Below are 113561 nucleotides of genomic sequence, written 5' to 3'. Positions count from 1 at the left end.
CGCCCGGACTCGACGTGCTCGACGCGGTGGAGGCCACCGGCGGCAGCCTCGCCGACCGGATCGAGGCGTCGTACTGGCGGATCGAGCTGCCCGAGGTCGACCCGAAGGTGCTGGCGGGGGCCGTGGCGGCCTTCACCGCCGCCGAGGAGGTCCTGGTCGAGCGGATGACCAAGCAGGGGCGGCGTACGTTCGACGCCCGTGCGGCAGTGGTGTCCATCGATGTGGTGTCTCCGTCTGAGACGCCTTCCGAAGCGGCGGCCGTACCGTGTGCGATACTCGAACTGGTCGTGCGGCAGGTCACCCCGTCCGTTCGGCCCGATGACGTCCTGTCCGGCCTCCGCGCGGTGGCCGCCCTGGAGCCGCCGGTCACCCCGAAGGTGATTCGGCTGGCGCAGGGCACGCTGACCGCGCAGGGCGAGATCGTCGATCCGTTGGAAGCGGATCGCGACGGGGCAACCATCGGAGAGCGCTGACCGTCGGTCAACGCTCTGGCAGGCAGACTTCGGCGGTCGCGCGTTTGCGCGCCCGGCGGAAACACCTTTGCGGCAACCCTGCGTGGCAGCGCTCACCCGCGCCCGGGGCAGCCAGAACTGGAGAACGTCCATGCTCGAGAACGAGCCCGAGGGCGGCGAACGGACCGGCGCAGAGCCGACCGGGACGCCCGCCGACAACGCCGCCACCGCCTCCGGCAGCGCCGCGAGCGCGGCCTCCGCCGGCGCCCAGGGTGCCGCCTCCGGCAGCGCCGACGACGGCACCGCCCAGGGCGTCGCCAGTGCGGAAGGCGCCACCGCTGAAGGCGTCGCCGCCCTGGAGGGCGTCGCCGAGACCAAGCCGCCGGCCCGTAAGCGGGCCAGCCGTCGCAAGGCCGCCCCGCTGAACCAGCCGGAGCAGACCGACGCGCCGGTCGAGGCGTCCACCGCGGCGACCGGCAGCGGCGAGTCGCCGCAGGCCGAGGTGCTCGCACCGATCGCCGGAGAGTTGGACACCGCGCCCAAGACCACCCGGCGGCGTCGTAAGGCGACCCCGGCGAAGGCGGTCGAGGAACCGGTGGCCGCGGCAGGTGTGGAGGCCGCCTCGGAGGAGGTCGTGCCGCCGGTCAAGGTGACCCGGACCCGTCGTCGCAAGGCCACGCCGCCGGCTGCCGAGACCGTCGTGCCGGACGAGACCGCCGCCGGCGGGCAGACGCCCACGGACGGGGTGATCGACGGGCCGGTCTCCGCGCCCGGGGGTGACCTGATCGCCGAGGGCCGCGCCGACATCGACGGTGCCGAGGCCACCGCGCCGGGCCAGGCCGGCGTCGCGGAGAGCACGGGTACCGCCGGGCGGTCCCGCACCCGCCGCCGCGCCGCCACCGCCGACAAGGCCGCCTCCGGGGACACGGCCACCGCCACCGGCGACAAGGCCGCCACCGGCGACCGGACCACCGCCACCGGGGATGCTGCCACCACCGGCGGGAGCGTGGCCACCGTCGGTGACAAGGCGATCGCCGGCATCGGCGAGGACGTCGAGGACGAGGACGCCGAGGCCGGGACCGTCGAGGACGCGAGCGCCGCGGGTGCGCGTACCCACGAGGTCGACCTGGCCCGCAGCGGCGGCCCCGCGGACGCGACGGGCGTCGTGTCGACGGGCGCCGCCGTGCCGCGCGTGGACGAGGAGCCGGCCGAGCCGACGCCGCCCACCACCCGGCGGCGTCGTGCCGCGCTCTCCGCGCCGACCGTCCTGTTCATGGCGCCGCAGCCCGACGAGGCGCCCGCCGTCCAGGTCACGTACCCGGCGGCGGAGGAGCCGATCGAGGAAGCGGTCGAGACCGGCCGGCGCCGCCGTCGCGCCCGCCGGGAGGTCGAGCCGGCCGAGGCCGAGGCCGAGCCGGAGGTCGTCGAGGAGGAGCCGGCCGCCGAGGCCGAGGAGTCCGCCGAGATCGACGAGGACGACGAGACGGCGGCCGGCCGGCGGCGGCGTCGCCGGGGTCGCCGGGGCCGGGGCCGGGGCAAGGGTGGCGCCGACGAGGCCGACGACGAGGACGTCGAGGAGCCCGCCGCGGCCGAGACCGCCGAGGACGAGACCGAGGAGTCCGCCGAGGACGAGGAGCCCGACGGCGAGGGGATGACCCGCCGCCGTCGCCGCCGTCGCCGCCGCGGCGCGGGGGAGGCGGACACCGCCGCCGAGGACGGCGTGCCCACCGTCGTCAAGATCCGTGAGCCGCGCAAGCCGGTCGACGAGGTGCAGGGCGTCTCCGGCTCGACCCGGCTGGAGGCCAAGCGGCAGCGCCGCCGGGACGGCCGCGAGCAGCGGCGTACCCGGCCGCCGATCCTGAGCGAGTCGGAGTTCCTGGCCCGCCGTGAGGCGGTCGACCGGGTGATGGTGGTCCGCCAGCGCGGCGACCGCACCCAGATCGCCGTGCTCGAGGACGGCGTGCTGGTCGAGCACTACGTGACCCGCAACTCGTCCGCCACCATGGCCGGCAACGTCTACCTGGGCAAGGTCCAGAACGTGCTGCCGAGCATGGAGGCCGCCTTCGTCGACATCGGGCGCGGGCGCAACGCGGTGCTGTACGCCGGCGAGGTCAACTGGGACGCCACCGGCCTGGAGGGCCGGGCGCGCTCGATCGAGCAGGCGCTGCGCTCCGGCGACTCGGTGCTCGTGCAGGTGACCAAGGACCCGATCGGGCACAAGGGCGCGCGGCTGACCAGTCACATCGCGCTCTCCGGCCGGCACCTGGTCTACGTGCCGAACGGCAACGCCTCCGGCATCAGCCGCAAGCTGCCCGACACCGAGCGTAAGCGGCTGCGGGACGCGCTGAAGAAGCTGGTGCCGGACGGCGCCGGGGTGATCGTCCGGACCGCGGCCGAGGGCGCCAGCGAGGACGAGCTGGCGCGTGACGTCAAGCGGCTGCAGGCGCAGTGGGAGGACATCCAGGCCAAGGCGACCGAGGGCGGCGCCCCGGTGCTGCTCTACGAGGAGCCGGACCTGGTCATCCGCGTGGTCCGGGACCTCTTCAACGAGGACTTCCGCGAGCTGGTCATCGAGGGCGAGTCCGCGTACGACCTGGTCGAGTCGTACCTGTCGCACGTCTCGCCGGACCTGGTGGCGCGGCTGCGCCGGCACGCCGGGGTGGCGGACGTGTTCGCCGAGTACCGGATCGACGAGCAGATCCTCAAGGGGCTGGACCGGAAGGTCTTCCTCCCCTCCGGCGGCTCGCTGGTGATCGACCGCACCGAGGCGATGACCGTCATCGACGTCAACACCGGCAAGTACACCGGCTCCGGCGGCAACCTGGAGGAGACGGTCACCCGCAACAACCTGGAGGCGGCCGAGGAGATCGTGCGTCAGCTGCGGCTGCGCGACCTCGGCGGCATCGTGGTGATCGACTTCATCGACATGGTGCTGGAGTCGAACCGGGAGCTGGTGCTGCGCCGGCTCACCGAGTGCCTGGGCCGGGACCGCACCAAGCACCAGGTCACCGAGATCACCTCGCTCGGCCTGGTGCAGATGACCCGTAAGCGCATCGGCGCGGGCCTGCTGGAGGCGTTCAGCGAGACCTGCGAGTGCTGCAAGGGCCGGGGCGTGATCATTCACACCGAGCCGGTGCCGGAGAAGCCGCGCGGCGGCGCGGGCGAGAAGGTCAAGGCGGTCGCCTCGGCGGTCGCCGCGCCGGCCGAGGAGAAGAGCGGCCGACGCCGGGGCCGCAAGGCCGCCGCGGAGAAGCCGGCCGTGGAGGCCGTACCGGAGCAACCGGCCGCGCAGCCGCAGGCCGCCACCGAGCCGCCCGCTGCGGTCGCGCCGCCGGAGCGGACCGTCGCCGAGGTGGTCGAGACCGACGACGACTACTACGACACCCAGGGCTACGACCTGTCCCGGTTCGAGACGGACACGCCCGCCGCCCCGGCGGTCGCGGACAGCCAGGAGGGCGACTCGGCCCGGCTGGCCGCCGCCGACGACCCGGACGCGATCGGTGACGGCGACAGCGACGACGACAGCGGCGCCCCGCGCCGGCGGACCCGCCGTGGCGGCGCCCGGCGGCGTACCCGGCCGTAGGGCACTGACCTGCGCGAACAGGGCCCCCGATCCACGCCTGGCGTGTGGCGCGGGGGCCCTGTCGTGCCGGTGGGCCGCGCGGAAGAGCCGCCTACCGGCAGCCCGGTTTGGGGAGCGGGCCGGGTATGGCGTAGGCTTGCCTGCGGCGCACTTTGGTGTGCCGAGTTCCCGCGTGCCCGCGCCGCCGGTGTCACGGCTCCCGGCGAGACGCCGTGGGAACGACCGCCGACGGTGTGACAACCGGCAGCGGTGGAACAGACGCCAGCAGCCTCAACGACAGGGAGTCCGCCTCCGATGTACGCGATCGTCAAGACCGGCGGCAAGCAGTACAAGGTCGCCGAGGGCGACGTGATCGAGGTCGAGAAGCTCGCCGGTGCCCCCGGCGACGCGGTGAAGCTCACCGCGGTGCTCCTCGTCGACGGTGACGACCTGGTGACCGACGCGGCGAAGCTCGCCAAGGTCGCGGTGTCCGGCGAGATCGCCGCGCACACCAAGGGCCCGAAGATCCGGATCCACAAGTTCAAGAACAAGACCGGCTACCACAAGCGCCAGGGTCACCGCCAGCCGCTGACCCAGGTCAAGGTGACCGGCATCTCCAGCGGGAAGTAGGTCGTCCTCCAATGGCTCACAAAAAGGGTGCGTCCAGCTCGCGTAACGGCCGTGACTCCGCGGCCCAGCGGCTCGGCGTGAAGCGCTTCGGTGGTCAGGTCGTCAGCGCGGGTGAGATCCTCATCCGTCAGCGTGGCACCAAGTTCCACCCCGGTGACCTGGTCGGCCGTGGCGGCGACGACACGCTGTTCGCGCTGGCCGCCGGCTCGGTTCAGTTCGGCACCAAGCGCGGTCGCAAGACCGTCAGCATCGTGCCGCAGCAGTAGTTTTCTGGCCAAGCGGGCCGCGGACCTCTGGTCCCGGCCCGCTTCGCCTTTTCACGCGCGGGGCGGACCCCGCTGGAAGGATTGGCGTCGTGACGACGTTCGTTGACCGGGTCGTCCTGCACATGCAGGCCGGCGACGGCGGGCACGGCTGTGTCTCGATCCACCGGGAGAAGTTCAAGCCGTTCGGCGGGCCGGACGGCGGCAACGGCGGCCACGGCGGCAGCGTGTCCCTGGTGGTCGACGCGCAGGTCACCACGCTGCTCGACTTCCACTTCCGGCCCCACCTGAAGGCCGAGAACGGCAAGGGCGGGGCCGGCTCGAACCGGGACGGCGCGAACGGCCGCGACCTGGTCATCAAGGTGCCCAACGGCACCGTGGTGCAGAGCCTCGACGGCGAGGTCCTGGCCGACATGGTCGGCGTGGGCACCACGTTCGAGGCGGCCCGGGGCGGCCGGGGCGGACGCGGCAACGCCTCGCTGGCGAACGCCCGCCGCAAGGCACCCGGCTTCGCCGAGCTGGGTGAGCCCGGCGACCGGCTGGACGTGGTGCTGGAGCTCAAGAGCGTCGCCGACGTGGGCCTGGTCGGCTTCCCGTCGGCCGGCAAGTCGTCGCTGATCTCGGTGATCTCCGCGGCCAAGCCGAAGATCGCCGACTACCCGTTCACCACGCTGGTGCCGAACCTGGGCGTGGTCCGGGTGGACAACCACACCTTCACCGTCGCCGACGTACCGGGCCTGATCCCGGGCGCGGCCAGCGGCAAGGGCCTGGGCCTGGAGTTCCTCCGCCACGTCGAGCGCTGCGCCGTGCTGGTGCACGTGGTCGACACCGCGACGCTGGAGCCCGGCCGCGACCCGCTCGCCGACATCGACGCCATCGAGTCGGAGCTGTCCCAGTACGGCGGGCTCGCCGACCGGCCCCGGCTGGTCGCGCTCAACAAGGTCGACGTGCCCGACGGCAAGGACCTCGCCGACATCGTCCGCCCCGACCTGGAGGCCCGTGGCCTGCGCGTCTTCGACGTCTCCACCGCCACCCGCGAGGGCCTGCGCGAGCTGACGTACGCGATGGCGGAGCTGGTCGAGCAGGGCCGTCGGGCCGCCCCGCCGGCCGAGCCGACCCGGATCGTGATCCGCCCGAAGGCGGTCGACGACGCCGGCTTCACCATCGAGGCCGAGCCGGACGGCTCGTACACGGTGCGCGGCAGCCGGCCGGAGCGCTGGGTGAAGCAGACCAACTTCGACAACGACGAGGCGGTGGGTTACCTGGCCGACCGGCTGGCCCGCCTCGGCGTCGAGGAGAAGCTCGCCAAGGCCGGCGCGCAGGCCGGTGACCTGGTGCGCATCGGCGAACGGGAGTTCGACTGGCAACCAACGCTCTACGCCGGTGTCGACTTCGTACCCGGTAACCGGGGCACCGACGTGCGGCTGGAGGAGAAGTCGAACCGACCGTCGGCGTCCGACCGGCTGGCGGCCCGCAAGGCCCGCCGGGTCCGCCCGGAGGACGAGATCGAGGCCGCGGCCGCGGCGGAAGCGGACGTCGAGTAGCCGTCTGCGGGACGGTGGCGGGAAACCTGCGCGAAATCCGGCGGATCTAGCGTACGGGCATGTTGATCGAGTCCCGTCCCGCCACCGACCCGGAGATCGCCGCGCTCGTCGTCGCCCAGCAGCGTGAGCTGCGCGCCGCGGACGGCGGGCTGGACGGGCAGGTGACGGTCGTGCACACCGACATCCACTACCTGGCCGCCGTGGTGGGCGGCCGGGCGGTCGGCTGCGGTGGGCTCCAGGCGCTCGACGCCGACACCGGTGAGCTGAAGCGGATGTACGTGCGACCGGCGTTCCGGGGGCGGGGCATCGCCCGGCAGTTGCTCGTCGCGCTGGAGGAACTGGCGTTCCGGGCGGGGCACCGCACGGTGTGCCTGGAGACGGGCACCTACCTGCCGGCCGCGATCTCGCTCTACCGGTCCAGCGGCTACGAGCCGATCCCGGTGTACGGCGAGTACATGGACAACCCGTACAGCGTCTGCTTCGCCAAGCGGCTGCCGGTGGCGGCCTGACGCTCGAACACCATCGCCGGACCTCTCGGCCCGCTCGCGCCTGCTCAAGGGCGGTCGAACGGGGCCTCCACCCGGGTGCCGGTGCCGAGGTTGTTGTTGAGCAGCAGGCCGGCCGCGAGCATGCCGAAACCGAGGAACAGGTGCAGCCAGTTGTCGGCGTCGTTCACCGGCACGAAGTTCGCCGAGGCATCCCGGTCGATGGCGAAGCCGTACAGCCACAGCACCAGGTAGAGCGCGCCGCCGCCGGCCAGGAACACCCGCGCCCCGGCCAGCCGCCGCGCCATGACCAGACCGACCAGGCCGAACAGCAGGTGCACCAGGTTGTGCAGCACCGACACCTGGAATACCCCGAGCAGCTTCGCCTCGGAGTGGTGCCCGGCGAACGTCATCTCGCCGTAGTGCGTGGTGATGCCGGGTACGAAACCGAGTACGCCGATCAGCGCGAAGACGGCTGCCGCCGCGAGGGCGACCTTCTGCACCGTAGGCCGGGCGGGCGCGTGTTCGCGCACGTCACGTGCCATCCCTGTCACCCCCGTGGACTCGCCGCCGCCCGGGCGGGCAGGCATTCCATTCTCTGACCGGAGCGGGTCGCTCCCGCAGAGAAATCACGAATCAGGCATGGACCGGTCGACCGGGGGTAGGGCGATTGTCATGCGGAAACAAATCCGCGTACCCCCCGAGAACACCCGCTGGGAAACACACGAGCGGAAGGGACATCATGACTCAGGATCTTTCCCCGACTTCTGCCACGTACCAGTCGACGAACGGCGGCGGCGTGCGTGACCAGGCCCGCCAGGTGGGCTCCGACGCCGCGAGCGCCGGTGGCGCCGTGGCGCAGACCGCCAAGGAGCAGGGTCGGGAGGTGGTGGGCGAGGCCAAGCGACAGGCCCGCGACCTCTACGGCGAGACCCGCAGCCAGGTCACCGCCCAGGCCGGTCAGCAGCAGCAGCGCGCCGCCAGCGGCCTGCGGTCGCTCGCCGACGAGATGCGCACCATGGCGCAGCAGGGTGGCGGCTCCGGCCCGGTCACCGAGCTGGCACACCAGGCGGCCGAGCGGGTGCACGGCGTGGCCGGCTGGCTGGAGCAGCGCGAGCCGGGCGACCTGCTCAACGAGGTGAAGAACTACGCCCGCCGCAACCCCGGCACGTTCCTCGTCGGCGCCGCGCTGCTCGGCGTGGTCGCCGGGCGGCTCACCCGCAACATCACCGCGCTCGGCGACGACAACAGCGGCGCGCGGCCGGCGTACGACCCGGACCGCACGGCCGTCATCCCGACCGCGCGTGAGGTGCCGGACCAGGTGCCGCCGGGCGGCTACCTCGACCCGACGCCGGGCAGCTACGCCGAGCCGGACCCGGGCTACTCCGCGCCGGGCGCGACCTACCCGACCGGCGGCGCCCCGAACACCTGGGCCGACCCGGCGGGTGGCACCGGTCAGCCGCTGCCGCCGCCGGAGCGCACCGACCCGCTGCCGGGCGTCCCGTCCACCGGCGCTCCCCGCCCGTGACCGGCCGTACCGGCAGAAGGGAGGCGACGGCATGACCGTACCCACGCAGGACCCCGGCTATCAGGCGGCGGGCGCCCCGCCCCACGCCGACGAGGTGCGCGGCAGCTCGCTCGGCGACCTGATGCGCCAGGTCACCACGGACCTGTCCACGCTGATGCGGCAGGAGGTCGAACTGGCGAAGGCGGAGATCCGCCAGGAGGGCAAGAAGGCGGGCAAGGCCGCCGGCCTGTTCGGCGGCGCCGGTTTCGGCGGCTACATGGTGGCGCTCTTCGTCTCGATCGCGATCTGGCAGTTCCTCGACAACGTCATGGACTCCGGGCTGGCCGCGCTGATCGTGGCCGTCGTCTGGGCCGCTGTCGCGGCGGTCCTGTACTCGATGGGCAAGAAGAACGCCGAGCGGATCCGCGGCCTGAAGCAGACGAACGACAGCGTGCAGCGCATCCCCGACGCGCTCAAGCCGCACCCGGAGGGAGTCATCCGATGAGCACTGATCCCGAGCAGATCCGCCGCGAGATCGAAGCCACCCGCAACAACCTCAGCTCGGACGTGGACGCCCTGGCGTACAAGGTCAGCCCGGGCCGCATCGTCGACGACCGCAAGCAGCGCGTGCGCAGCGCGCTGACGAACGTGAAGGACAAGGTGATGGGAACCGCATCGGACCTCGGCCACGGCACCGGCCACGCCGCCCACTCGGTGGGCGACCACGCCTCCTCGATGGCCTCCACGGTGGGCGACAAGGCGCACTCGGCCGCCGCCACGGTGGGCGACGCCGCCCACCGGGCGCCGCAGGTGGTGCGGCGCAAGTCCGAGGGCAACCCGATCGCCGCCGGCGTGATCGCCTTCGGCGTCGGCATGCTGGTCTCCTCGCTGATCCCCGCCACCCGCCGCGAGCAGCAGGTCGCCGCGCAGGTCAAGGAGAAGGCCGCCGAGCACGGCGGCGTGGTCAAGGAGAAGCTGGGCGAGGTCGCCGGTGAGCTGAAGGAGGAGCTGCGCGAGCCCGCGCAGCACGCCGCCGAGTCGGTGAAGGCCACCGCGCAGGACGCCGCGTACGCGGTCAAGGACGACGGCCGCGCCGCGGCGCAGGACGTGCGGCACAGCGCCGAGCAGGCGCGGTCCTCCTGAAGGCCCGCGCTCTCGGTTAGGAAGGGCCCCTTCTTATCGCCTCGCGATAAGAAGGGGCCCTTCCTTTCACCTCAGCGGGCATCGACCCGGTCTGCACCCAGAGCACCAGCTCGTCCGGGCGGTGCCGGGTCGTCCGCCGCCGCAGCGCACGTGTGGAGTTGGCCGCCACCCGCAGCCGGGCGCCCGCGTAGGGCACCCCGCCGCGCAGCCGCCGGCCCACCGCCAGCCACGCGCACAGCCCGCGTTCCAGCGCCCAGAGCGGCGCGGCCAGGCTGGTGTGCGCCGGGAACACCGCCGCGCCGCCGGCCCGTCGCCGGCCCAGCTCCGCCACCGCGACAACCGCCAGCCCGGCCCGCAGCAGCAGCCCGGGCCGGCGGGTGGCGAGCGCGGCCGCCGTCGCGGGCAGCACCGCCAGCGCGGCGAGCAGCCACGCCGGCCGGGCCGTCTCGTCGTACGCCTGGCGGACGCGCTGCCCGAGGAAGTGCGCCGCGGAGGGCGGGAGCCGCCGCACGTACAGCCACGCCGGGGTGGCGGTGCTGCCGCCGTACGCGCGCACGGTCCGGACCAGCTCCAGGTTCTCGAAGAGCACGTCCGGGTCGTAGCCGCCCATCGCCAGGAACGTGCCCCGCCGCACCCCGAGGGTGCCGGGCCAGTCCCCGCCGAACGCGCGGGCGAGTAGCGTCCGGCCGGTGTCCCACCAGGCGTGCCACGGCAGCGGGTCGAAGTGGTTCTGCGGGCGGACCAGGTCGACCCCGTCCAGCAGCTGGTGCACGGCGCGCAGGGCCGGCAGGTCGTACCGGACGTCGCCGTCGGCGATCACCACGTGCTCGTGCCGGGCCAGCGCGACGCCGGTGAGCACGCCGAGCACCTTGCCGTTGCGTCCGCGCAGCGCCGGGTCCGGCGGCACGTGCCGTACCAGCCCGTCCCAGGCGGCGGCGTGCCGCGCGAACAGCTCCGGCGGCGAGGCGTCGACCACCACCACGTCGACCCACCGGCTCAGCTCCCGCAGGTACCCGGTCAGCTCGTCCAGGCCGCCGTCGTCGTGGACGCGCAGCGGCAGGACGTACGCCATCGGCAGCCGGACCGGCGCGGACGCGTCGCGCGGCTGCGCGGCGGTCGGTCGGGTCATGTCGTCTCCCCTCGTGCCGGGTGACGCGACTTGCCCGGAATGCGGCTGCTGAAACCGTTTCGGGCGGGCTGTGTCGGGTAGCGCACCCGGATACGGGACGGTCCGAGTCGGGAGGAGACGTGATGCCCAGCAACGCGACGAGATGGGCGCTGGCCGGCGCTGCCGCGGTGACCGCGCTCGGAGTCACCCGGACGGTGGCCCGGCGACGGCACCGGCACCAGCCCGACCGCGAGGACGGCTGGTACGTGGTGCGCCGCGGCATCACCGTGGACCGGCCGGTCGACGCGGTGATCGGGTTCTGGACCGACCGGGAACGGCTCGATCGAGGGCTGGCCGAGTGGGCCACGCTGGAGCAGCTCGACGCGAACCGGTGGCGCTGCGTGGCGGCCGACCCGGCCGGCGGCGGCACCGAGTGGCGGGCCGAGATCACCGTCGACGGCCCGGGCCGGTTGAGCTGGCGGGTCACCGACGGGCCGGTGGCCCAGCGCGGCCGGGGCGAGCTGGTGACCGCGCCGCAGGATCGGGGCACCGAGATCCGGGCCGAGCTGCGCTGGCGCTCCGGGCCGATCCGGCGCGCGGTCGGGCTGGTCGGTGGCACCGACCCGGACCTGGGGCTGCGCACCGCGCTGCGCCGGATCAAGTCGCTGATCGAGACCGGGCACGTGCTGGACACCCGGCACGACCCGTCCGGGCGCAGCCCGCGTCAGGAGCGGGCGACGGACAAGGTACGCGAGAAGCTGATGGTGGGAGGACGGCCGTGAGGGCGTTGTGCTGGGAGGGCGTAGGGAAGCTGGCCGTACGGGACGTGCCGGAGCCGACCATCAGGTCCGGCGGCGACATCATCGTCAAGGTGCGCGCGAGCAGCGTCTGCGGCTCCGACCTGCATCTGATCAACGGCTACCTGCCGGCGATGCGCGAGGGGGACATCCTCGGCCACGAGTTCATGGGTGAGGTGGTCGAGACCGGCCCCGACGTGCGGCGCATCTCCGTCGGTGACCGGGTGGTGGTCGGCTCGGTGGTGGCCTGCGGCTCGTGCTGGTACTGCCGCACCGAGCAGTTCTCGCTCTGCGACAACTCCAACCCGCAGCCGGTCTTCACCGAGAAGCTGTGGGGCCACTCGCCGGCCGGCATCCTCGGCTACTCGCACGCGGCCGGCGGCTACTCCGGCAGCCACGCCGAGTACATCCGGGTGCCGTTCGGCGACGTCGGCGCGTTCACCGTGCCGGACGGGGTGCCGGACGACTCGGTCGTGTTCGCCTCCGACGCCATGCCGACCGGCTGGATGGCCGCCGACTTCTGCAACCTCAAGGGCGGCGAGGTGGTGGCCGTCTGGGGCGCCGGCGGCGTCGGCCAGATGGCGGCCCGGTCCGCGCAGATCCTCGGCGCCGAGCGGGTGGTGGTCATCGACCGGCTGCCGGAACGGCTCGCCACCGCGTCGCAGCGCCTCGGCGTCGAGACGATCAACTACGCCGAGACCGACGTGCTGGAGGCGCTGCGGGAGATGACCGCCGGGCGCGGCCCGGACGCCTGCATCGAGGCCGTCGGCATGGAGTCGCACGACGTCGGCCCGGCGTATGCGTACGACAAGGCCAAGCAGACGGTACGCGCGCAGACCGACCGCCCCACTTCGGTCCGGCAGGCGATCATGGCGGCTCGCAAGGGCGGCACGGTGAGCATCGTCGGCGTGTACGGCGGCCTGGTGGACAAGTTCCCGCTCGGCGCGGCCATGAACAAGGCCCTGGTGCTGCGGATGGGGCAGATGCACGCCCAGCGCTACATCCCGATGCTGCTGGACCGGGTCGCGGCCGGCGAGATCGACCCCGGCTACCTGGCCACCCACCCGATGTCGCTGGAGCAGGGCGCCCGGGGGTACGAGATATTCGAGAAGAAGGAGGACGGCTGCCTGCGTACGGTGCTGCACCCGCAGGCCGCCTGACCGCCCGACGAGGGGGCGCCCGTTCAGCGCAGCGGGCGCACCCCGCCGGCCCGATGTGCCCCGTCGACCGGGCGTACGCCGTCGAGCACCAGCCCGCTGGGCGGCAACGCCGGCATGGCGCCCAGGTCGAGCGCCAGGTCCTGCGGCGGTACGCGGTAGTCCATCGCGCCGGTCAGGTTCGTCACGGCCCGCTTCATCAGCTCGATGGTGATCCACTCGCCGGCGCAGCGGTGGCCGGTGAAGTGGTCGCCGCCGCCCTGCGGGACCAGGCCGAACGGGTCGTCGCGCCAGCCGGTGAAGCGCTCGGGGCGGAACTGCTCCGGCTCCGGCCAGATGTCCGGGTGGTGATTGGTGCCGTACAGGTCGAGCAGCACCCGCCGGCCCTGCGGGAACGTGTACCCCCGCCACTGGAACGAGCGGCGCACCCGGGCCGCGGCGACCGGGAAGAACGGGTAGTAGCGGCGTACCTCCTGCACGAACCGCTCGGTCGCGGCGTCGTCGCCGGGCAGCCGGTCCCGCCAGTGCGGGTGGTCGTGCAGCGCCAGCGCGGCGAAGACCACGTACCGGTCCACCGCGACGGTGGGGCGCAGCACGTTGAGCAGTTCCACTGCGGCGATCCGGCGGGGCAGCGGCAGTCCCCGCTCGTCCCGGTGCCCGGCCACGACCGCCAGCGCGCTGCCCTCCGGGGCGGGCACCGCGCCCGCGCGTACCCGTTCGATCAGGTCGCCGGCCCATCGTTGCGCGCGGTAGCGGCCGAGCCGGCCGCGCCAGTGCCGGGGGCCCAGCGCGGCCGGCGCCTCGATCATCGCGTGCATCTCGGCGGTGCGGCGCGGCACGTCGGCCTCGGCCAGCGGCACCCCGGCCCAGGCCCAGACCGTACGGGTCAGGATCTCGCCCACCTCGTCGTAGAGCACCACCGGGCCGTTGCGGGCCCAGACCGGGATCCGGGCCTGCCACTGTTCGTCGAAGATCTCCCCGAGGCGGCGGATCGCGGCCGGCGTCATGATCGACATGAACATCGCCTTGCGGACCCGGTGCGTCTGTCCGTCGAGGCCCTGCACGCCGCCGACACCGGTGAGCGTGCGTTGCCCGCGCATCGGCATGGCGCCCCGCCGCACGAACCGCTCATCGTCGTGGAACAGCTCGGCGGCCTCCCGGCCGCGCAGGCAGATCGTCGGCTCCAGCAGCAGCCGGGTCTGGAACACGTCGGTGCCGAGGCGGTCGCAGCGGGAGCCGACGAAGCGGTAGCCCTCCCGGATGAAGGCGAGTGTGCTGTCCGGGCTCCGGTCGCTCGGCATGGTGCTCATGTCGGCTGCTCCTGACGCGGTTCGGCGGCGCTGCCTACCTACCCCGGGCGACGCCGCCGAACCCTTCATCTCAGCAGCTCGGGCCGCACGCGGGAGGGGCCAGCCGGTCGGGCGGACGCTGGCCCCTCCCCGGCGGCGGAAAAGCTGGTTCCCTCGAGGCACGCGGACCGGCGGCTACCGGTCCGGCGCCCGCCGGCGTGGTGTCCGGCGGCGGTCACCGGCGACGGGGGAGGGCACTGATGCGTGACGACAGCGCGGCACGGCGGCACCGCGAGGCGTGGGCCGGGCTGCGCGGGGACGGCCGCGACGGTCCGCTGATCGGCGGGCCCCGGCGCGCCGGGGCCCGCCCACCGCGGTACTTCACCGTGCACCTGGGCTTCGCCGCCACCGATCCCGCCGTCGCGCGGGAGCAGGCGGTGGCGTACGCCGAAGCGCTCGGCCTGCTCCGCCCGGAGCTGGCGCTCGGCGCGGCGGCCCTGTCCCCGGCGGACGCCTGGCACCGGGCCGAGCGGCTGTTCTGCGACGCGGTCGGGCCCGACGGCGAGCGCTGCGCCGACGTGTCCGGGCACCCGGGCTTCCACCACGCGCCCGGTCCGGGCGGCCTCGGCTGGGGCGACGGTGACTGAGGTGCGCTCAGTCCAGGTCGAACTCGCCGTCCTGGGCGCCGGCGACGAACGCGTCCCACTCGGCCTGGGTGAAGACCAGCACGGGCCCGTCCGGCTCGGCGGAGTTGCGCATACCGATCAGGTCGTCGACGAATGCCACCTCGACCGCTCCCTCGGAGGTGTCGCCCTCTGCCCGCTGCCAAACCGCCCGGGAGAGGTCGAAATCGCCCTTGGGGTGCTGACCCATCGCTGCTCCTCCATCGCCATGCGTAACGAGGCGGCCCGAGCGGACCACATCGGGCAGGATAAGCGGATGCCGAGCCTCACCCGTGCAGAGGCGACCGCGCGCCGCGCGTCGATCACCGTCGAGTCCTACGATGTGGACCTCGACCTGACCGGCGACGCCGAGCGGTTCCGCTCCGCCGTCACCATCCGGTTCCGGGCCACCCCCGGCGCCGAGACCTTCGTCGACGTCAAGCCGCGCCGACTCCTCGCCGCCCGCCTCAACGACAGCGACCTCGACCCGGCCCTGCTGGCGGACGGCCGGCTGCCGCTGACCGGCCTGGCCGCCGACAACACGCTCACCGTCGAGGCCGAGATGGCCTACTCCAACACCGGCGAAGGGCTGCACCGGTTCGTCGACCCGGCCGACGGCGAGACCTACCTGTATGCGATGTCCTTCCTGGACGACGGGCCGCGGATCTTCGCCGCGTTCGACCAGCCCGACCTGAAGGCGCCGGTGACGCTGACCGTCACCGCGCCACCGGAGTGGACGGTGGCCGCCAACGGGCCGCTCGCCGACCGGCCCGCACCCGGCCGCTGGGAGTTCGCCACCACCGAGCCGCTCGCGACCTACTTCGTCTCGCTGATCGCCGGGCCGTGGCACGTGCTGCGCGCCGAGCACGACGGCATCCCGCTCGGCCTCTACTGCCGGCGCTCGCTCGCCGAGCACCTGGATGCCGACGCCGACGAGATCTTCACAGTCACCCGCCAGTGCTTCGACCGCTTCCACGAGCTGTTCGCCGAACGCTATCCGTTCGGCAAGTACGACCAGGCGTTCGTGCCCGAGTTCAACGCCGGCGCGATGGAGAACCCGGGCCTGGTCACGATCCGCGACGACTACGTCTTCCGCTCGGCGGTGACCGACACCCAGCGGGAGCTGCGCGCCACCACGATCGCCCACGAGATGGCACACATGTGGTTCGGCGACCTGGTCACCATGAGCTGGTGGGACGACCTGTGGCTCAACGAGTCCTTCGCCGAATACCTGGGCACCCGGGTCACCGCCGAGGCGACCCGGTTCGACCGGGCGTGGACCACGTTCGCGAGCCGTCGCAAGGCCTGGGGCTACACCGCCGACCAGCGCCCCTCCACCCATCCGGTGGCGCCGGAGGAGGTGGCAGACGCCGCCCGGGCGCTGCTGAACTTCGACGGCATCTCGTACGCCAAGGGCGCCAGCGTGCTGCGCCAGCTCGTCGCCTGGCTCGGTGACGAGGCGTTCCTGGCCGGGCTGAACGCGCACTTCGCCGCGCACCGCTTCGGCAACGCGACGCTCGCCGACCTGCTGGCCGCCCTGGGTACGGCGAGTGGCCGCGACCTGGACGGCTGGGCGGAACGCTGGCTGCGCCGCGCGCAGGTGAACACGCTGCGGGTCGACACCGCCGTGGACGCCGACGGGCGGTGGACCGACGTGGCGATCGTGCAGACCGCCCCGGCGAGCCACCCGGTGCTGCGGCCGCACCGTATCGGCGTGGCCCACCACACCGCCGACGGCCCGGCGTACCGGTTCGACGTCGACCTCGACCCCGACGCCGACGGCGGCCGGACGCCGCTGCCCGAGCTGGTCGGACGGCCCGCCACCGGGCTCGTGCTGCCGAACGCCGGTGACCTGACGTTCGCCAAGATCCGCCTCGACCCGGCCTCGGCGGACGCGGTGCCGACGCTGCTGCCGGGGCTCGACGATCCGCTGGCCCGGGCGCTGCTCTGGGGCGAGGCGCTGGATGCGGTCACCGACGGGGAACGGCCGGCCGGCGCGCTGGCCGCGCTGATCGCGGCGGCGCTGCCCGCCGAGACCGAGGTGACGATCGTCGAGGACGTGCTGCTGCTCAGTCGCCGGCTGATCGACCGCTACCTCGACCCGCTCGGCCGGGACGCGGCGCTGCTGCGGGTGGCGACCGCCTGCGCGGCGTTGCTCGACTCGGCCCCCGCGGGCGGTTCCCTGCAACTGGCGGCGGCGCGGGGCCTGATCGCCGCCACCACCGACACCGCGATGCTCGCCGGCTGGCTGGCCGGTAAGGACGTGCCGTCGGGGCTGGCCGTGGACACCGACCTGCGCTGGGCGGTGCTGCGCCGGCTGGTGGTGCTCGGCGCGGCCGGTACGCCGCAGATCGACGCCGAGGCCGACGCCGACCGCAGCGCCACCGGCGCCGAGCAGGCCGCCGCGTGCCGGGCCGCGCTGCCCGACGCCGACGCGAAGCGGGCCGCCTGGGAGATCGTCACCCGCAGCACCGAGCTGTCCAACCGCCTGGTCGAGGCGACCGCCGAGGGCTTCTGGCAGCCCGAGCAGGCCGAGCTGACCGCCGGGTACGTGCAGCGCTACTTCACCGACATGCCGGCGGCGGCGCGTCTGCGTACCGCGTGGGTGGCCGACGCGGTCACGGTGGCCGCCTACCCCCGCTACGCCGTGGCGCAGCCCACCCGGGAGATGGCCGCGGCGCTGCTGGCCCGCGACGACCTGACGCCGGGCCTGCGGCGGTGGGTGACCGACCTGGACGACGACATGCGCCGGGCGCTCGTGGCCCGGACGGCGGTGGCCGCCGCGTCGGCCTGAGCTGGGAGCGCGCCGGGTGGGGGACCGCCCGGCGCGCTCGACGGCGGACCCCGCCCGGGGCCGCCGGGCGGGCGGCCTACGATCGCTGGGTGGAGGAAGACATCCGGCGGGTCGGCATCATGGGCGGCACGTTCGACCCGATCCACCACGGGCACCTGGTGGCGGCGAGCGAGGTGGCCGACCGGTTCGGTCTGGACGAGGTGGTCTTCGTGCCCACCGGACAGCCGTGGCAGAAGGCGGAGGAAGCGGTCACCCCGGCCGAGGACCGTTATCTGATGACGGTGATCGCCACCGCCTCCAACCCGCGCTTCCAGGTGAGCCGGGTCGACATCGACCGCGGCGGCCCCACCTACACCGTCGACACGCTGCGCGACCTGCACGCCGAGTACGGCGCGAAGGCGCAGCTGTTCTTCATCACCGGCGCGGACGCGCTGGAGCGCATCCTCTCCTGGAAGGATCTGGACGAGGCGCTCGAACTGGCCCACTTCATCGGCGTGACCCGGCCCGGCTTCGAACTGACCGACAAGCACCTGCCGGCCGACTCGGTGAGCCTCGTGCAGGTGCCCGCGATGGCGATCTCCTCGACCGACTGCCGTGCGCGGGTCGCCCGGGGCGAACCGGTGTGGTACCTGGTGCCCGACGGTGTGGTGCAGTACATCGCGAAACGGCGTCTCTATCAGCGGTGATTCCGCGCTTTATGTCCGCGTTTATGCCTGAAATCGACCAGAACTGACAAGTCGCCGCACCGCCGGGTGTGAGAGGCTTGGAGGGTCGCACGGTTGATCGAAGGAGAACGGTGACAGTTTCCGAGCGCGCGCACGAGCTGGCGATGGCCGCCGCCCAGGCCGCGGCCGACAAGAAGGCACAGGACATCGTCATCATCGACGTGGGCGACCAGCTCGCGATCACCGACGCGTTCCTGCTGGCCGCCGCTCCGAACGAGCGTCAGGTGCTCGCCATCGTCGACGCCATCGAGGAGCGCCTGCTGGAGCTGCCGGAGAAGGCCAAGCCGGTGCGCCGCGAAGGCGAGCGCGGCGGCCGCTGGGTGCTGCTCGACTACGTCGACATCGTGGTCCACGTCCAGCACACCGAGGAGCGCGAGTTCTACGCGCTCGACCGGCTCTGGAAGGACTGCCCGCAGATCCCGTTCACCGATCGCGACCTGGCCGACTCGGCCGCCGGCAGCGCCACCGCCGAATGACCCGACTGATCATCTGGCGGCACGGCAACACCGACTGGAACGCCGCGAGCCGCGTCCAGGGCCAGACCGACGTGCCCCTCAACGACCTCGGCCGCGAGCAGGCCCACGCCGCCGCCCCGGTACTCGCCGCGCTGCGCCCCGACGCGATCGTCGCCAGCGACCTGCGCCGGGCCGCCGACACCGCCGCCGCGCTCGCGGCGCTGACCGGGCTGCCGGTCCGCACCGACGTGCGGCTGCGGGAACGGCACTTCGGCCAGTGGCAGGGCCTCACCCTGACCGAGGTGGCCGAGCGGTTCCCCGACGAGTACGCCCGCTGGCGGGCCGGCGACCCGGACCCGGGCGCCGGCCTCGAACCCCTGGGTGACCTGGGTGCCCGGCTCGGCGCCGGGTTCCAGGACGCGGCCGACCTCGCCGTCGGCGGCACGGTCGTGGTGACCACCCACGGCGGCGGCGCCCGGCAGGGCGTCGGGCATCTGCTCGGCTGGGACCACACGGTGCTGCGCAGCCTCGGCTCGCTGGCGAACTGCCACTGGACCGAACTGCGCCACAACGGCGTCCGGGGCTGGCACCTGCGGGCACACAACGTCGGTCTGGTCACCCGGGCGGCGCTCACCGACGCGGTCTGACACCTCCGGCCCCGGCGCGTCACAGCGCCATCGGCTAGCGTGCCGGTCATGCCCGTCGCGGTCGTCACCGACTCCACCGCCTACCTGCCCTCCGACCTGGCCCGCGCACGCGGGCTCACCGTCGTCCCGCTCACAGTCGTCCTCAACGGCGCGGAAGGGCTGGAGGGCGTCGAGACCTCCCCGGCCGACGCCACCCGCGCGCTGAGCGGCCGGCGGGTCTCGGTGAGCACGTCCCGGCCCGCGCCCGAACAGTTCGCGCAGGTCTACCGCACGCTGCTCGCCGAGAGCGCCGACGGCGTGGTGTCGGTGCACCTGTCCGCGGAACTGTCCGGCACCGTCGAGGCCGCCCGGCTCGCCGCCGCCGAGGTCGGCGACGACCGCGTCACCGTCGTCGACAGCCGATCCACAGGCATGGGCCTCGGCTTCCCGGCGCTCGCCGCCGCCGCGGCCGCCGCGGCGGGCGCCGACCTGACCGGGGTACGCGACGCGGCGCTGGACGCGGTCGCCCGCACCACCATCTACTTCTACGTCGACACGCTGGAGTTCCTGCGCCGGGGCGGCCGGATCAACGCGGCCGAGGCGCTGCTCGGCACCGCGCTCTCGGTAAAGCCGATCATGCACATGCCGGATGGCGCGATCGTGGTGAAGGACAAGGTCCGTACCGCCAGCCGGGGAGTCGCGCGGCTGGTCGACCTCGCCGTCGAGGCGGCAGACGACGCCCAGGTCGACGTCGCGGTGCACCACCTCGCCGCGCCGCAGCGGGCCGAGCAGTTGCTGACGGCGCTGACCGAGCGGCTGGGCGACCGGCTGCACGACACGTACGTCACCGAGGCCGGAGCGGTGGTCGCCGCCCACGCCGGGCCGGGGCTGGCGTGCGTGGTGGTCCACCGCCGTACACCCTAGGGTGGCCGGATGAACCTCCGGTCGTATGTCGTCACCGGCGTCGGACGCGCCATCGTCGAACGGCTGGCCACCGACGGCGGCATCGTGGTCGTGGTCGAACGGGACACGAGCGCACTGGACTGGCTGGCCCGGCATCCGCTCGCCGACCGGCTGCACGCCGTGACCGGGGACGCCGGCGACGAGGCGGTCACCGGCCGGGCCGCCGACCGCGCCGAGGCGTACGCGCCGCTGGCCGGCTGGGTCAACAACGCCGCCGTCTTCCGCGACGCCGACCTGCACCGCGCGCCCGCGAGCGAGGTGGTCGACCTGATCACGCTCAACCTGCGGCCCGCCGTGGCCGGGGCCGGCACCGCCGTACGCCGGTTCCTGGCCGCCCGGACCGGCGGCGCGATCGTCAACGTCTCGTCCCACCAGGCCCGCCGGGCGGTGCCGGGCGCGCTGCCGTACGCCACCGCCAAGGCCGCGCTGGAAGGGCTGACCCGGGCGCTCGCCGTCGACTACGGCCGCCACGGGATCCGCGCCAACGCGGTGGCGCTCGGCTCCGTCCACACCGAACGGCACGCCGCCTACCTGGCCGGACTCGACCCGGCCGAGGTCGCGCACGTCGACGCGGAGATGGCCCGGCTGCACCCGCTCGGCCGGATCGGGCGTACCGACGAGGTGGCCGAGGTGGTCGCGTTCCTGCTCTCCGAACGCGCCTCGTTCGTCAACGGCGCGGTCGTGCCGGTCGACGGGGGACGGGCCGCGCTCGGCCTGGACCCGGAGGCGCGCTGACCGTAGTTTTCGGCCACCTAGCACGGCCAGGGCTTGATCGGGTGTGTGTCCACAGTCCCTTGGTTGTCCACAGGTGAGCGTTCATCGGCCGATGCGGGACGAGCTGTCGCCGTAGCGTCCCGAGCCGTGCCAGACGACGAGGAGACGACGGTACGGCGGCGGCTCGCCCGGCTGTTCGGGCCTGGGCCCGGCGAGGCCGAGCCGGGTCTCGGGCTGCGTCCCGGCTTCCCGGAGCGCGACGGCGGGCGGGAACCCTCGTCCGGGGCGAACCCCTGGTCCGCCGAGCCGGACGCCGACGACGGCCCGTCCCACGATGCTCCGGTGGCCGCGCGCGGCCTGGCGTCCCGGCTGCCCGGACCCGGGGCGTTCGATCCCGGCCGCCGGGGTGTGCGGGCGCTCGCGGCGGTGGCGGCAGTGGTGGTCGTGGTGGCCGCCGTCTGGGCCTGGCGCTCGCGTCCGAGCACCGAACCCGTGCCGCCGGTGACGGCGTCCTCCGAGGCGCCTGTGGGCGCGGCGACCGAGGCGGTCACCGGGGTGCCCGCGTCAGCCGGCGCACCGGGTCAGGTGGTCGTCGCGGTGGCCGGGAAGGTCCGCCGCCCCGGCCTGGTCCGGCTGCCGGCCGGCGCCCGGCTGGCCGACGCCGTCGAAGCGGCAGGCGGCGCGCTGCCCGGCGTCGACGTCGCGCTGCTCAACCCCGCCCGCAAGGTCACCGACGGTGAACTGATCCTGGTCGGCGTGACCGCCCCACCGCCACCGGGCGGGCCCGCCGCGGCGGGCGCAGGCGGTGCGCCGGGCGGACCGGCGGCGCCGGCCGGACCGGTCAACCTGAACACCGCGACGCTTGCCCAGCTCGACGCGCTACCCGGCGTCGGCCCGGTGCTCGCCCAGCGGATCCTCGACCACCGCGACCAGCACGGCGGCTTCCGGTCCGTGTCCGACCTGCGGCAGGTCGACGGCATCGGCGACGCCCGGTACGAGCAGCTCAAGGAACTGGTGACGGTGTGACCGGCCGGCGTGCCGCTGCCTCGCCCGTCCTCGACGGTGACCCTGCGCCTGTCCGCGACGTGCCCGACCTGCGGCTGGCCGGGTTGGCGGTGGCCGCGTGGCTCGCCGCGCTGGCCGGGCTGCACCTCACCGTCCGCGCGACCGTGTGGACGGCCGCCGTCGCCGCCGCGCTCGCCCTCCTGGCGGCCCTGCGCCGCTGCGGTGTGCTCGGTCGACCGGGCGAGCCGGCCCGCCGCTACGGCTGGATCGCGGTCGCCGTGCTGCTCGGCGTGGTCTGCGGGGCGGCCGCCACCGGCGCCCGGCTCGCGATCCGCGACGCCACGGCGGTACGAGCGCTGGTCGCCGAAGGCGCAGTGGTCACCGCCGACCTCGTGCTGCGCGACGATCCCCGCCCGGTACGCGGTGCCCCCGGCCGGCCACCGATGCTCCTGGTCCGCGTCGACCTGGTCCGCCTCACCGGAGGCGACGGCGCGCGGGTCACCGGCCCGGTACGCGCCCTGGTGCTGGCCACCGACCCGGCCTGGCGGCCGCTGCTGCCGGGTCAGCGGGTCACCACCCAGGGGCGGCTGTCCGCCCCGCGCGGCGGTGACCTGACCGCCGCCGTGCTCTCCGCCGCCGATCCGCCCACGCTGCGCGGCAGCGCGTCCTGGCCGCAACGGGCGGCCGGGGTGCTGCGATCAGGGCTCCAGCGCGCCTGTGCGCCGCTGCCGGACGCGCCGGGCGGGCTGCTGCCCGGCCTCGTGGTGGGGGACACCAGCCGGCTGCTGCCCGAGGTGGAGGAGGACTTCCGGGCCACCGGGATGACGCACCTCAACGCGGTGTCCGGCTCCAACGTGGCGATAGTGGTCGGCGCGGTGCTGCTGCTGGCCCGCTGGGCGCGCGCCGGTCCGCGTACCGCCGCCACGCTGTGTGTGCTCGCCCTGGTCGGGTTCGTCATCCTGGTACGGCCCTCGCCGAGCGTGGTGCGCGCCGCCGCGATGGGTGCGATCGGGCTCGCCGCGCTGGCCGCCGGGCGGTCCCGGTCGGCGCTGCCCGCGCTCGCCGCGGCGGTCACCGGGCTGATCCTGTACGACCCGGACCTCGCGGGCGACCCGGGGTTCGCGTTGTCGGTCTGCGCCACCGGAGGACTGCTGCTGCTCGCGCCGGGATGGCGGGACGCGCTGCGCCGCCGGGGCGTACCGCCCGGGCTGGCCGAGGCGCTGGCCGTGCCGGCCGCCGCGCAGCTCGCCTGCGGCCCGGTGATCGCCGGACTGTCCGCGACGGTGAGCCTGGTGGCGGTGCCGGCGAACCTGTTGGCGGTGCCGGCCGTCGCGCCCGCCACTGTGCTCGGTGTGCTGGCGGCAGTGCTGTCGCCGGTGTGGCCGGGCGGCGCGGAGTTCCTGGCCTGGCTGGCGAGTTGGCCGGCGCGCTGGCTGGTGGCGGTGGCCGCGCACGGGGCGGACCTGCCGGCCGGGAACCTGCCCTGGGTGGGCGGGGTGGCCGGGGCCCTGCTGCTGGCGGGGGTGAGCGTGGCGCTGCTGCTCGCCTTCCGCCGACGCCGGGCGCGGCGGCTGATCGCTGTCGTCGTGGCGGCGGTCGTACTCGGCGCGGTGCCGGTCCGGTTGCTTGCCTCCGGCTGGCCGCCGCGCGGCTGGGTGGTGGTGGCGTGCGCGGTGGGGCAGGGGGACGCCGTGGTGCTGCCGGTGGCGGCCGGCCGGGCCGTGGTGGTCGACGCCGGACCGGACCCGTCCGGCGTGGACGCCTGCCTGCGCCGCCTGCGCGTACGTGAGGTGTCGCTGCTGGTGGTCAGTCACTTCCACGTCGACCACGTCGGCGGCGTGGCCGGGGTGTTCCGGGGCCGGCGGGTGGGCGCGGTGGTGGGTCCGTCCTGGTCCGAGCCGCCCTACGGCGCCGCCCAGGTACGCGAGGCGGCCCGCCGGGCCGGTGCGCCGCTCGCCGCCGCGCAGGCGGGCTGGCGCTGGCGGGCCGGAGCGGTGGACCTGGTCGCGGTGGGGCCGCCGTACCCGCTGCGGGGCAGCCGGTCCGACCCGAACAACAACTCACTCGTCCTGACCGCCACCGTGGCCGGGGTACGGGTCCTGCTCGCCGGTGACGCCGAGACGGAGGAGCAGCGGGCGATGCTGGAGACGATGCCGGCCGCCGCGATCCGGGCCGACGTGCTGAAGGTGGCCCACCACGGCTCGGCGTACCAGGATCCGCAGTTCCTCGCCGCGGTGCGCCCGGCGGTGGCGCTGGTGTGCGTGGGCGTCGACAACGACTACGGGCATCCCAACGCCGGGCTGCTGGACCGGCTGACCCGGGGCGGCGCGCGGGTGCTGCGTACCGACACCGGCGGTGACCTGGCCGCCGTGCGCGTCGGCACCGGCCTCGCCGTGGTGACGCGCGGCCCCGATCCGGTACGACAGCGGTGAGGTGGCGAATCTTGTTGGGATAGATGGTGGATCAAGTCAAATGTCTGGATTTGCGCTGAGTGCGGGCTGTGCCGTCACAGTCCTCGATGACCAGGTCCGATCGGGTCGGAGGGCGTGCGAGTATGGGCGACGTGACCCCCGCCGACCTGCCTCCTATTGTGCTCGTCCTCGGCGACGAGGAGCTGCTCGCCACGCGAGCGGTGACCGAAGCCGTCGCCCGGGCCCGCGAGGTGGACCCCGACGTGGACGTGCGGGAATACCAGGCCGGCACGCTCACCGTCGGCGAGATCGCCGAGATGCTCAGCCCGTCGCTGTTCGGCGGCCGCCGGGTGCTGGTGCTCCGCTCCGGTCAGGACGCCCGCAAGGACCTGTCCACCGCGCTACTGGCGTACGCGAAGAACCCCGACCCGGACGTGCAGCTCGTCGTGCTGCACCTGGGCGGGGCCAAGGGCAAGGCGTTCGCCGACGGGCTTCGGGCGGCCGGTGCCACGGTGGTGCCGGCGATGAAGCTCAAGGGCGACCGGGAACGGGCCGCCTTCGTGCGGGACGAGATCCGCCGTAACGGGGGCAAGTGCACGCCGGACGCGGCCGACGCCCTGGTCGCGGCGGTCGGCAACGACATGCGTGAGCTGGCCGCCGCCTGCTCGCAGCTGCTCGCCGACACGGACGGGCGGATCAGCGCGGACACGGTGGCCCGCTACTACCGGGGGCGGGCCGAGGTGACCGGCTTCACGGTGGCCGACGCGACGATGGTCGGCGACGTGCCCGGCGCGCTGGAGGCGCTGCGCTGGGCGCTGCACGTCGGCGTCGATCCGGTGCCGATCGCCGACGCGCTGGCCGACGGCGTACGAACCGTGGCCCGGGTCGCCGCCGCCGGGCGGGGAAGCCCGTTCCAGCTGGCCAAGACGCTGGGCATGCCGGCCTGGAAGATCGAGAAGGCTCAGGTGCGGGCCCGGGGCTGGACGCCCGAGGGCCTGGTCGAGGCGATGCGGGTGGCCGCCGAGTGCAATGCGGCGGTCAAGGGCGGCGCCGACGACCGGGCGTACGCGCTGGAGCGAGCCGTGTTCTCGGTGGCCGCGGCCCGGCAGGGCGGCGCCCGGTGACCCGATCGTGGTCGACTGTGGCCACGGACGAGGAGCGGTACCGCCCGCTCTACGCCCGGGTGCTGGGCCTGCGCTTCGTCAACCCGGGCGGGGTGCTCTGCTTCCTGTTCTTCGAGGGCGCGATGGCGCTCGCCGTGCTGCTCGCGCTCGCCGAACTGGTGAGCTGGTGGGCGGTGCTGGTGCTGCCGGTCGCAGTGGCCGCGATGGTCAAGCTCAACGACGTGGTCGCCGAGATGGTCGTCCGCACCGCGGCGCTGGTGCCCGAGCAGGAGCGGGACCGCTTCCGGCGGCAGATGGAGCCGGTGGTCGGCCGGGCCCGGGTGCCCGCGAGCGCCCGCGCGCTGCCGGGCGGCGCGGTCCGGAGCGTCCGGTCGTTGCCGGGCGGCACGCCAGCCGACTCCCGGGGCGTCCGCTACCACCACCCGCAACGCGCGACGTTCGACCGCCCGACCGAGCGCTAGCAGCGCCTCTTCCCCGCGCCGCGCCCCGCGCCTTCGCGCGGAGATCTTGGTACGGAACCGCCCCTCAGGGGGCAGCCCCTCAGGGGGCCGTTTCGTACCAAGATCTGCGGCGTGATCGGAGTGGGACAGCCGGAAGCCCCGTGGGCTCGATGGCCCCGGGGCTTCCGGTCGGGATCTGCGGTGCCGGTCAGGCAGAGAACGAGGCGACGCGCTTGGCGATCGCCGACTTCCGGTTGGCCGCCTGGTTGGCGTGGATGACACCCTTGCTGGCAGCCTTGTCCAGCTTCCGGGTGGCCTCACGCATCAGCACGGTGGCCTTCTCGGCGTCGCCCGCCTCGGCAGCCTCGTGGAACTTCCGGATGGCGGTCTTCAGCGACGACTTGACCGACTTGTTACGCAGCCGGCGCTTCTCGTTCTGCCGGTTGCGCTTGATCTGGGACTTGATGTTCGCCACGCGACAGCCTCGTCTTGATAGCTCGGGTTGGTCTGCTTCGCGCACGACGAGCATGCGTCATCGCCGCGCGAAAGGCCAGGCTACCAGGTCGGTCCCCGACGAGCCAAAACGCCTCCGGCCGGGGCCCACCTGCCACCGTCACCAGCATGCCGTCGCACCCAGCGATCACACCAGTCCGATCGGCGTTTCCAGGCTGGTCGAGCGGCGCGCCACTTCGGGGAAGTGGCGGGGCCAGGGCCGGTGTGATGTGGCCATTTCCCCGTGCTGGTGTGGATCAAGGGCGAGGGCCGGTGGACGGGCGCGCCAGTTCGGGGAGGTGGCGGGGTCAGGGGCGGTGTGATGCCGCTACTTCCCCGTGCTGGTGTGGATCAAGGGGGGAGAGGGCCGGTTCGGTGGGATGCGGCCACTTCGCCGAACCGGGTGGATCACGGGGGAGGGGCGGGGTGGGGTCAGGACCAGCCTCGCCGCTCGGCCAGCCAGCTGAGCGCCTGCTCGCCGCTCCAGCGCTGGTGGGCGCGCAGGTGCGGGGACGCCGTCGACGGTTCGGCGGCGGCCCCGGTCAGGTAGTAGCCGGCCAGCGCGGCCAGCGTCACGTCCAGCGCATCAGCGGGCGCCCCTGCCACCGCCGGGTGACCGGCGAACGCGGCGTCCGCGTCCAGGCCACTGGCGTACGCGGTGAGCAACAGCCCGGCCAGGTCGAACCAGGCCGGCCCGTGACAGAGCCACGGCCAGTCGCACAGCCAGGCGCGCCCGCCGGAGTCGATCAGGAGGTTGTCCACCCGCAGGTCGCCGTGGGCCAGCCCGGGGGCTGCGTCGGCGTACCCGGGCAGGCGCGACTCCAGCGCCACCAGCTCGGCCAGCGGGGCGCCGGCGGCCTGCTCGGGCAGTGGCTCGCGCCCGGCGGCCACCTCGCCCCACCAGAGGATGTCGTCGCGGGCCAGGTCCGCGAGCCGGGGGAGCGGGAGCGCGGCCAGCTGCGCAGGCGGGTCGGCGAGGGCGGCGGCCACCTCGGCGTACGTGGCGAGGGCGGCGTCCAGCTCGGCCGGCGCCCAGGGCAGCGCGGGGGTGTGCCCGTCGATCGCGTCGAGCGCCAGCGCGTACCAGCCGGACTCGGTGAGCGCCCAGCGCGGCCGGGGCACCGGCAGGCCGGCCGGGAGCCGGGCCAGGATCGCCGCCTCGTGGGCGTACCAGTCGACCAGGTGCCGTTGCCCGTGCAGCGCCGCCGCCTTGACGAACACGCGCTCACCGTCTGGGCCGGTCAGCACGGCGGCGAATCCGCTGGTGAACCCGCCGGCGGCCACCCGTACCGCCGCCGGTGGGCCGCCGAGCCGGGCGGCCAGCGCGTTCCGCAGCCCGGCCGGCAGGTCGGCCCAGCCCGGCCGCACGGCCGTCGACCCGTACGCGACGGGCGGGAGTGAGATCGCACGCACCGCACCATGCTGCCGCACGCGGGCCGCGCCGCCCCGCCGCACCGGTGGCGCGCGGCGAACCGGCGCGTCGGAGGGCTCTGCCAGACTGCCTGCCATGAGGACCGACGAGTTCTGGCAGCTGATCGACGACGCCCGCGCCGGGGCCGGGGGAGAGCCCGACGCGGTCGCCGCCCGGGCGGTCGCGCTGCTGGCCGAGCGCGACCCGGAGGAGATCGTCGGGTACGCCCACCACCAGCGGCGGGTGCTCGCCGCCTCCTACCGGGTGGATCTCTGGGGCGCGGCGTACCTGATCAACGGCGGCGCCTCGGACGACGGCTTCGAGTATTTCCGGGGCTGGCTGATGACCCAGGGCCGGGCGGTGTTCGCCAAGGCGGTCGGCGACCCGGACTCGCTCGCCGAGTTGCCGCAGGTGCGGGCGGCGGCGCTCAGCGGCGAGGAGTTCGAGTGCGAGGACATGCTGGCGGTGCCGTGGGACGCGTACCGGAAGGCCACCGCGACCGACCTGCCGGCCGAGCGTGACCCGGTGCCGGTGCCCGACCTGAACGACTTCTGGGACTTCGACGACGAGGAGGAGGCCCGGCGTCGGCTGCCGAGACTGGCCACCCTCTTCGTGGAGCCGCCCGTGGAATAGCAGTGGAGTAAAGGGGGAGTCCGGGCGCTCCCGGGGCGACGTGGGACCATGGAGGGGGCCGGCGGCGCGCCGGCCCGCTCACGTCAGCCGACCAGAACGGACCGCTGTGCCACCGACGCTCGATCCCGGCGCGAACGCTCCTGGTGCCACCGACCCGGCGCGCATCCGGAACTTCTGCATCATCGCCCACATCGACCACGGGAAGTCGACCCTGGCCGACCGGATGTTGCAGCTCACCGGTGTGGTCGACCCACGGCAGATGCGCGCGCAGTACCTGGACCGGATGGACATCGAGCGCGAGCGCGGCATCACCATCAAGAGCCAGGCCGTGCGGATGCCGTGGACGATCCGCGAGGGCGACCGGGCCGGTGAGACGGCCGTGCTCAACATGATCGACACTCCGGGCCACGTGGACTTCACCTACGAGGTGTCCCGTTCGCTGGCTGCCTGCGAGGGTGCGATCCTGCTCGTCGACGCCGCGCAGGGCATCGAGGCGCAGACGCTCGCCAACCTCTACCTGGCGCTCGAGAACGACCTGCACATCATCCCGGTGCTCAACAAGATCGACCTGCCGGCCGCCCAGCCGGAGAAGTACGCCGAGGAGCTGGCGCACCTGATCGGCGGCGACCCGGCGGACTGCATCAAGGTCTCCGGCAAGACCGGCGAGGGCGTGCCGTACCTGCTGGACGAGATCGTCCGGCAGTTCGTGCCGCCGGTGGGTGACGCCGAGGCCCCGGCCCGCGCGATGATCTTCGACTCGGTGTACGACGTCTACCGGGGCGTGGTCACGTACGTCCGGGTGATCGACGGCCGGATCTCGGCCCGGGACCGGATCAAGATGATGTCCACCGGCGCGGTCCACGAGCTGCTGGAGATCGGTGTCATCTCGCCGGAGATGGTCAAGGCCGACGCGCTCGGCGTCGGCGAGGTGGGCTACCTGATCACCGGCGTGAAGGACGTGCGCCAGTCCCGGGTCGGTGACACGGTCACCATCAACAACAACCCGGCCAAGGAGGCGCTCGGCGGTTACAAGGACCCGAAGCCGATGGTCTACTCGGGGCTCTACCCGATCGACGGCTCGGACTACCCGAACCTGCGCGAGGCGCTGGACAAGCTCAAGCTCAACGACGCCGCGCTGGTCTACGAGCCGGAGACCTCCGGCGCGCTGGGCTTCGGCTTCCGCTGCGGCTTCCTCGGCCTGCTGCACCTGGAGATCATCCGGGAGCGGCTGGAGCGGGAGTTCAACCTCGACCTGATCTCCACCGCCCCGAACGTGGTCTACCGGGCCATCCAGGAGGACGGCGAGGAGATCGTGGTCACCAACCCGAGCGAGTACCCGACCGGCAAGATCGCGGAGGTGTACGAGCCGACGGTGCGGGCGACGGTGCTGACCCCGAACGACTACGTCGGCGCGGTGATGGAGCTGTGTCAGGGCCGCCGGGGCAGCCTGCTCGGCATGGACTACCTCTCCGCCGACCGGGTGGAGCTGCGCTACACGCTGCCGCTGGCCGAGATCATCTTCGACTTCTTCGACCAGCTCAAGAGCCGTACCAAGGGTTACGCCTCACTGGACTACGAGCCCTCCGGCGAGCAGGCGTCGGACCTGGTGAAGGTGGACATCCTGCTGCACGGCGAGCCGGTCGACGCGTTCAGCGCGATCGTGCACAAGGACAAGGCGTACACGTACGGCACGACGATCGCGGCGAAGCTGCGTTCGCTGATCCCGCGCCAGCAGTTCGAGGTGCCGATCCAGGCGGCGATCGGGAGCCGGGTGATCGCCCGGGAGACCATCCGCGCGATCCGCAAGGACGTGCTCGCCAAGTGCTACGGCGGTGACATCAGCCGCAAGCGCAAGCTGCTGGAGAAGCAGAAGGAGGGCAAGAAGCGGATGAAGATGGTGGGCCGGGTGGAGGTCCCCCAGGAGGCGTTCATCGCGGCGCTCTCGTCCGACTCCGGCGACGGCAAGCCCGCCGGCAAGAAGTAGCGGTCCGGCTCCGCGCAGCGGCCGGCGTCCCCTCGCAGGGGCGCCGGCCGTTCGCGTACCCAGGAGATTTTCAGCCGGTGGCAGCGCTCCCACCTGCGGGTTCGCGTCAGCCGGGAGGGTGGCGGTCGATGCGGCCGGTTTCGGTTTTCGATGCGTCGGGCACTTAGCGGTCACGACAGCAACCGCACAGAACGTGCGAAATCGCTTTAGGAGGACGACCGTGGAGTTCACCGTCTGGGGCATCATCACCGCGCTGGTCGTGGGTCTGATCGTCGGCGCGCTGGGCCGGCTGGTCGTGCCGGGCCGGCAGAACATGCCGATCTGGCTGCACATGGTGATCGGCGTCGGCGCGGCGCTGCTGGGCACCGTCCTGGCCCGCGCGCTCGGCATCGCCACGCAGACCGCCGGCATCGACTGGGCCGAGCTGGCCGTGCAGGTCGTGCTCGCCGCCATCGGTGTGGCCCTGGTGGCCGGCGTCGGCCGCCGCAGCAGCGTCTCGCGTTACTGATCGACGCATCACGCGCCTCGACGGGTGCCCGGCCGCATCGGCCGGGCACCCGTCGGCGTATTCGGCGCATTGAACCCCGTCGGTGTGTCGGGCCCGCCCGCCGCGCCGGGTTTCGGGGAGAAGCAGCAGGTCAGGGTACGTCTGAACAATTCGTCATCGGAGTCGGTTTGGATTTCCGGGCGGTCGGGAACTTAGCGATCACGACAGTAACCACACAAAAACGTGTGACCGGATCTTAAGGAGGAGGGCGACCATGGAGCTCACCGTTTGGGGCATCATCACGGCGCTGGTCGTTGGTCTGATCGTCGGCGCGCTGGGCCGGCTGGTCGTGCCGGGCCGGCAGAACATGCCCATGTGGCTGCACATGCTGATCGGCGTCGGCGCCGCGCTTCTGGGCACGCTCGTCGCCCGGGCCTCCGGCTTCGCCGAGACCGCCGGCATCGACTGGCGCGAGCTGATGCTGCAGGTGCTGTTCGCCGCGATCGGCGTGGCCCTGGTGGCCGGTGTCGGCCGTCGCCGCGGCGTCTCGCGCTACTGACCCCGCACCACGCGCCTCGACGGGCGCCCGGCCTCACCGGCCGGGCGCCCGTCGGCGTTCGTGGGCTCTGAACTGCCCGGACGGCATCGATGTCGGCCGGGCCCCGGCTGCGATACGGTCGCCTGTGCCCTCCGTCACGAACACCCCCTGTTGTAAAGGAAATTTTCCTACTAAGGTGCGGCGGAGAAGGTTAGTGCCAAACGGCCCTGAGGGAGATATGGCGTGAACAGGTGGAAGCGGCTGGCTCCGGTCACCGCCATCGTGGCGTCGGCCGCGTTGGTGCTGACCGCGTGCGGTGGCTCCGGCGACGACGACAAGGCCGCCGACAACAGCAAGCTCACTGTGTGGATGATGGGTGAGGGCGGCGACGCCCAGACCGCGTTCCTCGACAGCGTCGAGGCGGAGTTCAAGAAGAAGCACCCCGAGACCGACGTGGTGGTGCAGTACATCCCCTGGCTCGAGGCGCCGAAGAAGTTCCAGGCCGCGCTCGCCGGTGGCGAGGGCCCGGACGTCACCGAGCTGGGCAACACCGAGACCCAGGGCTGGGCCGCTCAGGAGGCCCTGGCCGACGTCTCGGACAAGTTCAACGCCTGGTCCGAGGGCAAGGACATCCTGCCCGACCTGGTCAAGAACGCTCAGCTCGACGGCAAGCAGTACGGCGTGCCGTGGTACGCCGGCGTGCGCGCCGTCTACTACCGCACCGACTGGTTCGCCGAGGCCGGCGTGAAGCCGCCGACGACCTGGGACGAGATGGTCGCCGCCGCGAAGGCCGTGCAGGCCAAGAAGCCCGGCACCTACGGCATCGCCCTGCCCGGCAACTCCGAGCTGCCGTTCTACTCCTTCCTCTGGAGTGCCGGCGCGGAGATCGCCACCAAGGAGGGGGACGCCTGGAAGTCCGGCTACAACACCCCCGAGGCGCAGAAGGCGGTCAAGTTCTGGACCGACCTGGTGACAGTGCACAAGGTCGCCCCGCCGGCCGCCGCCGGGTGGAACGAGGTCGACGCCCGTACCCAGTTCGCCACCGGCAAGGCCGCGATGGCGTTCGCCGGTAGCTGGCAGGGCGGCGCGATGAAGAAGGACAACCCGGACATCGAGAAGGTCTGGGGCACGTTCCCGATCCCCGGCCCGGACGGCAAGGCCGCCCCGGCGTTCGCCGGTGGCTCCGACATCGCCATCTGGAAGGACAGCGAGCGGCAGGCGCTGGCCTGGGACTACATGACCGTGCTGCTGAGCAAGCAGAAGGACAAGGAGTTCGCCAGCAGCCTCGGGTTCTTCCCGGTCTACCAGGACCTGGTCAGCAGCGGTGACTACGCCAACGACAAGGTGATGGCCGCGTTCGCCACGGCCATCCAGAACACCAAGCTGACCCCGCTCACCCCGAAGTGGGTCGAGGTCAGCCGGACCAAGACGGTGACCCAGGCGATGAACAGCTCGGTCATCAAGGGCCAGAAGACGGTCGAGAAGGCCACCGCCGACGCGGCCACCGAGATCGAAAGCATCCTCAACGCCAAGTGACCACGCTGACCGAGGCCACCGGCGAGGCCGCCGCGCGGGAGACCCCCGCGCGGCGGCGCCGTCGCCGGGTGGACCACCTTCCGTACCTTCTGCTCCTGCCCTGCCTGGCGATCATCGCCGTGCTGCTGCTCTGGCCGCTCGGCCAGGTCGTGTGGATGTCCTTCCACAAGCTGGACAGCGTCCGGCAGCTGCGCGGCGACCGCGAGTGGCCGTGGATCGGCCTGGCCAACTACGCGCAGATCCTCGGCGACCCGTTCTTCCGTACGGTGCTGCGCAACACGGTGCTGTTCGCGGTCGCCAACGTGGCGCTCACGATGGTCCTCGGCACGCTGGTCGGGCTGCTGCTCAACCGCCTGGGCAAGAAGATGGCCACGTTCGTGGCGAGCTGCGTGATGCTCGCCTGGGCCACCCCGGCGCTGACCGGCACGATCGTCTGGAAGTGGATCTTCGACGACACGAGCGGCCTGGTCACGTGGCTGTTCAACAAGCTTCCCGACGGGCTGTCCACGGCGCTGTTCGGGCGCAGCGACTGGACCGGGTACGGCTGGTTCAACGACCCGCTGCTGTTCTTCGCCATCCTGACGCTCGTGGTGGTCTGGCACTCGTTCCCGTTCATCGCGGTGAGCGTGCTGGCCGGGCTCAAGAGCGTGCCGACGGAGTTGCAGGAGGCGGCCCGGGTCGACGGCGCCGGCCCGTGGAAGGTGTTCTGGAAGGTGACGTTCCCGATCCTGCGGCCGGTCTTCGGCATCCTCGTGGTGCTCTCCACGATCTGGGACTTCAAGGTCTTCACCCAGCAGTTCGTGCTGGCCGGCGGCACCCAGGACCGGTCGACGTTCATGCTGTCGATCTACTCGTACGCGGAGGCGTTCTCACCGCCGCCGAAGTACGGCCTCGGCTCCGCCATCGCCGTGATCCTCACCGTGATCCTGCTCGTGGTGACCGCCCTGTACGTCCGCATGGTGCTGCGGCAGGAGGACGAATGATGAAGAAGATCGCCCTCAACGGCGCGGGCCTGCTGGTCGCGCTCTTCGCCGCGTTCCCGGTCTACTGGATGTTGGCGACGTCGCTGAAGCCCAACCGGGAGATCTTCTCGTCCACGCCCCGGCCGGTGCCGGCCGAGCCGACGCTGGAGCACTACCGGGAGATCCTCACCGGCAACCTGATCCCGGGCGTGACGTTCACCGACTTCTTCCTCAACAGCGTGCTCGTCGCGGGGGCCACGGTGCTGCTGAGCGGGCTGGTCGCCCTGCTCGCCGCGACAGCCGTGGCCCGGTTCCGGTTCAAGCTGCGCACCACGTTCCTGATCATGCTGCTGGTGGTGCAGATGATCCCGCTGGAGGCGCTGGTCATCCCGCTGTTCCTGATGATCCAGCGGCTCGGTCTCTACAACACGCTGCCCAGCCTGATCCTCACGTACCTCGGCTTCTCGCTGCCGTTCGCGGTCTGGATGCTGCGCGGCTTCGTCGCCGCGGTGCCGAAGGAACTGGAGGAGGCCGCCGCCATCGACGGCGCCAGCCGGGCCCAGACGTTCCGCAAGGTGCTGTTCCCGCTGGTCGCGCCCGGCCTGGTCGCCACCAGCATCTTCTCGTTCATCACCGCCTGGAACGAGCTGATCTTCGCGCTGACCTTCATCAACGACCAGCAGAAGTACACGCTGCCGGTGGCGATGACGTTCTTCTTCGGCCGCGACGACACCGCCTGGGGCTCGGTGATGGCCGCGTCCACGCTGTTCACCCTGCCGGTGATCGTCTTCTTCCTGCTGGTGCAGCGCCGGATGGTCTCCGGCCTGGTCGCGGGAGCTGTGAAGGGCTGAGGGCGGCGGCCGGTCAGGCCGCGGCGAACACCTCGGCGCGTACCTCGGTGGCCGGGTCGCCCTTCACCCGGGCCCAGGAGCCCTGCTCGGCGGTCCACTCCAGGTTGCCGAAGCGGACCTTCTTCACGCCGTGGTCGTCGGCGTGCGAGACCAGCCAGTGCGCGTACCGCCAGCCGTTGCGGTCGTCGCCCGCCGGCACGGTGAGCGCGGTCAGGTCCGTCGCCGTGGCCAGCCGGGGCAGCCCCCAGTCCAGCGACAGGCTCTCCAGCACGGCGCTGGCGGCGGCCGGCCCGCGCATCGTCGGCGGCGAACTCACCGTGCAGGCCACCGCGCCGGTCGCGTGGCCGAGCAACGCGCGGGTCAGGACCTCCGACTCGTCGGCCCACTTCTCGTACGCCTCGGGGAAGGCCGACCGCTGCACCCGCTGGGCGGCGTCGGTGACCCGCATCCGCTCCCAGCCCTTGACCTTCTTCAGCGCGGCGTAGAACTTGTTCGCCGCGTACCGCGGGTCCTGGACCTGCTCCGGGGTGCCCCAGCCCTGGCTCGGGCGCTGCTGGAACAGGCCGAGCGAGTCGCGGTCGCCGTGCGCGATGTTGCGCAGGTGCGACTCCTGGTACGCGGTCGCCAGCGCCACCACCACCGCCCGCTCGGGCATCCGGCGCTGCATGCCGATGGCCGCGATGGTCGCCGCGTTCGCCATCTGGTCGGCGCCGAGCACCACCTCGCCGTCGGCCTGCACCGTGCAGGTCCGGCTGGCCAGGGGGAGCCGCAGGTGCTCGCCGAACTGCTTGGTCACGGCATAGACCGCGAGCAGCGCCAGTACGCACACCGCAACACCAGATGCCACGATCGCCGCTCGCGTCCGCACCCGCACCCCCTGTCCCGACAGTCCGCCAAGCGTACGTCGGCCCCGCGCCGCCGCGTCTCGGCCGAGTGGCCGTCCCGCCACCACGTGACCGGCGCCGTGCCGCCGGGCGGGGCCCGCCACCACCGAAGGTGACCAGCCGGGCCCCGCCGCGTACCTCAGTCTCCGGCGGGCACCCAGGCGGCGGGACGCTTCTCCCGGAACGCCATGACGCCCTCACGCCCTTCGTCGGAGAGGAAGTACCCGGTGGACAGCGCCGCCAACTCGGCGATCTCGGCCCGCAGGTCCGTCGCGGCGGGCCGGCGCAGCAGCTCCTTCGCCCCGGCCAGCGCCCCCGGCGCGCCCCTGACCAGCGAGGCGCAGTAGCGCTCGACGGCGGCGTCCAGCTCGCCGGCCGGCACCGCGGCGGTGACCAGGCCGACCTCGGCGGCGCGGCGGCCGTCGAACGTGTCGCCGGTCAGGTACAGCTCGGCGGCGGCCCGCTGGTCCAGCCGGGGCAGCACGGTCGCCGAGATCACCGCCGGGATCACCCCGATCCGCACCTCGGTGAACGCGAACGTCGCCTCCTGCGCGCAGACCGCCAGGTCGGCGGCGGCGATCAGGCCCAGCCCACCGGCCCGGGCCGGCCCGGCGACCTTCGCGACCACCGGCTTCGGGCACTCCCGCACCGCCACCAGCACGTCGCCGAGCATCCCGGCGGGCACCGTGCCACTGGCGTACGCGGCGGCGGTCTCCTTCAGGTCGGCGCCGGAGCAGAAGACCGGGCCGGTGTGGTCGAGCACGATCGCGCGTACCGCGTCGTCGGCGACCGCGTCGGCCAGCCCGGCCAGCAGCTGGGTCATCAGGGGCGTGGAGAGCGCGTTGCGGTTGTGCGGGCTGTCCAGGGTGAGGGTGGTCACCCCACGGGCCGTGGCGACTCGCACGAGAGCGTCCGGAGAGGTCATGCCGGGCACACTAGTGGCCATGCCCGGCGTCCTTCCAGAAGGCGAACCCGTCCCGCGCGACGGATCGCTGCCCGCCACCGCCCGTCGCGCCGTCGGCGCGCGCGGCTTCGGCGTGTACGTCCACGTGCCGTTCTGCGCCAGCCGGTGCGGTTACTGCGACTTCAACACGTACACCGCCTCCGAGCTGGGCGGCGGGGCGAGCCGGGAGACGTACGCCGACTCGGTGCTGGCCGAGCTGGCGCTGGCCGCCCGGGTGCTGGGCGACTCGCCGCCGCAGCGGGTCGACACCGTCTTCGTCGGCGGCGGCACGCCGACCCTGCTGCCCGCCGACGACCTGGCCCGGATCCTCGACGGCATCGACCGCGTCTGGGGGCTGGCCGCCGACGCGGAGGTGACCACCGAGGCCAACCCGGAGTCGGTGACCCCGGAGTCGCTCAAGACGCTGCGGGCGGCCGGCTACACCCGGATCTCGCTGGGCATGCAGTCCGCCGCGCCCGGGGTGCTCGCGGTGCTGGACCGGCGGCACAGCGCGGGCCGGGCCACCGCCGCCGCGCTGGAGGCGCGCGACGCCGGGTTCGAGCACGTGAACCTGGACCTGATCTACGGCACGCCGGGCGAGACGGCAGACGACTTCGCTGCCTCGCTGGCCCAGGTGGTCGACGCCGGGGTGGACCACGTCAGCGCGTACGCCCTGATCGTGGAGGACGGCACCCGGCTGGCCGCGCGGATGCGCCGGGGCGAGCTGCCGTACCCCTCCGACGACGTGGCGGCGGACCGCTACCTGGCCGCGGAGGCGGCGCTCGGCGCGGCCGGCTTCTCCTGGTACGAGGTGTCGAACTGGGCCCGCTCGGCGGCGGCGGCGTGCCGGCACAACCTGCTCTACTGGACCGGCGCCGACTGGTGGGGCCTGGGCCCGGGGGCGCACAGCCACGTCGGCGGCGTGCGCTGGTGGAACGTCAAGCACCCGAGCGCGTACGCGGCGCGGCTGGCCGAGGGCGCCTCGCCGGCACTGGCCCGGGAGGTGCTCAGCGCGGACGAGCAGCACATGGAGGACGTGATGCTGCGGGTGCGGCTCGCCTCCGGGCTGCCGCTGGACGTGCTGGACGAGCCCGGCCGGGCGGGCGCCGAGCGGGCCCGGGACGCTGGGCTGCTCGACGCCGGGGCGTACGCGCGGGGGCTTGTGGTGCTGACGCTGCGCGGACGGCTGCTGGCCGACGCGGTGGTACGCGACCTGCTGCCGTGACCGGCGCCGGCCGGCCGCCCCCTCGGCCGGCCGGCGGTGTCACTTCACGAAGTTGTAGGTCATCGGGTAGCGGTAGAGCACACCCTCGTTGGCCTTGACCCCGCCGATGATCCCGAAGATCAGCGGCACCAGCCAGACCAGCATCGGGACGAAGAACAGGATCCCGCAGGTGATGACCGTGATCACCCAGGCGAGGACGCTGGCGATGGTCCAGGTGATCTGGAAGTTCAGCGCCGCGACCGCGTGGGCGCGTACGGTCGGCGACTGCTGGCCGCGGGTCATCATCGCGATCAGCGGGGCGACCCAGCCGAGCAGACCGCCACCGATGATGACGCCCGCGGCGCCACCGAAGTGCGCCACCAGGGCCCAGGTCTTCTCGTCGTTGTTGGCGTACCCGGCCGGGCCGTAGCCGCCACCGCCGGGATAGCCGCCACCGGCGCCGTAGCCCGGCGCGCCGGCCGGCGGGGGGTAACCACCAGGGGGCGGGTAGCCGCCCGGCGGAGGCTGGGCACCGGGGGGCGGGTAGCCGCCCGGGGGCGGATAGTCACCGGGCGGGGGATACCCGCCCGCGCCCGGCGCGCCGGACAGTGGAGCGGTGGGCGGCTCGCCGGAGCCGTAGGGCGCCGACGGGTCGGGCTGGGGGCCGGAGTCCCCTGCTCCGGGAGGGCGAGGAGGTTCAGTCATGGAGGTCACGGTAGGGCCAGCGGGCAAGTCGCACCAGGGCGACACAGACCGAGCGTGACCGGCTGTTCGGCCCTGGCGTGCCGCGCGGTGTGGTGGGCCGCACCGCAGGTCCGTCAGGCGATCATCGCGTCGGTGGGGGTGCCGACGTAGACTGGCACTCGCTACAGTCGAGTGCCAGCCGCCCGGCGGATGCCGCGTGCCGGCCCGGCCGAGGTGTGTCAGGAGGTGGGGACATGGGTCTCGACGACCGCAAACTCGCCGTGCTGCGCGCGATCGTCGAGGACTACGTCGCCACGCAGGAGCCGGTGGGCAGCAAGGCCCTGGTCGAGCGGCACCAGCTCGGCGTCTCCCCGGCGACGGTGCGCAACGACATGGCGGTGCTGGAGGAGGAGGGCTACATCCGGCAGCCGCACACCAGCGCCGGCCGGGTGCCCACCGACCGCGGCTACCGCCTCTTCGTGGACCGGCTCTCCCGGGTCAAGCCGCTCAGCCCCGCCGAGCGCCGCGCCATCGAGCGCTTCCTGGTCGGCGCGGTCGACCTGGACGACGTGGTGCACCGCACGGTCCGGCTGCTCGCCCAGCTCACCCGGCAGGTCGCCGTGGTGCAGTACCCGAGCCTGGCCCGGTCCAAGGTGCGTCACCTGGAACTCGTGCCGATCTCCACCACCCGGCTGATGGTCGTCATGATCGCCGACACCGGCCGGGTCGAGCAGCGACTCGTCGAGCTGCCCGCCCCGGTTCCCGCCGACGACGTGACCGACCTGCGCCGGCTGGTGAACGAGAAGCTCGTCGGCAGCCAGCTCTCCGAGACGCCGCCGCTGGTGCAGGCCCTGGTGGACGAGTCCGCGCCGCACCTGCGCCCGGCCATGACCACGCTGTCCACGGTGCTGCTGGAGACGCTCGTGGAACGGCACGAGGAGCGCCTCGCGCTGGCCGGCCAGGCCAACCTCACCCGGGGCGGCCTGCTCGACTTCCAGGGCTCGCTGCGGCCGATCCTGGAGGCGCTCGAAGAAGAGGTAGTGCTGCTCAAACTGATCGGCGAGACCGAGCCGAGCACCACCCGCGTGCTGATCGGCGACGAGAACGAGTTCGACAACCTGCGGGCCGCCTCGGTGGTCAGCACCGGCTACGGACCGGGCAGCACCATCGTCGGTGGGCTCGGCGTGCTCGGGCCGACCCGGATGGACTACCCCGGCAATATCGCCATGGTGAGGGCCGTGGCACGCTACGTGGGCGAACTGCTGGCCCAGAACTGACCAGTCAGGGCCGACGGCCGGTTGCGGCCGACGACCGGAGCGACGCGAGACGAACATGAGGACACCTAACGCAGTGGCCAGGGACTACTACGGCATTCTCGGCGTGAGCCGGGAAGCCTCCGACGACGAGATCAAGCGCGCCTACCGCAAGCTGGCGCGGCAGTACCACCCGGACGTCAATCCGGACCCGGAGGCCCAGGAGAAGTTCAAGGACATCAACGCCGCGTACGAGGTCCTCTCGGACGACCGGAAACGGCAGATCGTCGACCTCGGCGGCGACCCGCTCGCCCCCGGCGGCGGTGGCATGGGCGGCCCGGGCGGGCCCGGCGGCGCCGGTCCGTTCGTCGGTTTCCAGGACATCATGGACGCGTTCTTCGGCGGCGCAGCGGGCGGCAGCCGGGGACCCCGGCCGCGCACCCGGCCCGGCGCGGACGCGATCCTGCGCCTGGAACTGGACCTCAACGAGACCGCGTTCGGCGTCGAGGCGCCGATCACCGTCGACACCGCGGTGCTCTGCACCACCTGCTCCGGCGCCGGCACCGCCGCCGGCACCCACCTGGCCACCTGCGAGGCGTGCGCCGGCCGGGGCGAGGTGCAGTCGGTGCAGCGCACGTTCCTCGGCCAGGTGGTCTCCGCCCGGCCGTGCACCGTCTGCCAGGGCTACGGCACCACCATCCCGCATGCCTGCCCGACCTGCGCCGGTGAGGGCCGGGTGCGTACCCGCCGCTCGCTGACCGTCAAGATCCCGGCCGGCGTCGAGGACGGCATGCGGATCCGCCTGGCCCAGCAGGGCGAGGTCGGCCCGGGCGGCGGCACCGCCGGCGACCTCTACGTGGAGATCCACGAGCGGCCGCACGACGTCTACTCCCGCAAGGGCGACGACCTGCACTGCCGGGTGACGGTGCCGATGACCGCCGCCGCGCTCGGCACCCGGCTGACCATCAAGACGCTGGACAGCGAGGAGACCGTCGACGTCAAGCCCGGCACCCAGCCCGGCAGCACGCTGCGGCTGCGCGCCCGGGGCGTACCGCACCTGCGCGGCACCGGCCGGGGTGACCTCTACGTGCACCTGGACGTGCGTACCCCGACCAAGCTCGACGCCGACCAGGAGCGGATGCTGCGCGACTTCGCCAAGACCCGCGGCGAGGAGGTCGCCGAGCTGACCAAGCAGGGCGGCTTCTTCTCCCGGATGCGCGACGCCTTCAACGGGCACGCCTGAGGTGTCCGCCCCGCTGTTCCTGGTCGAGGCGCTGCCCACCGGTGACACGCTGACGCTGGACGGCCCGGAGGGCCACCACGCGGCCACCGTGCAGCGGCTGCGGGCCGGTGAGGAGCTGCTGCTCGCCGACGGCCGGGGCGGCACCGCCGCCGCGGTGGTCACCGCCGTCGGCCGGGGCACGCTCGACCTGCGCGTCACCAGCCGGGGGTACGCGGACGCGCCCGTCCCGCGGCTCGTCGTGGTGCAGGGCATCGCCAAGGGTGACCGGGGTGAGCTCGCCGTGCAGGCGATGACCGAGGTCGGGGTGGACGAGATCGTGCCGTGGGCGGCGTCCCGCTCGGTGGCGCAGTGGCGCGGCGACCGGGGCGTACGGGCCCGGCAGAAGTGGGTGGCCACCGCCCGGGAGGCGGCCAAGCAGGCCCGCCGTCCGTGGCTGCCGGTGGTGGCCGGCGCCCCGGACGAGTCGACCGCCACGGTGGCCCGCCGGATCGCCGGCGCGGCCGCCGCGTTCGTGCTGCACGAGGGCGCGCAGGACCGGCTGACCACAGTCGACCTGCCGACGGCCGGGGAGATCGTCCTGGTGGTCGGCCCGGAGGGCGGCATCGCCGACCACGAGCTGGCCACGTTCGCCGAGGCGGGCGCCCGCACGGTCCGCCTGGGCCCGTCTGTGCTGCGTACGTCCACAGCAGGCGTGGCAGCCCTGACAGTCCTGGCCACCCGCCTGACCCACTGGTAGCGGGGGAGGCGTGGGTCAGGAGCGGAGGTAGGAAGCGCCGTTCAGGTCGATGATCGTTCCCGCCGCCCACTCGGCCTCGGGGCTCGCCAGCCAGTGCACCGCCGCCGCGATCTCCTCCGGACGCGCCACCCGGTGGAACGGGGACTGCGCGCGTACCGCCTCGCCCCGCTCTGCCTTCAGGTGCTCGTTGGTCATGTCCGTCTCGACGAAGCCGGGCGCCACGCAGGCCACCCCGATGCCGTACGGCGCCAGGGCCACCGCCAGCGACTGGGCCATCGCGTTCATCCCGGCCTTGCTGGCGCCGTACGCCGGGTTGGCCGGCTCGCCCCGAAACGCGCCCCGGGACGAGACGTTGACGATCCGGCCCCCACTGTCGCGCATGTGCTGCGCGGCGCACCAGGCCGCGTTCGCCGCGCCGACCAGGTTGGTGTCGAGCACCTCCCGCCACCGCGCCCGCCACTGCTCGTAGCTGCTCTCGAAGACCGGGTGCGGGGGATCGGCCGGCCCGAACACACCGGCGTTGTTCACCAGCACGTCGAGGCCACCGAGCCGCTGGGCCGCCTCGTCCACCATGGCGCGTACCGCGTCAGGGTCGGCCAGGTCGGCGCGTACCACCACGTGCCCGTCGCCGGGCAGTTCGGCGCGCAGCCGCTCGGCCAGTTCGGCGGAGTCCCGGTGGTGGATCGCCACCCGGTCCCCATCCGCGGCGAACGCCCGCGCCACCGCCCGCCCGATGCCCCGCGAGGCCCCCGTCACCAGCACCGCCCGTCCCGCCATGGCGGCCATCCTGCCGCACCGGCCCGGGGCGTTAAGAAGGGCCCCTTCCCATGCCGGAGGCGTTAAGCGGGGGCCCCTCCTTACACTGCTGCGATGGACTGCCTCTTCTGCCGGATCGTCGCCGGGGAGATTCCGGCCACCATCGTCCGCGAGACCGCCACCACCCTGGCCTTCCGGGACATCGACCCGAAGGCGCCCACGCACGTGCTGGTGATCCCGAAGGAGCACTACGCCGACGTGGCCACGCTGGCCCAGGGCGCGCCCGAACTGGCCGGGGAGGTGCTCCAGACCGCCGCCGTGGTGGCCGAGGAGGAGGGCCTGACCGTGGACGGGTTCCGGCTGATGTTCAACACCGGCCCGTACGGCGGCCAGGAGGTCTTCCACGTGCACGCCCACCTGCTCGGCGGCGCGCCGCTCGGCCCGATGCTCTGCCGATGACCGACGTCTCGGACCGGCTCGGCCGGATGGTGCGCCAGGCGCAGGCCACCGGGCGGATCCCGGCGGTGTCGGCCGCCCTGCACCGCGCCGACCGGCCGCTCTGGACCTGCGCCGTGGGCGACACCGGCAACGACACGCCGCTGGGGCCGGAGACGGTGTTCCGGATCGGCTCGGTCACCAAGACGTTCACCGCGGCACTCGTCATGCAGTGCCGCGACGACGGCCTGCTCGACCTGGACGACCCGGTCGGGCGGCACCTCGACCTGCCGGCGCACGGCGAGCTGACCGTACGCCGGCTGCTGTCGCACACCGCCGGCCTGCAACGCGAGCCCCACGGCGACGTGTGGGACAGCCTGCGCGCCCCGGCCGTGGAGGAGCTGCTGGCCGACCTGGCCCGGGTCGAGCGGGTGCTGCCCACCGGGCGGCGCTTCCACTACTCCAACCTCGGCATGGCCCTCCTGGGCGAGATGGTGGCCCGGCTGCGCGGCGGGACCTGGGCCGAGGTGCTGGCCGACCGGGTCCTCGCCCCGCTCGGGCTGACCGCCACCGGTCCGGCCCCGACCGAGCGTGCCGCGACCGGGTTCCTGGTCGACGCGTACTCCGACGAGGCCCACCCGGAGCCACCGGCCGACTTCGGCGCGGTGGCCCCCGCAGCCCAGCTCTGGAGCACCGCGCCGGACATGGCCCGCTGGGCCGCCTTCCTGGCCGACCCGGCGGCGCTCGACCCGGACGGCGCGGTGCTCGCCGCGGCCACCGTCGAGGAGATGCGCTGGCCGCTCACCACCACCGACGAGTCGGTCTGGACGGCCGGCTTCGGCCTCGGGCTGATCCTGGTGCCGCAGCCCGAGCGGGTGACCCACGTGGGGCACGACGGCGCGATGCCCGGATTCCTCGCCGCCGTCTACGGGCGGCGCGGCGGGCAGGGCACCGCCGGGGCGATGGGCGCCGCGGTGCTCGGCTCGTCCGGCGCCGGCGTGGAGGTGTTCGACCTGGCGCACCGGCTGCTCGCCGCCGCCGCCGAGCACGACCCGGCGGAGATCGAGCCGTGGCGTCCCGGCCCGCCCGCGCCGGCGCACCTGCGCGGCATGCTGGGCCGCTGGTGGGGCGAGGGTTTCGAGTACGTCTTCTCCTGGCACGACGGGACGCTGCGGGCCCGGGGCGCGGACGACCCGGCCGGGAAGCCGCCGGCGGTGTTCGCGCCGCTGCCGGACCGGCCGGACGTGTTCCGCACGGTCTCCGGCCGCGAGGTGGGGGAGCTGCTGCGGCTCACGCGCGACGAGCACGGCGTGGTGGTCCGGATGCACTGGGCGACCTACCGCTTCACCCGCCGCCAGGAGACCTTCGACGGGTACGACTTCCGCGCCGGTGACTGATCGCCGAGCGCCGGAAATGGGCGCGGTGTGCGCGGTGCCGACCCGATACGATGGGAGGTAACCGTACGCCGCGCCAGCAGGGCCCGGCACAGAGAAGCGGAGAGCAGGTGGCGCAGGGCCCGACGGCCCGACCTATGACCGGCACCCCACCTCCCGGCACGCCGCGCGTGCAGACCAGGATCACGGTCGGAGACCAGAAGATCATGGTGAACCTGCTCGGCGCGGGCGACGAGATCCTGCGACTCGTCGAGCGTTCGGTCAACAGCGACGTCCACGTGCGCGGCAACGAGATCACCATCACCGGCGCGCCCGCCGACAACGCCCTCGCCGAGCGTCTCTTCAGTGAGCTGCTCGAACTGATCGAGAAAGGCGAGACCCTGACCACAGACGCGGTACGGCGTACCGTCGGCATGCTCGAGCAGGGCGGCGCCGAGCGGCCCGCCGAGGTTCTGACGCTCAACATCCTCTCCCGGCGCGGCCGCACCATCCGTCCCAAGACGCTCGGGCAGAAGAAGTACGTCGACGCGATCGACGCGCACACCATCGTCTTCGGGATCGGCCCGGCCGGTACCGGCAAGACCTACCTCGCGATGGCGAAGGCAGTGCAGGCGCTGCAGGCCAAGCAGGTCAACCGGATCATCCTGACCCGCCCGGCGGTCGAGGCGGGGGAGCGGCTGGGCTTCCTGCCCGGCACCCTGAACGAGAAGATCGACCCCTACCTGCGCCCGCTCTACGACGCGCTGCACGACATGCTCGACCCGGAGACCATCCCGAAGCTGATGGCCGCCGGGACGATCGAGGTCGCGCCGCTGGCATACATGAGGGGCCGCACGCTTAATGACGCGTTCATCATCCTGGACGAGGCGCAGAACACCACGCCCGAGCAGATGAAGATGTTCCTCACCCGGCTCGGCTTCGGCTCCAAGATCGTCGTCACCGGTGACGTCACCCAGGTGGACCTTCCCGGCGGGACGACCAGCGGCCTGCGCGTGGTCCGGGAGATCCTGAACAACGTCGAGGACGTGCACTTCGCCCAGCTCTCCAGCTCCGACGTGGTCCGCCACAAGCTGGTGGGTGAGATCGTCGACGCGTACGCCCGCTGGGACGCCGAGCGGGAGAACCAGCAGGCCCAGAGCGTGCACGCCGTACCCGGGCGGACCGCCCAGGGCGGCCGGGCCGGCCGGCGCCGCTGACCACCGGCGCAAGCCGTCACACCATCAGAGGAAGACAGTTGTCCATCGAGATCGCCAACGAGTCGGGTGTCGAGGTCGACACCGACGCCGTGCTCGCCGTCGCGCGGCACGCCCTCGACGAGATGGGGGTCAACCCCCTCGCCGAGCTGTCCGTGCTGCTCGTCGACATCGAGTACATGTCGGAGCTGAACCACCGCTGGATGGGCGGCGACGGCCCGACCGACGTGCTCGCCTTCCCCATGGACGAGGGCAGCGTCGACCACGGCCCGGGCGAGAGCGCCCCGGCCGGCGGTGAGCCGGCCCTGCTCGGCGACATCGTGCTCTGTCCGGAGGTGGCGGCCAAGCAGGCCGCCGTGGCCGGGCACTCGGCGGCCGACGAGCTGCACCTGCTCACCGTGCACGGCGTGCTGCACCTGCTGGGCTACGACCACGCCGAGCCCGAGGAGGAGCGGGAGATGTTCGGTTTCCAGGCCCGGCTGCTGGCCAGCTGGCGGTCGACCCGGTCGCGGTGATGGACACCTTGGCGGCGGTCCGCGCGCCCGCCGGCCTGCCCGATCTTCAACTCCTGGTCTTCGCCGCCGGGCTGGTGGTCCTCGCCGGCCTGATCGCGATGACCGAGGCGGCGCTCGCAGCGGTCTCCCCGGCCCGCGCCGCGGAGCTGACCCGGGACGGGGCGCGCGGCGGGCGGGCCCTGCAGGTGGTCGCCGGTGACGTGGTCCGCCATCTGAACCTGCTGCTCCTGCTGCGGCTGCTGGCCGAGCTGACCGCCACCACGCTGGTCGCGCTGGTGGCTGTGGACACGTTCGGCGCGGGCTGGCGGGCGGCGCTGGTGACCGCCGGCGCGATGACGGTGGTGAGCTTCGTGGTGGTCGGGGTCGGGCCGCGCACGATCGGCCGCCAGCACGCGTACGCGGTCGGCCGGGCGGTCGCGCCGCTGGTGCGCTGGCTGGGCCGCGCGCTCAACCCGCTGGCGTCGCTGCTGATCCTGATCGGCAACGCGGTCACCCCGGGCAAGGGCTTCCGCGAGGGGCCGTTCGCGACCCAGGTGGAGCTGCGGGAACTGGTCGACCTGGCCGAGCAGCGCGGCGTGGTGGAGCACGGCGAGCGCCAGATGATCCACTCGGTCTTCGCGCTCGGCGACACCATCGCGCGCGAGGTGATGGTGCCGCGTACCGAGATGGTGTGGATCGAGGAGCGCAAGACGCTCGCCCAGGCGCTGGCGTTGTTCCTGCGCTCCGGGTTCAGCCGCATCCCGGTGATCGGCGAGAACGTCGACGACGTGCTCGGCGTGCTCTACCTCAAGGACCTGATCCGGCGGGTGCAGGGCGACCAGGCGGCCCGGCAGATGCCGGTGGCCGAGCTGATGCGCCCGGCCACGTTCGTGCCGGAGTCCAAGCCGGTGGACGACCTGCTCTCGGAGATGCAGGCGGCCCGCAACCACCTGGTCATCGTGGTCGACGAGTACGGCGGCACCGGCGGGCTCGTCACCATCGAGGACATCCTGGAGGAGATCGTCGGGGAGATCACCGACGAGTACGATGTCGAGCGCCCGCCGGTCGAGCATCTGCCGGACGGGGCCGTGCGGGTGACCGCGCGGCTGCCGGTGGAGAATCTGGGCGAGCTGTTCGACACCGAGCTGCCCACCGACGAGGTGGAGACGGTCGGTGGCCTGCTGGCGCAGGCGCTCGGCCGGGTGCCCATCCCGGGCGCCGAGGCCGAGGTGGCCGGCCTGCGGTTGATGGCCGAGGGCACCACCGGCCGGCGCAACCGGATCGACACGGTTCTGGTGAGCCGCGTCGACCGGGGCGACGCGCCGGAGGGCGCGAACCGAAACGACCCGCCCGATTCCCGTGGCGACAACAACCGTTCCGAGGAGAGGCAATCCGCCGATGCCTGAGACACCCGCCGTGCCCGCCGCCCTGCCCACCCCGGCTGATCCGGCCGAGCTGAGCGCCGAGGACGCCAAGCTCGTCGTGCTGGCCCGGGGCGCGCGGGGCCGGGTGGCGGCAGTGGAGGGCGCCGCGGTCCGCGACCAGGACGGCCGGACGTACGCGGCGGCGAGCGTTGCGCTGCCGTCGTTGACGCTCACCGCGCTCCAGCTGGCTGTCGCCTCGGCGGTGGCGGCGGGCGCGAGCCGGCTGGAGGCCGCTGTGGTGGTGACCGAGGCGTCGACGCTGGACGGGGCGGGGCACGCGGCGGTGCGTGACCTGTCCGCCGACGCGCCGATCCACGTGGCCGCGCCGGACGGCGCCGTGCTCGGCACGGTGGTCGAGTGACCACGCCTGAGGCGCGTCCCTACCGGGCCGGTTTCGCTTGTTTCGTTGGGCGGCCGAACGCCGGCAAGTCGACGCTCACGAACGCGATCGTCGGCACCAAGATCGCGATCACCTCGAACAAGCCGCAGACCACCCGGCACATCATCCGGGCGGTGCTGCACCGGCCGGACTCGCAGCTCGTGCTGGTCGACACCCCGGGCCTGCACCGCCCCCGGACGCTTCTCGGTGAGCGCCTCAACGACCTGGTCCGGGAGACGTGGAGCGAGGTCGACGTGATCGGCCTGTGCGTGCCGGCGAACGAGCCGGTCGGCCGGGGCGACCGCTTCATCACCGGCGAGCTGGCGAGCCTGAAGGCCACCGTGCTGGCGGTGGTCACCAAGACCGACCTGGTGGACAAGAAGCGGCTGGCCGAGCAGTTGCTCGCGGTCAGCGAGCTGGGCGAGTTCGCCGCCGTGGTGCCGGTCAGTGCCGTCTCCGGGCACCAGGTCGACACGCTCGTCGACGTGATGACCGGCTACCTGCCGCCCTCGCCGCAGCTCTACCCGGACGACATGCTCACCGACGACCCGGAGCAGGTCCTGGTGGCGGAGCTGGTCCGCGAGGCGGCGCTGGAGGGCGTACGCGACGAGCTGCCGCACTCCATCGCGGTGGTGGTCGAGGAGATGATCCCGGAGGGCAACCTCACCAAGATCTACGCCGACGTGTACGTCGAGCGGTCGAGCCAGAAGGCCATCGTCATCGGCCACCGGGGCAGCCGCCTCAAGCACGTCGGCACCACCGCCCGGCGGCAGATCGAGGAGCTGCTCGGCACCCGGGTCTACCTCGACCTGCACGTACGGGTGGCGAAGGACTGGCAGCGCGACCCGAAGCAGCTGCGCAAGCTCGGCTTCTGAGCCCTCGGCCGGGCGTGCTCGGCGACGGGTGATCAGGATCAGTCAGGCCTATGGGACATCTCACTTTTCATAGGCGTCTGTGGTTGTTTCGAGGTGTCCGGGAGCAGGGTAGGGACCATTGTCTCTGCCCCCGGACCCCGCCGCGAGCTGATGCGAAACCGCTATCTGGACCTGCTGCGCTTCCTGGCCATCCTCCGAGTCGTCACGTACCACGTCACCGGCTACGCCACGCTCACGCTGGTGTTCCCGGCGATGTCGGTGATGTTCGCCCTGGCCGGGTCGCTGATGGCCGCGTCGCTGGACCGCAGCGGGGTGGGCGCGGTCGGGCGGCGGCTGCGCCGGCTGCTGCCGTCGCTGTGGGTGGTCGCCGCCGTCTTCGTGCCGGCCATGCTACTCACCGGGCTGGCGTTCGGCCCGAAGGTGCTGCTCTGGCTGTTCCCGATCAGTGACCCACCGGCCAACTACTGGGGCGGGCTGGCGCTCAGCCCGATCTGGTACCTGCGGGACTACCTGTGGTTCGTGCTCGCCTCACCGTTCGTGCTGTGGCTGTTCCGCCGGGCGCCGCTGCCCACGCTGGCCGCGCCGTACCTGCTCCTGGTCGCGATCGAGGCCGGCATCCTGGCGAACCCGCCGACGGTGCTGCGCGAGTTCGGCCTCTACTTCGGCGCCTGGCTGCTCGGCTTCGCCCACCACGACGGGCTGCTGCGCCGGATGCGCAACCGGGTGCTGCTGCCGGTGGCCGCCGTCGTCGGCGCGGCCGGCCTGGCCTGGATCTTCACCCATCCCGGCCCGCGCGGGTACGACATCAACGACATCCCGCTGGGCAACGCGCTCTGGTCGGCCGCGTTCATCCTGGTCACGATCGGCCGCGCGCCGGCCGGGGTGACCTGGGTCGACCGCGTGCCGGCGCTCGGCCGCGCGGTGACGGTGGTGAACCGGCGCGCGCTGACCATCTACCTCTGGCACATGCCGTTCGTGGTGGCGCTCACCCCGCTCGTCGGCCTGGTCGGCTGGTCGCCACGCGACCCGGTCGGCCTGTGGCTGCGGGTGGGGCTGGTCTTCGCGCTGGTCGGCGTGGTGACGCTGATGGTCGGCTGGGTCGAGGACGTGGCCGCCCGGCGTACCCCGGAACTGCTGCCCGGCAGGCCGCGGCGGACCGTGGCGGAGCGGGCGGCGGCCGCCCCGGCCAGCCCGGCTCCCGCCGGCGCCCAGGACGGGCTGGTGGGCGCCGGCGCCCGGATCCCGTCGCCGCGCCGCGCGGTGGACCGGGCGGACGACCCGCCGCCGGGCGCGGGCGGCCACCGGCGGGACGCCCCGGCCGCCGACTGACCGCGCTCAGCGGCTGGTGACCGTCACGTTCCCGCTGGTGGCGGAGACGTCCAGCAGCACTGACGCGCCCGGGTCGTCGGTCACCGTCACGTCGGTGTCCCCGGATCTCGCCTCGGCCCGCACCCGGTAGCGGCCGGCCGGCACGGCCAGGTCCACGTCCCCGCTGGTGGCGTGCAGCCGGGCCGGAGCGGGCTGGTCCAGTTCCACGACGACGTTGCCGGAGGTGGTCTCGGCGTCGACCGCGGAGGCGAGGCGGCGGGCCTCGATGTCGCCCGAGCGGGCCCGCAACCGCACCGGGCGGGCCGCCTCGACCACCCGGATGTTGCCGGACGTGGACGACGCGCGGACCTCTCCGGTGGCGCCCCGGATGGTCAGGTCGCCGGAGCTGAGCGTGAACTCCACCGCCCCGATCTCGGTCAGGTCGACGTTGCCCGAGGCGGTCCCGCCCTTCACCGCCACGCCGGGCGGCGCGGTCACCTCCCAGGAGATGCTGCACCGGTGACCGCAGTCGGTGGGCAGCACGAGTTCGTCGCCCTTGATCTCGTACCGGCTGGTCGGCTCGTCGCCCTGGTAGCGGACGACGCGCTTGATCCGTACCTGGTCGGCCGGGCCGTTGGCCCGGACCACGACGTCCCCGGAGCCGTCTTCCGTCACGGTGATCCGGGTGATCTTCGCCTGCTCGGTGTGGTCGTAGTCGAGCCGGCGGAACGAGAGGGTGTCACACCCGGAGAGAACGATGAGCGTGGCGGCAGCGGTCGCGGCCACCGCGGTACGGAGCGAAGCCATGGCCAGCACACTAGGTCCGGCCCGGCGCCCGGCACATCGGGGATCGCCCGCCGGTCCACCCCGAGCCGACCCTGAGATCGCACCCGGAGGGAGAATGGCCTGATGGCCGGGTACCGCCGACAGCTCTACCGCGACGACGCGGTGGTGCTGCGTGTGCAGAAGCTGGGCGAGTCCGACCGGATCATCACGCTGTTCACCCGCCGGCACGGCCGGTTGCGCGCGGTGGCCCGGGGCGTGCGGCGCACCACGAGCCGGTTCGGCGCCCGGCTTGAGCCGTTCGGGCACGTCGACCTCCAGCTCGCCGGTGACCCCAAGGGCAACCAGGGCAGCTCGCTGCACACCGTCAGCCAGGTCGAGGCGATCGAGCTGTACGGAAAACGGTTCCTCGGCGACTACCCCCGCTACACGGCCGCCAGCGCGATCGCCGAGACCGCCGAGCGGCTCACCCCGGTCGAGCGCGAACCGTCGCTGCGGCTGTTCCAGCTCACCCTCGGCGCGATGAAGTCGCTGGCCCGCGGCGAGCACGCCACCACGCTGGTGCTCGACGCGTACCTGCTGCGCGGCATGGCGTTCGCCGGCTGGGCACCGGCGCTCGCCGCCTGCGCGGTCTGCGGCGAGCCGGGCCGGCACCGCGCGTTCTCCGTACCGGCCGGCGGCGCCGTCTGCCCGGACTGCCGGCCCCCCGGCGCCGCCCACCCCGCGCCCGCCACGCTAGAGCTGATGTCCGCGCTGACCTCCGGCGACTGGGGGTACGCCGACGCGGCCGAGACCGGCGTACGCCGGGAGTGCAGCGGGCTGGTCGCGGCGCACCTCCAGTGGCATCTGGAACGCGCGCTACGCTCGCTGCCGCTGGTCGACCGGGGCGCCCCGGCGGCCGGCGCGGTCCCGTCGCCCGGCGGCGCGGGACCGGATGTGGCCCCGCCGCGCTCCGGCGCCGGGCCCGTCGCCGGTGTGAACAGGGAGATGACCGAGTGATCCGATCGACGAGGGCGACCCGCCGCGAGCCGGTCCCGCCGACCCCGCACCCCTCCGGGGCCCGTCCGCCGGCGCTGCCGCCCGCCGCGGTGCCCCGGCACGTCGCCATCGTGATGGACGGCAACGGCCGCTGGGCCAAGGAGCGCGGCCTGCCCCGCACCAAGGGGCACGAGCAGGGCGAGCACAGCCTCTTCGACACCGTCGAAGGCGCGATCGAGATGGGGATCCCCTACCTGTCGGCGTACGCGTTCTCCACCGAGAACTGGCGGCGCTCGCCCGACGAGGTCCGCTTCCTGATGGGCTTCAACCGCGACGTCATCCGTCGCCGCCGCGACCAGCTCGTCGACCTGGGCGTACGGGTGGTCTGGTCGGGCCGCGCGGGCCGGCTGTGGAAGAGCGTCATCTCCGAGCTGCAGACCGCCGAGGAGATGTCGCGCGGCAACTCGACGCTGACGCTGCAGTTCTGCGTCAACTACGGCGGCCAGGCGGAGATCGCCGACGCCGCCGCCGGGATCGCCCGCGACGTCGCCGCCGGCAAGCTGGACCCGGCCAAGGTGAACGAGAAGACTGTCGCGCGGTACCTCTACCACCCCGAGGTGCCCGAGGTCGACCTGTTCCTGCGCCCCTCCGGCGAGCAGCGCATCTCCAACTTCCTGCTCTGGCAGACCGCGTACGCCGAACTGGTCTACCTGGACACGCTCTGGCCCGACTTCGACCGCCGCCACCTCTGGTACGCCTGCGAGCTGTACGCCCAGCGCGACCGCCGCTTCGGCGGCGCCCTGCCCAACCCGGTCGCCCCGGGCGCCTGAGGGGGCAGGCTTACCGGCGCGCCGCTCTGGGTACCGATACCTCCAGACAGCAAACGCGGAGGTGAACCACATGATTCAGAAGCGGATCGCGCAGTGGGCGGTCATGGCGGTCGCCGTGCCGCTGGCGGCGGCCGGCGCGCGCCGGCTCAGCCACACCCTGGAGGCCCGTCGCGGCCCGTCCGGGGTGAGCCGTCTGCTGACCAAGGGCGCCGACCTGATCCGGCCGCAGAAGGCCAGGCGTCGCCGGTTCTTCTGACCTGCGACGTCGGCCCGACCGGTACGCCCCGCATCCGGCTTTCCCGCCGGGCGCGGGGCGTTGCGCTCTACGATCGGCGCAGGGCGCGCCGCCGGGTGCGCGCCCGCCACGGGGGTGGAGGATGCGCGATCTCCGGTACGAGATGACTGCTGCCCTGGCCGCCGCCGACCTGGTGGAACCGGACCGCCGGGACGCGGTCGCCGGGCTGTGCGCCGAGCTGGCCGAGCGGTGGTGCGCCGAACTGGGGCACACCCCGGCGGTCCGCTCCGGCGAGATCGGCGAACTGGCGGCCGGCGAGCCGGCGGCCGGCTGGGCGCCCGACCCGCACGCCCAGCGGGCCTGGTGAGGTGTCCGGCCGGGCTCACGCCTCCACTTCGGAGCGGTCGCCCGCCCAGAGCGTGTGGAACGAGCCCTCCCGGTCCACCCGGTGGTAGGTGTGCGCGCCGAAGTTGTCCCGCAGCCCCTGGATCAGCGCGGCCGGCAGCCGCTGCGCCCGCAGCGCGTCGAAGTAGGCCAGCGACGACCCGAAGGCCGGTGCCGGCACGCCCGCCCGGGCCGCGTCGGCCACCACCCGTCGCCAGGCCGGTACGCCGGCGCTGACCCGCTCGGCGAACCACGGCGCGACGAGCAGCGTCGCCAGGTCCGGCTCCGCGTCGTACGCCTCGCGGATGCGGTCCAGGAAACCGGCCCGGATGATGCAGCCACCCCGCCAGATGGTGGCCGTGCCGCCGAGGTCGATGTTCCAGTCGTATTCCCGGCTGCCGGCGCGGATGTGGTCGAAGCCCTGCGCGTACGCGACGATCTTGCTGGCCAGCAGCGCGCGGCGCACGTCCTCGACGAACGTCTCCCGGTCGTCCACCTGCCACTTCTCGCCCGCGTCGGCGAACACCCGGCGGGCGGCCTCGCGCTGGCCGGCGTGCCCGGACAGCGACCGGGCGAACGTGGCCTCGGCGATGCCGGTGATCGGAATGCCCAGGTCGAGCGCGCTCTGCACGGTCCAGCGGCCGGTGCCCTTCTGCTCGGCCTGGTCGAGCACCACGTCCACGAACGCCTGACCGGTGGCCGCGTCGGTGTGGCCGAGCACGTCGGCGGTGATCTCGATGAGGAACGACCCCAGCTCGCCGCCGTTCCACTCCCGGAAGATCTCCGCGATCTCCGCCGGGCTCGCCGACAGACCGGCCCGCAACAGGTCGTACGCCTCGGCGATGAGCTGCATGTCGGCGTACTCGATGCCGTTGTGCACCATCTTCACGAAGTGGCCCGCGCCGTCCGGCCCGACGTGCCGGCAGCAGGGCTCGCCGTCCACGTGCGCGGCGATCTTGGAGAAGATCGGCCCCAGCTTCTGGTACGACTCGGCCGACCCGCCGGGCATGATGCTCGGGCCGAGCAGCGCGCCCTCCTCGCCGCCGGACACGCCGGTACCGACGAAGTGCAGCCCGTGCGCGCGCAGCGCCTCCTCCCGGCGGCGGGTGTCGGCGAAGTGCGCGTTGCCGCAGTCGACGACGATGTCGCCCTCCTCCAGCAGCGGGACCAGCTCGTCGATCACCGCGTCGGTCGGGGCGCCGGCCTTCACCATCACGATCACCGCGCGGGGCCGCTCCAGCGAGCCGACGAAGTCCGCGAGCGACTCCGACGGCACGAACGTGCCCTCGTCGCCGTGCTCCGCGACCAGGCTGCGGGTACGTTCCGGCGACCGGTTGTGCACCGCCACGGCGAAGCCGTTGCGGGCCAGGTTCCGGGCCAGGTTGCGGCCCATCACCGCCAGACCGGTGACCCCGATCTGCGCCGTCGCCTGCTCTGCCATGCGTACCGCCACCTCTCGTCCGTACTGCCGTGCTGCGACCGTATCGCGGCCGTCGAGGATATGGGCGACGGTGTCCACAGGGTGTGACCGGCGGGTGGCCGTACGTCCCTCGGCTTAATTCGGCTGCGGGACTCGCCGGTGGCGCGATAGCGTTGCCGCATGCGTATGTGACGCCCCACCTCCGAGCCCGGTCCACCGCCGCGAGTGCCGTGGACCCGTCCTGCTCCGGGCGTCCGCATCCTTCCCCGCCACCGTCGGTCGCGGTGTCTGTCGTGATCGGAATGCGCCGGAGCCCTCGCTCGGCGCGTCCCGGTCGGCGCGCCCGCACGACAGGAGGCCCGCGAATGCCCGCGAAGCGCAATCCGAAGAAGTCCCGCAAACAGTCCTCGCCGCAGGTGACCGCGCCGGCGCTCGACGCGCTCACCGCGCCGCCCGCAGTGGTGCTCCCGACGGAGCCGGTGGCGTCCGCCGGGTCCCTGGACGCGGCGCCGCATTCGGCGTCACCGGAGACTCCGGTCCTGCCCAGCGCACCCGCGACGCCGCCCCGATCCGGCCCACCGGCAGGGCGGCAGGCCCGGGTCACCGGGCGCAGCCAGCGCGCCGGCCAGACCCGCTTCTACGCGTTCCGCCGGAGCTGACCGGCAGGCCGGTTCCCGTCGCCCGCTGCCCGGGCAGGCCCCCCATCCGGGTCCTTGCCCGGGCAGCGTTTCTCCTTCCCGCCGCTCGCCCCCACCGCCGGTGTCCCTAGAGATCTTGGAAGATTTCGGCCCCTATAGGGACCATTTCCTACCAAGATCTTCCCCGACGCCGGTCGATCATGAAGTTGGCGGCGACAAAACGGGCAACCCGTGCCGTCAACTTCATGATCAACGGGGCGGGGCGGGGCGAGGGCGAGGGCGAGGGGGGTCAGCCGATCAGGGGGCGGAAGGTGCCCAGGGCGATGCTTGTCGCCAGAGCGGCGGCGGCCAGGAGGGCCGCTCCCACGACCAGCAGCGTGTCCGCGCCGGTGAAGCGCTGCGGGCGGGCCACGGTGCGCGGCGTGCCCGCGTCGAAGCCCCGGGCGTCCATCGCGACGGCGAGCCGTGTACCGCGCCGGATCGCGCCCACCAACAGCGTGAACGCGGTCGACCCGAACAGCCGCAGCTTCGCCACCGGATTGCGGCCGGCGTCCACGCCACGGGCCCGCCGGGCCATGCTGATCATCCGCCATTCCTGCTCCAGCAGCGGCACCATCCGGAACGCGGCCAGCGCGCCGATGGCGAACCGGGCGGGCGCCTTCGCGTTCTGGATCAGCGCGTCGGCCAGGTCGGTCGGGTCGGTGGTGGCGAACACGACGATGCCGGGCAGCGCCACCGCGAGCATCCGCAGCACCAGGCCCAGCGCCGTGACGAGCACCCCTTCGGTGACCAGGATCGGCCCGGCCTGGAGCAGCACCGGGCCGGAGCGGTCGGCCGCGAAGAGCACAAGCGTGACCAGGATGCCGACGGCACCGGCGAGCAGCGGCCACGCCCGGCGGGCCAGCACCCGGTAGCGAACACCGAACAGCGGCAGCACCGCGAGTTCGACGGCGATGGCGACGGCCGGGGCCACCGGATCGAGCGTCGCCACCAGGATCAGCGTGAACACCATCGCGGCGGCCAGCTTCGCCACCGGGTTGCGCCGGGCCAGCGGAGCGCCCGGCGCGGCGACCGGTTCGACGTTGATCACGAGGACGCCCCCAGGGTGAGCGTCCGGTCGGCCAGCGCGGCCACGAAGTCCTCGTCGTGGGTCACCGCCACCACGCCGTGCCCGGCGTCGCGCAGCTCGGCGAGCAGGTCGATCAGTTCCAGCCACGTGCGCCGGTCCTGGCCGAACGTGGGCTCGTCGCAGATCAGCAGGCGGGGCGCGGTGGCCAGGGCCGTCGCCACGCTCAGCCGCCGCGCCTCGCCACCCGAGAGGGTGTACGGGTTGGCGCCGGCCAGCCGGTCCAGCCGCAGCCGCTCCAGCAGGGCGTCCACTGTGGCGCTGACCGCTGCCTGGGGCTGCCCGGTGCGGCGCGGGCCGAGCGCCAGCTCGTCGCGGACGGTGGCGGTGACGAACTGGTGTTCCGGGTCCTGGAACACCGAGCCGATCCGGCGTACCAGCGCGGGCGCCCGCCAGCGGTACGGGGGAGTGCGCGCGTCCCGCCCGGCCAGTTCCGCCGACGCGGTGACGCCGCCCGTGCCGGGTTTCAGCAGGCCGCCCAGGAGCAGCGCCAGCGTGGACTTGCCGGCCCCGTTGGGGCCGAGGACGGCGAGCGCCTCGCCGGCGCGTACCCGAAGATCGGTGGGGTCGAGCCGCGGGGGCAGGCCGAGCCGCTCCGCGGTGAGCAGCACGTCGCCGGGCGGCGTGGTGGCGTGCCGGGGTGGCGTGACGTGGCCGGGTACCCAGACCCCGGCGGCGGCCAGCGCGTCGCCGTGCGCGGCGAAGACCGCAGCGGGCGGCCCGTCGGCGCGCACCCCGCCGCCCGGTTCCAGCACCACCACGCGGTCGACCAGCGGCAGCGCCTCGGTGACCCGGTGCTCCACCAGGACCATCGTGGTGTCCGGGTCGAGCGCGTTCGCGACGGCCCGGCGGATCAGCGCGGCGCCGGCCGGGTCGAGGTTGGCGGTGGGCTCGTCCAGCAGCAGCAGTCCGGGGCGCAGCGCGAGCGTGCCGGCCAGGGCGAGCCGCTGCTGCTCGCCGCCGCTGAGCGCGGCGGTCGGCCGGTCCCGGTCGTACGGGAAGCCGACCCGGCGCAGCGCCTCGTCGACGCGGGGCCAGATCTCCCCGGCGGGCACGCCCCGGTTCTCCAGCCCGAACGCGACGTCGTCGCCGGAACGGGCCATGACGAGCTGGGTCTGCGGATCCTGGAACAGGATGCCGACGCGCTCGCGGGCCTTGCGCGGGTCCAGCCCGTCGATCTCGACGGTGCCCTCCTGCTCGCCGGAGTCCTCCGGCAGCAGCCCGGCCAGCGCCGCCAGCAGCGTGCTCTTACCGGCGCCGGAGGGTCCGAGCAGCAGCACCCGCTCGCCGCTCTCCACGCGCAGATCCACCCCGCGCAGAGCCCAGCGTTTCCGTCCCCCGTGCCGCCACCCGAACCCCCGCAGCACCACCCCGCTCACCGCCCACCACCCCCTCTCCCGGCCCAGCCTGCGTGATCAAGGAGTTCGCGTCCGGAAAACCGTGCCCGGCGGACGCAAACTCCTTGATCACCGGGGCGGGGCGAGCCGTCAGACCAGGGCTCGGTCGCGGCCGGCGGGGAAGCGGTCCAGGACGCCGGTGTTCGCCAGCGCGCGGGTGAGGGCCACCGCACCCAGGCCGGCCACCAGCAGACAGCTGAGCACGCCGAACGCGATGTAGGGCAGCCGGAACGTCGTCCAGCTCGTGCCGGGGTACCAGTAGAGAGCGTCGAACAGCGTGGCGAAGAGGCCGCCGCACGCGCCGGCGAGCGCCGCCGTGAGCGGCCGGTGGAGGCGGTACCGGGTGGCCGCGAAGACCGCCTCGACGCCCAGGCCCTGCACCGCGCCCTGGAGGATCGCCATCGCACCGTAGGGGGAGCCGAGCAGCACCGAGACGGCCGAGGCGACGGTCTCGGTGAGCAGCGCCGCTCCCGGCTTGCGGACGATGAGCGCGCTCAGCACGGCCGGGATGAGCCAGACGCCGTACATGACCGACTGGAGCGGGGCGAAGAAGGCGAACGGCCCGTCGCTGCCCTTCCAGAGGATGTTCCAGAGCTGGAACACGACGCCGAAGGTGACGGCGATGACCGAGGCGACGACGATGTCGACGGTACGCCAGCGGTTGCTGTCGGTGTGGTTCACGGTTGGCTCCCAGTTCGTCGAGGTGAACCAGGAGAAGACGCACGCCGCGCCCGGTGGTCACCGGACGGCGACGCGGCTGGAGGTCGACCGAACTCCCTGCGCTGGCATTACCCAGATCAGGTTCGAGGGTCTGCGGGCACCGGCCCGCACTCTCAGCGCTGTGCGCTCCCCTGTCGGATGTGAAGTTGTCTCGTCGCAGACGCTAGCACCGACCACGGGCCCCGGCCCAGCAGGGCGAGTGTCGGTATGGTGGCGATCATGCTGGTGGATGCGCGGGGACTGACGTTCGAGGTACGCGCCGGCGGCCCCGAGGGCGGTGACCCGGTCCTGCTGCTGCACGGATTCCCGCAGCACTCCGGCGAGTGGGACGCGGTGACGCCCGCGCTGCACGCCGCCGGGCTGTGCACGTACGCGCTCGACCAGCGCGGCTACTCGCCCGGCGCGCGTCCGGCGGACGTCGGGGCGTACCGGATTCCGGAGCTGGTGGCCGACGCGGCCGGCGTGCTGGATTCCCTCGGGGTGACCCGCGCCCACCTGGTCGGCCACGACTGGGGCGCGATCGTGGCGTGGGGTCTGGCGGCGGCGCACCCGGAGCGGGTGCGGACGCTGACCGCGGTGTCGGTGCCGCACCCGGCCGCGATGGGGCACGCGCTCGCCACCGACCCGCGGCAGAAGGTCAAGTCCGCGTACATAGCGTTGTTCCGTAAGCCCGGTACGGCGGAGCGGGTGCTGCTGGCGTGGAACGCCGCCACGCTGCGCAAGCTGCTCAGCGGCGTGGGCGACGCCGGCGCGGTGGCCCGGTACGCCGAGCCGATGCGCGAGCCGGGGGCGTTGACGGCGGCGCTGAACTGGTACCGGGCGATGACCGGGGCGGACATGAAGGCGGTCGCCCCGGTCGGGGTGCCCACCACGTTCGTCTGGAGCGACAAGGACGTGGCGATCGGCCGGACGGCCGCGCAGGCGTGCGCCGCGCACGTCACAGGTGACTACCGGTTCGTGACGCTGCCCGGCGTCAGCCACTGGATCCCGGACGAGGCGCCCGGCCCGCTGGCCGAGGCGATCCTCGCCCGGTGCGCAGGAACGGAGGAGGCATGACGGTGAGCGCCGAGGCGTACCTGGCGGTGGTGACCGAGACGATCGGCCGGGTCGCCGCCGAGCAGCGGCGCAACGTGGCCGACGCGGCCGACCTGATCGCAGCGGCGCTGCGCGCCGATGGTGTGGTGCACGCGTTCGGCACCGGGCACTCCGAGGCGCTGGCCATGGAGATCGCCGGTCGGGCCGGCGGGCTGGTGCCCACGAACCGGATCGCGTTGCGTGACCTGGTGCTGGTCGGCGGCGATCCGGCCGACGTGCTCGGCCCGAAGCTGGAACGCGACCCGGCGGTGGCGCACCGCCTCTACGAGCTGGCGCCGATCCGGCCGCAGGACGTGTTCGTGCTCGCCTCGAACTCGGGCGTGAACGGGGCGATGGTCGAGTTCGCGTCCATCGTGAAGGAACGCGGGCACGGGCTGGTGGCGATCACGTCGGCGCAGCACTCGGCCCGGATGACGTCGCGGCACCCGTCCGGCCGCAAGCTCGCCGACTTCGCCGACGTGGTGCTGGACAACGGCGCCCCGTACGGCGACGCCACGCTGCCGCTGCCGGGCGGCGGCGCGGTGGGCGCGGTCTCGTCGATCACCGCGGCGCTGCTCGCCCAGCAGATCGTCGCCGAGGTGGTGGCCCGGCTGGTCGCGGCGGGGGAGCGTCCGCCGGTCTACCTGTCCGCGAACATCACCGGCGGCGACGAGCACAACGCCGAGCTGGAGGCACGGTACGCGGGGCGGATCCGCCGCGGTTCCTGAACCGGTTTCGTGATCATCCGTACGGGGCACAGGCGGTCCTGCCGGTGGGCGTTCACCCGCCGGCCGTGCCGTCTCCCGGGGAGGTCCGCGAGTGTCGAAGGAATCCGAGAAGCAGCGCTGGCAGCGCAACTTCGCCGATCTGTTGCAGGAGCTGCGCGTCGCGCAGACCGGCGTGCAGATCCTGTTCGCCTTCCTGCTGACGCTGCCGTTCAGCGCCGGGTTCGACCGGACCACCGAGTTCCAGCGTGACGTCTACATCCTGGCGCTGCTGACCGCCGCCGCGTCCGCCGCGATGATCATTTCTCCGGTGGCGTTCCACCGGGCGCTGTTCCGCCAGGGACGCAAGCCGGAACTGGTGCGCTTCGCCCACCGGATGGCCACCGGCGGCCTGTTCTTCATGCTGATCGCGATGGTCAGCTCGGTCCTGCTGGTCTCCGACTTCGTGCTGGACCGGCCGATCGCGTTCCTGCTCAGCGCGCTCACCGGCCTCTGGTTCCTGATCTTCTGGGCGATCCTGCCGTTCAGCCGCCGCAACTGGGGCGACGACGACATCGACGACGAGGACGACGACCCGCAGACGCTCACCGGCGGCTGACCGTCCGCCAAATCGGACGTGCACGCGGCGCTACCCCTGGGTAACACCCGGAGGTAGCGTCGTTTTCATCGAGCGCGTCGACGCAGCCGGACCGACGAGGAGGCAGCCGTGACCACGACACAGAACAGCCGGCCCGAGTCCCCCGACGGCGCGGGGCCGCTGCCCGGAGAGGCGGGCCAGGTCACCGAGAAGGAGGCACGCCAGGTCGCCGAGGCGGCCCGCGAGTCGGCCTGGGACCGGCCCAGCTTCGGCAAGGAGTTGTTCCTCGGCCGGTTCCGGCTCGACCTGATCGACCCGTGGCCCCGCCCCGACCCGGCCGAGGTGGCCCGTGCCGACGAGTTCCTCGGCTCGCTGCGGGCGTACCTGGGGTCCGAGGTGGACGGTGAGGCGATCGAGCGGGACGCGCGCATCCCCGACGAGGTGTTCCACGGACTGGCCGGGCTGGGCGCGTTCGGCATGAAGATCGACCGCAAGTACGGCGGACTGGGGCTGAGCAACCTGCACTACTGCCGGGCGCTGATGCTCGTCGGCTCGGTGAACCCGGCGGTCAGCGCGCTGCTCTCCGCGCACCAGTCGATCGGCGTGCCGCAGCCGCTGAAGATGTTCGGCACACCCGAGCAGAAGGACCGGTTCCTGCCCCGGCTCGCCGCCGGTGAGGTCTCCGCATTCCTGCTCACCGAACCGGACGTCGGCTCCGACCCGGCCCGGCTCGCCACCACCGCCGAGCCGACGGCGGACGGCACCGGCTACCGGCTCAACGGGGTGAAGCTGTGGGCCACCAACGGCACGCTCGCCACCCTGCTCGTGGTGATGGCCCGGGTGCCGGCCGGCGAGGGGCGGCGCGGCGGCATCACCGCGTTCGTGGTGGAGGGCGACAGCGACGGCATCACCGTCGAGCGGCGCAACTCCTTCGTCGGGCTGCGCGGCCTGGAGAACAGCCTCACCCGCTTCCACGACGTGTTCGTGCCGGCCGAGAACGTGATCGGCGGCGAGGGCAAGGGCCTGAAGATCGCGCTGACCACGTTGAACACCGGCCGTCTCTCGCTGCCGGCCATGTGCGTGGGCGCCGGGAAGTGGGCGCTGAACGTGGCCCGGGAGTGGGCGGCGGACCGGGTCCAGTGGGGCCGACCGGTGGCCGAGCACGAGGCGGTGGCGAAGAAACTGTCGTTCATCGCCGCCACCACGTACGGCATGGAGTCCATGCTCGACCTGTCCTGCATGCTCGCCGACGACGACCGCAACGACATCCGGATCGAGGCGGCGCTGGTCAAGCTCTACGCCAGCGAAATGGCGTGGCGGATCGCCGACGAGCTGATCCAGATCCGCGGCGGACGCGGGTACGAGACGGCCGACTCGCTCGCCGCCCGGGGCGAACGGCCCGCCGCCGTCGAGCAGCTCCTGCGTGACCTGCGGATCAACCGGATCTTCGAGGGCTCCACCGAGATCATGCACCTGCTGATCGCCCGCGAGGCGGTCGACGCGCACCTGTCGGTGGCAGGCGACATCATCGACCCGGACGCCGGGCTGGGCCGCAAGGCGAAGGCGGGCGCTCGGGCCGGCGCCTTCTACGCCAAGTGGCTGCCCACGCTCGCTGTCGGCAAGGGGCAGACGCCCGGGGCGTACCAGGAGTTCGGGCCGCTGGCCGGGCACCTGCGCCACGTCGAGCGGACCTCCCGCAAGCTGGCCCGGTCGACGTTCTACGCGATGTCCCGGTGGCAGGGGAAGATGGAGCGTAAGCAGGCGTTCCTCGGCCGGGTGGTGGACATCGGCGCGGAGCTGTTCGCGATGAGCGCGGTCTGCGTCCGGGCCTACGCCGAGCGGGACGCGCACCCGGAGAACGTCGAGCTGGCCGACCTGTTCTGCCGTCAGGCGCGGCTGCGCGTCGACGAGCTGTTCACCGGCCTGTGGTCGAACACCGACTCGGTCGACGTGGCCGCCGCCAAGCGGATCGTCGCCGGCCGGTACGCCTCGCTGGAGGACGGCGTCCTCACGCCGCCCGCCGACCTGCCGTGGGTGGCGCGCTGGGAACCGGGGCCGTCCACCGCCGAGGACGTGCGCCGCCGCATCCCGCCGGCCCGCTGACCAACCGCTACGCCTCGGCGCGCCCGCGCGGCGGTCGTCGTCCGCCGGTGCGGTGCCGGGTTCCGGCGTGCTGCGCCTGCGGACGGCGTCGTCCGTCGGTCCACGCGGAGTCCGGCGACTGCCCGGCCGCGCAGGAACTTCGGCCGCGCCCCACCGGTCTCCGTTCCCGAACCGGGGGAGCGAGCTGGTGTCGCGGCGTGGCCCGGGCCCGTGGCCGTGGTGCCGGATCTGCGGCGTGCCGTCGGACCGGCGGTCCTCAGGCGGGGCCAGCGACCCGTTACGCGGTGTCACGTGGTGCCAGAGGAAGGATTCTGTTTTGGCGTTATGCCTCTCATAAATATGACTCAGAGGCATAACGCCGAGAAGTGCATCAGCCGGGAGCCGGGAGCCGGGACGTCAGCGGCCGCCGCGCAGCCCCAGCCCGCGCAGCTCCAGCGCGGCGAGCGCGTCGACGGTCGCGTCGTCGCCGCGCCGCCACGCCTCGGCGACGTCCGGCGCGATCCGGTTCAGCTTCGACAGCGGCTGACCGGCCAGCGCGCGCAGCGCCAGCAGGTCCCGGCCGGCCGGCGCGCCGGCCAGGGCCTTCGCCGCGCCGGCCCGGCGCATCCAGCGCACCCGCAGCGGCAGCCAGCCGAACAGCACCAGGCCGAGCGGAAACACCAGCACCGCGATGGTCAACCCGAGCGCCAGCTGCCCGACCAGTTCCTGCTGGTCGCGGCCGGCCTCGGCGACCGCGCGGGCGGCGTCGGCGGCCCGGGTGAACGGCGCGGTCAGCTCGTCGCCGACCAGCGGCACGCGGCCGACCTTGCCGCCGGCGTCGGCCAGGTTGTCGGCGAGGCCACCGCCGGCCCCCTCCAGCTTCTGCCCGGGTACGGCGAGTTTCTCGACCACGTCGTGCAGCCACAGCGCGAAGCGGATCGCCGCGTACACCCAGGCGACCACGAGCAGGTCGGTGAGGAACTGGCGGGCCGCGGTGGGAAAGCGGTCGGCGTAAATCTTCACGCCGGACAGCCTGCCACGGCTCGGCCCTGCCGGCACGAGACAGTTTCGCGCCTCAGGAGGGCCCTTCACCGGCGTGGCTGACCGCGTCCGCCACGATGTGCGCGACGTGGTCGTCCACCAGGGCGTACGCGATCTCCCGGCCGCGCCGCGACCCGCGTACCACCCCGGCGCCGCGCAGCACCCGCAGGTGCTGGGAGACCAGCGGCTGTGGCGCGCCGAGCTTCTCGACCAGCTCGTGCACGCAGCGCTCGCCCTCGGCCAGCTCGCTGACGATCGCGAGCCGGATCGGGGCCGAGAGCGCGCGCAGCAGGTCACCCGCGCCCTCGAAGGCGTCGTACCCGTTCGTGCCGGTCACCCTGTAACGGTAACCAATCCCAGCTGCGTCAGCCGGTAGGGCCTCATCCGAGCAGCACCTCGTGCTCGGCGGGCTCGACCGGCGGCGCGGCCCGGTCGCTCCCGCTCCGGCGTCGCAGCGCCCGCACACCGGCCGCGCCGAGCGCGACCAGCAGGAACGAGCCGATCGCCACCAGCACCACCGACGCGCCGGGCGCGGTGTCCGCGGTGGCCGCCACCCAGACCCCGGCGCCGGCGGCGAACAGCCCCAGGGCCATGGCCGCCGCCATGGTGGACCGGAAGCCCCGGGTCACCTGCTGCGCGGTGGCCACCGGCACCACCATCAGCGCGCTGATCAGCAGCACCCCGACCGCCCGCATGGCGATGGTCACCGTGATCGCGGTGCCGACCGCGATGATCAGGTTCAGCGCGCGTACCGGCAGGCCGGAGACGCGCGCGTACTCCTCGTCGTGGCAGACCGCGAACAGCGCCGGGCGCAGCACCAGCATGGTCACCAGCAGCGCCGCGCCGAGCACGCCGATGGTGACCAGGTCGCCCTGCGAGGTGGTGGTCAGCGACCCGAACAGGTACGCGTTGAGCGCCCCGCTGCTGGCGTCGGAGAGCCCGACCAGCACCACGCCACCGGCGATGCCGCCGTAGAACAGCAGCGCCAGCGCCAGGTCGCCGGAGGTGCGCCCGTACGCGCGGACCAGCTCGATGACGATCGCGCCGAGCGTCGCGGCGATCACCGCCACCAGCACGGGGGAGCGGTTGAGCAGCAGGCCCGCGCCGACGCCGGTGAGCGCCACGTGCCCGATCCCGTCGCCGATCAGGGCCAGCCGCCGCTGCACCAGGTAGATGCCGAGCGCCGGCGCGGCCAGCCCGATGATCAGCGCGCCGACCAGGGCGCGGAGCATGAAGTCGTACTGGAAGAGGTCCATCTCAGATGCCTGTCCAGAGCCGGGCGGGCTCCTCGTCGCAGTGCGGGTGCACGTGCTCGTGGTCGGGGTCGGCGTGGTGGCCGGCGGGTTCCGGCACGGCGCCGTCGTGGGCGATGCCGCCCTGGTGCACCACCACGGCCCGGCTGATCAGCGGGCGCAGCGGGCCCAGCTCGTGCGCGACGAGCAGCACCGTCCCGCCGCCGTCGCGGAACGAGCGCAGCGCCCCGGCGAACGCCTCCTGGCTGGCCGCGTCCACCCCGGCGGTCGGCTCGTCGAGCACCAGCAGCTCCGGCCCGCCGGCGAGCGCGCGGGCGATCAGGGTGCGCTGCTGCTGGCCGCCGGAGAGCGTGGACACCGGGTCGCCGGCCCGGTCGGCGAGCCCGACCGCGTCCAGCGCCGCCGCCACCGCCTCCCGGTCCGCCCGTCCGGCGGGCCGCAGCACGCCGCGGCGGGCCAGCCGCCCGGACGCCACCACCTCGCGTACGGTGGCGGGCACTCCGCTGCCCGCGCCGAGCCGCTGCGGCACGTACCCGATTCGGTGCCACTGCCGGAAGCGGCGCTGCGGCGTGCCGAACAGGGCGACCGACCCGGCGCCGACCGGCACCAGGCCGAGCGCGGCGCGCACGAGCGTCGACTTGCCGGAGCCGTTGGCGCCGAGCACGGCGACCACCTCGCCGGCGGTCACTGTCAACGAGACGTCACGCAGCACCGGGCGGCCGTCGTAGCCGACTGTGGCGTGCGCGATCTCGATCACGGGTGGGGTCATGAACAGTCCAGAGCGGTTCGCAGGGTCTGCAGGTTGGTACGCATCGCGGAGAGGTAGTCGCCGTCGGCGGGCGGGCCCTCCAGCGGGTCCAGCACCGCCGTCTTCGCGCCCACCTCACGCGCGATCGTCTCGGCGACCTTCGGGCTGACCAGCGTCTCGAAGAAGATCGTGCCGGCCTGGTGCTCCCGGGCCTCCTCGGCGACCTCGGCGAGGCGCTGCGGCGACGGCTCGGACTCCGGGGTGAGCCCGCTGATGCCGATCTGCTCCAGTTGGTAGCGCTCGGTGAGGTAGCCGAACGCGGTGTGGCTGGTGACGATCTCCCGGCGCTTGCAGGTGCGCAGGCCGTCGGCGTACTCGGTGTCCAGCTTCGTCAGCTCGGCGCGCAGCGCGCCCGCGCGGGCGGTGTAGTCGGCGGCGTGCTCCGGGTCGGCCTTGCCGAGGCGCTCGGCGAGCTTGTCGCCGATGGTGGCCAGCCGGGTCGGGTCGAGCCAGACGTGCGGGTCCTTGCCGCCGCCCTCCCCGGAGTGCCCGGCCTCGCCCTCGTGGTCGTGGTCGTGGCCACCGGCGGCGGCGTCGCGCAGCGGTGTCACGCCCGCCACGTCGAACGCGCGGTCGCCGCCGTTCTGCTCCACCGCCTCGTCCACCGCCGGCTGGAAGCCGCTGAGGTAGACGACCACGTCGGCGTCGACGACCTGGCCGACCTGCCGCGGGTTGAGTTCCAGGTCGTGCGGCTCCGCGCCGGGCTTGGTCAGGTTGCTGACCGAGACCGTGTCGCCGCCGATCCGCTCGGACAGGAACTGCAGCGGGTAGAACGCGGCCACCACGCCGACCTTGCCCGGCTCGCTCGCGGCGCCGGTGCCGTCCGCGCAGGCGGTCAGGCCGGCGGCGGCGAGCAGGGCGGTTGCGGTGGCGGTCAGGACACGGCGGGGTGCGCGAACGGTCATGGGCTCAACTGTCCGCGACAACGAAAACTATTGTCAAAAACGCATGATTGCATGTCAGCGCAGGTCAGCTCGGCTCTGCTTCCGTACGTCAGCCGACCATGAGCTTCGCCAGCGCCACCGCGATCAACAGGGTGAGCATCACCAGCCGGAACATCCGGGTCGCCGGCGCCTGCACCGGCCAGGTGACCGACATCAGCCACACCAGGCCGCCGGCCAGCGCCAGCAGCAGGACGCCGCCCGCCGGGCCGGGCGCGAAGAGGCCGACCAGCATCAGGGCCAGTACGGCGAGGAACACCGCCGTCGGGTTGAGCCGTGCCAACCGGGACAGCACGGGACTCTGCGTACGCTGCATGCCACAAACTCTACGAGGAGGAACGCCGTGCTGGTCACCAACCGGTTCGTGGTGGAAGCCGAAACGGTGGACGAGTTCACCCGGGAGGCGCACGCCGCGCTGGCCGCGCTCGCCGCCCGCCCCGGCTACCTGCGCGGTGAGCTGCTGCGGGCGCTCGACGACCCGGACCACTGGTGCCTGCTCACCGAGTGGGAGTCGGTCGGGGCGTACCGGCGGGCGCTCGGCGGGTTCGACGTCAAGGTCACCGCCGTCCCGCTGCTCGCCCGATCGGTGGACGAGCCGTCGGCGTACGAGACGCTCGCCAGCGCCGCCCCCGAGGGTGAGATCGTCGTCGTCGCCAGCGATCGGGCCGCAGGTCCTTACCGGTGAGTGCCGGGGCACTACCCTGGCGCGTATGACCGCTCCCGGACCGGCCGCACCACCCCCGTCGTCAGTTCCGCCCGCGCCGCCGGCGGACCCCGGGGTGCCCGCGCCGCCGCAGGGGCCCGGCGCCGCGCCGCCGTTCGCCGCCCCGCCCACCGAGGGCGGGCGGACCCGGCTCTGGCTCGGCCTCGGCGCGGGCGCGCTCGCCGTGCTGATCTGCTGCGGCGGAGGCGGCGCGGCGGTGGTCGGCCTGGCCGTGAGCAACGCCCAGGCGATCGGCGAGCAGGGCCGGGCCGTCACCAGCGACTACTACCAGGCATTGGTCGCCCGGGAGTGGTCCAAGGCGTACGACACGCTCTGCGACGACCTCCGCCGACGCGAACCGCGGCCCGAGTTCGTGCGGCGCGTCGCCACCGAGCCGCAGATCTCCGGCTACCGGGTCGGCGAGGTCGACATCACCACGCTCACCGTCCCGGTGGACGTCACGCTGGCCGGCGGCCGGCGGGAGGCGCAGACCGTGACGCTGGCGCCGGACCAGCAGACGGGCGGCGTGGAGGTCTGCGGGGTGAGCTGACCGGCCCCCGGTATTCTGCTGGGCTCGGGACGAACGCGGTCGTACCGTTGTCCCGAACAGCCCGGTTTTATCCATCTCAACCGCGCCGACCGCCAGCCGGCGTAGGAGGAAACATGCCAGCCGACCGTATCGACGCCGTCACCAGCCTCGCCAAGCGCCGGGGCTTCGTCTTTCCCTCCAGCGAGATCTACGGGGGCACCCGGTCGGCGTGGGACTACGGTCCGCTCGGCGTCGAGCTGAAGGAGAACGTCCGCCGGCAGTGGTGGCGGACCATGGTGCAGCAGCGCGACGACGTCGTCGGCCTCGACTCGGCGGTCATCCTGGCCCGCAAGGTCTGGGAGGCCAGCGGCCACATCGCCGAGTTCGTCGACCCGCTCACCGAGTGCCAGTCCTGCCACAAGCGGTTCCGGGCCGACCACCTGGAAGAGGCGTACGAGGCCAAGCACGGCAAGCCGCTGACCTCGCTGACGGAGCTGAACTGCCCCAACTGCGGCAACAAGGGCACCTTCACTGAGCCGAAGATGTTCAACGGCCTGATGAAGACCTACCTGGGCCCGGTGGAGAGCGACGAGGGCATGCACTACCTGCGCCCGGAGACCGCCCAGGGCATCTTCGTCAACTACAAGAACGTCGAGACGGTCGCCCGCAAGAAGCCGCCGTTCGGCATCGCGCAGACCGGCAAGTCGTTCCGCAACGAGATCACCCCCGGCAACTTCATCTTCCGGACCCGCGAGTTCGAGCAGATGGAGATGGAGTTCTTCGTCGAGCCCGGCACCGACGAGCAGTGGCACGAGTACTGGCTCTCCGAGCGCTGGAACTGGTACCTCGACCTCGGCCTGTCCGAGGAGAACCTGCGCTTCTACGAGCACCCCAAGGAGAAGCTCTCCCACTACTCGAAGCGCACCGTCGACATCGAGTACCGGTTCCGGTTCGGCGGCAGCGAGTTCGCCGAGCTGGAGGGCATCGCCAACCGCACCGACTTCGACCTGTCCACGCACAGCAAGCACTCCGGCGTCGACCTGTCGTACTTCGACCAGGGCAAGGGCGAGCGCTGGATGCCGTACGTGATCGAGCCGGCCGCCGGCCTCACCCGCGCGGTGCTGGCGTTCCTGCTCGAGGCGTACGACGAGGACGAGGCGCCGAACACCAAGGGCGGCGTGGACAAGCGCACCGTCATGCGCTTCGACCCGCGGCTGGCCCCGGTCAAGGTCGCCGTGCTGCCGCTGTCGCGTAACGAGGCGCTGTCGCCGAAGGCCAAGCAGCTCGCCACCGACCTGCGCAAGCGCTGGGTGGTCGAGTTCGACGACTCGCAGGCGATCGGCCGCCGCTACCGCCGGCAGGACGAGATCGGTACGCCGTTCTGCGTCACCGTCGACTTCGACACGCTCGACGACAACGCCGTGACGGTCCGGAACCGGGACACCATGGCCCAGGAGCGCGTCTCGCTGGACCAGGTCGAGCGCTACCTGATCGAGCGCCTCCCCGGCTGCTGACCTTGCTGTAAGGAAGGGCCCCTTCTTAACGCCTCGCGTAGAGAAGGGGCCCCTTCTTAACACCCGTCGCCGGGGGAGATCGGCTCCGCCCGTACGCCGGTCGCGGCGCCCACCCCGCGCCTGGCCGCGTACGCGTCCTCGACCGTGCGCCGCACCCGGCCCGGCTCCCTGCGGATCTGCGCCGGCGTGAAGTGCAGGACCAGCACCCCGTACCGGCTCAACTCGTTGTGCCGGTCCAGCGTCCGTGCCCAGTCGGTCGGGCTGAGGTGGTACTCCCGCGAGTCGACCTCCAGCGCCACCGCGCAGTCGGCGAGGTAGCCGTCCGGCGTCGGCAGGCGGGTGCCGTCGGCCGCCGACAGCCGCGGGTTCCACAGGATCCCGCCGAGCACGCCGCTGCCGCCCAGGCACTCCCGCAGCTCGGTCTCCGGCGCGGAGCGGACCCCGTCCGTGATTTCGGCGAACGCCTTCCGGATCAGGGCGGTGCGGCTGCGCCGGGCCCGGCGGATCTCCGCGTCCAGGCTGTCCAGATCGGTGAAGCCGCGCTGCACGGCCTCCGCCACCGTCGCCCGTACCGGCCGCAACTGGCGCAGGTCGCGGGCCGCGTCCACCACCGCCCGCGCCGGCGAGCACACCGGATAGAGCGTGGTCCGCCGGGCCCGCGGATCAAGCTCCAGGGCCCGCGCGATCACCGCGTGACCGGCCGAGCGGCGCCGCGCGTGGTGCGGCAGGATCAGGTGTACGTCAGCAGTGCGCGGACTGTGCCGGAAGCCGTACCAGATCAGGGCGGCCAGGCCGGTGAGCTGCGCGTCGGCGCCTGCGTAGAGCGCCGCCGAGATGCGTCGTTGCTCGTCGGTGAGGGTGCCGGTGACGAGCGCGTACGTGGCCGGCAGCACGCGCTGCCACAGGCCGCGCCGGGTCTGCCGGTACAGGTACATGTCGTCGTATCCGACGCCGAGAAGCTGCGTCCGCGTGACGATCTGCTGCTGGCGTTCCGCCAGGTCGCCGAGTTCGGGTGGTTGTTCGGGCATGCCCGGCAGCGTGCGGGCTCCGCCGATCCTTCTGTGGCCCGCTCGCCCGCCCTGTGGACAGCCGGCCCGGCTGTGGAGAGCGTCCGCGAGGCGGGCCGGCTGTGATATGCGCCCTGTTAACAAGGGGCCCCTGCGCTACCGGAGACGTTAATAAGGGGCCCTTCCTTACACTTGGTCGGTGACTGCCCCTACGCTGCCCGCGCTGACCATCGGCCCCCACGAGGTGTGGCCGCCGGTGGTGCTCGCGCCGATGGCCGGGATCACCAACGTCGGCTTCCGCCGGCTCTGCCGCGAGCAGGGCGGCGGCATCTACGTCTGCGAGATGATCACCACCCGGGCGCTCGTCGAGCGGAACCCGAAGACGCTCCGCATGATCGCCTTCGGCGCCGAGGAGCAGCCCCGCAGCCTCCAGCTCTACGGCACCGACCCGGAGATCACCGCCGCCGCCGTGCGGATCGTGGTCGAACGCGACCTCGCGGATCACATCGACCTGAACTTCGGCTGCCCCGTACCCAAGGTCACCCGGCGCGGCGGCGGCTCGGCCCTGCCGTGGCGCCGCCGGCTGTTCGCCCGGCTGGTCAAGGCCGCGGTGGACGCCGCGTCACCCGCCGGGGTGCCGGTCACCGTCAAGATGCGCAAGGGCATCGACGACGACCACCTGACGTACGTCGAGGCGGGGCTGGCGGCCCAGGACGCGGGCGTCGCGGCGGTCGCCCTGCACGGGCGTACGGCCGCGCAGCGCTACTCCGGCACCGCCGACTGGGACGCGATCGCCACGCTCAAGTCGGCGCTCGACGTGCCGGTGCTCGGCAACGGTGACATCTGGGAGGCCGACGACGCGCTGCGGATGGTCGCGCACACCGGCGTGGACGGCGTGGTGATCGGGCGCGGCTGCCTGGGCCGGCCGTGGCTGTTCGCCGACCTGGAGGCCGCGTTCAACGGCAGCCCCGAGCGGCGGCTGCCCTCGCTCGGCGAGGTGGCGGTGACCATGCGCCGGCACGCCGAGCTGCTGGTGGAGCAGTTCGTGGCCGGCGCCCGCAACCCGGCCCGGGGCGAGCGGGACGGCTGCACCGACTTCCGCAAGCACGTCGCCTGGTACCTGAAGGGCTTCCCGATCGGCAGCGAGCTGCGCCGCTCGCTCGCCATGATCGAGAGCTTGGCGCAGCTCGACGACCTGCTCGGCAAGCTCGACCCGGCCGTACCGTTCCCGGTGGAGAACCTCGGCCAGCCGCGCGGCCGCACCAACTCCCCGGGCAAGGTCTTCCTGCCCGACGGGTGGCTGGCCAGCCGCGACGACGACACCCCGCCGGACGGCGCCGAGCTGGACGACTCCGGCGGCTGACAACCCGGGTACGCCGAAGGGCCCGACCCCGTGGTGGGGGTCGGGCCCTTCGTGTTCGGTCAGGAGCTGTAGCCGCGGCTGGCGATCCAGCGGGCGAGCTCGTCCACGTCCATCCGGTAGGAGGCCTGGTTGGGGTTGGCCGAGTCGGCGATCGTCACGACCTTCCCGCCGTCGCGGTAGCCCACCACGCTGATGTAGTGGCCACCCTCGAAGGAGTGGGCGTTGCCGTCGGTGTCGGTTGCGGTGCCGGCGATGTTGGCCACCACGGCACGGCCGTCGTCGACGGTCTTGACCACGTCGGCGCGCAGCTTGTCGACCTTGTCGCGGTCGCGGGCCTTGTCCACGGGGATCTCGGTGGACTTGTAGACGTCCTTACCGGTCTCCTTGTTCAGTACCGGGGTGATGTCGTTGATGGAGTTGGTGCCGGCTTCGGTGGTGCCCATCTCGCGGGCCATGGCGTGTACGTCGATGTTCTTGCCCTGCACGCTCAGCGCGTTGCGGGCGGCGGCGGGGCCGCAGAAGTAGAAGTTGGGCTGGGCTTCGTAGCGGACGTCGAGTTCCCGCTCGCCGTGGCCCTTGCGGTCGGTGGTGACCTGCGCGGCGGCGCGCTCGGCCGGGGTGGCCTGGGCGGCGACGGCGGGGCCGGCGATGCCACCGGCGGTGGCGACGACACCGGCAGCGGTCAGAACGGTCTTGCGCAGCAGAGTGGTAGCCATGATCAGTTGCCTCTCTGTCGGGGGTACGCGGCGATGGGGGATGCCGCGAAGAAAGATCAGGTGGCCCGGTATGTGCGTCGGGCCGGTGGCTCGCTCGGGCGGCCAGGGGGACGGCCTGCTCCGGCGGCTCGGGGATGTAACGACCCGCGCCCCGGCCTCATTCCCAGCCCGCCCGGGGGTAGGGCGGGGTGGTCGGCGGGTGCGGCGCGGTCTGCCATGTACAACGCCCCGCACCCCGCCCCGATTCCAGCCCAGCCGTGGCGCCCACCACCCCGAACCCGGACAATCCACCCAGCGCCCGCCCGGCGTTGATCAAGGAGTTCGTGTCCGACAGACCACCCAGAACAGACACAAACCCCTTGATCACACCCGAGCGCCCAACCCTCGATCGCGATCTTGCACTTGCGGCCCTTGAGGTGCCCGATTCGCACCTTTTTCCGGGGCGGCAACTGCAAGATCCCGCAAACTCCTTGGTCGACAACGCGCTTGGTGAGGGGTGTTCGCGGCTCCGGCGGGCGTGAGCTGTCCGTTTTCCGGCGCGCTGCCCTGGCCCTGGGTGTGATCAACTCCAGCTCGCCGACGTGGTGGTGTCGCGGAGCCTCTGATGCCACCACCTCGCCGAGCTGGAGTCGATCAAGCCGCGGCGCCCCAAGACCTCCCGCAGCAGCGGGCGATCATGAGGTTGGCGGCGGTTTGTGTCCGGTTTGTCGCCGCCAACCTCATGATCGACGAGGGCTGTCCTCCGGGCGGCGGCGCGGGGTGGGGACGGGTGTGGGGGTGGGGGGCCAGGGGATCTCGGGGGATGGGTGGAAGGTGATGCCGGCGGTGGCCCAGCGCGGGCCGTGGCCGGCGAGGCGGCTGCGGAACCGCTGCCAGTCGTGCGTGGCACGCGGGGACCAGCCCAGCTCCGCGACGGCGGGCAGGCGGGGGAAGAGCATGTACTCGACCTCGGCCGGCGTACTCACCGACTCGGTCCACAGCGGCGCCTCCACGCCCAGCACGGCCTCGGCCGGTACGCCCCGCACGTGGGTGCCCGGATCCCACTCGTACGCCCGGCGCACGTCGATGAGACCCGCCCAGTCGTGCCCGATCGGGGTGTCCGGCGCGTACTTCATGTCCAGGTACGCGTGGTTGGCGGGGGAGAGGATCACCCGGGCGCCCCGGCGTACCGCGTCGGCGGTCTCCGGGTCGTCGCCGTTCGTGCCCCACCACTGCAGGACGCGCCCGTCGACGTGCCCGGCCGGGGCGAGCTGGTGCCAGCCGACCACCGTCTTGCCGGTGGCCTGCACCAGTCGCTGCGCCCGTTCCACGAAGGTGCGGTAGCTCTCGGCCGGCACCTTGAACGCCTCGTCGCCGCCGAGGTGCAGCCACGGCCCCGGCGTCAGCGCGGCCACCTCGCCGACCACGTCCGCGACGAAGGCGTACGTCCGCTCGTCGGCGGGGTCGACGTAGCTGAACCCGACCTCGGTGCCGGTGTAGGGCGGTGGCGCGACCTTGCCGGGTGCCAGTTCGGGGTACGCGAGAAGCGCCGCGTTGGTGTGGCCGGGCAGGTCGATCTCGGGCACCACGGTGACGTGCCGGCGGGCCGCGTACGCGACGATGCGCCGGTAGTCGTCGCGGGAGTACCAGCCGCCGGGGCCGCCGCCGACAGCTGTCGCCCCGCCTACTTCGGTGAGCCGGGGCCAGGAGTCGACGGCGATCCGCCAGCCCTGGTCGTCGGTGAGGTGCAGGTGCAGGTGGTTGAGCTTGTACCGGGCCAGGTGGTCGACCACCCGCAGCACGTCCTCGACGGGGAAGAAGTGCCGGGCCACGTCGAGCATGGCGCCCCGATAGGGGAAACGCGGACGGTCGACGACCGTGCCGCCGGATACTGCCCAGCGGGTGGCGACCGGCGTGGGGCTCTCGATCGCCGCCGGCAGGAGCTGCCGTAGCGTCTGCGCGCCGTGGAACAGGCCGGCCGGGGTGGCGGCGGTGATCCGGACGCCGGTGGCGGTCACGTCGAGGTGGTAGCCCTCGCCCTCGAGCCCGCCGACGGCCGGCCCGCCGGAGCCGTCGTCCGTCGCCCGGGTCCCGGGAGCAGCGGCGGCATCCGGGGCGGACGGGCACAGCGTGAGCGTCAGCGGGCCGTCCCCCCGGGCGGGGACGTCGGTGACCGGCAGCGGGAAGCCGGTGGCCGGACGCAGCCAGGCGGCGAGCTGCTCGGCCACGTCCCGCCCGGCGGGGCTGACCCGCAGCGCCGCGTCCGCGCCCAGCGTGAAGTCGCCCGCGGGGTCCGGGAACACCTGCTCGGGCGCGGGCACCACGTCGTCGAACCGGACCGGCGCCGGTCCGGCGAGCACCTCGGTGGCACGGCCCGCGGCGACCCGCGCCAGCTCGGCGGCAGGCGTCGCCACGCCGGGCAGCACTTCACCCGGCGTGCTGGTGGGACGGGTTTCGGTCGGCTCCGGCCCGGTCTCCGGGGCGGTGGGTGTGGTCGGCACGGCGACGGCTCCGAGGGGTGTATTCGCGCGGGATATGGCAAAGGTGAGGATCCGCGGGACGCAGTCAGTCAAGAGTACGAGGGGAAGCGGAATTGCGTGATCGTGCTCGTGGAAGCGTTCCCAACAACCCGTACGAACGCGCATAGTGGCGACCGTTGTGCCGAAAGTCACCGAACGCTCCCAGGTTTCACGAAACTCGCCTAGCCTTCGGCCCACCGACGCTGACGAGCCGGGATTACCGGTGGTCACTCCCGGGGTATGTCCGAACTAAACCTTCGTTAAGTGTCAATGGCGCGCGTTGGAGGCTCTGGTGGAAGCGCAGGAATCGGGCGAGCACAAGTACGTGTACGACTTCGCCGAGGGCAACAAGGATTTGAAGGATCTGCTCGGCGGCAAGGGGGCCAACCTGGCCGAGATGACCAACCTCGGCCTGCCGGTTCCGCCCGGCTTCACGATCACCACCGAGGCCTGCAAGGCGTACCTGACGACCGGGCGTGAGCCCGACGGCCTGGCCGCGCAGATCGAGGCGCACCTGGAGTCCCTGGAGCGCGAGATGGGCCGCCGCCTCGGCGACCCGGACGACCCGCTGCTGGTCTCGGTACGCTCCGGCGCCAAGTTCTCCATGCCCGGCATGATGGAGACCGTCCTCAACGTGGGCCTCAACGACCGCAGCGTGGTCGGCCTCAGCAACCAGGCGGGTGGGAACGACAGGTTCGCCTGGGACTCCTACCGCCGGCTGATCCAGATGTTCGGCAAGACCGTCTGCGAGGTGCCGGGCGAGGAGTTCGAGCACGCGCTGGACGAGATCAAGAGCGCCAAGGGCACCCACAACGACCTCGACCTGGACGCCGACGACCTGCGGGGGCTGGTCGACGCGTACAAGAAGATCTTCGCCAAGCACACCGGCCGCGAGTTCCCGCAGGAGCCGCGCGAGCAGCTCGACCTCGCCATCCGCGCGGTCTTCGACTCGTGGAACGCGGAGCGGGCGATCCTCTACCGCCGCCAGGAGCGCATCCCGGCCGACCTGGGCACCGCCGTCAACGTGGTGGCGATGGTCTTCGGCAACCTCGGCCCCGACTCGGGCACCGGCGTCGCGTTCACCCGCGACCCGGGCAGCGGCGCGCAGGGCATCTACGGCGACTACCTGGCCAACGCCCAGGGCGAGGACGTGGTCGCGGGCATCCGCAACACCGTGCCGTTGCAGGAGCTGGAGCAGCTCGACAAGACCTCCTACGACCAGCTGCTCGGCATCATGGCCCGGCTGGAGGAGCACTACAAGGACCTCTGCGACATCGAGTTCACCATCGAGCGCGGCAAGCTCTGGATGCTGCAGACCCGGGTCGGCAAGCGCACCGCCGCCGCCGCGTTCGTCATCGCCGGGCAGCTCGTCGACGAGGGCCTGATCGACCTGGACGAGGCGCTGCACCGGGTCAACGGCGCGCAGCTCGCCCAGCTGATGTTCCCGCGCTTCCAGCTCGACCACGAGTTCGAGGCGGTCGCCAAGGGCATCGGCGCCTCCCCGGGCGCCGCGTCCGGCAAGGTCGTCTTCACCTCGGCCCGGGCGGTCGAGCTGGCCGCCGAGGGCGAGGCGGTCATCCTGGTCCGCCGGGAGACCAACCCGGACGACCTCAACGGCATGATCGCCGCCAAGGGCATCCTGACCTCCCGGGGCGGCAAGACCAGCCACGCCGCGGTGGTGGCCCGCGGCATGGGCAAGACCTGCGTCTCCGGCGCCGACGAGCTGGACGTGAACGTGCCGGCGAAGAGGTTCACAGTGGGCGACCACGTGGTGAACGAGGGCGACGTGGTCTCGATCGACGGCACCACCGGCAAGGTGTACCTCGGCGAGGTGCCGGTCATGCCGTCCGAGGTGGTGCAGTACTTCGAGGGCGAACTCGACCCGGAGAACACCGACGACGCGCTGGTCCGCTCCGTACACCGGATCATGACGCACGCCGACGCGGCGCGGCGGCTGCGCGTGCGCACGAACGCCGACACCGGCGCGGACGCGGCCCGGGCCCGGCGCTTCGGTGCCGAGGGCATCGGCCTGTGCCGCACCGAGCACATGTTCCTCGGTGACCGGCGCGAGCTGGTCGAGCGGCTCATCCTGGCCTCCGGCGCGCGGGAGCGGGAGGACGCGCTCGCGGCGCTGCTGCCGCTGCAGCGGGCCGACTTCATCGAGATCTTCCGGGAGATGGACGGCCTGCCGGTCACCGTGCGGCTGATCGACCCGCCGCTGCACGAGTTCCTGCCCCCGCTGGAGCAGCTCGCGGTGAACGTCGCGGTCGCGCAGGAGCGCGGTGAGGACGTCGCGAAGGAGGAGGCGCTGCTCGCCGCCGTCCGGCGGATGCACGAGGAGAACCCGATGCTGGGCCTGCGCGGCGTCCGGCTCGGCCTGGTCATCCCGGGCCTGTTCGCCATGCAGGTCCGCGCGATCGCCGAGGCCGCCGTGGCGGTCGTCCGCGACGGCGGCAAGGCCTGCCCGGAGATCATGGTGCCGCTCGTCGGGGCCGTGCAGGAGCTGGAGACGGTACGCGCCGAGGCCGAGCGGATCATCGCCGAGGTGGTCGGGGACAGCGGCGTCGAGGTGCTGATCGGCACGATGATCGAGGTGCCCCGGGCGGCGCTGACCGCCGGGCAGATCGCCGAGGCGGCCGAGTTCTTCTCCTTCGGCACCAACGACCTGACCCAGATGGGCTGGGGCTTCTCCCGCGACGACGTGGAGGGCGCGTTCTTCTGGCGCTACCTGGAGCTGGGCATCTTCGGCATCTCGCCGTTCGAGTCGATCGACACCGACGGCGTCGGCCGGCTGGTCCGCATCGCCGCCGAGGAGGGCCGGGCGGCCCGCCCGGGCCTGAAGCTGGGCGTCTGCGGCGAGCACGGCGGTGACCCGGACTCGGTGCACTTCTTCCACGAGGTCGGCCTGGACTACGTCTCCTGCTCGCCGTTCCGGGTGCCGGTGGCGCGCCTGGAGGCCGGCCGGGCGGCGATCACCACCACCGGCTCCGACTCCCGCTGACGCCGACGCGGGGCCGCCGGTGTTCATCGACGGCCCCGCGTACCGCCTGGCGCGCCTTTCCGGCCTTGTCGGCGTAACCTGAGCTTCCGCCACGTGTCGATCAGGAGGGGTGGGCGCATGACCGCCGTCTGGGAGAACCTGACCATCGACGCCCGGGACCCGTCCCGGCTCGCCAGTTGGTGGGCGGAGGCGCTCGGTTATCAGGTGGTCACCGACAAGCCGGACGAGGTGGAGATCCGCCGCACCCCCGACACGCTGCCCGGTCTCGTCTTCGTCCCGGTCGCCGGGCCGAAGGAGGGGAAGAACCGGCTGCACATCGACCTGCGCCCGGCCGACCTGGAAGCCGAGGTCGAGCGCCTGGTCGACATGGGCGCGCGGCACGTCGACATCGGCCAGGGAGACGTGGAGTGGACGGTGCTCGCCGACCCGGAGGGCAACGAGTTCTGCGTGTTGCGCCAACGCGGCAACGGTGACCGGGGCTGACGACGCGGCGCGGCTGGTCGACGAGGCGCCGAAGGACACCGGGTACGGCCGGTCGCCGTTCGAGCGGGACCGTGCCCGGGTGCTGCACTCGGCGGCGTTCCGGCGGCTCGCCGCGAAGACGCAGGTGCACACCGCCGGCACCGACGACTTCCTGCGTACCCGCCTGACCCACTCGCTGGAGGTCGCGCAGATCGCCCGCGAGATGGGCGCCCGCCTCGGCTGCGACCCGGACGTGGTGGACACCGCCGGGCTGGCCCACGACCTGGGCCACCCGCCGTTCGGGCACAACGGCGAGTACGCGCTGGACGAGCTGGCCGCCGCCTGCGGCGGGTTCGAGGGCAACGCGCAGACGCTGCGGGTGCTCACCCGGCTGGAGGCCAAGGTGCTCACAGCGGACGGGCGTTCGGCCGGGCTGAACCTGACCCGGGCCGCGCTGGACGCGGTGAGCAAGTACCCGTGGCCGCGCCGGCCCGGCGAGCGCAAGTTCGGCGTGTACGCCGACGACCGCCCGGTCTTCGACTGGCTGCGCGAGGGCGCGCCGCCCGGCACCCGGCGCTGCCTGGAGGCCCAGGTGATGGACTGGGCCGACGACGTGGCGTACTCGGTGCACGACGTCGAGGACGGCATCCACGGCGGATACGTCGACCTGCGCCCGCTGCTGGCCGACGCGGACGAACGGCGGGCGCTCTGCGCCGACGTGTCCGCCACGTACTCGGGTGAGGCGCCGGAGGACCTGGGCGAGGTGCTCGCCGACCTGCTCGCCGACCCGGTGCTCGCCCCGCTGGCCGCGTACGACGGCAGCCACCGTGCGCTCGCCGCGCTGAAGGCCACCACGAGCGTGCTCACCGGCCGGTTCGTCTCCCGCGTGGTGGCCGCCACGCAGCAGCGCCACGGGCCCGGCCCGCACCGCCGCTACGCCGCCGACCTGGAGGTGCCGCGCCGGACCCGGGCGCAGTGCGCGCTGCTCAAGGGCATCGCGCTGCGGTACGTGATGCGCCGCCCCGGTGCCGAGGGCCGGTACGCGCGGCAGCGCGACGTCCTGGCCGGGCTGGTGACGGCGCTGCTGGACCGGGCGCCGGACGCGCTCGACCCGGTGTTCGCGCCGTTGTGGCGGGACGCGGCGGACGACGCCGGACGGCTGCGCGTGGTGATCGACCAGGTCGCCTCGCTCACCGATCCGGCCGCGCTGGCCTGGCACGCCCGCCTGGTGTCGCCGAGCTGACCGGATCACCCCGGCGAGCTTAGGTTAGCCTAAGTGGCATGACGGACCGCCCGAAGAAGCTCACCGCCGCCACGGTCGTCCGGACCACGCGGCCCACCCCACACCTGATCCGCCTGGTCCTGGGCGGTCCCGAGCTGGCCGGGCTGCCGGTGGGCGCGTACACCGACCACTACGTGAAGTTCGTCTTCCCGCCGGCCGGGGTGACCTACCCGTACCCGGTCGACCTGGCGACGATCAAGCGGGAGTTCCCGGCGGAGCAGTGGCCGCGTCTGCGCGCGTACACGGTGCGGGCCTGGGACGCCGCGGCGGGTGAGATGACGGTGGACGTGGTGCACCACGGCGACGAGGGGCTGGCCGGGCCGTGGGCGGCGGCGCTGCGTCCCGGCGACCGGGTGTTGTTCACCGGGCCGGGCGGCGCGTACGCGCCGGACCCGGCCGCCGACTGGCACCTGCTGGCGGGCGACGACAGCGCGCTGCCGGCCATCGCCGCCGCCCTGGAGCGGCTGCCGGCGGGCGCGCCCGCGAAGGTGTACGTCGAGGTCGGCGGCCCGGCCGACGAGCTGCCCCTGACCAGTGCGGGCGCTGTCGAGGTGTGCTGGCTGCACCGCGACGGCCGCCCGTACGGCGAGCCGCTGGTCGAGGCGGTACGGGCGCTGGAGTTCCCGCCCGGCCGGGTGCACGCGTTCGTGCACGGCGAGGCCGGCGCGGTGAAGGAGCTGCGGCGGCTGCTGCGGGTCGAGCGCGGCGTGCCCCGGGGCGACCTGTCCATCTCCGGCTACTGGCGGCAGGGCCTGGACGACGAGGGCTGGCGCTCCACCAAGCCGGCCTGGAACGCCGCGGTGGAGGCCGAGGAGGCCACCGCCGTCCCCTCCTGACCGCCCTCGCCGCTCGCCGCTCGCCGCCCGCCGCCCGCCGCCCCCGCTCCCGACGCCGATCTTGGAGTTGTGGTGCCTCTGATACCGGTGTGAAGCGGGCATCCTGGGCGCCACAACTCCATGATCGACGGAGGCGGAGTGGGCGTTTCGTCCTACCCGGGCGGCTGCGCTGCCCAGGATGGGGTCATGGGGGAAGACGTGGGGGAGCGGGCCGGGACGCAGCCGGCCGACCGGGTGGTGCTCGGGGTCGGCGTGGCCGGGGTGCTGGCCGTGGTGGCCTGGGGCGTGTTCGCGCGTGGTTCCCTGGCGTCGTTCGGCGCGGCCGGGCTGAGTTGGACCGTGAGCACGTTCGGCTGGTTCTTCGTGCTCGCGGCGGACGCCTTCCTGGTGCTGGCGGTCGTCGTGGCCGCCTCCCGGTTCGGCCGGATCCGGCTGGGCGCCGACGACGACGAGCCGGAGTTCGACACGCTGGCCTGGGTCGCCATGATGTTCAGCGCCGGCATGGGAATCGGCCTGGTGTTCTTCGCCGTGGCCGAACCGATCCAGCACTACGCGACGCCGCCTCCCGCCTCCGGCGTCGCGCCGCAGACCGGGGCCGCCGCCGCGACCGCCATGCAGTACACGCTCTTCCACTGGACGCTGCATCCGTGGGGCATCTACGCGATCGCGGCGCTGGCCCTGGCGTACTCGACGTTCCGCAAGGGGCGGGGCAACCGCATCTCGTCCGCGTTCACGCCGCTGCTCGGCGACCGGACCGACGGCCCGCTCGGCCGCGCGATCGACCTGCTCGCCGTCTTCGCCACCGTGTTCGGCTCCGCAACCAGTCTCGGGCTGGGCGCGCTCCAGGTGGCGGCCGGCCTCGACCTGGTGGCCGGCGTGCCGGACGGCCGGGCCGTCGAGCTGACGATCATCGGCGCGCTCACGCTCGCCTTCGTCGTCTCCGCCTTCTCCGGACTGCACCGGGGCGTCAAGTGGCTGTCCACCACGAACGTGCTGATCGCCGTCGTACTGATGCTGTTCGTGTTCGTGGTCGGTCCGACCGTCTACACGCTGGAGGTGTTGCCGGCCTCGGTCGGTGACTACCTGAGCGGCCTGGTGCGCATGTCGACGCGTACCGGGGCGTTCTCCGATCCGGCCTGGCTGGGCTCGTGGACCATCTTCTACTGGGCGTGGTGGATCTCCTGGGCGCCGTTCGTGGGCACGTTCATCGCCCGCATCTCACGCGGCCGTACGGTCCGCCAGTTCCTGATCGGGGTGCTGCTGATACCCAGCGGCGCGAGCACCGTCTGGTTCGCGGTGATGGGCGGGACCGCCCTGCGTACGCAGACCACCGGCACCCGGGACCTGGTGGCCGACGTGGAAGCCGGGTCCGAGCAGGCGCTGTTCGGGCTGCTCGACGCGCTGCCGCTGGCCACGCTGACGAGCGTGCTCGCCATGGTGCTGATCGCGCTCTACTTCGTCACCAGCGCGGACTCGGCGTCGCTGGTGCTCGGCTCGCTCAGCTCGCGCGGCGCGCTGCGGCCGCACCGCGGGGTGGTGGTGCTCTGGGGTGTGCTGATCGGCGCTGTCGCGGCGGCGTTGCTGCTGGCCGGCGGGCTGGCCGCGCTGCAACAGGCGACCATCCTGGTCGCGTTGCCGTTCGTCGTGGTGATGCTGGGCCTGGCCGTCGCGGTGCTCCGGGAGATGGCCGTCGATCCGGTGCTGCGCGCCGGGCCCCGGCCCCGCCGCTCCGGCCTGGCCGCTGCGGTGAACGCGGCCCGGTCGTACGAGGAGGAGGAGCCGGCCCCCGTCACCCGCTGGTTCCACAGTCGGCGCCGCTGAGTGGGGGTACCTCGGTTTGTAGCATAGGTGCTACATTTCGAGGCATGACTGCGGTCGAACTTCCTGGGGCCGTCGCGTCCCCCCGCCCGCCCGACGAGGATCTCGTCCTCGACGTGCGGGATCTGCGTATGCGCTACGGCGCCGTCGACGTGCTGCACGGCGTCGACCTGACCGCCCGGCGGGGCGAGGTGGTGGCGCTGCTCGGGCCCAACGGCGCCGGCAAGACCACCACCATCGAGATCCTCGAAGGCTTCCGGCTGCCCTCGGCCGGCACGGTGCGCGTGCTCGGCAGCGACCCGGCCCGCGGCGACGAGCGGTGGCGCGCACGGCTGGGCGTGGTGCTCCAGTCCTGGCGCGACCACGGCAAGTGGCGGGTACGGGAACTGCTCGCCCACCTCGGCGACTTCTACGCGCCGTACGGCACCGACCGGATCCCGCGGCCGTGGCCGGTCGACGAGCTGCTGGAGACGGTGGGCCTGACCGCGCACGGGGGAAGCCGGGTGTCGCGGCTCTCCGGCGGTCAGCGCCGCCGGCTGGACGTGGCGGTCGGCATCGTCGGCCGCCCGGAGCTGCTGTTCCTGGACGAGCCCACTGTCGGCTTCGACCCGGCCGCCCGGCGCGAGTTCCACGAACTGGTGCACCGCCTGGCCGACCTGGACGAGACCACCATCGTGCTGACCACGCACGACCTGGCCGAGGCGGAGAAGCTGGCCGACCGCATCCTCATCCTGGCCGGCGGCCGGATCATCGCCGAGGGGTCGCCCGACCAGCTCGCCCGGCGCGTCGCGGGGGACGCCGAGGTGCGCTGGACCCGCGACGGCGAGCGGTACGTGCACGCCACCCCCGACGCCACCGCGTTCCTGCGCGACCTGCTCCGCGAGCACGGCGACCGGATAGGCGAGCTGGAGGTGCGCCGGGCCAGCCTGGAGGACGCGTACCTGGCGCTGGTGCACGAGGAGGAGACCGGCATCCGTACCGGCCGGGCCGAGCGGGTGTGGCAGCAGGAGGCGGACCGATGAACCCGACCACCAACGCGCTACGGGCCGGGCTGCGGCGCGGCGTGATCGAGCTGCGCGCGACGTTCACAAACGGCCAGGATCTCTGGACCTACTTCTTCCCCACCGTGGTGCTGCTGATCGCCGTGTTCTGGATGCGCGGCTCGACGGTGCCCGGCACAGACTTCTCGCTCGGCGCCCGTACGCTGCCCAGCGCGCTCGGCATGGGCCTGCTCTTCGGCGGCCTGCTCGGGCTGGCCAACCAGCTCGTCATCGACCGGGAGGACGGCACGCTGCTGCGCGCCAAGGCCATCCCGGACGGCATGCTCGGCTACCTGGTCGGCAAGATCGTGCTGGTCTCGGCGGTCGCACTGATCGGCGTGGTCATCCAGCTCACGCCCGGGCTGTTCTTCCTGGACGGGCTGCGGCTCGGCGACCCGGGCGCCTGGCTCACGCTGGCCTGGGTGGTGCCGCTCGGGCTGGTGGCGACGCTGCCGCTGGGCGCGGTGATCGGCTCGCTGATCGAGAACCCGCGCAACATGGGCCTGGTGGTGATGCCGATCTTCGGCCTGATCGCGCTGTCCGGCATCTTCTATCCGATCAACGGCCTGCCCGGCTGGCTGCAGGGCGTCGCCCAGGTGTTCCCGCTCTACTGGCTAGGCTTGGGCATGCGCTCGGCGCTGCTCCCCGGCGACCTGGCAGCAGTCGAACTCGGCGGCTCCTGGCGGCACCTGGAGACGGTCGGCGTGCTCGGCGCCTGGGCGGTGCTCGGGCTCGTGCTGGCCCCGGTGGTGCTGCGCCGGATGGCCCGCCGGGAGTCCGGCTCGCGGGTCGCGGCCCGGCGGGAGCGGGCCATGCAGCGGGTCGGATGAGAGGGCGTCGATGAGCGAGACCGTGCACAACCGGATCGCGGTGCTGCGCGCCGAACGGGGCATCTCCCGGCGGCAACTGGCCGACGCGCTCGGTGTGCACTACCAGACCGTCGGTTACCTGGAGCGCGGCGAGTTCCGGCCCAGCCTGCACCTGGCGCTGCGCATCGCCGCGTACTTCGAGGTGCCGGTCGAGGTGGTCTTCTCCATCGAGCCGTTCCCGCGTATCGGCGACCCCGCGGCGGCCCGCTCGGCCTGAGCCGGCGGGGACGGGCGTGGTCGGCCACACGCCCGTCCCCCCGGCCGCCGGATCGTCGGTCCGGCAGGGCAGGATGTACGCCGAGGGGGTGGCGGTCATGGCGGGGCGGATCCGGGACGAGGACATCGCGCTGGTCCGCGAGCGCACCGCCATCGCGGACGTCATCTCCGAGGTGGTGACGCTCAAGTCGGCCGGTGGCGGCAACCTCAAGGGGCTCTGCCCGTTCCACGACGAGAAGAGCCCGTCGTTCAACGTCTCGCCCGCCCGCAACGTGTTCTACTGCTTCGGCTGCGGGGTCGGCGGCGACGCGATCAAGTTCCTGATGGACGCCGAGCACCTCAGCTTCGTCGAGTCCGTCGAGCGGCTGGCCGCCCGCGCCGGCATCCAGTTGCGCTATGTCGAGGACGACAGGTCCGCGCCGCGTACCCGCCCGCAGCAGGGGCAGCGGCAGCGACTGGTGGCCGCGCACGCCGCCGCCGTCGAGTTCTACCGGGCCCAGCTCACCACCGCCGGCGCCCGCCCGGCCCGCGAGTTCCTCGCCGGGCGCGGCTTCGACCGGTCCGCCGCCGAGCGGTACGGCTGTGGCTTCGCCCCCGACGGGTGGGACCTGCTCACCAAGCACCTGCGCCAGCAGGGCTTCACCCACGACGAGCTGGTCACCGCCGGGCTGTCCCGCCCGGCCCGCTCCGGTTCGCTGATCGACAGGTTCCGCCGCCGCCTGATGTGGCCGATCCGGGACATCACCGGTGACGTGATCGGCTTCGGCGCCCGCAAGCTGTTCGACGACGACGACGGCCCGAAATACCTGAACACCCCCGAGACGCCGATCTACAAGAAGTCGCACGTGCTCTACGGCATCGACCAGGCCAAGCGGGAGATCGCCAAGCAGGGCAAGGTGGTGGTGGTCGAGGGCTACACCGACGTGATGGCCTGTCACCTCGCCGACGTGCCGACGGCGGTGGCGACCTGCGGCACGGCGTTCGGCGGCGACCACATCTCGGTGCTGCGCCGGGTGCTGTTCGACAGCGACGAACGGGCCGGCGAGATCATCTTCACCTTCGACGGCGACGCCGCCGGGCAGAAGGCCGCGTTGCGCGCGTTCGAGGACGACCAGCGCTTCGTCGGGCGTACCTTCATCGCGGTCAGCCCCGACAACATGGACCCGTGCGAGCTGCGCCTGGCAAAGGGCGACCTGGCCGTGCGCGACCTGGTGGCCCGCCGCGAGCCGCTGGTCGACTTCGCGCTCCGGCACGTGATCAGCCGGTTCGACCTGGACACCGTCGACGGCCGGGTCGAGGCCATGCGCCGCGCCGCGCCGCTCGTGGCGAAGATCAAGGACCGGGAGAAGCGCCCGGAGTACGTGCGCAAGCTCGCCGGCGACCTCGGCATGGAGATCGAGCCGGTGCAGCGCGCGGTGCTCAACGCGGCACACGGGCCGCAGGCCAGCGGCGCCGCGCCGGCCCGCCCCGGCCGGGCCACGCCCGCTGTGGACAGTCCACGTTCCATGGTGGAGCGGGAGGCGCTCAAGCTGGCGTTGCAGGAGCCGGTGCTGGCCGGTCCGATGTTCGACGCGGTCGAGGTGACCGACTACCAGCACCCGGTGCACGTCGCGGTACGCGCCGCCGTGGCGGCGGCCGGCGGCGCGTCCACTGCCACCGGCGGCGCGGTCTGGATCGAACGGGTCCGCGACGCCTGCGACGACCTGGCCGGGCAGGCGCTCATCGGCGAGCTGGCGGTGGAGCCGCTGCGCATCGACGGCGAGCCGGACCCGAGGTACGTCTCGATCACCATGGCCCGGCTCCAGTGGAGTTCGGTCACCGGCCGCATCCGTGACCTCAAGTCGAAGATCCAGCGGGTCAACCCGGTGAGCAACAAGGACGAGTACTTCGCCCTGTTCGGGGAACTGCTGTCGCTGGAACAGCACGCACGGGCACTGCGCGAGCAGGCCGCCGGAGGATTGTGATGGGACTGTTCAACCGCCGGCCGAAACTGCCGTCCGCCGACCGGCCGCCGCTGGCCGCCGACGAGCGGGTGCTCGCCTGGGCCGCCGCCGGCACCGGCGAGGGCGGCAACGACGGCGTGCTGGTCGCCAGCAACCGTGGCCTCTGGCTGCCCGGCCGGGTGGAGCGCCTCGGCTGGCACGACATCCTCAAGGCGGTCTGGTCCGGCCGCGAGCTGACTGTCACCCCGGCCGAGCCGGTCGCCGAGCGCGACGGCTACCTGGTGGTGGCGGACGGCCTGCCCGAGACGTACCTGCTCGTCGACCCGGGTGACCTGCCGCACCAGGTCCGGGACCGGGTCACCGGCTCGGTGGCGTACACCTCGCACCACGAGATGCCCGGCGGCTCCGGGCGGATCGCCGCCCGGCGGGTGCCCGGCGTCGACGGGCTGACCTGGACGGTCCGCTACGACCCGGGGACGCCCACCGACGACGAGGACGTGGCCGCCGAGACCGCCCGGCTGGTCGCAGCGGCGCGGGCCGCCACCACCCCCGCCGACGTCTGAGGTCTACACCTTGAGGACGTCGACCTCGTAGAGCGGGATGGAGGCGTCGCGGGTGATGGCCCAGAGCGCGACGTGGGTGTCCAGCAGCAGGGTCATGCGCCGATCCCGAAGTCGGCGGCGATCTCGGCGTTGGTCTGTGGCGAATCCCAGTCACCCGAGAGGTCCACCTGCCCCGCGAGGGAGCCGATCGCCGTGCGGTCGGTCCGGCGCACCAGCGGTACGACCTTCGCCACGGGGGTGCCCGCCCGGTCGATGATGATCTCTTCGCCGCGTTCCACCCGCTCGATGATGCGCGACAGGTGGGTCTTGGCATCATGCATGTTGTAGTGCACAGCCTCAGCCGACATGGCGCGCCCTCCTCGGTTAGCTAAGCTCTTAGTTTAGGCACGTGGGCGGGCGCCGTTGAGGAAGAGCGCGACGACCCGTGCGGGGCCGGTCTCGTCGGTGAGGTCGGCCGCACGGGCCAGGTGCAGGAACGCGTTCATCAGGAACTCCGGTTCGCCGGTGACCGCGCCCTCGGCGCGGGCATCGGCGAAGAACCGGGTCACCGGGGCCAGCATCAGGTCGACGTAGAGGCCCGAGACGTGCTCGCTGGTCTCGGCGGAGACGAGCGGCAGCGTGTCGTAGATGCGCTGCTCGAACGTGATCGCGTCGCCGTGCTGCCCGGCGGCGACGGTGGCGAGCGCGTGCAGCCGGTGCGGCACGTCGCCGGGGCCGGCCAGCGCCGCCGAGATCCTGCCGCCGACGTCCCGGATGTACCGCTCCGCCACCGCGATGTAGAGGTCCTCCTTGCCGCCCGGGAAGTGGTGGTAGATGGACGGCTTCTGGATGCCGACGCTGCGGCCGACGCCGACCAGGGAGATGCCCTGGTAGCCGGTCGCGGCGAGCTGTTCGGCGAAGGCGTCCATGATCTGGGTGCGGGTGTCGCTCATCGGTTCTTCCTGGCGTGGTGGAGGGCGAGGGCGCAGGCGGCGGTTCCGGCGACGGTGAGGGCGGCGAGCGCCGCGACGCCGATCGGGGCCGCGGCGAGCGGCGTGCCGCCGCCGAGCTGCCGGGCGGTGTCGACGATATAGGTGAGCGGGTTGACGGTGGCGATCACCCGCATCCAGCCGGCGAGTTCGTCGACCGGCGCGAACACGCCGGTGAAGAACGACAGGCCGAACACGACGAGCGTGACCAGGTTGGTGGTGGACGCCGAGTCCGACCGGATGGCGAGCGCCGTGCTCAGCAGCGCGACGCCGAGTCCGAGCGCGAGCATCAGCAGGAGCATTCCGGCGACGCCGGACCAGCTCGCCGGCCGGTAGCCGATCGCGACGGCCCCGGCGACGGTCACCACCATCTGGAGTACGACAGCGAGCAGCGCGGCGACGACCGGGCCGACGAGGAACGGCGTCGTGGTCCCGTGGGCGAGCCGGAGGCGGTCCAGGTATCCGCTGGTGATGTCGCCCAGCACGAGCGTGCCGGCCGCGCCCGCGCCGGTGGCGACGCCGGTGAGCAGGATCAGCGGCAGCAGGAACGCGATGAAGCTCGTCCCGCCCAGATAGGTGCTGCCCACGGCGTCGAGCTGCCCGGCGTAGACGAGCAGGAAGAACAGGGACTGGGCGACCGGGGCCACGAGCAGCGCCGGGGTACGGAGCACGGCCCGGGTCGAGCGTCTGATCGCCGCGAGGACGACCGGGGCCGAAGAGCGGCGGGGCGGGGTGAGCGCGAGCGGGAGCACGGTGTCGGGCCTTTCGGGGTGCGGTGGGGGCGCGCCTCAGCGGGCGGCGAGGGCGACGAAGACGTCGTCGAGGGAGGGCTCGGTGAGATGGAGCCGGGTGATGTCGGCGGCGATCGCGCCGGCTTCGTGCAGGGCAGCGGTCAGCGCGCGGGGGTCGTCGGGGACGCTGAGGCGTACCCGGTCCGGGTGGTCGGGGTCGGCGCGGAACCCGGCTTCGGACGCGGCGACGAGCGCGGTCGCGGCGGCGGCGTCGGACAGGTCGAGCGTGAGCGTTCGGGCGCCGACGCGCCCCTTGAGCGACGCCGGTGGGCCCTGGGCGACCACCCGGCCGTCCCGTAGCACGGCGATCTCCGTGGCCAGCACGTCGGCCTCGTGCAGGTCCTGGGTCGAGATGAGCAGCGAGGTGCCGCTGTGGTTGAGGCGGGTCAGCTCGGTCCAGAAGTCGATGCGTGCGAGCGGGTCCAGGCCGGTGGTCGGCTCGTCCAGGATCACCACTGCGGGCTCGGCGACGAGCGCCACCGCCAGGTCCAGCTTGCGGCGGGTGCCGCCGGAGAGCTTGGCCACCCGGGACGAGCGGTGCTCGCCCAGCCCGAACAGGTCGACGAGTTCCCGCGTGCGGCGGGCCCGCTGCCGGCGGCCGAGCCCGAGCGCCACGCCGTGGAAGTCGAGCACCTCCGCCGGGGTGGCGAGGGGGTCCAGCGCGTTCGACTGCGGCGCCAGGCCGATCAGGCGACGCGCGTCCCGCGCCTGGGTCACGGTGTCGAAGCCGCCGACGCGCACCGAGCCCGAGGTCGGGGTGCGCAGGGTGGCGATGATCTCCAGCAGCGTGGACTTGCCGGCGCCGTTGTGGCCGAGCACGACGAACCGGCTGCCCGTCTCGACGGCGAGGTCGAGCGAGCGCAGGGCGTCACGTGTCCCGTAGGTCTTGGTCAGGGCGGTGGCGAGCACGAGCGGCGTCATGCCCGCCACCCTACCGACCGGTCGGTAGGGTGGCCAAATCCGGTTGTCGACCTGCCCTGCCGCCGCTAGCGTCGCGGCATGTTCGCCACCGAGCGCGTACGGCTGCGCCCGCCCACCCCCGACGACGCGCCGGACCTGTTCCGCCTGCACAGCGACCCGGAACTGCGCCTGATCACCGACGGCGAGCCGTTCCTGCCGTACCACGTCGGCCAGGTCCGGGCCCGGCTGGAGAAGCGCGCCGCCGAGCAGCCGGAAGCCGGCGATCCGGTGACACTGCTGGCCGAGACCGTCGCCGACGGCACGTTCCTCGGCACCGGCGTGCTGTGGGGGATCAACACCTTCAACGGGTACGCCCACCTCGGCATCACGCTGCTGCCCGAGGCGCGCGGCCAGGGCTACGGCACCGAGGTGATCCGGCTGCTCTGCCGGTACGGCTTCCGCAACCGCAACCTGCGGCGCCTGGAGATCGAGACGCTGGCCGGCAACACGGCCATGCGGCGTACCGCCGAGCGGTGCGGCTTCGTCCACGAGGGCACCCAGCGCGACCGCGAGTACGACGGCGACGGCTTCGCCGACATGGCGCTCTACGGTCTGCTGCGGCGCGACTGGACGCCGTAGCGGGGCCGCGCCGCGCTCAGCCGCCGTCGCGGTAGAACCGGGCCGCGCCCGGGTGCAGCGGGATCGGGCCGGTCGCGGCCGCGCTGGCCCGGTTGAAGTTCGCCGCCTCCGGGTGCACCTGGATCAGATCGCCCTGCCAGGTGAAGAGCACCCGGGTCAGGTCGTACGCGAGTTGCTCCGGCATGTCCGCCGCCACCAGGATCACGTTCGCCACCGTGATGGTGGGCGTCGGCTCGGCCGTGCCGTAGACCTCCTTCGGCAGCGTGGCGGTGGTGTAGACGCCGCCGAACCGGGCGCTCAACGGCTCGATCAGGTCGTTCAGCGGCAGCAGCCGGAACTTCCCGGGCGCGGAGGAGAGCAGGTCCTTCACGCCGGGCGTGGGCAGGCCGCCGGAGAAGAACATGGCGTCCAGCGTGTTCGCCCGCATCCGCTTGACCGTCTCCGGCAACGACAGGTTGAGCCGCTGGATGCCGGCGTTCGGGTCGATGCCGCCGGCGGTGAGCAGACGCCCGGCGATGATGTCGGTCCCGGACTTCGGCGAACCGGTCGAGACGCGCTTGCCGCGCAGGTCGGCGAAGCTGTTGATCTTGCCGTCGCTGCGGACGATCACGTGCGTGTAGTTGCTGTAGACGCGGGCCAGCGCACGTACCGGCTGCGGTTGCTTGTCGAACGCCCCGCGGCCGTCGACCGCGTCCGCCGCCGTGTCGGCCAGGCTGAACGCGATCTCCATGTCGCCGCCGGCCACCCGGGTGATGTTCTCCACCGACGCGCCGGTCGGCTCCGCGCGCGCCTCGTACCCGGGCACGTGCCGGGTGATCAGATCGGCGTACCCGCCGCCGAGCTGGTAGTAGACGCCTGTGGTGTTGCCGGTGGCCAGGAAGATCCGCCCGCCGTGCCACGCCTGCCCAGTGGTGTCCTCGGCGCCGCAACCGGCCACCAGCACCGTCGCCAGCAGCGCCGCCACCAGCCGCGCCGGGCGGCCGCTCACCGGCGGACCGCCGGTTCCAGCGCCTCCGCCACCCGCTGCACCAGCGTCGCCGTCTCGTAACCGATCTGGCCCAGGTCGCAGCCGGGCGCGGCCAGCACGCCGAGCAGCGCCCGTTCCCCGACCGCCATCACCAGCATCACACCGCCGTCCATGTCGACGATCTGCTGGCGTACCCGGCCGGCGGACATCAGCCGGGCCGCGCCCACGGTAAGGCTCGCCAAGCCGCTGATCACCGCTGAGAGCTGGTCGACCTGGTCCGGGGAGAGATCCGGCGAGGACGCCAGCCGCAGTCCGTCCTCGGAGACCGCGAGCGCGTGCGAGACGTCCGGCACCTGCTCGGCGAAGTTCGCCAGCAGCCAGTCGAGCCCGGTGGAAGCGGGTGGATTCATGGTCTTCTCCCGTTGGGTGGTGTGGTGTTCGGGGCACGGCGCGTCGCGCTGGCCACCCCCTCGGCGAGGGCGGACAGCCGGGCGCGTACCACTTCGGGGTCGAGCAGGTCGGTCGCGGGCGGCGGCGCGGTGGCGGCGGGCATCGGTCCCGGCAGATGCCCGCCCACCGGCCGCCGGGGCAGCCCGGCGGCGGTGGTCGACACCGGCGCCGGTGGCACGCTCACCGGCCGGATCCGCGCCGCGCTCGGCGCCAGCAGCGCGCCACCCGGCGCCCGGACCGTGGCCACGCCGCGCGCCGGCCCGCCGGCCGTCGGGGCGCTGGTGACCAGGTCGCGGGAACCGCCCTGCGGCCGCAGGACGGGCGCGTTCTTGAACCACGGCGCGCCGCGCCCGTGCGGGCGCCGCTCGGCCGGCGGCCGGGACGCCACCGACTCGACCCGGGTCAGTACCGACTCCGGTACGTCCACCTGCGCCACCGTGCCGGTGCCGGGGTTGTGCAACTGCACCCGGATCCCGTGCCGGGCGGCCAGGTGGGCCACCACGTGCAGGCCCATGCTGCCGGCGGCGGCGCTGGACAGGGTGGCCGGCGCGGCGAGCCGTTCGTTGATCTCGGCCAGCCGGCTCTCGCTGATGCCGATGCCCTGGTCGTGCACGCGCAGCACCAGCCCGTCGACTGTGCGCCGGCCGTCCACCAGCACCCGGGCCTCCGGCGGCGAGTAGACGGTGGCGTTCTCCAGCAACTCGGCCAGCAGATGCACCAGGTTGCCGGCCGCAGCGCCGTGCACCGCCGCGGTCGGCACGTCGATCTCCACCCGCGGATAGTCCTCGATCTCGGAGGCCGCCGCCCGTGCCACGTCGTCCAGCAGCAACGCGCCCTCGTGCCCCCGGCCCGGCTCGCCACCGGCGAGGACCAGCAGGTTCTCCCCGTTGCGCCGCAGCCGGGCGGCCAGGTGGTCCAGCGCGAAGAGCCGGGCCAGCGCGTCCGGATCGGTCTCCTCGCGTTCGAAGTCGTCGAGCAGCCGCAACTGCCGGGTGATCAGCGTCCGGATGCGCCGGGCCAGCGCCTCCGCCATTCGGGTCACGTCCAGCCGCAACTCCGCCTGCTGCCCGGCGAGCCGCAGCGCGGCCCGGTTCACCGTGTCGAACGCCTCGGCGACCTGCGCCACCTCGTCCCGACCGCGCCGGATCCCGTCCGTCATCCGGGTCGCCGGACCCTCCGCGGGCGCCCGTTCGCCCGCCGCGATCGCGGTGATCCGCTCCGGCAGCTCCCGGTTCGCCATGGTCAGCGCGGCCACCCGCAGCCGGCGCAACCGGCGGCTGGTCCGTACCGCCAGCAGCACGGCGGTGACGAGCGAGCCGAGCGCGACGGTGCTCGTCGCCCCGGCGGTCAGCACCGCGCGCAGCCGGGCCGCGGCGGCCAGGTCGGCCGCGTCCCGGTCCAGCCCGTCGGACAGGTCCCGGCCGAGCAGGTTGTACCGGCGGATCGCGCCGCTCTGCGCCACGTACCAGGCGTCGCCGTCGGTCTTCAGCGCGTCCGGCGCGCCGTCGGTGTCGAGCATCGCGTCGCGCATCCGCCGGGCCGTGGTCACGTCGGCGCCGTCGACCAGCCGGTACCAGGCAGCGTTCGCCGGGGCGGAGGCGATCCGCAGGAACTCGGCCTGCCGCTGCTCCCGGGCGCCCCGCAGCCGGCCCAGCCGGGCCAGCTCGCCGCGTTCCAGTCCGCCTCTGACGAACACCGCCCGCAGCAGGTCGCGCTCCAGCGCGGACAGGTGCTCCTGGGCGGCCACCGAGGCCACCTCACGGGCCTGGTTGGCCAGGTCGGCGTCCCGGAGTTGACTGGGCAGCGCGTCCGCGACCGCGAGCAGCGACTCCACGAGCGACACGTACGCCGGGTCGCCGCGCTCACCGGCCAGCGCCAGGTCCCGGGTCGGCGCGAGTTGCTCCAAGCGCCCGCGCGCGTCGTCCAGCACCCCCGCCAGGTCCGGGGCGGCCCGGCGCGCGTCACCCTGCGCCGAGCGGTAGCGCTCCACGGCCGTGTCGACCCGGCGGCGCTGCGCGTTCACGAGCGGGCGGCCGGACGTACCGCCGCGCTGGCGCAACGCGGCCGTCTCGCCCAGTTCGCGTTCCAGCTCGTGCACCAGACGTACGGTCGCGGTGGCGGTGCCGGCCAGCACGCGCGCCCGGTCGGCGTCGGCGGACGCGTCCAGCGCGGCGTCGGTCTGCGCCGCCCCCAGCACGACCAGCCCGGCCGTGGCGACCAGGATCGGGGCCAGCAGTTGGACGCGGACCGAGCGCAGGCGTCCGGTGCGGTCCGCGGAGCGGTGGTGCCGGCGTACGCGAGCCGGGTGGGGCAGCGGCACGGTGGTCTCCGGTCGGGTCGGGCGGGCCGGGCCCGGACGCGCGTCCGGACCCGGCCCGTTCAGGTCAGCTCGCGCCGAGGTCGCTCAGTGCCCGCTCCGCGCCGCGGTGCAGCGGCACCGGGTCGGTCTTGCGGGCGTTGCCCAGCTCGATGCCCTTCGCCGCCGGGTTCGCCTGGGCCAGGGCGTCCTTGGACTCGAACACCGTCCGGGTGATCGCGCAGGCCACGTCGGCGTCGAGGTTGTCCCGCACCAGCAGCACGTTCGGCACCACGATGGTGGGCACGTCGGCCGGGGTCCGGTAGATGTCCTTGCCGATGGTGCCCGCCTGGTACGCCGGGTTCAGCTCGGCCATCTTCGGCAGCAGCGGAGTGATGTCGACGAACTTCACCTTGTCGCCGGACGTGGTGAACAGGTCGGTGACCCCGCCGGTCGGCACGCCGCCGGACCAGAAGAAGCCGTCGATGCTGCCGTCCTTCATGCCGTCGACGGTCTTGGTGAGGTCCAGCCGCTGCGCCTGGACGTCCTTCGCCGGGTCCAGGCCGGCGGCGGTGAGCAGCCGGTTGGCGATGACCTCGGTGCCGGACTTCGGTGAGCCGGTGGAGATCTTCTTGCCCTTCATGTCGGCCACCGACGTGATGCCCGCGTCGGCCCGTACGACCACCTGGGTGTAGTTGTCGTAGATCCGGGCCAGCGCCTTGACCGGCTGCGGCGCGGTGAAGCTCCCCTTGCCCTGCACCGCGTTGACAGCGGTGTCGAACAGGGAGAACGCCACGTCGTACTGGCCGGCGACGAGCTGTTCGACGTTCTGCACCGAGGCGCCCGTCTCGGCGGCCGTCCCGGTGAGCTTGCCGTCGGTGGTCTTGCTCAGCTCACCGGCGAGCGCGTTGCCGACCACGTAGTAGACGCCGGTGGCGTTGCCGGTGGCGATACCGACCCGGGTGTCCTTGGTGACCTTGCAGCTGACCTCGCGGGCGGCGTCGTCCTTCGCCGCGCCGTCCTGACGGCCCCCGCAGCCGGCGGCACCGGCGGCGACCAGGACAAACGCCCCGACACCCGCCACTATCCTCGCGTCGATCCGTCCCACTCTCTCTCCTCCCCAAGATCCACGGATTCTTCGACCGCCGGGCGGCCGGCGTGCCCGGCGGCGCCACGTCGGACGTACACGCCCGCGACCGTGAGCGCGGCGAGCGCCGCGCCGATCGCCATGGGCAGCGGTTCCAGCCAGAGCAGGACCAGCCCGGCGATCGCGCCGAGGATCCGCTCCGGCGCGCCGGCCGGGCCCACGCCCGGCAGCCAGCCGCCGGCCGCGACCGCCAGCACCGCCACGCCGAGCGCGGAGACCAGGCCGGCCGTCACGATCCGCCCGGGCCCGCCGATGCCGAGCAGTCCGAGGCCGGTCGGCGTGATCACGAAGGCCAGCGGGATCAGGTACGCCGGCAGCGCGTACCGCAGGGTCTGCCACATGGTCGGCACCAGGCGGCCGCCGGTGACCGCGGCGGCGGCGACCGCGGCGAGCGCGGTCGGCGGCGAGACCTCGGACAGCACCGCGAAGTAGAAGACGAACATGGCCGCGGCGGGCGCCTCGACACCCAGGTTCAGCAGCGCCGGGCCGATGATCACCCAGCCGATGACGAAGGACGCGGTGACCGGCACGGCGAGGCCCAGCAGGCTGAGCGCGACGGCGGCGAGCACCGCGGTCAGCGCCAGCACCACGGCGGGCTCCGAGCTGACCGCCTGCGCGCCGCTGATCAGCAGCGAGGCGGCCTGCGGCCCGAGCCCGGTCTTCGTGGTGGTGGCGGTGATGATGCCGGCCGCGGCGCACACGGCGCTCACCGCGAGCACCCCGCGTACGCCGTCGCGCAGCGCCGCCACCAGCCGGGCCGGCGTGAGGCGGTGCCGCCGGTCCAGGAAGGACAGCGCCGCCGCGATCACGGTGGCGACGACCACCGCCCGCATCGCCGACGCGCCGAGCGCCAGCACCACGATGATCACGAGGAGCGAGAGGAAGTGGTAGCCGAAACGGGCCAGCAACCGCCAGGCCGAGCCGCTGTCGATGACCACCGGACGGACCCCGGAACGCCGCGCGTCGATCTCGACCGAGAACAGGATGCCCAGGTAGTAGAGGATCGTCGGCACCGTGGCCCAGCCGAGCACCTGCAGGTAGGACACGCCCAGGTACTCGGCGATGATGAACGCCGCCGCGCCGAGCGTGGGCGGGGACAGGATCGCCCCGACACCGGCGGCGGCCAGCATGCCGCCCGCGCGCTCGGCCGGGTAGCCGGCGCGGCGCAGGATCGGCCAGGTCACCGCGCCGATGCTGACGGTGGTGGCGGCGCCGGAGCCGGAGACCGTGCCGAGCAGGAAACCCGAGGCGACGGCGGTGCGCCCGGCGGCGGTACGGGAGCGGCGGAACGCGGCGGCGGACAGCTCCACGAAGAACCGGCCCGCGCCGGACAGGTCGAGCACCGCGCCGTAGATGGTGAACAGCACGATGTAGGAGGCGGCGACGTCCAGCGGCGTGCCGTAGAAGCCGCTGTCGGAGTTGTAGAACGCGTCGACCAGCTGCGCGAAGTCGAGCCCCGCGTGCGCCACCGGCCAGGACTGCGGCAGCAGCCCGCCGTAGTAGCCGTACCCGAGGAACAGCACGCAGACCGCCGGCAGGATCCACCCGGTGGTACGTCGGCACGCCTCCAGCAGCAGGAGCAGCAGCCCGGTGCCGAACGCCACGTCCAGCGGATCCAGCAGGCCCTGCCGGTCCAGGAAGGCGTCGTACCCGCCGCCGCCCGCACCGACGGCGACCGGCAGCACCGGGTAGAGGCAGACCACGAGCGCCGCGAGCGCCAGCAGCCAGTCCACGGGCGTGGGTCCGCGCCGGTCGTCCACGTCGACCGCGTCGGCCTCGGTGCGTCGCATCCGCACCCCCGAGGGGTACGCGAGGAACACCATCGGCAGGACGCCGGCGAGGAAGAAGATGAGGTAGTACTTGCTGCCCTGGGCCAGCGGGAAGAACACCTGCCAGAGCGTCAGCAGCCCGACCGCGACGGTGACGCCGGTGAACAGGAAGCCGACTCCGCCGGCGAGGACCCGTCCCGGCTTCTCCTCCTCGAACCGGGCGGCCAGTTCCCGGGCGTCCTGCTGGGCCTGATCCGGGGCGTCGTGCGTCTCGGCCGGAGTGTGGTCCTCGGTGTGGTGCGGCATGGCCCGGCTGTGGTGGTGCGTCTCGCCCGGCCCGTCGTCGGACCACTCCGGACCGGCGACGACGCCCTGGTCCGGCGGGAGCGGCACCACCTCGGCGTCCACATCGGACCCCGGTCGTCCGCCGGACGGCGGCCGGGGTTTCGGGGGAGTCGCGTCGGAGGGGCGAACGGGCGGCACGAGGGGGCACGATACGCGAATTGCGCGCGCGTTGGGAACATTGCTTAACGTGATTGCAATGAGTGACGGTAATTGGGGTGACGCGCTCCGGCGGACGCTTCTTGAATCTCTTTCGTAATTGCGCGATCAAGGACTTCGGCAATGCCTTCCGGTGGTCGACCGGGCGCCTTTCCAACGATGAATGGCGAGTCACGGGAGCCGGTGGCGGTTACGGATAGTGCAGCGCGACCGACTGCTGTCGCAGGCCCTGTCGGCCCTCGGCGGTGCCGGCGCCGACCGGCGTCGGCAGTACGTGCTCCGGTGCCCGGAAGCCCATGATCGAATTCATTCCGCCGAGGTCGCGGGCTCCTTCGTCATGACGACGCCGCCACTGCGGCACAGTGGCTGTGCCGGGTGCCGCCGCCGATTCCACCGCGCACGCGCCGCCGGCGGATCGGACGGGTGGAACGCCGTGGGTGTCTCCGCCCCCGTTTGGCACCCATCACGTTCCACTCGTCGTGACGGTTGTCGAGATCTTGGGCGAGTTGTTGTCCGCTCCGGGCGGCGGGCGCCGAGATCTCCGGTCGAGTGCGTCGCGCTGTCGTGACGGGGTGCGGCGCCGGCGGGCTTTGCTCTGCAGCCACCCGCGCGGCAGCCACGCTGCGTAACCATGAGCGCCGATGGATGCAGAGCGAGGCGGCGGGAAACGCGGACGGCCGCGATGGGCGTGAGTGGCCGCCTCGGGGGCAGGGGCGTCGGGCGAGTCTGCCGTTTTCGCGGGTGGTGGTTATGGCCGCCGTCGTCAGGGCATGTCGTCTGACGACGCGACGACGAGGAGGTGCCATGGCCGCCGACGAGGCTCCCGCCCGTGACGGGCGCGACCGCACGGAGCCGGTGGGCCCGGACGACGGTCCGGACAGCCCGACCGACCTGACCGCGACGGGCTGGATGGCGACGCTCAAGCGGACCGTCCGGGAGTTCCAGGACGACAGCCTGACCGACTGGGCCGCCGCGCTCACCTACTACGGCGTGCTCTCCATCTTCCCCGGCGTGCTGGTGCTGATCTCGCTGCTCGGCCTGCTCGGTGACCGGGCCACGGAGGGGGTCCGGGACACCGTCGGCCAGGCGGTGCCGGAGGAGAACATCCGCAAGATCATCGAGAGCGCGATCGACCAGGCCGGCCAGTCCGGCGGGCTGGCCAGCATCGCGGCCGTCATCGGTCTGGTCGCGGCCTTCTGGTCCGCCTCCGGCTACATCGCCGCGTTCATGCGCGCCTCGAACAGCATCTACGACGTGCCGGAGGGGCGGCCGATCTGGAAGACGCTGCCGGTACGCCTCGGCGTGACCGCGGTGATCGGCGTGATGCTGCTGATCAGCGCCGTGATCGTGGTGTTCACCGGCGGCCTGGCCGAGCAGGCCGGAAACGCGATCGGGCTCGGCTCGACCGCCGTCACGGTGTGGAACATCGCCAAGTGGCCGGTGTTGCTGGTGCTGGTGAGCCTGATGTTCGCGATCCTCTACTGGGCCTCGCCGAACGCCCGGCACGGCGGCTTCCGCTGGGTCAGCCCCGGCGGCGTGCTCGCGGTGGTGCTCTGGCTCGTGGTGTCCGGCCTCTTCGCGCTCTACGTCAGCAACTTCGGCTCGTACAACAAGACGTACGGCGCGGTGGCCGGCGTGATCATCTTCCTGGTCTGGCTCTGGCTGAGCAACGTGGCCATCCTGCTCGGCGCGGAGTTCGACGCCGAGCTGGAGCGCAGCCGGGCCATCGCGGCCGGCCACCCGGCCGACGAGGAGCCCTACGTGGAGTTGCGCGACGACCGCAAGCTGCGCAAGAAGGGCAATGCCTCCTCCCACCACTGACCGCTGACCGCACCTCGCCGCCCCGCCCGGATGCGCCCGGGCGGGGCGGCGCGTTTTTCTGGCCCGGCACCTCTTTTGTTCGTATGGACAAAAGTTTGCATCAGGCGTGCCGAAGCTATGGACATGCGACCCGGAAGGCTCCTACTGTGTCGGACACAACACACATCGCCATGGTCGATGTGACGGACTTCCGATGCGGAGGTGACTGCCGGTGCGGACGGTCGACCCCCTGCACGTACGGCTCCTGCGGCTGCTCCGGGACGAGGGCGCGGTGTCCCGCGCCGAACTCGGCGACCGCCTCCAGATGCCCCGCCCGCGCCTGCTCGCCGAGCTGGAACGGCTCGTCTCCCTCGGGTACGTGGCCGAGGCCGGGCTGGCCGCCTCCCGGGGCGGGCGGCGCTCCACCCTGGTCGAGCTGAGCCCGCACCTGCGGTTCGCCGCCGTCGACCTGGGCGCCAGCTCGATCGACGTGGAGGTGGTCAACGGCCGGCTGGAGCCGGTGGCCGCCTACACCGAGACCGCCGACATCCGCTCCGGCCCGAAGGTGACGCTCCAGCGCGTCAACGAGCTGCTGCACAAGGCCAAGGTGGACGGCGCGTACGAGCGGCTCGACGCGGTCGGCATCGGCGTACCGGGGCCGGTGAGCTTCCGCGACGGCGTGCCGGTCTCCCCGCCGATCATGCCGGGGTGGGACCGGTTCCCGGTCCGCGAGCTGCTGACCCGGGAGCACGGCTGCCCGGCGGTGGTGGACAACGACGTCAACATCATGGCGATCGGGGAGCGGCACGGCGGCGTGGCCCACTCGGTCGACGACTTCCTGTTCATCAAGATCGGCACCGGCATCGGCTGTGGCATCTACCTGCACGGCGAGGTCTACCGGGGCACCGACGGCTGCGCCGGGGACATCGGCCACATCCAGGTCGACCCGAACGGCCCGATGTGTTCCTGCGGCAACGTCGGCTGTCTGGAGGCGGTGTTCAGCGGCGCCGCGCTGGCCCGCGAGGCGACTGTCGCGGCCCGCACCGAGGTCTCCCCGGCGCTGGCCGAGCGGTTCGCCGTCCGGGGTGTGGTGAGCGCGCTGGACGTGGCGCAGGGGGCGATCGAGGGGGACGTCTCCTGCATCCAGCTCATCCGGGACGGCGGCCGGCGGGTCGGCAGCGTACTGGCCGGGCTGGTCAGCTTCACCAACCCGTCGATGATCGTGATCGGCGGCGGACTGGCCCAGCTCGGCCACATCCTGCTCGCCGAGATCCGCAGCGTGGTCTACCGCCGTTCGCTGCCGCTGGCCACCGGCAACCTGCCGGTCGTCCTGTCCGAACTGGGCCCGCGCGCCGGCGTCGCCGGCGCCGCCGTGCTCGCCAGCGACCTCGCGTTCGGAGAAGCAGCATGAGCGACACCGGGAAACCACTGGTCGAGGCGCCCGCGGACGCCGTCGCGGGCGAGGTGGTCCTGCGCCTCACCGACGTCGTCAAGACGTTCCCGGGGGTACGCGCGCTCGACGGCGTGCAACTGGAGGTACGCGCCGGCGAGGTGCACTGCCTGCTGGGGCAGAACGGCGCCGGCAAGTCCACGCTGATCAAGGTGCTGGCCGGGGTGCATCGGCCGAACTCCGGCGAGGTCGTGTGGCGGGGCGAGCCGGCGTCGTTCGCCAACCCGCAGGCCGCCATGCGCGCCGGCATCGCCACCATCTACCAGGAACTCGACCTGGTCGACGACCTGTCGGTGGCGGAGAACGCGTTCCTCGGCCACGAGCCGCGCCGGTTCGGCTTCGTCCGGCGGGGGCACATGGCCCGGCGTACCCGGCAGATCCTGGCCCGGCTCGGCCACCCGGAGATCCCTCCGGGGCGGCTGGTGCGGCACCTGCCGGCCGCCGGCAAGCAGATCGTCAGCATGGCGCGGGCGCTCTCCCACGAGGCCCGGCTGATCATCATGGACGAGCCGAGCGCGGTGCTGGCCCACGACGAGGTGGCGAACCTGTTCCGGATCATCCGGGAACTCACCGCGCAGGGCATCGCTGTCATCTACATCTCGCACCGGCTGGAGGAGATCCGCGAGATCGGCGACCGGGTCACCGTACTCAAGGACGGCCGGACCACGGCGGCGAGCCTGCCGGCCCGCGAGACGCCGACCCGCGACCTGGTCGCCCGGATGACCGGGCGGACCATCGAGTACGTCTTCCCGCAGCGCCCGGCCGACCACGGGGGTGGCGCGGAGCTGCTGCGGGTGGACGGGCTGACCCGGCCCGGCGAGTTCGCCGACGTCTCGCTCCGGGTCCGGGCGGGAGAGATCGTCGGCATCGCCGGGCTGGTCGGCTCGGGCCGGTCGGAGCTGCTGGAGACCATCTTCGGCGCGCGCCGGGCGCACGCCGGGACGGTCCGGGTGAACGGCCGGACGCTGCGTCCCGGCAGTGTGGGCGCGGCGGTACGGGCCGGGATGGGCATGGCGCCGGAGGAGCGCAAGAGCCAGGCGCTGCTGCTCGGTGAACCGATCTACCGCAACGTCACGCTCGCCACGTTCGGCAGGTACGCCCGCCTCGGGTTCACCGACGCCGGGCGGGAACGCGCCGAGGCGGACCGGATCGCCGAGTCGCTGGAGCTGCGGCCCCGCGACGTACGGCGGCCGGTGCGCACGCTGTCCGGCGGCAACCAGCAGAAGGTGGTGGTCGGCCGGTGGCTGCTCGGTGACACCCGGCTGCTGCTGCTCGACGAGCCGACCCGGGGCGTGGACGTGGGCGCCCGGGCCGAGCTTTACCAGGTGATCCGCGATCTGGCCGCCCGGGGCGTCGGGGTGCTGCTGGTCTCCAGCGAGGTGCCCGAGGTGCTGGGCCTGGCCGACCGGGTGCTGGTGATGCGGGAGGGCCGGGTGGTCCGCGAGGCGCCGGCCGGCGAACTGGACGAGAACACCGTGCTCGACCTCGTCATGGCGGGGTCCCTCATGGAAGGCGCACCGGCATGAGCGATGTAACCGAATCCGCCCTGCCCGCGCAGTCGCCGCCGGTGGAGCGGACGGAGACCGCCAAGGTCGACGCGCCGGCGAAGCTCTCCTGGTGGCGCGGCGACGGCGGGGAGGGCGTCAAGCGCAACCTCGGCCTGCTCGCCACGCTCGTCGTGCTGGTGGTCATCGGCATCCTGACCCGCCCCGACCTCTACGGCGACCCGAACTGGGTGTGGGGCAACACGCTCACCATTCTCAAGCTCGCCTCGGTGGTCGGCGTGGTCACCGTCGGCATGACCTTCGTGATCATCGGCGGCGGCATCGACCTGTCGGTCGGCGCGATCGTCGCGCTGGCCGGGGTCTGGTGCACCACTGTCGCCACGCAGAGCTACGGCGCGGGCGGCATGATCTTCACCGCGCTGACCGTCGGGCTCGCCGTCGGCGTGGTGAACGGGCTGCTCGTGTCGTACGGGCGGCTGGTGCCGTTCATCGCCACGCTGGCGATGCTCGTCGCCGCCCGAGGGCTGGCGGCGGAGATCTCCGACAAGCAGACCCAGGTGTCGGGCAACACGTTCATCAACGGCATCGCCAGCACGAACGTGCTCGGCATCCCGCTGCTGGTCTACATCCTGGTGGCGGTGGTGGCGGCCGGCTGGGTGCTGTTGAACCGGACCACGTTCGGCCGCCGTACGGTGGCGGTCGGCGGCAACCCGGAGGCGGCCCGGCTCGCCGGCATCAACGTGCGCCGGCACACCGTGCTCCTCTACGCGCTGTCCGGCCTGTGCTGCGGTATCGCCGCGGTCATGCTGACCGCGCAGGCCACCTCCGCGCAGGCGGCGATGGCCAACCTCTACGAGCTGGACGCGATCGCCGCCGCGATCATCGGCGGCACGCTGCTCAGCGGCGGGCGGGGCACGATCATCGGCTCCCTGCTCGGGGTGATCATCTTCTCCACGATCACCAACCTGTTCGCCATCAACAACCTCTCCGCCGAGGCCCAGAACATGGTCAAGGGCGGCATCATCGTCGCCGCCGTCCTGGTCCAGCAGGTGCAGTTCGGCAGCCTCACCCAGTTCCTCGCCCGCAACCGGGCCACCACCACCTGACCCCACCCGCGCGCACCCCGGCTGCCGTCGTACCGACTGCGGTCCGGCCCGCCACACCCGAAACCACCCCACCACCTCATCCCAGGAGGCGTCATGAGAACACCGCGCCATGACCTGTCCCGCCGCCGGCTGCTCTTCGGCGGGGCCGCGGTCTCCGCCGGGGTGCTGCTCGCCGGTTGCACCAGCAACGAGCAGAGCCCGACCGAGGCACAGACCAAGGCGGCCGGTTCCGGCGCCAACACCGAGCCGGGCAAGAAGGTGACCATCGGCTTCTCCGCCCCGGCCGCCGACCACGGCTGGATCGCCGCCATCACGAACAACGCCAAGGCGCAGGCCGGGGCGTACCAGGACGTGGAGCTGAAGTCGGTCGAGGCCGGCGCGGACGCGGCGGCCCAGCGGGCGGCGCTGTCCACGCTGATCTCGCAGAAGCCCGACGTGATCGTGCTGCTGCCGCACGACGGCAAGGAACTCAACGCGTTCGGCCTGGAGGCGATGAAGGCCGGCATCCCGGTGGTGAACCTGGACCGGGCCTTCCCGGACGCGCGCGCCTACCGGTGCCAGATCAAGGGCGACAACTACGGCATGGGGGTGGCCGCCGCCACGTACATCGCCGAGCAGCTCAAGACCAAGGGCGTGAGCAACCCGGTGATCGGCGAGATCCCCGGCATCGAATCGCTGGAGCTGACCCAGGAACGGTCCAAGGGGTTCGCCGACACGCTCGCCTCGTACGGGTTCAAGGTCGCCAACCGGCGCCCCGCCGAGTTCACAGTCGACTCCGGGCAGCAGGCCGCCACCGGCCTGTTCCAGGCGCTGCCGAAGATCGACGCGGTCTGGAACCACGACGACGACCAGGGCATCGGCGTGCTCGCGGCGGTCAACCAGGCCAACCGCAAGGAATTCATCATGGTCGGCGGCGCCGGCTCCAAGAAGGCCATGGAGGACATCGCCGCCGACAACACGGTCCTCAAGGCCACAGTCACCTACAGCCCGTCGATGGCCTCCTCGGCCATCTCCCTGGCCCGCCTGATCGGCCAGGGCAAGGGCATGTCCGACCTGGTCGAACTCCAGGTACCGAAGGAGATCGTGCTCGCCTCCGAGACGATCACCAAGGAGAACGCGAGCGACTACCTGAAGCTCGGGTTCTGACACACGGGGGGAGACCCACCTTGTCCAGTCACGACAGCATCCTGCGGGTCGGCATGGTCGGCTACGCGTTCATGGGCGCCGCGCACTCCCAGGCGTGGCGCACCGTGAACCGGGTGTTCGACCTGCCGTCCCGGGTACGGATGGCGCTCGTCTGCGGCCGGGACGAGCCGAAGGTGGCCGAGGCCGCCGACCGGCTCGGCTGGGACGGCTACACCACCGACTGGCGGCGGCTCGTCGAGTCCGACGAGATCGACGTGGTCGACATCTGCACGCCGGGGGACAGCCACCGCGAGATCGCGCTCGCCGCGCTCGCCGCGGGCAAGCACGTGCTGTGCGAGAAGCCGCTGGCGAACAGCGTCGCCGAGGCCCGCGAGATGACCGGGGCCGCGGCCCGGGCCCGCGAGTCCGGGGTACGCGCGATGTGCGGCTTCAACTACCGGCGGGTGCCCGCTGTCGCCCTGATGCGGCAGCTGGTGGCCGACGGGCGGATCGGCGAGATCCGGCACGTCCGGGCGGTCTACCTCCAGGACTGGATCGTCGACCCGCAGTTCCCGCTGGTGTGGCGGTTGCAGAAGGACAGGGCGGGCTCCGGCGCGCTCGGTGACATCGGCGCGCACATCATCGACCTGACCCAGTACGTCACCGGTCAGCTCGTCAGCGGTGTCAGCGCGCTGACCGAGACGTTCGTCCGCCAGCGGCCACTCGTCGCCGGGTCGAGCGGCCTGGCCGCGCAGGCCGACGGCAACGGCAGCGCCATGGGCCAGGTGACGGTGGACGACGCGGCGGTGTTCGTGGCCCGGCTCGACGGGGGAGCGCTCGCCACGTACGAGGCGACCCGGTTCGCCACCGGCCGCAAGAACGCCCTGCGGGTCGAGATCAACGGCTCGCGCGGCAGCGTCGTGTTCGACCTGGAACGCCTCAACGAGCTGGAGTTCCTGGACGCCACCCGGCCCGCCGCCGAGCAGGGCTTCAGCCGGATCCTGGTGACCGAGCCGGACCATCCGTACCTGGGTGCGTGGTGGCCGCCCGGCCACATCATCGGCTACGAGCACTCCTTCACCCACCAGGCGCGCGACTTCGTCGAGGCGGTCGCCACCGGCGCCGACCCGGCCCCGTCGTTCGCCGACGCGCTGCAGGTCCAGCTCGTGCTCGACGCGGTGACCCGCTCGGCCGAGCGGGCCGCCTGGACGGAGGTGGAGCCAGCGCTGGCCGAAGCGTCCGCCTGATCCGAGGCGGGCCAGGCCCGCCCGACACTCACCGGCGCCGGCTGGCGAGGGCCCGCCGCGGTTGCGCCCCGCGGCGGGGACGAGGCCGGCTCCGGGGAGCGTGCCGCCGGTGTCCGCCGGCACGACCAGCACGGCCCTCCGGTGCGGCCGGACCGGGATTCCCCGGCCGCACCGGTGGACCGGCCTTACCTGGGGAGGTAGCGCGAATGCGTACGGGTGTCTGGCTGGTGGGCGCGCGCGGCTCGGTCGCCACCACCGCCGTGGTCGGCGGGCTGGCCCTGCGGGCCGGGCTCACCGCGCCGACCGGATGCGTGACCGAGCTGCCCGACCTGCGCGGGCCCGCCCTGCCGGGCTTCGCCGATCTCGTCTTCGGCGGCCACGACGTGGTCGCCACCCCGCTGACCAAACGCGCCGAGGCGCTCGCCGCCGCAGGCGTGCTGCCCGCCCGGCTGGCCGACGCCGTCGCGCCGGACCTGGCCGCCGTCGAGGCGGCGCTGCGACCCGCGCCGGCCGAGGGCGACCAGGGCGAGCGGATCGCCGCCGTGGTGCGCGACCTGACCGGGTTCCGCACTCGGCACGGGCTGGACCGGGTGGTGGTGGTCAACGTCGCCGCCACCGAGCCGGCGCCCGCACCGCACCCGGCCTACCACGACCTGGCCACGCTGCGCGACGCGCTGACCGGCCCGGCCGGCGTGCTGCCGCCCAGCTCTGCCTACGCGTACGCGGCGTTCACCGCCGGCTGCCCGTACGTGGACTTCACCCCGTCCACCGGCGCCCGCCTGCCGGCCCTGGCCGCGCTCGCCGCCGAACGCGGGCTGCCGTACGCCGGGCACGACGGCAAGACCGGCGAGACGCTGCTCAAGTCGGTGCTCGCGCCGATGTTCGCGATGCGGCACCTGGCCGTGCGCTCCTGGTCCGGCACGAACCTGCTCGGCGGCGGCGACGGCGCCACGCTCGCCGACCCGGCCGCCAACGCCGCCAAGGTCGGCAGCAAGCAGCGGGTGCTCGCCGAGACGCTCGGCTACCTGCCCCAGGGCCACACCCGGATCGAGTACGTCGAGGAACTGGGCGACTTCAAGACCGCCTGGGACCTGATCACGTTCGCCGGTTTCCTCGGCACCGGCATGCGGATGGAGTTCACCTGGCACGGCTGCGACTCGGCGCTCGCCGCGCCGCTCGTGCTGGACCTGGCCCGGCTCACCGCCGCCGCGCACGCCGCCGGCCGCCACGGCCCGCTGACCGAGCTGGCGTTCTTCTTCAAGGACCCGCTCGGCGCGACCGCCCACGCGCTCGGCGAGCAGTGGACGGTGCTGCGGGACTTCGCCGCCGGCCTGCACGCCCGGGTGACGCCGTGACCCGCCTGGCCGACCTGGCCGAGCTGGTCCGGGCGCCGGCCGCGCTCTCCGTACCCGGGGACGTGCTGTCCGGCGCCGCCGCGGCCGGATCGCTGGACCGCCGGACGCCCGCCCTGGCCGGCGCGTCGGTGCTGCTCTACTGGGCCGGGATGGCCGCCAACGACTGGGCGGACCGGCGGCTGGACGCGGTCGAACGGCCGGAGCGGCCGATCCCGTCCGGCCGGGTGCGCCCGTCCGTGGCGCTCGGCGTCGCGTCCGGCCTCACCGCCGCCGGGCTCGCGGTCGCCACCGCCGCCGGGGGCCGCCGGGCGGCGGCGGTCGCGCTCCCACTCGCGGCCACCATCTGGGGGTACGACCTGCGCGCGAAGAACACCGCCGCCGGCCCGGCGGTGATGGCCGCCTGCCGTGGGCTGGACGTGCTGCTCGGCGCGTGCGGCGGCCGGGTGGTCCGGGCGCTGCCCGCAGCGCTCACCGTCGCCGCGCACACCTGGACGGTGACCGCGCTGTCCCGCCGCGAGGTGACCGGCGCGGACCGGCGTCTGCCGGGCCTCACGCTGGCCGGCACCGCGCTGATCGCGTTCACCACCCCGGCCCGGCCCACCGTGTTAAGCGGGGCCCCCTCCTCTACCGGATGCGTTAAGAGGGGGCCCTTCCTTCGGCTCGGGGAGCTGGTGCCGGCGGTGCTCGCGGCCGGGTACGCCGTCCGGTACGGCCGGGCGCAGGCCCGGGTGCTCGCCGATCCGTCACCGGCCCGGGTGCGCGCCGCCGTCGGGGCCGGGATCACCGGGCTGCCCGCCTTGCAGGGTTCGCTCACCGCCCGCGCCGGGGCGCGGCTGCTCGGCCTCGCCGTGGCCGGCGCCGCCCCGCTCGGCCGCCGCCTGGCCCGACTGATCTCCCCGACATGACCGCCGCCGACCCGCTGCCCGGCCCGGGCGCGCTGCGTTTCGGGTACGGCACCAACGGCTTCGCCAACCACCGCCTCGGTGACGCGCTCGCTGTTCTCGCCGACCTCGGCTACCAGGGTGTCGCGCTCACCCTGGACCACGACCACCTGGACCCGTTCGCCCCCGGCCTGGTCCGCCGGGTGGCCGCCGTGCGCCGCCGGCTGGACGCGCTCGGGCTGGCGGTGGTGGTCGAGACCGGCGCCCGCTACCTGCTCGACCCCTGGCACAAGCACGCGCCGACGCTGCTGCACGACGACCCGGCCCGGCGGGTGGAGTTCCTGCGCCGGGCCGTGCGGATCGGCGCCGACCTGGGCGCGGAGGCGGTCTCCTTCTGGGCCGGCGTACGCCCGCCCGGCGTACCGCCCGACGTCGCCGCCGACCGCCTCGTAGCGGGCTGCGCGACGGTGTGCGCCGAGGCGGCGGAGGCGGGCGTGCCGCTGGGCTTCGAACCGGAGCCGGGCATGTTCGTCGAGGACATCGCCGGGTGGCGGCGGCTGCGCGAGGCGCTCGGCGCGCCGCCCGGCTTCGGCATCACGCTCGACATCGGGCACTGCCGGTGCCTGGAGCCGCTGCCGGTGCCGCGGTGCGTGTCCGAGGTCGCCGCGCACCTGGTCAACGTGCAGATCGACGACATGCGCCGAGGCGTGCACGAACACCTGGAGTTCGGCGCCGGCGAGATCGACTTCCCGCCGGTGCTGCGTGCCCTGGCCGACGCCGGCTACCGCGGGCTGGTGGCGGTGGAGTTGCCCCGGCACTCGCACGCGGCCCCGGCCGTCGCCGCCCGCTCACTGGACTTCCTGCGCGCCGCCGCCTCGCGCGGCGAGGGGCGGTGACCCACCACCTTCCACCCGGCAGAGGGGAGACGGCATGACACCCGACCGACTGCGCGCCGCGCTTCGGGGCGTACCCGATCCGCAGTGGCTGGACGCGGCGCTGCGCCGCGTCGCGACCGAACCCACGGCGATCGAACGGTTCTTCGCCACCGCCGCCCGGCGGTGCGGTCGCGGGCCGCTGCCCGACCCGCCCGGCTGGACGGCCGACGAGGCGGCCCGCGCGCTGCTGCTGACCACGCTGCCGAACGGCCACGCCGCCGCGGCCGAGACGCTCTACCGGCAGGGCGACGCCGCCGAGAAACGCGCCGTGCTGCGCGCGCTGCCGCTGCTGCCCATCGGCGCGGAGTGCGTGCCGCTGCTGCACGACGCGATCCGCACAAACGACACCCGGCTGGTCGCCGCCGCGCTGGGCCCGTACGCCCGGCACCTGGAGCAGCCGGCCTGGCGGCAGGCGGTGCTCAAGTGCGTGTTCACCGGCGTGCCCCTGGCGGTCGTCGACGACCTGCCGGAGCGGGCCGACGGCGAGCTGGCCCGGATGCTCGCCGCGTACGCCGCCGAGCGGCACGCCGCCGGCCGGACCATGCCCGACGACGCGGCCGACCTGCTGCGCCGGCTGACCATCCCCACCCCGGAGGCGTGACATGCGCATCTTCGACCCGCACATCCACATGACGTCCCGCACCACCGACGACTACGAGCGGATGGCCGCCGCCGGGGTCCGCGCGCTGGTCGAGCCGGCGTTCTGGCTGGGCCAGCCGCGCACCAGCGTGGACAGCTTCGTGGACTACTTCGACTCGCTGATCGGCTGGGAGCCGTTCCGGGCCGGGCAGTTCGGCATCCGGCACCACGCCACAGTGGCGCTCAACCCGAAGGAGGCGAACGACCCGCGCTGCCGCCCGGTGCTCGACCTGCTGCCCCGCTACCTGGACAAGGACGGCGTGGTGGCCGTCGGTGAGATCGGCTACGACGCGATGACGCCGGCCGAGGACGCCGCGCTGGCCGGGCAGCTCGCCCTGGCCGTCGCGTACGACCTGCCCGCGCTGGTGCACACGCCGCACCGGGACAAGGCACGCGGCGTACGGCGCACGCTCGACGTGGTCGCCGAGTCGGACATCGCGCCGGAACGGGTGCTCGTCGACCACCTCAACGAGGTGACTGTGGGGCTGGTCCGGGACACCGGCTGCTGGCTGGGCTTCTCCATCTACCCGGAGACGAAGATGTCGCCGCCGCGCATGGTCGAGCTGCTGAAGCGGTACGGGACCGAGCGGATGCTGGTCAACTCGGCCGCCGACTGGGGGCGGTCGGACCCGCTGCTGACCCGGGCCACCGGGGAGGCGATGCAGCTGGCCGGGTTCAGCGCCGACGACGTGGACCGGGTGCTGTGGCGCAACCCGGTCGAGTTCTACGGCCAGTCCGGCCGGCTCGACCTGACCGCCCTGGAGGCGAGCGACCCCACCTTCGCCGGCAACTCGATACTGCGCGGAGGCGAATGATGCGGCTGCGCCACGCCGACGGCACGACCGTCCATCTCGGCTACTGCACGAACGTCCACCCGGCCGAGGACCTGCCCGGCATCGTCGCCCAGCTCGACACGTACGCGGTAGCGGTGCGCCGGGCGCTCGGCGCCGACCTGCTCGGGCTCGGGCTCTGGCTGGCCGCGCCGGTGGCCGCCGCGCTCGCCGCCGACCCGGCGGCCCGCCGCCGGCTGCGTCACGAGCTGACGGTACGGGGCCTGGAGGTGGTCACGCTCAACGGCTTCCCGTACGCCGCGTTCCAGGCCCCGGTGGTCAAGGGCGCGGTGTACCACCCGGACTGGACCACGCCGCAGCGCTCGGCGTACACGCTGGACCTGGCCCGGGTGCTGGCCGACCTGCTGCCCGACGACGCGGTCCACGGGTCGGTCTCGACGCTGCCGCTGGCCTGGCGTACGCCGTGGGACACCGCGCGCGCCGCGACCGCCCGGCGCCGGCTCGACGCGCTGGCCGACGGGCTGGCCGCGGTGCAGCGGGAGACCGGCCGGGTGATCCGGGTCGGCTTCGAGCCGGAACCCGGCTGCCTGGTGGAGTCGACGGGACAAGCACGCGAGGTATTCTCAGCCATGGATACCGACCGGCTCGGGATCTGCCTGGACCTCGCACACCTGGCGTGCGCCTGGGAGCAGCCGGCGGATGCCCTGGCCGGGCTGCGTGCCGCCGGTCTCCCCGTGGTGAAGGTCCAGGTGTCCGCCGCCGTCGAGGCGCCCGATCCGGTCGGGGCGGGCGCGGCGTTGCGCCGCTTCGTCGAGCCGAGGTTCCTGCACCAGACCCGCGCAGCCGGTTGCGCCGGCGCCGCCGATCCGGCCGATCCGGCGTACGCGGCCGACGACCTCGACGCCGCGCTCGACGCGCGGCTGCCCGGTGCCTGGCGGGTGCACTACCACGTGCCGCTGCACGCCCCGCCCGAACCGCCGCTGCGCTCCACGGTGCCGGTGCTGCGGGAGGCGCTCGCCGCGCTGTTCGCCGGTCCGGTCGCGGGCTGCGACCACCTCGACGTCGAGACGTACACCTGGGGGGTGCTGCCGGAGGCGCGGCGGCCGCGCGGCGACGCGGAGCTGGCCGCCGGCATCGCCGCCGAGCTGGCCTTCGCCCGCGACGAGCTGACCGCGCTCGGGCTGGCGCCGACGGCGGTGATGTCCTCGTGAGCGCGAGGAGTGAGCCGGTCCTGCGAGCCCCGCAGTCGCGAACGAAGGCCGGCACCGCATGAGCCGGCGGCTGGTGGTGCTCGACGTGGTCGGGCTGACCCCGCGGCTGCTGGCGCACATGCCCCGGCTGCGCGCGGTGGCCGACGCCGGGTTCGCCGCCGAGCTGGGCACCGTGCTGCCGGCGGTGACCTGCTCGGCGCAGTCCACGTTCCTCACCGGCGAGCTGCCCGCCGGGCACGGCGTGGTGGGCAACGGCTGGTACTTCCGCGACCTGGGCGAGGTGCTGCTCTGGCGGCAGCACAACGCGCTGGTCGGCGGCGAGAAGGTGTGGCAGGCGGCCCGCCGCGTCGAGCCGGGCTACCGGGTCGCGAACGTCTGCTGGTGGTACGCGATGGGCGCGGACGTGGACTGGACCGTCACGCCGCGCCCGGTCTACCACGCCGACGGGCGCAAGGAGCCGGACTGCTGGACCGACCCGCCGCGGCTGCGGGACACGCTCACCGACGCGCTCGGCACGTTCCCGCTGTTCAGCTACTGGGGCCCGGGCGCGGGGCTGCCGTCCTCGGCGTGGATCAGCCGGGCCGCGCAGCGGATCCTGGCCGACCACGCCCCCGACCTGACCCTTGTCTACCTGCCGCATCTGGACTACGACCTGCAACGCTTCGGTCCGTCCGGGCCGGAGGCCGCCGCCGCGGCGGCGGAGCTGGACACCGTGCTCGGCCCGCTGCTGGACGCGGCCCGTGATCGGGACGCTACTGTGGTGGCGTTGTCCGAGTACGGCATCACCGACGTGTCCCGCCCGGTGGACGTGAACCGGCTGCTGCGCGCCGAAGGATTGCTGCGGGTCTACACCCAGGCCGGGATGGAATACCTCGACCCGTGGACGTCACGGGCGTTCGCGGTGGCCGACCACCAGGTGGCACACGTCTACGTCCGGGATCCGGCGGACGTGCCGGCGGTGGCGAAGCTCTGCGCGGCGCTGCCCGGCGTGGCCGAGGTGCTGGACGCCGCCGGGCAGGCCGGGTACGGCCTGGACCATCCCCGCTCGGGCGAGTTGGTGCTGGTGGCCGAGCCGGACGCCTGGTTCACCTACTACTACTGGCTGGACGACGCGCGGGCACCCGACTTCGCGCGGCTGGTGGAGATCCACCGTAAGCCGGGCTACGACCCGGCCGAGCTGTTCTTCGATCCGGCCGCTCCGGGCGCGGCGAAACGTCGTGCGGCGGTGGCGCTGGCGCGCAAGAAGCTCGGCCTGCGCTATCTGATGAACGTGGTCGGGCTGGACGCCGGGGCGCGGGCGGTGCGTGGTTCGCACGGGCGCCTGCCGGCCGATCCGGCGGACGGCCCGGTGCTGCTCTGCTCCGACCCGGCCGCGATCCGGCCCCGGGTGGAGGCGATCGATGTGAAGGCGTTGTTGCTGGAACTCGCCGGATTGGCCTGGGAGGCACCATGACCGTGACCGTCGCACCGACCGACCCGGCCCTGCTTCGGGGCCGTTTCGACGCCGAGCTCGCCGCGTTCCTGGACGCGAGAGGGCCGGGTCGGCCGGACGACGGTACGGGGACTGTTCACTCCGCTTTGCGCCGGTTCGTGCTGGCCGGTGGGAAGCGGCTGCGACCGCTGTTCTGCTACTGGGGCTGGCGGGGCTTCGGCGGCCCGGACGAGCGGCCGATCGTGGTGGCCGCGGCGTCGCTGGAGCTGTTCCACGCGTTCGCGCTGATCCACGACGACATCGTGGACCGCAGTGACCGCCGCCGGGGA

112 protein-coding genes and 1 riboswitch (2 of these 113 running past the window's edge) are annotated in these 113561 nt (G+C 73.3%); of the genes, 79 read left to right on the top strand and 33 right to left on the bottom strand.

What is annotated here, in order from left to right; genetic code table 11:
* The 6 genes from DQE82_RS12220 to DQE82_RS12195 form a co-directional block, all read left to right on the top strand.
* Positions 1-473, top strand: partial view of a TIGR03936 family radical SAM-associated protein gene (locus DQE82_RS12220; RefSeq protein ID WP_113972744.1) — the 3' portion only. 247 nt of this gene lie to the left of the window's left edge; only the last 473 of its 720 coding nucleotides appear in the window; the start codon falls outside the window, past its left edge; its stop codon occupies positions 471-473.
* Between the two features lie 130 nt (positions 474-603).
* Entirely contained in the window at positions 604-4035 is a 3432-nt protein-coding gene (locus DQE82_RS12215; RefSeq protein ID WP_113972696.1) for a ribonuclease E/G, read from the top strand.
* A 294-nt stretch (positions 4036-4329) separates the two neighbouring features.
* Positions 4330-4644, top strand: coding sequence for a 50S ribosomal protein L21 (gene rplU / locus DQE82_RS12210; protein WP_018787289.1), 315 nt, complete (start codon positions 4330-4332; stop codon positions 4642-4644).
* An 11-nt stretch (positions 4645-4655) separates the two neighbouring features.
* On the top strand, positions 4656-4910 hold the full coding sequence (gene rpmA, locus DQE82_RS12205) for a 50S ribosomal protein L27 (RefSeq protein WP_013288010.1): 255 nt from the start codon (positions 4656-4658) through the stop codon (positions 4908-4910).
* An 89-nt stretch (positions 4911-4999) separates the two neighbouring features.
* The gene (gene obgE / locus DQE82_RS12200; protein WP_043328970.1) at positions 5000-6451 is read left to right on the top strand and encodes a GTPase ObgE; all 1452 of its coding nucleotides are present in this window, start codon (positions 5000-5002) and stop codon (positions 6449-6451) included.
* A gap of 59 nt (positions 6452-6510) precedes the next feature.
* Complete coding sequence (locus tag DQE82_RS12195) at positions 6511-6960, top strand: GNAT family N-acetyltransferase (RefSeq protein ID WP_113972695.1); 450 nt, start codon at positions 6511-6513, stop codon at positions 6958-6960.
* Between the two features lie 44 nt (positions 6961-7004).
* Here DQE82_RS12195 and DQE82_RS12190 read toward each other — a convergent pair whose 3' ends face one another.
* Entirely contained in the window at positions 7005-7469 is a 465-nt protein-coding gene (locus DQE82_RS12190) for a DUF4383 domain-containing protein (RefSeq protein ID WP_197494991.1), read from the bottom strand.
* 209 nt (positions 7470-7678) lie between these two features.
* Between DQE82_RS12190 and DQE82_RS12185 the strand changes: the two genes are divergently transcribed.
* Genes DQE82_RS12185 through DQE82_RS12175 form a run of 3 tightly spaced genes read left to right on the top strand, consistent with a single transcriptional unit; the run spans position 7679 to position 9586 of the window.
* Positions 7679-8464, top strand: a complete 786-nt coding sequence (locus tag DQE82_RS12185) for a hypothetical protein (protein ID WP_064448719.1) — start codon at positions 7679-7681, stop codon at positions 8462-8464.
* A 31-nt stretch (positions 8465-8495) separates the two neighbouring features.
* Positions 8496-8948, top strand: coding sequence for a phage holin family protein (locus tag DQE82_RS12180; RefSeq protein ID WP_064448735.1), 453 nt, complete (start codon positions 8496-8498; stop codon positions 8946-8948).
* A complete protein-coding gene (locus DQE82_RS12175; RefSeq protein ID WP_113972694.1) occupies positions 8945-9586 on the top strand; it encodes a DUF3618 domain-containing protein in 642 nt (213 codons plus the stop codon). The genes DQE82_RS12180 and DQE82_RS12175 overlap by 4 nt, the downstream gene beginning before the upstream one ends.
* 16 nt (positions 9587-9602) lie before the next feature.
* On the opposite strand, the gene DQE82_RS12170 is transcribed toward DQE82_RS12175, so the two are convergent.
* A complete protein-coding gene (locus DQE82_RS12170) occupies positions 9603-10715 on the bottom strand; it encodes a glycosyltransferase family 2 protein (RefSeq protein WP_113972693.1) in 1113 nt (370 codons plus the stop codon).
* A 122-nt stretch (positions 10716-10837) separates the two neighbouring features.
* Between DQE82_RS12170 and DQE82_RS12165 the strand changes: the two genes are divergently transcribed.
* Both DQE82_RS12165 and DQE82_RS12160 read left to right on the top strand, forming a co-directional pair.
* Positions 10838-11476, top strand: coding sequence for a cyclase (locus DQE82_RS12165; RefSeq protein WP_113972692.1), 639 nt, complete (start codon positions 10838-10840; stop codon positions 11474-11476).
* On the top strand, positions 11473-12651 hold the full coding sequence (locus DQE82_RS12160; RefSeq protein WP_069087988.1) for a zinc-dependent alcohol dehydrogenase: 1179 nt from the start codon (positions 11473-11475) through the stop codon (positions 12649-12651). The genes DQE82_RS12165 and DQE82_RS12160 overlap by 4 nt, the downstream gene beginning before the upstream one ends.
* 23 nt (positions 12652-12674) lie before the next feature.
* Here DQE82_RS12160 and DQE82_RS12155 read toward each other — a convergent pair whose 3' ends face one another.
* A complete protein-coding gene (locus tag DQE82_RS12155) occupies positions 12675-13958 on the bottom strand; it encodes a cytochrome P450 (RefSeq protein WP_113972691.1) in 1284 nt (427 codons plus the stop codon).
* Positions 13959-14197: 239 nt separating this feature from the next.
* Here DQE82_RS12155 and DQE82_RS12150 point away from each other — a divergent pair, with 239 nt between their 5' ends.
* The gene (locus DQE82_RS12150) at positions 14198-14584 is read left to right on the top strand and encodes a hypothetical protein (RefSeq protein WP_113972690.1); all 387 of its coding nucleotides are present in this window, start codon (positions 14198-14200) and stop codon (positions 14582-14584) included.
* 7 nt (positions 14585-14591) lie between these two features.
* Here DQE82_RS12150 and DQE82_RS12145 read toward each other — a convergent pair whose 3' ends face one another.
* On the bottom strand, positions 14592-14810 hold the full coding sequence (locus DQE82_RS12145) for a DUF397 domain-containing protein (protein ID WP_013287999.1): 219 nt from the start codon (positions 14808-14810) through the stop codon (positions 14592-14594).
* Positions 14811-14876: 66 nt separating this feature from the next.
* Between DQE82_RS12145 and pepN the strand changes: the two genes are divergently transcribed.
* The 10 genes from pepN (at position 14877) to DQE82_RS12095 (ending at position 25877) form a co-directional block, all read left to right on the top strand.
* Positions 14877-17393, top strand: a complete 2517-nt coding sequence (pepN, locus tag DQE82_RS12140; protein WP_113972689.1) for an aminopeptidase N — start codon at positions 14877-14879, stop codon at positions 17391-17393.
* Positions 17394-17482: 89 nt separating this feature from the next.
* Positions 17483-18079, top strand: coding sequence for a nicotinate-nucleotide adenylyltransferase (gene nadD, locus DQE82_RS12135; protein WP_030503098.1), 597 nt, complete (start codon positions 17483-17485; stop codon positions 18077-18079).
* 110 nt (positions 18080-18189) lie between these two features.
* Positions 18190-18594, top strand: coding sequence for a ribosome silencing factor (rsfS, locus tag DQE82_RS12130; protein ID WP_043328985.1), 405 nt, complete (start codon positions 18190-18192; stop codon positions 18592-18594).
* Positions 18591-19220: a histidine phosphatase family protein gene (locus DQE82_RS12125; RefSeq protein WP_069087984.1), complete on the top strand. Its 630-nt coding sequence runs from the start codon at positions 18591-18593 to the stop codon at positions 19218-19220. The genes rsfS and DQE82_RS12125 overlap by 4 nt, the downstream gene beginning before the upstream one ends.
* A gap of 48 nt (positions 19221-19268) precedes the next feature.
* Positions 19269-20123: a DegV family protein gene (locus DQE82_RS12120; protein WP_113972688.1), complete on the top strand. Its 855-nt coding sequence runs from the start codon at positions 19269-19271 to the stop codon at positions 20121-20123.
* Between the two features lie 9 nt (positions 20124-20132).
* Positions 20133-20897, top strand: coding sequence for an SDR family NAD(P)-dependent oxidoreductase (locus DQE82_RS12115; protein WP_113972687.1), 765 nt, complete (start codon positions 20133-20135; stop codon positions 20895-20897).
* A gap of 126 nt (positions 20898-21023) precedes the next feature.
* Positions 21024-21902 carry a ComEA family DNA-binding protein gene (locus DQE82_RS12110; protein ID WP_113972686.1) on the top strand — a complete coding sequence of 293 codons (879 nt, stop codon included), beginning with the start codon at positions 21024-21026 and terminating at the stop codon, positions 21900-21902.
* Positions 21899-24313 carry a ComEC/Rec2 family competence protein gene (locus DQE82_RS12105; RefSeq protein WP_370446790.1) on the top strand — a complete coding sequence of 805 codons (2415 nt, stop codon included), beginning with the start codon at positions 21899-21901 and terminating at the stop codon, positions 24311-24313. Before DQE82_RS12110 ends, DQE82_RS12105 begins: the two co-directional genes overlap by 4 nt.
* A 122-nt stretch (positions 24314-24435) precedes the next feature.
* Positions 24436-25416, top strand: coding sequence for a DNA polymerase III subunit delta (gene holA, locus DQE82_RS12100; protein WP_043328991.1), 981 nt, complete (start codon positions 24436-24438; stop codon positions 25414-25416).
* Positions 25413-25877, top strand: a complete 465-nt coding sequence (locus DQE82_RS12095; protein ID WP_113972685.1) for a hypothetical protein — start codon at positions 25413-25415, stop codon at positions 25875-25877. Before holA ends, DQE82_RS12095 begins: the two co-directional genes overlap by 4 nt.
* A 187-nt stretch (positions 25878-26064) precedes the next feature.
* Here DQE82_RS12095 and rpsT read toward each other — a convergent pair whose 3' ends face one another.
* A complete protein-coding gene (gene rpsT, locus DQE82_RS12090; RefSeq protein WP_030503107.1) occupies positions 26065-26331 on the bottom strand; it encodes a 30S ribosomal protein S20 in 267 nt (88 codons plus the stop codon).
* 449 nt (positions 26332-26780) lie between these two features.
* A complete protein-coding gene (locus DQE82_RS12085) occupies positions 26781-27761 on the bottom strand; it encodes a phosphotransferase family protein (protein ID WP_084789691.1) in 981 nt (326 codons plus the stop codon).
* A 94-nt stretch (positions 27762-27855) separates the two neighbouring features.
* On the opposite strand from DQE82_RS12085, the gene DQE82_RS12080 reads away from it, so the two are divergent.
* The 7 genes from DQE82_RS12080 to DQE82_RS12050 all read left to right on the top strand — a co-directional run bounded on the left by DQE82_RS12080 (position 27856) and on the right by DQE82_RS12050 (position 34750).
* Positions 27856-28392 carry a DUF4240 domain-containing protein gene (locus DQE82_RS12080; RefSeq protein WP_043328995.1) on the top strand — a complete coding sequence of 179 codons (537 nt, stop codon included), beginning with the start codon at positions 27856-27858 and terminating at the stop codon, positions 28390-28392.
* 106 nt (positions 28393-28498) lie between these two features.
* On the top strand, positions 28499-30376 hold the full coding sequence (gene lepA, locus DQE82_RS12075; protein ID WP_069087980.1) for a translation elongation factor 4: 1878 nt from the start codon (positions 28499-28501) through the stop codon (positions 30374-30376).
* A 220-nt stretch (positions 30377-30596) separates the two neighbouring features.
* Positions 30597-30884: a GlsB/YeaQ/YmgE family stress response membrane protein gene (locus DQE82_RS12070; protein WP_043328996.1), complete on the top strand. Its 288-nt coding sequence runs from the start codon at positions 30597-30599 to the stop codon at positions 30882-30884.
* 253 nt (positions 30885-31137) lie between these two features.
* Complete coding sequence (locus DQE82_RS12065) at positions 31138-31422, top strand: GlsB/YeaQ/YmgE family stress response membrane protein (protein ID WP_043328998.1); 285 nt, start codon at positions 31138-31140, stop codon at positions 31420-31422.
* Positions 31423-31644: 222 nt separating this feature from the next.
* A complete protein-coding gene (locus tag DQE82_RS12060; protein WP_113972684.1) occupies positions 31645-32937 on the top strand; it encodes a sugar ABC transporter substrate-binding protein in 1293 nt (430 codons plus the stop codon).
* Positions 32934-33920: a carbohydrate ABC transporter permease gene (locus DQE82_RS12055; protein WP_064448693.1), complete on the top strand. Its 987-nt coding sequence runs from the start codon at positions 32934-32936 to the stop codon at positions 33918-33920. Before DQE82_RS12060 ends, DQE82_RS12055 begins: the two co-directional genes overlap by 4 nt.
* The gene (locus tag DQE82_RS12050; RefSeq protein WP_069087979.1) at positions 33917-34750 is read left to right on the top strand and encodes a carbohydrate ABC transporter permease; all 834 of its coding nucleotides are present in this window, start codon (positions 33917-33919) and stop codon (positions 34748-34750) included. The genes DQE82_RS12055 and DQE82_RS12050 overlap by 4 nt, the downstream gene beginning before the upstream one ends.
* A gap of 13 nt (positions 34751-34763) precedes the next feature.
* On the opposite strand, the gene DQE82_RS12045 is transcribed toward DQE82_RS12050, so the two are convergent.
* Both DQE82_RS12045 and DQE82_RS12040 read right to left on the bottom strand, forming a co-directional pair.
* Positions 34764-35624 (bottom strand): hypothetical protein, encoded by an 861-nt coding sequence (locus DQE82_RS12045; RefSeq protein ID WP_176722778.1) that lies wholly within the window; start codon positions 35622-35624, stop codon positions 34764-34766.
* A 149-nt stretch (positions 35625-35773) separates the two neighbouring features.
* Complete coding sequence (locus tag DQE82_RS12040; RefSeq protein ID WP_043331020.1) at positions 35774-36559, bottom strand: enoyl-CoA hydratase-related protein; 786 nt, start codon at positions 36557-36559, stop codon at positions 35774-35776.
* Between the two features lie 19 nt (positions 36560-36578).
* Between DQE82_RS12040 and hemW the strand changes: the two genes are divergently transcribed.
* Positions 36579-37802, top strand: a complete 1224-nt coding sequence (hemW, locus tag DQE82_RS12035) for a radical SAM family heme chaperone HemW (protein ID WP_176722777.1) — start codon at positions 36579-36581, stop codon at positions 37800-37802.
* Between the two features lie 39 nt (positions 37803-37841).
* Here the strand turns inward: hemW and DQE82_RS12030 are convergent, their stop codons facing one another.
* Entirely contained in the window at positions 37842-38486 is a 645-nt protein-coding gene (locus DQE82_RS12030; RefSeq protein ID WP_082931180.1) for a DUF4870 domain-containing protein, read from the bottom strand.
* Positions 38487-38719: 233 nt separating this feature from the next.
* Between DQE82_RS12030 and hrcA the strand changes: the two genes are divergently transcribed.
* The 3 genes from hrcA to DQE82_RS12015 all read left to right on the top strand — a co-directional run bounded on the left by hrcA (position 38720) and on the right by DQE82_RS12015 (position 41697).
* Positions 38720-39742 (top strand): heat-inducible transcriptional repressor HrcA, encoded by a 1023-nt coding sequence (gene hrcA, locus DQE82_RS12025; protein WP_030503120.1) that lies wholly within the window; start codon positions 38720-38722, stop codon positions 39740-39742.
* Positions 39743-39815: 73 nt separating this feature from the next.
* Positions 39816-40961, top strand: coding sequence for a molecular chaperone DnaJ (dnaJ, locus tag DQE82_RS12020; RefSeq protein WP_176722776.1), 1146 nt, complete (start codon positions 39816-39818; stop codon positions 40959-40961).
* Between the two features lies 1 nt (position 40962).
* On the top strand, positions 40963-41697 hold the full coding sequence (locus tag DQE82_RS12015) for a 16S rRNA (uracil(1498)-N(3))-methyltransferase (RefSeq protein ID WP_064448691.1): 735 nt from the start codon (positions 40963-40965) through the stop codon (positions 41695-41697).
* A 15-nt stretch (positions 41698-41712) separates the two neighbouring features.
* On the opposite strand, the gene DQE82_RS12010 is transcribed toward DQE82_RS12015, so the two are convergent.
* On the bottom strand, positions 41713-42474 hold the full coding sequence (locus DQE82_RS12010) for an SDR family NAD(P)-dependent oxidoreductase (protein ID WP_113972683.1): 762 nt from the start codon (positions 42472-42474) through the stop codon (positions 41713-41715).
* A gap of 93 nt (positions 42475-42567) precedes the next feature.
* Here DQE82_RS12010 and DQE82_RS12005 point away from each other — a divergent pair, with 93 nt between their 5' ends.
* The 8 genes from DQE82_RS12005 to DQE82_RS11970 all read left to right on the top strand — a co-directional run bounded on the left by DQE82_RS12005 (position 42568) and on the right by DQE82_RS11970 (position 49976).
* Positions 42568-42912 carry a histidine triad nucleotide-binding protein gene (locus DQE82_RS12005; protein ID WP_013475524.1) on the top strand — a complete coding sequence of 115 codons (345 nt, stop codon included), beginning with the start codon at positions 42568-42570 and terminating at the stop codon, positions 42910-42912.
* Entirely contained in the window at positions 42909-44285 is a 1377-nt protein-coding gene (locus DQE82_RS12000) for a serine hydrolase (RefSeq protein ID WP_113972682.1), read from the top strand. The genes DQE82_RS12005 and DQE82_RS12000 overlap by 4 nt, the downstream gene beginning before the upstream one ends.
* A gap of 134 nt (positions 44286-44419) precedes the next feature.
* The gene (locus DQE82_RS11995) at positions 44420-45478 is read left to right on the top strand and encodes a PhoH family protein (RefSeq protein ID WP_030503125.1); all 1059 of its coding nucleotides are present in this window, start codon (positions 44420-44422) and stop codon (positions 45476-45478) included.
* Positions 45479-45516: 38 nt separating this feature from the next.
* Positions 45517-45990 carry an rRNA maturation RNase YbeY gene (gene ybeY / locus DQE82_RS11990; protein ID WP_113972681.1) on the top strand — a complete coding sequence of 158 codons (474 nt, stop codon included), beginning with the start codon at positions 45517-45519 and terminating at the stop codon, positions 45988-45990.
* A complete protein-coding gene (locus DQE82_RS11985) occupies positions 45966-47375 on the top strand; it encodes a hemolysin family protein (protein WP_181373794.1) in 1410 nt (469 codons plus the stop codon). Before ybeY ends, DQE82_RS11985 begins: the two co-directional genes overlap by 25 nt.
* On the top strand, positions 47368-47754 hold the full coding sequence (locus tag DQE82_RS11980) for a hypothetical protein (RefSeq protein WP_030503128.1): 387 nt from the start codon (positions 47368-47370) through the stop codon (positions 47752-47754). The genes DQE82_RS11985 and DQE82_RS11980 overlap by 8 nt, the downstream gene beginning before the upstream one ends.
* Positions 47751-48647, top strand: a complete 897-nt coding sequence (gene era / locus DQE82_RS11975; RefSeq protein ID WP_064448689.1) for a GTPase Era — start codon at positions 47751-47753, stop codon at positions 48645-48647. Before DQE82_RS11980 ends, era begins: the two co-directional genes overlap by 4 nt.
* Positions 48648-48797: 150 nt before the next feature.
* Positions 48798-49976, top strand: a complete 1179-nt coding sequence (locus tag DQE82_RS11970; protein ID WP_113972680.1) for an acyltransferase — start codon at positions 48798-48800, stop codon at positions 49974-49976.
* Between the two features lie 6 nt (positions 49977-49982).
* Here the strand turns inward: DQE82_RS11970 and DQE82_RS11965 are convergent, their stop codons facing one another.
* Positions 49983-50762, bottom strand: coding sequence for a DUF4097 family beta strand repeat-containing protein (locus DQE82_RS11965; protein ID WP_043331022.1), 780 nt, complete (start codon positions 50760-50762; stop codon positions 49983-49985).
* A gap of 102 nt (positions 50763-50864) precedes the next feature.
* Between DQE82_RS11965 and recO the strand changes: the two genes are divergently transcribed.
* From recO to DQE82_RS11945, 4 genes are all read left to right on the top strand, one after another.
* Complete coding sequence (gene recO / locus DQE82_RS11960) at positions 50865-51737, top strand: DNA repair protein RecO (RefSeq protein WP_043329020.1); 873 nt, start codon at positions 50865-50867, stop codon at positions 51735-51737.
* Positions 51734-52546, top strand: coding sequence for an isoprenyl transferase (locus tag DQE82_RS11955; RefSeq protein WP_043329022.1), 813 nt, complete (start codon positions 51734-51736; stop codon positions 52544-52546). The genes recO and DQE82_RS11955 overlap by 4 nt, the downstream gene beginning before the upstream one ends.
* A 70-nt stretch (positions 52547-52616) precedes the next feature.
* A complete protein-coding gene (locus DQE82_RS11950; protein WP_013287960.1) occupies positions 52617-52802 on the top strand; it encodes a hypothetical protein in 186 nt (61 codons plus the stop codon).
* A gap of 121 nt (positions 52803-52923) precedes the next feature.
* Positions 52924-53148 carry a hypothetical protein gene (locus DQE82_RS11945; protein WP_043329023.1) on the top strand — a complete coding sequence of 75 codons (225 nt, stop codon included), beginning with the start codon at positions 52924-52926 and terminating at the stop codon, positions 53146-53148.
* A gap of 15 nt (positions 53149-53163) precedes the next feature.
* On the opposite strand, the gene gndA is transcribed toward DQE82_RS11945, so the two are convergent.
* On the bottom strand, positions 53164-54606 hold the full coding sequence (gene gndA, locus DQE82_RS11940; RefSeq protein WP_064448733.1) for an NADP-dependent phosphogluconate dehydrogenase: 1443 nt from the start codon (positions 54604-54606) through the stop codon (positions 53164-53166).
* A gap of 344 nt (positions 54607-54950) precedes the next feature.
* Between gndA and DQE82_RS11935 the strand changes: the two genes are divergently transcribed.
* Positions 54951-55244, top strand: a complete 294-nt coding sequence (locus tag DQE82_RS11935) for a hypothetical protein (RefSeq protein WP_113972679.1) — start codon at positions 54951-54953, stop codon at positions 55242-55244.
* Positions 55245-55512: 268 nt separating this feature from the next.
* Here the strand turns inward: DQE82_RS11935 and DQE82_RS11930 are convergent, their stop codons facing one another.
* From DQE82_RS11930 to DQE82_RS11920, 3 genes are all read right to left on the bottom strand, one after another.
* A complete protein-coding gene (locus DQE82_RS11930; protein WP_113972678.1) occupies positions 55513-56313 on the bottom strand; it encodes an energy-coupling factor transporter transmembrane protein EcfT in 801 nt (266 codons plus the stop codon).
* Positions 56310-57728: an ABC transporter ATP-binding protein gene (locus DQE82_RS11925; protein ID WP_113972677.1), complete on the bottom strand. Its 1419-nt coding sequence runs from the start codon at positions 57726-57728 to the stop codon at positions 56310-56312. The genes DQE82_RS11930 and DQE82_RS11925 overlap by 4 nt, the downstream gene beginning before the upstream one ends.
* 108 nt (positions 57729-57836) lie before the next feature.
* Positions 57837-58427: an ECF transporter S component gene (locus DQE82_RS11920; RefSeq protein WP_064448685.1), complete on the bottom strand. Its 591-nt coding sequence runs from the start codon at positions 58425-58427 to the stop codon at positions 57837-57839.
* A 75-nt stretch (positions 58428-58502) separates the two neighbouring features.
* A riboswitch (TPP riboswitch) is annotated at positions 58503-58609 on the bottom strand.
* Between the two features lie 76 nt (positions 58610-58685).
* On the opposite strand from DQE82_RS11920, the gene DQE82_RS11915 reads away from it, so the two are divergent.
* From DQE82_RS11915 to DQE82_RS11900, 4 genes are all read left to right on the top strand, one after another.
* Positions 58686-59522: an alpha/beta fold hydrolase gene (locus DQE82_RS11915; protein WP_199495982.1), complete on the top strand. Its 837-nt coding sequence runs from the start codon at positions 58686-58688 to the stop codon at positions 59520-59522.
* A complete protein-coding gene (locus tag DQE82_RS11910) occupies positions 59519-60268 on the top strand; it encodes a sugar isomerase domain-containing protein (RefSeq protein ID WP_030503141.1) in 750 nt (249 codons plus the stop codon). Before DQE82_RS11915 ends, DQE82_RS11910 begins: the two co-directional genes overlap by 4 nt.
* A gap of 91 nt (positions 60269-60359) precedes the next feature.
* Entirely contained in the window at positions 60360-60863 is a 504-nt protein-coding gene (locus DQE82_RS11905) for a DUF6328 family protein (RefSeq protein ID WP_043329032.1), read from the top strand.
* Between the two features lie 108 nt (positions 60864-60971).
* On the top strand, positions 60972-62945 hold the full coding sequence (locus DQE82_RS11900) for an acyl-CoA dehydrogenase family protein (RefSeq protein ID WP_069087970.1): 1974 nt from the start codon (positions 60972-60974) through the stop codon (positions 62943-62945).
* Between the two features lie 396 nt (positions 62946-63341).
* Here the strand turns inward: DQE82_RS11900 and DQE82_RS11895 are convergent, their stop codons facing one another.
* The 6 genes from DQE82_RS11895 to DQE82_RS11870 all read right to left on the bottom strand — a co-directional run bounded on the left by DQE82_RS11895 (position 63342) and on the right by DQE82_RS11870 (position 67283).
* Complete coding sequence (locus tag DQE82_RS11895) at positions 63342-63947, bottom strand: hypothetical protein (protein WP_113972675.1); 606 nt, start codon at positions 63945-63947, stop codon at positions 63342-63344.
* A gap of 52 nt (positions 63948-63999) precedes the next feature.
* The gene (locus DQE82_RS11890) at positions 64000-64302 is read right to left on the bottom strand and encodes a metalloregulator ArsR/SmtB family transcription factor (protein ID WP_030503145.1); all 303 of its coding nucleotides are present in this window, start codon (positions 64300-64302) and stop codon (positions 64000-64002) included.
* Between the two features lie 43 nt (positions 64303-64345).
* A complete protein-coding gene (locus DQE82_RS11885) occupies positions 64346-65221 on the bottom strand; it encodes a metal ABC transporter permease (RefSeq protein ID WP_043329036.1) in 876 nt (291 codons plus the stop codon).
* 1 nt (position 65222) lies between these two features.
* Positions 65223-65987, bottom strand: coding sequence for a metal ABC transporter ATP-binding protein (locus DQE82_RS11880; RefSeq protein ID WP_030503147.1), 765 nt, complete (start codon positions 65985-65987; stop codon positions 65223-65225).
* Positions 65984-66931: a metal ABC transporter substrate-binding protein gene (locus DQE82_RS11875; RefSeq protein WP_043329040.1), complete on the bottom strand. Its 948-nt coding sequence runs from the start codon at positions 66929-66931 to the stop codon at positions 65984-65986. Before DQE82_RS11875 ends, DQE82_RS11880 begins: the two co-directional genes overlap by 4 nt.
* Positions 66932-67019: 88 nt before the next feature.
* The gene (locus DQE82_RS11870) at positions 67020-67283 is read right to left on the bottom strand and encodes a DUF6703 family protein (RefSeq protein WP_030503149.1); all 264 of its coding nucleotides are present in this window, start codon (positions 67281-67283) and stop codon (positions 67020-67022) included.
* 27 nt (positions 67284-67310) lie between these two features.
* Here DQE82_RS11870 and DQE82_RS11865 point away from each other — a divergent pair, with 27 nt between their 5' ends.
* The 3 genes from DQE82_RS11865 (at position 67311) to DQE82_RS11855 (ending at position 69713) form a co-directional block, all read left to right on the top strand.
* Complete coding sequence (locus DQE82_RS11865; RefSeq protein ID WP_030503150.1) at positions 67311-67652, top strand: antibiotic biosynthesis monooxygenase; 342 nt, start codon at positions 67311-67313, stop codon at positions 67650-67652.
* A gap of 94 nt (positions 67653-67746) precedes the next feature.
* Positions 67747-68220: a hypothetical protein gene (locus DQE82_RS11860; RefSeq protein WP_043329042.1), complete on the top strand. Its 474-nt coding sequence runs from the start codon at positions 67747-67749 to the stop codon at positions 68218-68220.
* A 113-nt stretch (positions 68221-68333) separates the two neighbouring features.
* Positions 68334-69713, top strand: coding sequence for a glycine--tRNA ligase (locus tag DQE82_RS11855; RefSeq protein WP_013475540.1), 1380 nt, complete (start codon positions 68334-68336; stop codon positions 69711-69713).
* 56 nt (positions 69714-69769) lie between these two features.
* On the opposite strand, the gene DQE82_RS11850 is transcribed toward DQE82_RS11855, so the two are convergent.
* A complete protein-coding gene (locus DQE82_RS11850; protein ID WP_113972674.1) occupies positions 69770-70741 on the bottom strand; it encodes a type IV toxin-antitoxin system AbiEi family antitoxin domain-containing protein in 972 nt (323 codons plus the stop codon).
* 178 nt (positions 70742-70919) lie between these two features.
* On the opposite strand from DQE82_RS11850, the gene dusB reads away from it, so the two are divergent.
* Entirely contained in the window at positions 70920-72083 is a 1164-nt protein-coding gene (gene dusB / locus DQE82_RS11845) for a tRNA dihydrouridine synthase DusB (RefSeq protein WP_064448147.1), read from the top strand.
* A gap of 59 nt (positions 72084-72142) precedes the next feature.
* Here the strand turns inward: dusB and DQE82_RS11840 are convergent, their stop codons facing one another.
* Together DQE82_RS11840 and DQE82_RS11835 are read right to left on the bottom strand one after the other, a co-directional pair.
* Positions 72143-72799, bottom strand: a complete 657-nt coding sequence (locus DQE82_RS11840; protein WP_113972673.1) for a C39 family peptidase — start codon at positions 72797-72799, stop codon at positions 72143-72145.
* 719 nt (positions 72800-73518) lie between these two features.
* Positions 73519-75279: a beta-N-acetylhexosaminidase gene (locus tag DQE82_RS11835; protein ID WP_113972672.1), complete on the bottom strand. Its 1761-nt coding sequence runs from the start codon at positions 75277-75279 to the stop codon at positions 73519-73521.
* A 310-nt stretch (positions 75280-75589) separates the two neighbouring features.
* Between DQE82_RS11835 and ppdK the strand changes: the two genes are divergently transcribed.
* The 10 genes from ppdK (at position 75590) to DQE82_RS11785 (ending at position 87327) form a co-directional block, all read left to right on the top strand.
* Positions 75590-78298: a pyruvate, phosphate dikinase gene (ppdK, locus tag DQE82_RS11830; RefSeq protein WP_043329053.1), complete on the top strand. Its 2709-nt coding sequence runs from the start codon at positions 75590-75592 to the stop codon at positions 78296-78298.
* A 117-nt stretch (positions 78299-78415) separates the two neighbouring features.
* Positions 78416-78781, top strand: a complete 366-nt coding sequence (locus DQE82_RS11825) for a VOC family protein (protein ID WP_043329055.1) — start codon at positions 78416-78418, stop codon at positions 78779-78781.
* On the top strand, positions 78768-80003 hold the full coding sequence (locus DQE82_RS11820) for a deoxyguanosinetriphosphate triphosphohydrolase (protein WP_113972671.1): 1236 nt from the start codon (positions 78768-78770) through the stop codon (positions 80001-80003). The genes DQE82_RS11825 and DQE82_RS11820 overlap by 14 nt, the downstream gene beginning before the upstream one ends.
* Before the next feature lie 38 nt (positions 80004-80041).
* The gene (locus DQE82_RS11815) at positions 80042-80878 is read left to right on the top strand and encodes a siderophore-interacting protein (RefSeq protein WP_113972670.1); all 837 of its coding nucleotides are present in this window, start codon (positions 80042-80044) and stop codon (positions 80876-80878) included.
* A 186-nt stretch (positions 80879-81064) separates the two neighbouring features.
* On the top strand, positions 81065-82699 hold the full coding sequence (locus DQE82_RS11810) for a BCCT family transporter (protein WP_113972669.1): 1635 nt from the start codon (positions 81065-81067) through the stop codon (positions 82697-82699).
* A gap of 44 nt (positions 82700-82743) precedes the next feature.
* Positions 82744-83718, top strand: a complete 975-nt coding sequence (locus tag DQE82_RS11805) for an ABC transporter ATP-binding protein (protein WP_113972668.1) — start codon at positions 82744-82746, stop codon at positions 83716-83718.
* Positions 83715-84566 carry an ABC transporter permease gene (locus tag DQE82_RS11800; protein WP_043329061.1) on the top strand — a complete coding sequence of 284 codons (852 nt, stop codon included), beginning with the start codon at positions 83715-83717 and terminating at the stop codon, positions 84564-84566. The genes DQE82_RS11805 and DQE82_RS11800 overlap by 4 nt, the downstream gene beginning before the upstream one ends.
* A 10-nt stretch (positions 84567-84576) precedes the next feature.
* Positions 84577-84822: a helix-turn-helix transcriptional regulator gene (locus tag DQE82_RS11795; protein ID WP_013287928.1), complete on the top strand. Its 246-nt coding sequence runs from the start codon at positions 84577-84579 to the stop codon at positions 84820-84822.
* Positions 84823-84895: 73 nt separating this feature from the next.
* Positions 84896-86785, top strand: coding sequence for a DNA primase (gene dnaG / locus DQE82_RS11790; RefSeq protein WP_113972667.1), 1890 nt, complete (start codon positions 84896-84898; stop codon positions 86783-86785).
* Entirely contained in the window at positions 86785-87327 is a 543-nt protein-coding gene (locus DQE82_RS11785; protein ID WP_043329065.1) for a hypothetical protein, read from the top strand. Before dnaG ends, DQE82_RS11785 begins: the two co-directional genes overlap by 1 nt.
* Before the next feature lie 92 nt (positions 87328-87419).
* Here the strand turns inward: DQE82_RS11785 and DQE82_RS11780 are convergent, their stop codons facing one another.
* Genes DQE82_RS11780 through DQE82_RS11765 form a run of 4 tightly spaced genes read right to left on the bottom strand, consistent with a single transcriptional unit; the run spans position 87420 to position 90007 of the window.
* On the bottom strand, positions 87420-87674 hold the full coding sequence (locus DQE82_RS11780; RefSeq protein ID WP_043329066.1) for a type II toxin-antitoxin system Phd/YefM family antitoxin: 255 nt from the start codon (positions 87672-87674) through the stop codon (positions 87420-87422).
* A 33-nt stretch (positions 87675-87707) separates the two neighbouring features.
* Positions 87708-88259, bottom strand: coding sequence for a TetR/AcrR family transcriptional regulator (locus DQE82_RS11775; RefSeq protein WP_113972666.1), 552 nt, complete (start codon positions 88257-88259; stop codon positions 87708-87710).
* A complete protein-coding gene (locus DQE82_RS11770; protein ID WP_069088862.1) occupies positions 88256-89047 on the bottom strand; it encodes an ABC transporter permease in 792 nt (263 codons plus the stop codon). Before DQE82_RS11770 ends, DQE82_RS11775 begins: the two co-directional genes overlap by 4 nt.
* Positions 89048-89083: 36 nt before the next feature.
* Complete coding sequence (locus DQE82_RS11765) at positions 89084-90007, bottom strand: ABC transporter ATP-binding protein (RefSeq protein WP_113972665.1); 924 nt, start codon at positions 90005-90007, stop codon at positions 89084-89086.
* Between the two features lie 78 nt (positions 90008-90085).
* On the opposite strand from DQE82_RS11765, the gene DQE82_RS11760 reads away from it, so the two are divergent.
* A complete protein-coding gene (locus DQE82_RS11760; RefSeq protein WP_113972664.1) occupies positions 90086-90625 on the top strand; it encodes a GNAT family N-acetyltransferase in 540 nt (179 codons plus the stop codon).
* Positions 90626-90641: 16 nt separating this feature from the next.
* Here DQE82_RS11760 and DQE82_RS11755 read toward each other — a convergent pair whose 3' ends face one another.
* The 5 genes from DQE82_RS11755 to DQE82_RS11735 form a co-directional block, all read right to left on the bottom strand.
* A complete protein-coding gene (locus tag DQE82_RS11755) occupies positions 90642-91613 on the bottom strand; it encodes a TAXI family TRAP transporter solute-binding subunit (RefSeq protein ID WP_064448158.1) in 972 nt (323 codons plus the stop codon).
* On the bottom strand, positions 91610-92002 hold the full coding sequence (locus DQE82_RS11750) for a roadblock/LC7 domain-containing protein (protein WP_030503989.1): 393 nt from the start codon (positions 92000-92002) through the stop codon (positions 91610-91612). Before DQE82_RS11750 ends, DQE82_RS11755 begins: the two co-directional genes overlap by 4 nt.
* Positions 91999-94362, bottom strand: coding sequence for a sensor histidine kinase (locus DQE82_RS11745; RefSeq protein WP_113972663.1), 2364 nt, complete (start codon positions 94360-94362; stop codon positions 91999-92001). Before DQE82_RS11745 ends, DQE82_RS11750 begins: the two co-directional genes overlap by 4 nt.
* Before the next feature lie 64 nt (positions 94363-94426).
* Positions 94427-95446, bottom strand: a complete 1020-nt coding sequence (locus DQE82_RS11740; protein WP_104115035.1) for a TAXI family TRAP transporter solute-binding subunit — start codon at positions 95444-95446, stop codon at positions 94427-94429.
* Positions 95422-97662, bottom strand: a complete 2241-nt coding sequence (locus tag DQE82_RS11735; protein WP_113972662.1) for a TRAP transporter fused permease subunit — start codon at positions 97660-97662, stop codon at positions 95422-95424. Before DQE82_RS11735 ends, DQE82_RS11740 begins: the two co-directional genes overlap by 25 nt.
* Positions 97663-98559: 897 nt before the next feature.
* Between DQE82_RS11735 and DQE82_RS11730 the strand changes: the two genes are divergently transcribed.
* The 14 genes from DQE82_RS11730 to DQE82_RS11665 form a co-directional block, all read left to right on the top strand.
* Positions 98560-99576, top strand: coding sequence for a YihY/virulence factor BrkB family protein (locus DQE82_RS11730; RefSeq protein WP_043329080.1), 1017 nt, complete (start codon positions 98560-98562; stop codon positions 99574-99576).
* Between the two features lie 211 nt (positions 99577-99787).
* A complete protein-coding gene (locus DQE82_RS11725) occupies positions 99788-100966 on the top strand; it encodes an ROK family protein (RefSeq protein WP_064448161.1) in 1179 nt (392 codons plus the stop codon).
* On the top strand, positions 100963-102531 hold the full coding sequence (locus DQE82_RS11720; RefSeq protein WP_113972661.1) for a sugar ABC transporter ATP-binding protein: 1569 nt from the start codon (positions 100963-100965) through the stop codon (positions 102529-102531). Before DQE82_RS11725 ends, DQE82_RS11720 begins: the two co-directional genes overlap by 4 nt.
* Positions 102528-103616: an ABC transporter permease gene (locus DQE82_RS11715; RefSeq protein WP_043329086.1), complete on the top strand. Its 1089-nt coding sequence runs from the start codon at positions 102528-102530 to the stop codon at positions 103614-103616. The genes DQE82_RS11720 and DQE82_RS11715 overlap by 4 nt, the downstream gene beginning before the upstream one ends.
* A gap of 93 nt (positions 103617-103709) precedes the next feature.
* Positions 103710-104762, top strand: a complete 1053-nt coding sequence (locus DQE82_RS11710) for a substrate-binding domain-containing protein (protein WP_043329088.1) — start codon at positions 103710-103712, stop codon at positions 104760-104762.
* A gap of 53 nt (positions 104763-104815) precedes the next feature.
* Entirely contained in the window at positions 104816-105988 is a 1173-nt protein-coding gene (locus DQE82_RS11705) for a Gfo/Idh/MocA family protein (RefSeq protein ID WP_369830119.1), read from the top strand.
* A gap of 206 nt (positions 105989-106194) precedes the next feature.
* Positions 106195-107343, top strand: coding sequence for an inositol-3-phosphate synthase (locus DQE82_RS11700; RefSeq protein ID WP_113972660.1), 1149 nt, complete (start codon positions 106195-106197; stop codon positions 107341-107343).
* Positions 107340-108248, top strand: coding sequence for an SCO3242 family prenyltransferase (locus tag DQE82_RS11695; RefSeq protein ID WP_113972659.1), 909 nt, complete (start codon positions 107340-107342; stop codon positions 108246-108248). Before DQE82_RS11700 ends, DQE82_RS11695 begins: the two co-directional genes overlap by 4 nt.
* Positions 108245-109120 (top strand): sugar phosphate isomerase/epimerase, encoded by an 876-nt coding sequence (locus DQE82_RS11690; RefSeq protein WP_113972658.1) that lies wholly within the window; start codon positions 108245-108247, stop codon positions 109118-109120. The genes DQE82_RS11695 and DQE82_RS11690 overlap by 4 nt, the downstream gene beginning before the upstream one ends.
* Positions 109121-109154: 34 nt before the next feature.
* The gene (locus DQE82_RS11685; protein WP_069088872.1) at positions 109155-109760 is read left to right on the top strand and encodes an EboA domain-containing protein; all 606 of its coding nucleotides are present in this window, start codon (positions 109155-109157) and stop codon (positions 109758-109760) included.
* Position 109761: 1 nt separating this feature from the next.
* On the top strand, positions 109762-110613 hold the full coding sequence (locus DQE82_RS11680) for a TatD family hydrolase (protein WP_104115026.1): 852 nt from the start codon (positions 109762-109764) through the stop codon (positions 110611-110613).
* Entirely contained in the window at positions 110613-111800 is a 1188-nt protein-coding gene (gene eboE / locus DQE82_RS11675; RefSeq protein ID WP_113972657.1) for a metabolite traffic protein EboE, read from the top strand. The genes DQE82_RS11680 and eboE overlap by 1 nt, the downstream gene beginning before the upstream one ends.
* Before the next feature lie 58 nt (positions 111801-111858).
* Positions 111859-113253 carry an alkaline phosphatase family protein gene (locus DQE82_RS11670; protein ID WP_113972656.1) on the top strand — a complete coding sequence of 465 codons (1395 nt, stop codon included), beginning with the start codon at positions 111859-111861 and terminating at the stop codon, positions 113251-113253.
* Positions 113250-113561, top strand: the 5' end (the start) of a protein-coding gene (locus DQE82_RS11665) for a polyprenyl synthetase family protein (RefSeq protein WP_113972655.1). 756 nt of this gene lie beyond the right edge of the window; only the first 312 of its 1068 coding nucleotides appear in the window; its start codon is at positions 113250-113252; its stop codon lies off the right edge, out of view. The genes DQE82_RS11670 and DQE82_RS11665 overlap by 4 nt, the downstream gene beginning before the upstream one ends.

Origin of the sequence: Micromonospora sp. LHW51205 (assembly GCF_003315815.1) — a bacterium.
Classification (GTDB): domain Bacteria; phylum Actinomycetota; class Actinomycetes; order Mycobacteriales; family Micromonosporaceae; genus Micromonospora; species Micromonospora chalcea.
This window is presented reverse-complemented; position numbering and strand designations above follow the sequence as displayed.

Excerpts from the sequence above, each read along its gene's own strand:
- DQE82_RS11690 (WP_113972658.1), top strand. The coding sequence starts at position 108,245 with ATGACCGCCGCCGACCCGCTGCCCGGCCCGGGCGCGCTGCGTTTCGGG.
- rplU (WP_018787289.1), top strand. The coding sequence starts at position 4,330 with ATGTACGCGATCGTCAAGACCGGCGGCAAGCAGTACAAGGTCGCCGAG.
- DQE82_RS12215 (WP_113972696.1), top strand. The coding sequence starts at position 604 with ATGCTCGAGAACGAGCCCGAGGGCGGCGAACGGACCGGCGCAGAGCCG.
- DQE82_RS12175 (WP_113972694.1), top strand. The coding sequence starts at position 8,945 with ATGAGCACTGATCCCGAGCAGATCCGCCGCGAGATCGAAGCCACCCGC.
- DQE82_RS11780 (WP_043329066.1), bottom strand. The coding sequence starts at position 87,674 with ATGTCGGCTGAGGCTGTGCACTACAACATGCATGATGCCAAGACCCAC.
- DQE82_RS11810 (WP_113972669.1), top strand. The coding sequence starts at position 81,065 with ATGGGGGAAGACGTGGGGGAGCGGGCCGGGACGCAGCCGGCCGACCGG.
- DQE82_RS11910 (WP_030503141.1), top strand. The coding sequence starts at position 59,519 with ATGACGGTGAGCGCCGAGGCGTACCTGGCGGTGGTGACCGAGACGATC.
- DQE82_RS12120 (WP_113972688.1), top strand. The coding sequence starts at position 19,269 with ATGCCCGTCGCGGTCGTCACCGACTCCACCGCCTACCTGCCCTCCGAC.
- DQE82_RS12165 (WP_113972692.1), top strand. The coding sequence starts at position 10,838 with ATGCCCAGCAACGCGACGAGATGGGCGCTGGCCGGCGCTGCCGCGGTG.
- DQE82_RS11705 (WP_369830119.1), top strand. The coding sequence starts at position 104,816 with ATGGTCGGCTACGCGTTCATGGGCGCCGCGCACTCCCAGGCGTGGCGC.
- DQE82_RS11935 (WP_113972679.1), top strand. The coding sequence starts at position 54,951 with ATGCCCGCGAAGCGCAATCCGAAGAAGTCCCGCAAACAGTCCTCGCCG.
- DQE82_RS12155 (WP_113972691.1), bottom strand. The coding sequence starts at position 13,958 with ATGAGCACCATGCCGAGCGACCGGAGCCCGGACAGCACACTCGCCTTC.
- DQE82_RS11680 (WP_104115026.1), top strand. The coding sequence starts at position 109,762 with ATGCGCATCTTCGACCCGCACATCCACATGACGTCCCGCACCACCGAC.
- gndA (WP_064448733.1), bottom strand. The coding sequence starts at position 54,606 with ATGGCAGAGCAGGCGACGGCGCAGATCGGGGTCACCGGTCTGGCGGTG.
- DQE82_RS12180 (WP_064448735.1), top strand. The coding sequence starts at position 8,496 with ATGACCGTACCCACGCAGGACCCCGGCTATCAGGCGGCGGGCGCCCCG.
- DQE82_RS11710 (WP_043329088.1), top strand. The coding sequence starts at position 103,710 with ATGAGAACACCGCGCCATGACCTGTCCCGCCGCCGGCTGCTCTTCGGC.
- rpmA (WP_013288010.1), top strand. The coding sequence starts at position 4,656 with ATGGCTCACAAAAAGGGTGCGTCCAGCTCGCGTAACGGCCGTGACTCC.
- DQE82_RS11785 (WP_043329065.1), top strand. The coding sequence starts at position 86,785 with ATGGGACTGTTCAACCGCCGGCCGAAACTGCCGTCCGCCGACCGGCCG.
- DQE82_RS11750 (WP_030503989.1), bottom strand. The coding sequence starts at position 92,002 with ATGAATCCACCCGCTTCCACCGGGCTCGACTGGCTGCTGGCGAACTTC.
- DQE82_RS11815 (WP_113972670.1), top strand. The coding sequence starts at position 80,042 with ATGACGGACCGCCCGAAGAAGCTCACCGCCGCCACGGTCGTCCGGACC.
- DQE82_RS11715 (WP_043329086.1), top strand. The coding sequence starts at position 102,528 with ATGAGCGATGTAACCGAATCCGCCCTGCCCGCGCAGTCGCCGCCGGTG.
- DQE82_RS12195 (WP_113972695.1), top strand. The coding sequence starts at position 6,511 with ATGTTGATCGAGTCCCGTCCCGCCACCGACCCGGAGATCGCCGCGCTC.
- DQE82_RS11995 (WP_030503125.1), top strand. The coding sequence starts at position 44,420 with ATGACCGGCACCCCACCTCCCGGCACGCCGCGCGTGCAGACCAGGATC.
- dnaG (WP_113972667.1), top strand. The coding sequence starts at position 84,896 with ATGTACGCCGAGGGGGTGGCGGTCATGGCGGGGCGGATCCGGGACGAG.
- eboE (WP_113972657.1), top strand. The coding sequence starts at position 110,613 with ATGCGGCTGCGCCACGCCGACGGCACGACCGTCCATCTCGGCTACTGC.
- DQE82_RS11720 (WP_113972661.1), top strand. The coding sequence starts at position 100,963 with ATGAGCGACACCGGGAAACCACTGGTCGAGGCGCCCGCGGACGCCGTC.
- DQE82_RS11775 (WP_113972666.1), bottom strand. The coding sequence starts at position 88,259 with ATGAGCGACACCCGCACCCAGATCATGGACGCCTTCGCCGAACAGCTC.
- pepN (WP_113972689.1), top strand. The coding sequence starts at position 14,877 with ATGCCGAGCCTCACCCGTGCAGAGGCGACCGCGCGCCGCGCGTCGATC.
- DQE82_RS12000 (WP_113972682.1), top strand. The coding sequence starts at position 42,909 with ATGACCGACGTCTCGGACCGGCTCGGCCGGATGGTGCGCCAGGCGCAG.
- DQE82_RS11965 (WP_043331022.1), bottom strand. The coding sequence starts at position 50,762 with ATGGCTTCGCTCCGTACCGCGGTGGCCGCGACCGCTGCCGCCACGCTC.
- DQE82_RS12005 (WP_013475524.1), top strand. The coding sequence starts at position 42,568 with ATGGACTGCCTCTTCTGCCGGATCGTCGCCGGGGAGATTCCGGCCACC.
- DQE82_RS11805 (WP_113972668.1), top strand. The coding sequence starts at position 82,744 with ATGACTGCGGTCGAACTTCCTGGGGCCGTCGCGTCCCCCCGCCCGCCC.
- DQE82_RS11795 (WP_013287928.1), top strand. The coding sequence starts at position 84,577 with ATGAGCGAGACCGTGCACAACCGGATCGCGGTGCTGCGCGCCGAACGG.
- DQE82_RS12040 (WP_043331020.1), bottom strand. The coding sequence starts at position 36,559 with ATGACCTCTCCGGACGCTCTCGTGCGAGTCGCCACGGCCCGTGGGGTG.
- DQE82_RS11700 (WP_113972660.1), top strand. The coding sequence starts at position 106,195 with ATGCGTACGGGTGTCTGGCTGGTGGGCGCGCGCGGCTCGGTCGCCACC.
- DQE82_RS11840 (WP_113972673.1), bottom strand. The coding sequence starts at position 72,799 with ATGGCTACCACTCTGCTGCGCAAGACCGTTCTGACCGCTGCCGGTGTC.
- DQE82_RS12065 (WP_043328998.1), top strand. The coding sequence starts at position 31,138 with ATGGAGCTCACCGTTTGGGGCATCATCACGGCGCTGGTCGTTGGTCTG.
- DQE82_RS12080 (WP_043328995.1), top strand. The coding sequence starts at position 27,856 with ATGAGGACCGACGAGTTCTGGCAGCTGATCGACGACGCCCGCGCCGGG.
- hrcA (WP_030503120.1), top strand. The coding sequence starts at position 38,720 with ATGGGTCTCGACGACCGCAAACTCGCCGTGCTGCGCGCGATCGTCGAG.
- DQE82_RS11760 (WP_113972664.1), top strand. The coding sequence starts at position 90,086 with ATGTTCGCCACCGAGCGCGTACGGCTGCGCCCGCCCACCCCCGACGAC.
- DQE82_RS11915 (WP_199495982.1), top strand. The coding sequence starts at position 58,686 with ATGCTGGTGGATGCGCGGGGACTGACGTTCGAGGTACGCGCCGGCGGC.
- DQE82_RS11945 (WP_043329023.1), top strand. The coding sequence starts at position 52,924 with ATGCGCGATCTCCGGTACGAGATGACTGCTGCCCTGGCCGCCGCCGAC.
- DQE82_RS11875 (WP_043329040.1), bottom strand. The coding sequence starts at position 66,931 with ATGACCGTTCGCGCACCCCGCCGTGTCCTGACCGCCACCGCAACCGCC.
- DQE82_RS11855 (WP_013475540.1), top strand. The coding sequence starts at position 68,334 with ATGCCAGCCGACCGTATCGACGCCGTCACCAGCCTCGCCAAGCGCCGG.
- DQE82_RS11730 (WP_043329080.1), top strand. The coding sequence starts at position 98,560 with ATGGCCGCCGACGAGGCTCCCGCCCGTGACGGGCGCGACCGCACGGAG.
- DQE82_RS12145 (WP_013287999.1), bottom strand. The coding sequence starts at position 14,810 with ATGGGTCAGCACCCCAAGGGCGATTTCGACCTCTCCCGGGCGGTTTGG.
- DQE82_RS12150 (WP_113972690.1), top strand. The coding sequence starts at position 14,198 with ATGCGTGACGACAGCGCGGCACGGCGGCACCGCGAGGCGTGGGCCGGG.
- DQE82_RS12125 (WP_069087984.1), top strand. The coding sequence starts at position 18,591 with ATGACCCGACTGATCATCTGGCGGCACGGCAACACCGACTGGAACGCC.
- holA (WP_043328991.1), top strand. The coding sequence starts at position 24,436 with ATGGGCGACGTGACCCCCGCCGACCTGCCTCCTATTGTGCTCGTCCTC.
- DQE82_RS11685 (WP_069088872.1), top strand. The coding sequence starts at position 109,155 with ATGACACCCGACCGACTGCGCGCCGCGCTTCGGGGCGTACCCGATCCG.
- DQE82_RS12010 (WP_113972683.1), bottom strand. The coding sequence starts at position 42,474 with ATGGCGGGACGGGCGGTGCTGGTGACGGGGGCCTCGCGGGGCATCGGG.
- DQE82_RS12170 (WP_113972693.1), bottom strand. The coding sequence starts at position 10,715 with ATGACCCGACCGACCGCCGCGCAGCCGCGCGACGCGTCCGCGCCGGTC.
- DQE82_RS11800 (WP_043329061.1), top strand. The coding sequence starts at position 83,715 with ATGAACCCGACCACCAACGCGCTACGGGCCGGGCTGCGGCGCGGCGTG.
- DQE82_RS12030 (WP_082931180.1), bottom strand. The coding sequence starts at position 38,486 with ATGACTGAACCTCCTCGCCCTCCCGGAGCAGGGGACTCCGGCCCCCAG.
- DQE82_RS11825 (WP_043329055.1), top strand. The coding sequence starts at position 78,416 with ATGACCGCCGTCTGGGAGAACCTGACCATCGACGCCCGGGACCCGTCC.
- DQE82_RS11765 (WP_113972665.1), bottom strand. The coding sequence starts at position 90,007 with ATGACGCCGCTCGTGCTCGCCACCGCCCTGACCAAGACCTACGGGACA.
- recO (WP_043329020.1), top strand. The coding sequence starts at position 50,865 with ATGGCCGGGTACCGCCGACAGCTCTACCGCGACGACGCGGTGGTGCTG.
- DQE82_RS11885 (WP_043329036.1), bottom strand. The coding sequence starts at position 65,221 with ATGGACCTCTTCCAGTACGACTTCATGCTCCGCGCCCTGGTCGGCGCG.
- hemW (WP_176722777.1), top strand. The coding sequence starts at position 36,579 with ATGCCCGGCGTCCTTCCAGAAGGCGAACCCGTCCCGCGCGACGGATCG.
- DQE82_RS11880 (WP_030503147.1), bottom strand. The coding sequence starts at position 65,987 with ATGACCCCACCCGTGATCGAGATCGCGCACGCCACAGTCGGCTACGAC.
- DQE82_RS11950 (WP_013287960.1), top strand. The coding sequence starts at position 52,617 with ATGATTCAGAAGCGGATCGCGCAGTGGGCGGTCATGGCGGTCGCCGTG.
- DQE82_RS11870 (WP_030503149.1), bottom strand. The coding sequence starts at position 67,283 with ATGCAGCGTACGCAGAGTCCCGTGCTGTCCCGGTTGGCACGGCTCAAC.
- DQE82_RS11980 (WP_030503128.1), top strand. The coding sequence starts at position 47,368 with ATGCCTGAGACACCCGCCGTGCCCGCCGCCCTGCCCACCCCGGCTGAT.
- DQE82_RS11850 (WP_113972674.1), bottom strand. The coding sequence starts at position 70,741 with ATGCCCGAACAACCACCCGAACTCGGCGACCTGGCGGAACGCCAGCAG.
- DQE82_RS12050 (WP_069087979.1), top strand. The coding sequence starts at position 33,917 with ATGATGAAGAAGATCGCCCTCAACGGCGCGGGCCTGCTGGTCGCGCTC.
- DQE82_RS11970 (WP_113972680.1), top strand. The coding sequence starts at position 48,798 with ATGCGAAACCGCTATCTGGACCTGCTGCGCTTCCTGGCCATCCTCCGA.
- DQE82_RS12185 (WP_064448719.1), top strand. The coding sequence starts at position 7,679 with ATGACTCAGGATCTTTCCCCGACTTCTGCCACGTACCAGTCGACGAAC.
- DQE82_RS11670 (WP_113972656.1), top strand. The coding sequence starts at position 111,859 with ATGAGCCGGCGGCTGGTGGTGCTCGACGTGGTCGGGCTGACCCCGCGG.
- DQE82_RS12115 (WP_113972687.1), top strand. The coding sequence starts at position 20,133 with ATGAACCTCCGGTCGTATGTCGTCACCGGCGTCGGACGCGCCATCGTC.